Source organism: Stenotrophomonas sp. LMG 10879 (genome assembly GCF_002750935.1).
In the GTDB taxonomy this organism is placed as follows: Bacteria; Pseudomonadota; Gammaproteobacteria; order Xanthomonadales; family Xanthomonadaceae; genus Stenotrophomonas; species Stenotrophomonas lactitubi_B.
This window is the reverse complement of record NZ_PEJT01000006.1, coordinates 1-115,343: the sequence shown is the minus strand read 5'-3', so window position 1 is coordinate 115,343 and position 115,343 is coordinate 1. Positions and strand designations below refer to the sequence as shown.

Sequence of the window (115,343 nt, the reverse complement as noted above, 5' to 3'; positions counted from 1 at the left end):
AACGCCTGTCGCGAGGTGTCGTCCTTGTCAGTGTAGAACGAGAAACTACCCGTACCGAAGTACAGCATCACACCACCCGACGGACCCGTCGCAGCAGTCATGCCGCCCGTGATCGGCTGGCGGAAGTTCCGCGCGCTGGTGTCCTGGCTCACCTGGGTGGTGAACACGGGAACGGTGAGCCCAGCGTCGGCGCTGCTGGTGAGATCGAACTTCCAGATGGCACCGCGCTGATCGGCAGCGTAGACGGTATCGGCAAGACCATCGCGTCCGCGCAGGTCCTGGCTGTCGCCACGCCAGCGATCCACTACCACCACGTTACCCAGCCCATTGTCTCCGGAGATGTTGGCTCCCGAGGCATTGCTTTCCACCGCCTCGATCATCCGCGTGGAGCCGGACGCCATATCCACGACGAACAGAACAGCCTTGCGGTTGGCACTGTTGTAGCCGTTACCGAAGATCGCCTTCCATGCAACCGTCTTTCCTTCCTTCACCGGCACGATCACCGGCTTGCCCAGCACGAAGCCGATGTTGTTGCGTACGCCCTCGTCCAACGACATGTTGAGGTCGCTGATCTCCCAGAGCGCCTGTTTAGTGCCAAAGGTTGCCGGGTCACTGACGTTCAACGCGAACACCGAGCGGCCACCAGCACCGGCCGTACCGACCAGCCCCGTCTGCCAGGTACTGCCGATGAGCATGTCCGAGATGGTGATTGGACCGTCGACGAAATAGCGATGCCGGAAGGTCTGATCAGCGGTATCAGGCTTGTACGGGAACAGCAGGTTGGCCATGTGGCCCAGCGAGGTTGCCGGAATATACGCAAAGCGCTCGGTCCCGCCCGTGCTGTCCATCTCACCCGACGCCCCCATGCCACCGTCGAAGGCATGCAGCATGCCGTCATTGGCGCCGACATAGACCGTATAGCGGCCGTTCTTTGCCTTGGTGTCCAGGTATTTGGCATAGCTGACGGCATAATCGGTGCCGAGCTGACGATAGCCATAGTCATCGACGGGCGAACTCACCACCGGGGCCGAATTGACGATATCGCCCAGCGGCGTGGTGCGATCACGGTACTTGCCGCCGTTGCGCTTCTCCATCGTCGCATCCGCTTTCAGATAACGGATGGCGGTGCTGATGTCGGCGTCGATGCTCTTCAGCTTGTCAGTCGAGCACACCAGCATCGCTGCGTACTTTCCATCCGGCTTGCTGCACAGGTCGGCCAGGCTGATATCAGCCGAACCGAAGTCAACGAGCGTACCCGCCTTGTTTGCGACGATGCGGCGCCCCGTCGAAGACAGCTTCGCCGATGCCTCCCAGGCTTCGCTGAACACAGCGACCTGATCACTGTTGATCTTCACGGTCGAGGCCTTGAGCTTGCTCGACCAATCGGTGGCACCATTGCGGATGTCGTAGCTTGGCGTCACCGACAGCGACCCTGCGCCAATGCGGGCACCGGTCATGCCGATGGTGCCCGACGGCGACTTCCCGCCGGAAATCGAGGCCAGTACCCGGCGCATCGCCTCGGTCACGTCGGCAGGCGTCTGAGCATTGATGAACTCACCACGACTGTTCAGTGCAGCGTGCCAGATCTCGTCGACGACCGTTCCATCATCGACCGTCGATGGATCGGGGTTTCCGTTCCAGTTCGGCGGGTTCTTGTACGGGTCAGCTGTGGCGGCAGCATTCACGCCGTAGATTCGCCCCTGTGCGCCAAGTGTGACGCCGTAGAAGTTCATATGCAGATCGGCCTGGCAGTCCAGCCGCTTCCACTCCGCACTGCCCTGGGACAGCGTCCCGCAGCGCTCATCGACCGGCACCTGCCCCCTGGGGAAGCCGGTATCGGAGCGCAACGGCGTCTTGGTGCCCGAGTAATAGGCCGCAGTGACGTCAGCCATCGTGTTGCTGTAGTTGTCAGCGAAGGGCAGTGTCGGCAGGTTCACGGTATTGACCGCGTCCGCGTTGCCGAACGAGCCATTCGGATAGTTCTTGGAGTTCGTATATCCGTCCGTGAACAACATGCCGCCATTGCGCTGGCAGGCGCGGATGACGGGCGCGCCGTCATCGGTGCGGCGGAACTGTTCGGCCAGATATTCCACGGCACGCCGGTTGGGTGTGCCACTGATCGGCTTCAACCCATAGATCTGCTGATAGAGATCGGCGCGGTTGGTTACCAGATCATGCATCTTCACGTTCTTCAGGTCATTGATCGTGAAATAGCCCACACGCATGTTGTCGATGCCATACAACGCCTCGGTAGACGCACCGACAATGGCCAGCGTGCGACTGCGGTGATACTGGAACCAGTTCGCGAAGTTCTGCACCGCAGTCTCGTAGGTACCATCGATGCTGTAGTTGTCCTTCTTGATCTGATACCGGCGCAGATTGCACTTGGACCCGCAGGCATCCTTGATAACCGGTCGATTCGCGTCGTCCAGTTTGTATCCGTAGGGCGCAGGTGAATTCTCCGGCAGATAGAAGGTCGCCGGGAAGTACTGCACGCCATACTGCACCGCAGAGTTGATGTCGCGCGCTGTGGTGCGCCAGCCGTTGCTGCGGTAATACGCATTGTCGGTTCCCGTCAGGTCGGGAATGCGCATGCCATCGACGAACTGGAACCCTTCATTGTTCCTCGAACGGACACTGGTCATGTCGTACGTGATGTCGTATCCCGCAAATCCGGAGCGCGGGTCGACACGCGCCGCCGTGGTACTGGCAGCATCCCAACGGCTTCCATCGGCCCTCATCCACGGCTTGTAGCTGACTGCCGGGTTGTAATAGCTGGCGTTGTAGACGTGTGAGCGGGCAAAGCCGAACATATCCAGCGGCGGAATCGCGCGCCCATACGAGTAGCGTTCGTTGTAGTTGCTGTGCGCGTAGAGATAGAGGTAGCAATCGACTGAACCGGAGTTGCAGTCCTGGCCGACGCTGTAGAAGCTGCCGTTGTTGTTGAAGAAGCTGCCCGTCGACGTGTTGAGGATCAACCGCCCGTCACCACCCGGGAACATGCGCTCGAACGTCATCGAATTCGAGTCATCCACGGCCATGATGAACGCGGGAGGCGCCTGCACCTGCACGTTCATCGGCTCCTGCGCCAACACACCCTGCGCCTGCGCAGCCATCAGGGTATGCACCAGATAGCCGCCAGCGGCGACAACGGCAAGGCCTACGCCCGCCAGGATCCTGCGATTTCGCGTGTTCATGGGTTCCCCACCCTCACAGCTTGAATACGGTGTCGACCGCCGAGCGCGATGTCGCGTCGGTGGCCGTGTCGCCGGCGTACGTGGTGATCTGGTAGACCGGTGTTGCAGCCTCCAGCGGCTTGCCCATGTCCAACGCCCCCTCCCCCTGGATGCAGCCCTGGATCTGCCGGACCTTCACAGCCGGCTTGCTGCCCAGCTTGGTCTTGGCGACCCAGTCCGAAGGATCGAAGCCATCGTCGCAGCGTTGATCGATATCGGCCGAGGTGACCGCCGGGCTGTCACCCGGCGACTGCCGGTTGGCAATCTTCTCTACCGCGTTCTCGGCACTGCGGGCAGCACCCTCGGCATTCTGGAAGGCCACGTTGCCGGCACGGTAACCGGATGCCATACGCTCCTGCATGCCGGCGACCTGCATGCCTATCACGCCCAGCAGCGCCAACAGAATCAACAGGATCAGCGCAACGTAGAGCACGGCACCTCGCTGCCGGGCGGGGGCAGAGAAAGTGCGGCGCGAAGACAGCTTGATGGAGCGCATGGTCGTCAATTCCCGAACAGGCGGTTGCGCAACGCAACGGAAACTTCATAGGCGCCACGGTGGCGCTGGTCATAGGGATCGCCCGGCGCGATGGTCACACCAAGCACACCCAGGTAGGTGGCTGCCGAACCCGGAGCCTGCGCCGACGCCCGCTGCGGGCTGCGCGCAAGCAGCCCCACCTGCACCATGCCGACGCGGCGCCATGCGCCAACAGCGGTCGCATCCGTCGCGGTGCTGACGGCACTGGCAACACGCTGGTCGACGATGCGGCCACTGGGCGGAGTGGAAAGCGAAATATCCGGCGTTGCGTCAAGGCCGTACAGGAGCTGCATGCTCTCGATGCCCTCCACCAGCTCCTCACCGTCACCGTAGCCACCGGCTCCGTTGGCGCGGGCGCGGTACAGGGCAGGCTCATTGTTGCCGTTGCTCGCGATGTAATACACCAGACCATCGGCGCGATACAGCATCGTCATCGCGTTGTTGACCGAGTAGCCGGTCAGATCCAGCTTCTCGATCTTGACCGTGGATCCACTGATGCTGGCCGGGAACACATCGGCGCGGGTGCAATCGGCCAGAGCGAACACCGTCGGAGTACCGGCAGCACCCGCCTTCAGGCGCGCCATGCCGTCAGCGGACACCGTCACCGTGGTTGTGGTTCCACTGACACCGACACCTGTCACAACCGCTCCTTCCGGACTCAACAGGCGAAGCACAAGGACATCACTGCCCGGCAGTGGCGCCGGCTTCAGGTTGCTGATGCTCTTGGGCATGGATATCGCCGCGCTCCACGTGCGCCCCAGGGTGAGTGTATTGGTCGGGGCAGTGCCTGCGGCCTCATACCCCTGCACCGGCACCGAGAAATCCAGCGGATCTCCACTGCCAGCAGCGATACCGAGGTTGTAGCGGACATCGCCGGTGTTCTTGATCACGTGCGCCTGATCGTTCACGCAGCCAAAGTGACCTGCCATGCGCAGGTCGCGCTGCAGGAAGTCCAATGCAAAGCGCGCGTTCTCCTGGGTTCGGGCAGCACCCTCGGACAGTCGTGAAGCCGCACGGGACGCGATGAAGATCTGCGTGATGCCCAGCAGAAGCACCAGACCGATGACCATGGCGATCATCAGTTCGATCAGCGACAGACCGCGGGCTCGTGAAAACGGACTCATGGACGCGCTCACAGGAAAGTGGTCAAGCCGAAGGTGGTAAGGCTGTCAGGCTCCTTTGGATCCCAACGTTGATCACCCCAGGTGATGGCCACACTGACCCGGCCAGTGCTTTGGGTGAACTGGACTTCTGCGCTGGCCTTTTCACCGAGCGTCTTCACAACCTCACATTGCCAGCGTGCCACGTTGGTCTTCGGCGTCACCGCCGCGCCGGTCGGCCAGGCGCATGCGCCATTCGCCGTCACCGCACCGGCAGCGAACGAGGCCGACGAGTAAGCCCCACCGGCAAGCGTATCGGTGCGCTGGGCGCGCATCAGTTCGATCAGGTCGTTTGCCAGATTGGTAGCCTGGGTCCGGTAATTGGCACTCTGCACGAAGCGCACGCTCGTCGTCTGCAGCAAGGCAAAGCCGAGCAACCCAAACGCCAGGATCAACAGGGCCACCATTACTTCGATCAGGCTGAAGCCGCCCTGGGACGAACGTGGAGAGGCAAGGTTGCGGCGATTCATGAGCAGGTTCCCTTGGTCACCCGGACCTGGCCGGACTTGTTGAACGTCAACGTGCTGCGCTGCTCACCGGCCTTGCAGGACGCCGGCGACAGCACGAGCGTCTGATCTTCCGCGGCCTTGCGGCGACCGCGACCATCAAAGGCAATGGTTGCACCCGAGGGGCCGACCACGCTCAACTGTGGGTTGCCCAGCGAGAAGCGCAGCACGCTGTCATTGCTGCCCAGCACGCCATCACCATCAAGATCGGACCAGGCCAGCAACCCTTTCGACCATTCACCATCACAGGCCTGGCCGTCGGTGCTGCCACAGATGCCACCACCCCGGTTGTTGCGGATGCTCTCACTGCGCGCCAGGTTGGCCAACGCGATCACTTCGTTGTTCGCCGTCGCCATCCGGTTCGAACGCATCATGCTGCGGAAGCTCGGATAGGCGATCGACGCCAGGATCACGAAGACGGTCAGGGTGACCATCAACTCAATCAGCGTGAAGCCGTTTTGGCGGCGCAAAGACATTGGACGCTCCCCAGCGTGTTGGTGGCCACGATGGCGCACCGGCCTGCCGCCGGCAAGCGGCGGCAGGATGAACGGTCAGATCCGGGCGACGGGCGTCAAAGCCTTGACGTCCCGCCCTCCCCCGGCCGGTCCGGCACGGCCCCCGCCGCGCCGCCCAGCCACCCTCGCCGGGCTTACGCCAGCACCTGGTAGCAGGGCTGGTACTCGCCGGAGATCTTCATCCGGCGCTGCTCGACGAAGGCACGCAGCAACGCGTCCAGGGCCTGCATCATGTCGGGGTCGCCATGGATCTGGAACGGCCCGAACTCCTCGATGCGGCGCATGCCGTCTTCCTTCACGTTGCCGGCGACGATGCCCGAGAACGCCCGGCGCAGGTCGGCTGCCAGCGCGTGCGGTGCACGCCCGTGATGCAGGTCCAGCGCCGCCATCGCTTCGTGGGTCGGCACGAACGGCTGCTGGTACTCCCACGGAATCTCGATGGACCAGTTGAAGAAGAACGAGTCCTTCTGCGCCAGGCGGTGCTCGCGCACGCGCTTGATGCCGGAGGACATCTTCTTGGCCACCGCCACCGGGTCGCCGATGACGATTTCGTAGCGCTCGGCCGCAGCGTCGCCCAGGGTCAGGCGGATGAAACGGTCGATCTGCTCGAAGTACGGCGCGGCCACGGTCGGGCCGGTCAGGATCAGCGGGAACGGCAGGTCCTTGTTTTCTTCGCGCAGCAGGATGCCCAGCAGGTACAGGATCTCTTCGGCGGTACCGACGCCACCGGCGAACACGATGATGCCGTGGCCGATGCGGACGAAGGCCTCAAGGCGCTTCTCGATGTCCGGCATGATCACCAGGTGGTTGACGATCGGGTTCGGCGACTCGGCGGCGATGATGCCCGGCTCGGTCAGGCCGATGTAGCGCGTCACCGTCCGCCGCTGCTTGGCATGGGCGATGGTGGCGCCCTTCATCGGGCCCTTCATCGCGCCCGGGCCGCAGCCGGTGCAGATGTCCAGGCCGCGCAGGCCCAGCTCGTAACCGACCTGCTTGGTGTACAGGTACTCGTCGCGCGAGATCGAGTGGCCGCCCCAGCAGACCACCAGGTTCGGGTCACCCGGGTTGAGGATGCGCGCGTTGCGCAGCAGCCCGAACACCGCGTTGGTGATGCCCTCGGACGATTCGAGTTCGGCCGCGTAGGCCGGGCCCATCTCGATGGCCATGTAGGCCAGGTCGCGGACCACGGCGAACAGCAGCTCGGCCACGCCACGGATGATTTCGCCGTCGACGAACGCCATCGCCGGCGCATTGGCCAGGTCGATACGTACGCCGCGATCCTGCTGCGCCACCTGGATGTCGAAGTCGGGATAAAGATCGCGCGCGGCGCGCGGATCATCGGAGGCACTGCCACTGGTCAGCACGGCCAGCGCGCAGCGGCGCAGCAGCTCGTGCATGCCACCACTGGAGGCATCGCGCAGGCGCGCAACCTCTGCCCGGGACAGCACATCCAGGCCGCCACGCGGGTAGATCCGCGCGTCCTGCACCGGCAGCGTCCGCGCTGCCTTTTCATTCGTTGTCATATCCACTTTTTCTGCTTCCTTTAAGGTGTCCGACTGTACTGCCGCCCCCTTAAAAAGCAAAACGGCCGGGAAGCCCGACCGTTGGATAGGTGCGTCCCGCGTTCGCCGCTTCGGGACCGCTTCGGCGGCATCTGCGCCGCGCACGTGTCTGGATGCTACGCCGATGCCCCGCCCCCCGCAAGGACTTTCGCCTGAACGGAAAACGGCCGGGTTTCCCCGGCCGTTTCCCTTTACATCTTCAGGTTCTGAAGGATCAGAACTTCTACTTCAGGGTCAGCTGCATCGACCAGCGCGACACACCGGTGTTGCCCCTGTCTTTCTTCTCTTGGTACGCAAAGCCTTACGGGCGGTTGTCCAGCAGCCAGCACTGATCTCCTGTGGATGTCGGTGTTGGCGCGATGGGAACCGCAGCATAGGGATCGACAATCTCCCAAAGCTCGTACCCCTGATTGTAGCCATAGGGATAGTGATACGTAACCGACAACCGAGAAGGTGAGCCAACGGGCATATCTTCCGTTCCGATCTGGTACCACCACAGTCGCTCGTTAATCGAAAGCGAGGTAAACCACTCAAGCACCTTTCCGTAGCGCTCCTGAACCGGCAACCTGCAATCCACAAGAACAAATGCGAACTTATCCTGCTCCGGATTTGATCCGGTCGTGGAACCGCTGCCTCCCCCGTGCCCCGGGCAATATGACGGATTACACCAAGGGTCCGTATCGATTTGGGTCACACCATTGGATGCCGAAGCTGCCTGCATACCGAGTGACATTCCGAAAACGATGGTACTGATGATTACTCCTAACTTCACCTTCAATCTCCTCCAGTGAGTACCGCGGGTCAATCAAAATCCATATGCCGCTCAACAAGCTTCTCATCCTGGAGGGCTCTCACCCACTCGTGCACGGAACCGCTTCCATTGCATATCAAGTGCAAATAGAACTCGCGCGATTTTTCCAGGAATTCAAGCATTGGGCCCAGCTGAGTATCAGCCAGAAGATTTACTGCCACAACCATGTCTTGCTGCGCAGCCTTAAGATAAAGCGCAAAGAAGGACAGGAAGGGGCTTCCGGCACCTGCGGCCATAGCCAGCATCAATGCTCGCATTGCCCTTCCATTTCCATCCTCGAATGGATGAAGCATTGTCATCATAAAAACAAGAAGTATGACCCTCCCCTGCAAATGAAGTCGATCATGTAGTTTCTTGATTTCTTTGACGTGAGCTTCGACGTCAATTCGCGAGGCAATGATGGCGTGTGGATCCCCTGGCCTTCCCAGCCAAACTCGATCGACTCGAAAGTTGCCGGACCTGCGAGCATCCGGTGCAGCCACAGAATGCAGAAGCCTCAGCTGTGGCGAACCAAATCCTCTGATCGCCGCCTTCTGGCACGCCTTTGCAAACGCAGCACCTCGCCTGCACTTGAGAAAACCAGCAGGATCAGAGCGACATTCCGGGCAATAACGAAATCTGCAATTCGCCACTCGGGAGCACAACTGATTGAATGAAACGTGATCACCAGCATCCGGAACATCGATTGAAAAACTCGCGCGGGAAAGCAACGCAAGCGATTCCGACGGCAATCCGTACATAGCCTTCATTGGCCGCTCCACTCAGCATCCTTTCCCTTTTATAGCAGCCAGCTCCGCCAACTTCCATGACAGCACTCACAGAGCAGCACAGCAAAAGAAAACGGCCGGGTTTCCCCGGCCGTTTCCCTTTACATCTTCAGGTTCTGAAGGATCAGAACTTGTACTTCAGGGTCAGCTGCATCGACCAGCGCGACACACCGGTGTTGCCCTTGTCGTTGTTGTTTTCCTGGATGGTCGGGGTATCGGTGGCGCCGGTGAAGTTGTAGATGTACTTTCCGGTTGCCGGATCGATACCAGCGTAGCTGGCCACGCGGGAGGTGGAGTTGAAACCGTAATCTTCAATACGGCCCCACTTCTTGTTGAGCAGGTTGCCGACATTCATGATGTCCAGCGCCAGCTCACCCTTGTGCTCCTTCACGAAGCCCGGGAATTCCTGGGCAATGTGCAGGTCGAAGCTGTTCACCCACTTGGTACGGAAGGCGTTTGCCGGAGCAATCTCGCCGCGGTACTTCTCCAGCTGCGGGTTGGCGGCAAGCCAGTCGAAGAACGCCTTCTCCATCGCCGCACCGCCGGTGAACTTGACGTCGCCCGGGCCCTTCGGCACGTAGAACAGGTCGTTGAAGTAACCGGCGCCAGTGGTGGCGGCGGCATCACCGTTCATGTCGTTGTAGTAGATGTAGCTGAACGGACGACCCGAACGACCTTCGTAGAACAGGCCCACGGTGGTGTTGTAGTTGCCGAAGAACGCCTTCTTCCAGTTGATCGAACCGGTCACGCGGTCCTTGATCGCGTAGCGCGAATCATAGGCCACGTTCTCGTTGGCGGTACCGATCAGGGTGCTGCCCCAGTTGGAGGTGTTCTGCGAGCTGGTCAGCGGGCTGACTTCCTTCGCCGCGGTGTAGGTGTAGGCCAGCGACCAGCCCCAGTTCTCGGTCAGCGGCTTGTTCAGGCCAGCGGTGAACTGGCGGCTGCTGCCCTTGTCGGTGTTCTTCATGAGCAGCACGTCGCCCATGTCGGTCGGACGATTGAACTTGCCGCCCGCACCATTGCTGCCTTCGCGGATGGAGCAGTTGGTGCCGGCGCACGGCACGTAGCCTGCGTCATTCCAGTACAGCTCGCGACCGTCCTGGCCAATACGGGTGTACGACGGGCCACCAGCGTTCTTGTACAGGTCCAGACGCTCGAAGTAGATCGCGCTCTTGACCTTGGTGTACAGGAACTCAGCCGACGCAACGATGCCATACCACGGCAGTTCGTGATCGAAGGCGATGTTGGACTTCCACACCGACGGCAGTTTCAGGTCAGGCGCGGCGATGTCCACGTTCTGACGAGCACCCGCACCTGCTGCCGGAATGTAAGGCGGATTGGTGTTCGGGGTGAAGATACCGTTCTGGTTGCGGACGGTGTACTCGGTGTAGTTCAGGCCGGTGTTCTGGTAGGCACCTGCCAGCCACACGTTCGGGGCCGCGCCACCGAACAGGCCCACGCCGCCGCGCAGCTGGGTCGGGCGATCGCTGTCGAAGGTGTAGTTGAAGCCGAAGCGCGGCTGCACCAGCTTGCTGTCAGGCAGCTGGGTGTTGTCGTAGCCGTACAGCTCCATGATGCGCGGGTTGTACAGCTTCTGCGTGCCGAAGTCCGGCATGTCGACGCGGACGCCGGCCTGCAGGGTCAAGTTGCTGTTGACCGCCCAGCTGTCCTGGATGAACAGACCGGTGTTCTTCAGCGTGTACTTGGCCGGGATGTCGTCGTAGCTGCCACCGGCGCGCGGCGCACGGACGACGTACTGGTTAACGCGACCTGCAGCGAAATCGCTGAGGTTGTTGAACACATACGCGCCGTTGACGTTGCGGCCGTAGTAGTTCATCAGGTCGTTGTCGGAGTAGTCGAAACCGAACTTGACGGTGTGGTCGCCGACGTACCAGGTGGCGGCACCGAACGCGCTCAGTTCCTTGCTCTCGACGGCGTTCACGTGCGAATTCTGCTCGGTACCGAAGTACAGCGAGTCATTGCCGCTGGCGCCAAAACCACGGATCTGGATCTGCGGCAGGCTCGACGGCGTGGTGCGGATCGAGGTGTATTCCTTGTGCGAGATCTTGAACTCGGTCGAGAAGTTCTCGGACCAGTCACTGAACAGTTCGCCCATCCAGGATTCATAGGTCTTCGGCTGCTGGTACCAGAAGCTGCTCAGCGAAACCGCGCTGTTGCTGATCTGCGGGAAGCGGACAACATTCTGCTCGAGCTTGTTGTAACGCACCGCAGCACGGTGGTTCTCGTTGATGTTCCAGTCGATCTTCAGCGCGTACTCTTCGACTTCGGTCTTGTTGGCCGGCGCATTGAGCGAACCTGCGTCGAAGCCGTAACCGGTGGCGATCTGCTGCGCACGGGCGATGTCGGCATCGGTGATGGTGCCCTTGCCGTACGGCGAATCGGTCAGGCTGACGCCCGGAGCCGAACGCTCCATCTTTTCGTAGTTGGCGAAGAAGAACAGCTTGTCCTTGACGATCGGGCCGCCGAAGGTCATGCCGTAGGTCTTTTCGTCATCGAAGCCGTTGAAGCGGACGCCTTCCAGGTCCTTGCGAACCATGTCCTTGTCGCGGTACGCGTAATACACGGTACCGCCGAAGTTGTTGGTACCCGACTTGGTCACCGCATTGATCACCGCGCCCGTACCACCGGCAATGGTGGTGTCGTAGTTGGCGATGTCGATGTTGATTTCCTGGATCGCATCCATCGACACCGGCTGACGCTCGGTCGGCAGGTTGTTGGATTCCAGGCCGAACGGATCGCCGGCACCGATACCATCGATGCGGATCGCGTTGTAACGGGTGTTCTGACCACCGACCGAGATCGCACCGTCGGCCTTGCTGACCTGCGAGATGCGCGGATCAAGGCGGATGTAATCCTGGATGTTGCGGTTCACCGACGGCAGCGAATCCAGGGTTTCGCGGTTGACGTTGGTGCCGGTGCCCATCTTGTAGGCGCTGAACAGGTCGCTACCCACTGCGGCAGCCACGACCTGGACGGCATCCAGATTGGTGGCGGCAACATCGCCGGCGAGGTTGGCGTTGACCGTGTTGACCTGGTTCAGGTTGAGGTACACGCCCTCTTCGGTCTTGGTGCCCTCACCCGGCTTGGTGATGGTGATGGTGTACGGACCACCCACGCGCAGGCCGCGCGCGTTGTAACGACCCGACGCATCGGTGGTCGCACGCGAAACGGTGCCCGATTCGGTGTGGGTGATGGTGACTTCAGCACCAGCAACAGGCGCGCCCGCATTGGACACGACCTGACCGCCGACACCGGCAGAGGTGCTCTGGGCGAAGGCGGGAGCGGCGGCGAGCGCAGCCACGAGACCAAGGGTGAGCTTGGACATCCGGAATGGGTGAGTCATTGTTCGGTAGCCTCGATGCGAGTTGGCGATGGCGGAAAAAAAGCGCATCCAAGCAGCCTTGCGGGCGGCTGTTCGGACATTTATCTGGGGTTCCCTACCGTGAACGGCAGCTGCCGCAACGGTTAACACTAGATTAACACGCTACGCTTTCAATGTGACGGTTGTGCGACAAACGGCACCAGATCGCAACGCTATCGTGACGGGATCTTCATTCCGCCTTACGAACGTCTTCACTCGTCGATGGCGGATTGCCCGCATCGAGTACCTGCCCCCGCCACGCCTGTCCAGCGGCGGACAACAGTGTCACGGCCGCCGCAGCAGCGGCCTCCGGGCCACGCGCGGCCGGATCCTGGTCGATCGAATAGGCCCGCGCCCGCAGGGCGGTACGCAAGGGGCCGGGGTAAAGACCACTTACCCGCACCGGACTGCGGGCCAGCTCGTCATGCAGGCTGCCGATCAGCCCGCGCAGGCCATGCTGGGCGACACCATAGCCGCCCCAATACGCCCGCCCTACCCGCTCGGGGGCATCGACGGTGAACACAAGCGCCGCATCTTCACGCTGGCGCAGCAACGGCAGGCAGGCCTGGGCCAGCCAGGCCGGTGCGGTCAGGGTGACGTGCACGGCACGGGCGAAACTGGCCGGGTCGGCCAGCTCGAACGGAGTCAGGCCGGGAAAGTGCGCTGCACAGACCAGCAGGCCATCAAGACGTCCCAGCTCCTGCGCCACGGCCTGGGCCAGTTCGGCATAGTCGTCGGGACCTGCACCTTCCAGGTCCAAGGGGTACAACAAGGGTTCCGGCCCGACCGCCTGCACCTGGGCGTAGACCCGGTCCAGCCGGCGTGGCTTGCGCCCCAGCAGGACCACGGTCGCTCCCGCCTCGGCGGCTGCCACCGCGGCGGCACTCCCCAGCCCGCCGCCGGCGCCGGCAACGAGCACCACGCGATCCTGCAACGGGCGGCCATCGAGCGCCCCGTCTGCCGGTGACGTCGATGGCCAGGCGCTCATCCCTGCGCAGCCTCTTCGACGATGCGCTTGAGTTCGCCGGCTTCGAACAGTTCCATGACGATGTCACAGCCGCCGATCAACTCACCGTTGATGAACAGTTGCGGGAAGGTGGGCAGATTGGAGAAACGCGGCAGGTTGGCGCGGATCTCAGGTTCTTCCAGCACATTGACCGTGCGCAGCGCGACGGCGCCTGCGGCCATCAAGGCCTGCACGGCGCGGCTGGAATAGCCGCACATGGGGTACTGCGGGGTGCCCTTCATGAACAGCACGAGCGGGTAACGATCCACCTCGGCCTGGATTTGCTGCATTACCGCCACACCTCACTCCTTGCTTCGCCGGACGAACCAACCGCGATGGTCGGCTAGACTGCCCACGGTAGCCCCCATTGTATGCCGATGGTACCGGCTGCCGCCGCCCCCTGGCCACGAACCTGTCCATGCCCGTCGAATTGCCTGCCCTGCCCTACCTGCCCTCGTCCCTGCAGCCGCACCTGTCGGCACAGACCGTGGAACTGCATCACGGCCGCCACCATCGCGCCTACGTCGACGCGGTCAATGCCGCCATTGTCGGCACCGAATGGGAAGAAGCCCCCCTGGAGGACATCGTCCGCCATGCCCAGGGCGCGCTGTTCGATGCCGCTGCCCAGGCCTGGAACCACGGCTTCTACTGGCAATGCCTGCGCCCGCGTGGCGGTGGCGAACCGCAGGGCCGACTGGGCGAGCTGATCAAGCGCCAGTTCGGCGACGTGCAGCGCCTGCGCGAGGAGTTCAACCGCACTGCGCTGGGCCTGTTCGGCTCCGGCTGGGTGTGGCTGGTACAGCACCCGGGTGGTCAACTCGGCCTGCAGGCCACCCGCAATGCAGGCACGCCGCTGACCGGCGACAGCACCCCGCTGCTGTGCTGCGATGTCTGGGAACACGCGTACTACACCGACTACCAGAATGATCGCGCGCGTTATCTGGAAGCATTCTGGCAACTGGTGAACTGGGAGTTCGCCGAGAGCCAGCTGCGCTGATACGGACAGGCATCCGCCGGGCATGGCCCGGCGCTACCGGTATCACGCCGCGCCATGGCGGCGGCCCACCTTTGTGGGCACCGCCCTGGTAGCTGCCCACAAAGGTGGGCATTGCCGGCCAGCGGCCGGCACGCCTTCGCTCAGCCGTTGCGCAGCGCGTGCACGGCCGGGGCCACCTGGGCCTGGCGGTCCAGTTCCAGGCCGACCTGCACCAACGCATCGGCCAGTGCACCGGCATCATCGTCGCGCAGCGTTGCGTGACCGACCTTACGGCCGTCACGCGACTCCTTGCCGTAGTCGTGCCAATGGCCGCTGGCCTGCTGCAGCACCGGCGTCGGGTCAGGCATCACCCCCAGCCAGTTCAGCATGCAGGCATGGCCAAGCATGCGGGTACTGCCCAGCGGCAGGCCGAGCACCGCGCGCAGGTGGTTCTCGAACTGCGAAGTTTCGCTGCCTTCGATGGTCCAGTGACCGGAGTTGTGCACGCGCGGTGCCATTTCATTGGCCAGCAGTTCACCGTCGCGGCAGAACAGCTCCAGCGCGAACACACCCACGTACTGCAGGTGTTCGGCCACGCGGCGGGCATAGCCGATCGCCGCGTCGTGCTCGGCAGCGGACAGTACCGCCGGGGCCACGCTGGCCGACAGCACGCCGTCAACATGCCAGTTGCCGGTGACCGGCCAGGCCTGGAAGCTGCCATCGCGGCCGCGCACGGCCACCACGCTGACTTCGCGCTGGAAGGCGACGAAACCCTCGAGGATCAGGCCGGTGCGCTCGACCTGCGCACCCAGCGCCTGCCATGCGGCATCGATGTCCGCTTCGCTGCGCAGGCGGAACTGGCCCTTGCCGTCGTAGCCCAGGCGGCGGGTCTTCAGGATGCACGGCAGGCCGAATTCGGCCGCCTTGGCCGCCAGTTCGTCACGGCTGCGTATATCGGCGAACGCCGGCAGCGGAATACCCAACTGCTGGAACAGGGTCTTCTCGCTCAACCGGTCCTGGGCCACCGCCAGCGCGGACGGCGGCGGGTAGACCGACACGCGGTCGGCCAGCCATTGCGCGCTGTCGGCCGGCACGTTCTCGAAATCAAAGGTGATCACGTCGACTTTGGCAGCGAAGTCCGCCAGTGCCTGGCGATCGTCGAAGGCGCCGACGGTGAGCGGCGCCAGTGGGCCACTGCAGGCGTCAGCCGCCGGATCATACAGTTCGAAGCGCAGTCCCAGCGGCGCACCGGCCAGGACCATCATGCGGGCGAGCTGACCGCCGCCGAGGATGCCGACGGTCAGGCTCATTGGCGCGGATCGTCGTGGGCCATCACGTCTTCGGTCTGGCGCGCGCGGAAAGCATCGAGCGCCTGGCCGATCGCCGGCTGGTCACTGGCCAGCATCGCAGCGGCGAACAGCGCGGCATTGGAGGCGCCGGCATTGCCGATGGCGAAGGTGGCGACCGGGATACCGGCCGGCATCTGCACGATCGACAGCAGCGAATCCATGCCGTTGAGCGCCTTGGACTGCACCGGCACGCCCAGCACCGGCACCGCGGTCTTGGCCGCGATCATGCCCGGCAGATGCGCGGCACCGCCGGCGCCGGCAATGATCGCGCGCAGCCCGCGCGAACCGGCCTGCTCGGCGTAACTGAACAACACATCCGGCGTCCGGTGCGCGGACACCACCTTCACTTCGAACGGAACACCCAGAGCTTCAAGCTTCTGGGCGGCGTGCTGCATGGTTTCCCAGTCGGAGCGGGAACCCATGACGATGCCGACAAGCGGCGCGATCGGGTTGGGGGTCATTGGCCGTCACCTGCCTTAAAGACGTATTCTAGCCATCTTCCACGCAAGACGAAGAACCATGGATCGCAAGCTGCTCGACCTGCTGGTGTCGCCCGACACCCGCCAGCCCCTGTCCCTGCTGGATGGCAAGGGCCTGGAAGCCCTCAACCGGGCGATCGCCGCCGGTTCCGTCAACCGCGCCGATGGCAACCCGCTGGCGCAGCCGCTGCGCGAAGCCCTGGTCACCCGCGACCGCAAGCAGGTGTTCCGCGTCGACGACGGTATTCCGGTGCTGCTGGCCGAAGAGGCCATCCCGACCGCACAGATCGCCGACTTCCCGACCGCATGAACGCGCTGCCGACGCCGGATCCAGCCGTCGTCGCGGCCGATGTCGCGCGCGCGTTGGCCGAGGACCTGGGCAGCGGTGACGTTACCGCCGCCCTGCTGCCCGACCAGCCCGACAGCGCCTACCTGCTGTGCAAGCAGGATGCGGTGATCGCGGGCCGCCCATGGTTCGATGCCACCCATCGCGCGCTCGATGCCGACGTGCAGATCGAGTGGCGGGTAGCCGAAGGCGACAATGTCAGCGCGGGCACCGTGCTGGCCTTGTTGCATGGACGCAGCCGCAGCCTGGTCAGCGCCGAACGCACCTCGCTGAATTTCCTGCAGACCCTGTCCGGCACCGCCACCACCACGGCCCGCTATGTGGCTGCGGTGGAGGGCACAGGTACACGCATCCTCGATACCCGCAAGACCCTGCCCGGCCTGCGCCTGGCGCAGAAGTACGCGGTGCGGTGCGGCGGCGGCGACAACCACCGCTTCGGCCTGTACGACACGGTGATGCTGAAAGAGAACCACATCCGTGCCGCCGGCTCCCTGGCTGCCGCGGTGTCGGCGGCCCGCCAGCAATGGCCACAGCTGCCGCTGGTGGTCGAGGTCGAGGACCTCGAACAGTTGCGGCAGGCGCTGCAGGCCGGCTGTGAACGCATCCTGCTGGACGACTTCAGCCCGGAACTGCGGCGCGAAGCGGTGCGCATCACCGAAGGCCGCATTCCACTGGAAGTGTCCGGCAGCGTCGGCCTCGGCGGCCTGCGCTCGATCGCCGAAGATGGCGTGGACTGCATTTCCATCGGCGGCCTGACCAAGCACGTGCAGGCCATCGATCTGTCGTTGAAGCTGGGTCCACCGCCAGGTTGAGGGTGGATTCGCGGATCGTGATGTTGCCGGCCAGCGGCCGGCACTACCGCTCTCACACCCGGCGTTCACAACAGCGCTGCGACGCTGCGACCATCCCCCACAGGAGCCGCGCATGCGCCGGATGCTCTTGCCTGCCTGCCTGCTGCTGGCCGCAGCACCCTTCTCGGCCGCCGCCGTCGAAGCCTGCGATGTACCCCCGCGTTTCGGCCTGAGCCCTTTGGCCATCGCCATCCGCAACACGGCCTGCAACGAGCATCGCCTCTGGTTCCGCCCCTTCATCGACCGTGACGGCCGCGCCGCCAGTCTCAGTGTCACCGAGGCCGAGAGCGATCATCTGGCCGACAATGGCCTGATCGCCTGGCAACGGGTCAGCAGCTACTGGCGCGAAAGCGGCACGCTCAATGCACTGGGCAGCCAACCGGGCGCCAGCAGCTGCCTGGCCCCGCTGGGAACCCGCTACACCGACAGCGATTGCCGCGCCTTCCTGATCGACAATCCGTGGTCGGCGGCCTTCATTTCCTGGGTGATGGTGCGTGCCGGGGTACCCGGCTTCAATACGTCCCCACGCCATATCGACTACATCCGCGCCGCCTACCAGGCAGGCCCTTCCGGGGTGCCCTACCGCCTGGTGGACCCGCCCACCGCCAAGCCAGCACCGGGCGACCTGTTGTGCTTCCTGCGCGACCGCAGCAGCACACTCAGCTACAGCGGATTGGTGCAGGCCCTGGGCAACGGCTCGGTCGGCCATTGGAAGTCGCATTGCGAAGTGGTGGTGGCGGCCAACCTCGGTGGCGACCAGACACTTTACCTGGTGGGCGGCAATGTCATGAACACCGTGGCGATGCGCCTGCTGCAACTGGATCGCACCGGCACGATCAAGCTGCCGCCGCCGCGCGAGCGCGACACCACCGGCATCGACCCGACCTGCACACCGGGGCGCGAGGACGAATGCAGCTTCAACCGGCAGGATTGGGCCGCACTGCTGCAGTTGAATGCCACTGCGCCGCGGGTTGCACCGCTTCCGCCGGCGGTACCTGCTGCACCGACACCGGTACCGCTGCAGCCGGCAACGGAGCCTGGCAGCGATCGCTGAGCAGATGCCGCTTGATCCGCTCGCCATTCGTCGCCATCTTTGGCGGATCGACACCTGACGGCTGACGCCATGCCCACCCTGCTGTTCCTGCTGATTGCCGGCGGTATCGTCTACTTTTTCTGGAACGCAGCGCGTTCGGCCGCCGAGCGCGCGATCGAACTGGGTCGCAATGCCTGCCGTGCCGCCGATGTGCAGTGGCTGGACCAGGCGGTGCACGCCACGGGTCTACGGCTGTCGCGCGGGGAAGATGGCCGGCTCGGTTTCGAGCGCACCTTCAAGTTCGAGTATTCCTACGACGGCATCGATCGCCATGTCGGCCGCATGGTGCTGCGCGGCGACCAGCTGGTGTCCTTCACCGGCCCGGGCGCGGCGCGGATCAGCCAGATCCGTGCGGACAACGAAGATGCCGAGGATGTGTGAGCAGAAGCATCCACGCATGGCGTGGATCTACTGGATATCGCTCCGGTAGATGCACGCCATGCGTGGACCGCCATGTCGGCCGCATGGTGCTGCGCGGCGACCAGCTGGTGTCCTTCACCGGCCCGGGCGCGGCGCGGATCAGCCAGATCCGTGCGGACAACGAAGATGCCGAGGATGTGTGAGCAGAAGCATCCACGCATGGCGTGGATCTACTGGACACAGCGCCGGTAGATCCACGCCATGCGTGGATGAAAAGCCGCGGAAGTTACTTGACCACGCGCAGGGTCGGACGGCCTTTCGGCGGCGGACCGGCGGGCGGCGTGTCGTCCGGCGGCGTCTGCGCATCATCGTGCAGCAGCTCATCGCTGGCCTGCGCCGGTTCGCCACCCGGGATGTCGTCCGGCAGCGCCATGCCCTGCCCGGTTTCGCGGGCATACACGGCCAGCACCGCACTGATCGGCACCTGCACCGGATAGCTGGTGCCGGAGAAGCGCGCCGAGAAGCTCACCGACTCGTTGTCGATCACCAGCCGCACGACGGCGCGCTCGGCGATGTTGAGCACCACCCGGCCATCCTTGACGGCCGAAGGCGGAACCTGCACGCCGGGAACGCCGGCGTCGACCAGGATATGCGGAGTCAGCTGGTTATCGTTGATCCATTCCACCAGTGCCCGCAACAGGTACGGGCGGTGGCTGGTCATGTGGAAGAAGTCTTCGGTCATGCGTGAAGTGTAGCGCCCGACGCCCCTGCCGGGGCGGATCGCCTGCACGCCGGTCGGCGTGCAGACGGGAAAGCGGATGCCGGATCAGCCCGGCAGATCGCGCAGTTTCTTTTCCTGATCGGTCAGGCTGCGGACGAAACCGGGGTGGCGGAAGATCCGGTTGCCGTAGTCCTCGATGGCCTTGCTGTCCTTCGGCAACGGCACATCCAGCGATTGCAGGCGCCAGATGATCGGCGCCATCGCGCAGTCGGCCAGGCTCATTTCCGGATTGAGGAAGAACTTGCTGGCCTTGAACAACGGCAGCGAGGCCGTCAGCAGTTCCTTCAGCCGCTTGCGCCCCGCCTCGGCCTGGGTCTTGTTGCCCAGCTGGATCGCCTGCACCTGCGGCACCCAGTCGTGCTCGATACGCAGCATGGCCAGGCGGATGCGCGCGCGCGACAGCGGGTCGACCGGCATCAGCGGCGGGTGCGGATAGCGCTCGTCCAGATACTCGCTGACCACCGACGCGGCGTACAGCACCAGCTCGCGCTCGACCAGGGTCGGCACCGAGTGGTACGGATTGAGATCGATCAGATCTTCCGGCGGGTTCTGTGGATCGACCGGAACGAAGTCGAAACTCACGCCCTTGGCCGCCAGCACCAGGCGCACACGGTGGCACAGTACATCGTCGTTCGAGGAAAACAGCGTCAGTGTATTGCGCATGCGTACGCTCGCCGCCATCAAAGGCTCTCCTACGACAGGAGACCGCCTGCCGCATCGGCGCCGCCAGCACCGTGCTGACGGTCGACTCCTCCCCGAGTGTGCAACCGACCATCACAAAAGCCAATAGGCCCGATGCAATGGCCGGCTCTGGATCAGTGCACGTCCTTCCAGTATTCCTTCTTCAACAGGTACACCAGGAAGGTCAGCAGGGCCAGGAACAGGATCACCCAGACACCGAGCTGCTGCCGCTTCAGCGCAGCCGGTTCGCCGGCGTATTCGAGGAAGTTGGTGATGTCGCGCACGGCCTGGTCGTACTGGCCCGCATCGACCGAGCCCGGGCTTTCGATGCGCAGGCCCGTTACCGGCGGGTCCATGCCCGGCGCTTCGGCCTTGCCATGCACCGCGTGCTGCAGGCCCTGCATCTCCCACAACGGATTGGGCATGGAGGCGTTGGCGAACAGCGCGTTGTTCCAGCCCAGCGGGCGGCTGCTGTCCAGGTAGAACGACTTCAGGTAGGTGTAGATCCAGTCGCTGCCACGCACCCGGGAGATCAGGCTCAGGTCCGGCGGCATCTTGCCGAACCACTTCTCGGCCTGCTCCTTGGGCATTGCCACCGGCACCGGATCGCCGATCGCCGAGCCGGTGAAGTTGAGGTTGTTCATCACCTCTTCCTCGCTCAGCCCCAGGTCCTCGCCCATCCGCGAATAGCGCAGGTACTTCAATGCGTGGCAGCCGCTGCAGTAGTTCATGTACAGCTGGGCGCCGCGCTGCAGCGACGCCCGGTCACCCAGGTCGTTGCCGGCCTGCAGCAGCTTGGTGCCGCCCTCGGCGGCCATGGCCAGGGTACTGCCCAGCATCAGGGCGGCCGCCAGGGCCAGCCGGACCATCCAGCGCTCAGTCATGCGTGGTCACCCTTTCCGGTACCGGCTTGGTCTTGTCCAGCCTTGTCCATATCGGCATGGTGATGAAGAAGGCGAAGTACAGGAAGGTCAGCACCCGCCCGACATAGGTCTCGTGTGCATCGGTACCAGGACCGGAACCGATCACCATCAGCCACGCGAAGCACACCACGAACATGCCCAGCAGGCCGCGCGACAGCCAGCCGCGGTAGCGGTAGGACCTGACCTTGGCGCGGTCGAGCCAGGGCACCAGGAACAGGATGGCGATGGCCGAGAACATCACGATCACGCCACCCAGCTTGTTCGGCACCACCCGCAACATCGCGTAGTACGGCGTGTAGTACCAGACCGGTTTGATGTGTTCGGGGGTGACCAGGCGATTGGCTTCGGTGAAGTTGTCGTGTTCCAGGAACAGGCCACCGAAGGCCGGTGCGAAGAAGATGATGAAGGCCGCGATGATCAGCAGGAAGCCCGCGCCGACGCCATCTTTCAGCGTGTAGTACGGATGGAACGGAATGCCGTCGGTCGGCGCATTCGGTGACCAGCGGTTGCCCTTCGGCCCCTTCTTGATCTCCACGCCATCGGGGTTGTTCGATCCCACTTCATGCAGCGCACCCAGGTGCAGCACCACCAGCAGCAGCAGTACCAGCGGCAGCGCGATCACGTGCAGTGCGAAGAACCGGTTGAGCGTGGCGTCGCTGGGCAGGTAATCGCCCATGATCCATTCGGTGAGGCCGTTACCAATGACCGGAATGGCGCCGAACAGCGAGATGATCACCTTGGCGCCCCAGAACGACATCTGGCCCCACGGCAGCACGTAGCCCATGAAGGCCTCGGCCATCAACACCAGATAGATCAGCATGCCCAGGATCCACACCAGTTCGCGCGGCTTCTGGTAGCTGCCATACAGCAGCCCGCGGAACATGTGCAGGTAGACCACGATGAAGAACAGCGAGGCACCGGTGGAGTGCATGTAGCGGATCAGCCAGCCCCACTCCACGTCACGCATGATGTATTCGATGGAGGCGAATGCTTCAGCGGCATTCGTCTTGTAGTGCATGGTCAGGAAGATGCCGGTGACGATCTGGTTGACCAGCACCAGCAGCGCCAGCGAGCCGAAGTAGTACCAGATGTTGAAGTTCTTCGGCGCGTAGTACTCGCTGACATGCTTGCGGTAGATCGGCATCAACCCCGGCGCGCGGGCATTGACCCAGTCGGCCACGCCGGTGGCGGTACGGCTGAGGATGTTGGACATCAGGCAGCCCCCTGCGGATCGACACCGATGATGATGGTGTTGTCGTCCTGGTAGTGGTGCGCGGGCACCTTCAGGTTGATGGGTGCGGGCACGTCCTTGAAGACGCGACCGGACATGTCGAAGCGCGACTTGTGGCAGGGGCAGAAATAGCCGCCCTTCCATTGTGGGTCGTAGGGCTCGGGGCGTATTTCACCCACCATTTCCGGCGAGCAGCCCAGGTGCGTGCAGAGACCGACCAGCACCGAGATCTCGGGCTTGATCGAGCGCAGCTCGGGGTTCTGCTTGAGCACGTACTCCGGCTGCTGGTCCTTCTCGCCGGACTCGGGGTCCTTCAGACGGCCATCCAGCCCATGCAGCGCATCAAGGATCGCCTTGGACCGTTTGACGATCCAGATCGGCTGGCCACGCCATTCCACGATCAGGCGTTGGCCTTCCTGCAGGGCGCTGATGTCGGCCACCACCGGTGCGCCGGCAAGCTTGGCGCGGGCACTGGGGTTCCAGGATTTGATGAAAGGAACTGCGGTGAATCCGACGCCGACGGCGCCCACCACGGCTGTGGTGGCAGTAAGAAAACGCCGACGTCCGGTGTTGACTGGATCGTGTACCCCATCGTTGGCCATCCGGCACTCCGATATTGATTAGGTAGCTTTAAGGCTGCCAGCGGTTCCGGTGGGGGCCAGAGCCGCATTGAATCTCGGTCGAGTGTAGCGGAACCGTCGCGCGCCACACAACGCATTGCAACAACATTGCTTTGGGGGGTTGCCGGGCATGGCCCGGCACTACTGTTTGCTCAGCACCGTACGATAACGCTCGGCCAGCTGGCCGACCCGGCGCACGTAATACTGTGTCTCGCTGTAGGGAGGCACGCCGCGATGGCGATCCACCGCGCCCTCGCCCGCGTTGTAGCCGGCGGCGGCCAGGGTCAGATCACCGTTGAACCGCTTCAACAACCACGCCAGATACTGCACACCGCCACGGATGTTCTGCCCGGCGTCGTAGGAATCACTGACGCCGAAACGTGCGGCGGTGGGCGGCATCAACTGCATCAGGCCCTGCGCACCGGCACGGCTGAGCGCGGTCGGGTTGTAGGCCGACTCGGCATGGATGATCGCGCGCACCACCGCCTCTTCCACCCCGAACTCGCGTGCGGCCGAGGTGATCTCGCTCTGGAAGGCCGTGGTGTTCAGGCGCACGCTGCCGAAATCAACGCGCGGATTGACCCCGCAGGCGTAGCAGCGCTCCATGAAGCTGTAGCGGATGGTCCGCACCGGGCCGAGATTGGCGACCTGGGTCGGGCGTGCGCTGGTGTAGTGGCGCACCCCGTCCTGCATGTACGAATAGACCTGTCCGCTGACCATCTTGCCGCCGCGTGGGCTGGCCGGCGTGGACGCTGCCGCGGGCGCAGGAGCCGGCGCGACAGCGGGACTGGCAGCGCTGGCGGCCACGGCAACCGGGTTGCGCTCGGCGCTGGCCACCACCGCAGCAGGCACGGGCACTGGCGTCGGCGCCGAGTTGACGATCGGGGCGCGCACCGCCCTGCCCGCGCTGCGGGTGTAGCTGATGGTGCTGCATTGGGCACCGGCCACCCGCTTGCTGACGTAGCTGGTGACCCCATCGGCGCCAAGGCACTTGTACAGGGTGCCGGCGCTGGCCGGCGCAGCGGTCAGCGCAGCGATGATGATCGCCGTTATCCCCAGTCTCCCCTTCATGGCCGCGAGTGTCCCAGCTTCGCTGCGGCTTGCCAAGAGCGCCGGCTCAGACCGTGACCGCGGGCACGGCCAGGACCTGGCTGAGCCCGGCCAGACGCTCGGCCAGCTCCTCGCGCAGTTCGGTCGGCGTGGTCCACAGCGCCACGGGCAGGCGGTCCAGGCTGAGGATCTGTGCCAGCATCATGCCGCGGCTTTCCGCGCCCATCCGCAGCAGGCAATGGTCTGGCCCATCGGCCTCCAGCACGCCACACCAGGGCGGAATGCGCCCGGCCAGCTCCACCTCGCTGCCGGCCAGGCGCAGGATGGCCTGCAGCGCGAACGGCGCCTGGCTGACCGCCTGCCGCACCATCACATCCGGCGGCGCCGGGGTTCGCCGGTGCAGGCCAGGCTCGGGCAGATGCCGTACAGCGCCCATCCGGTCCACGCGCAGCGTGCGCCAGTCCTGCCGGCCCAGGTCCCAGGCCAGCAGATACCAGCGCCGCCCGTAGTTGACCAGGTGCTGGGCCTCGACTTGCCGTTGCGTCACCGCGTCCTGCGCGCTGCGGTATTCGAAGGCCAGCCGCGCGGCCTGCCGGCAGTGCTGGGCCAGCCGCCCGAGCAGGCGCGCATCGGTGGATGGCAGATCGGACAGGGTCGCAGTGGCCGCATGCACTTCGCCGGCCTGCTGGCGGCGACGCGCCGGCACCAGCGGGTCGAGCTTGGACAGCAGGCCGCGTGCGGTGTCGTCGATGCCGGAGACCGTGGCCGAGGCCGCACGCAGGGCAATCGCCAGCGTGGTGGCCTCTTCCTCGTCCAGCAGCATCGGCAGCACCGGTGCCCCCGCGCCCAGCCGGTAGCCCCCGCCTACGCCGGCCGACGCCTGCACCGGATATCCCAGCTCGCGCAGGCGTTCGACATCGCGGCGGATGCTGCGCCGATCCACCCCCATGCGCTCGGCGAGCTCGGCACCGGACCAGTGGCGGCGGGCCTGCAGCAGCGAGATCAGGCGAAGCAGGCGATGAGCGGTATGGCGCATGACGGATCGCGGACAGAAGTCGTCCGCAATTGTGCCCCAGCATGGGCCCCACTTCACCACCACCTGCAGGGAGCAATGCCATGACGTCACGCCAGATCACCCTCTACCACGCCGCCCGTTCACGCTCGAGCGGCGCGGTGGCCCTGCTTGAAGCACTGGGCGCCGACTACCGCATGCAGGTGCTGGACCTGAAGGCTGGCGCCAACCTGGCCCCGGCCTATCTGGCGATCAATCCGATGGGCAAGGTGCCGGCCATCGTCCACAACGGCGCCCTGGTGACCGAGCAGGTGGCGATCTACCTGTACCTGGCCGACCTGTACCCGGAAGCCGGGCTGGCACCGCCGATCGGCGACGCCCTGCGCGGCCCCTATCTGCGCTGGATGGCCTTCTATGGCGCCTGCTTCGAGCCGGCGATGATCGACCGGGCCATGCACCGTGACCCGCCGCCGCATGCGATGTCGCCCTACAACGACGCCGATACGGTGCTGCAGGTGATCGAAGCACAGCTGGCGCATGGGCCGTATCTGCTGGGCGAGGTGATGAGTGCGGCCGACGTGCTGTGGGGCAATGCACTGGCATGGACCAGTGCGTTCGGCCTGGTGCAGCCAGCACCGGCGACCGCCGCCTACATCGCACGGATGAGTGCGCTGACCGCGTTTGATCGTTCGCGGCAGATCGATGCGGAGCTGGTGGCGGCGTAAGGCATTTGCCGGGTTTCCTTTGTAGAGCCGAGCCCACGCTCGGCTGGTTTCAGTAGAGCCAGGCCGTGCCTGGCTGCGCCATGGCAAGCGGGAAGAGCAGCCGAGCGTGGGCTCGGCTCTACAAGGGCGCGGCGGATGGCGCAGGATGCGGGTAGAATCGCCCCCTTTCCCGCCACCCGAATGGATTAAGCGCCATGACCGGGACGCCAGACGTCTTTCCGCCCGCCACGCCGGGCGGTACTCCGCTCGTTGCCCTGCCAGCCGGTCCGCGCAAGCCCGACCAGGTGAAAGGCAAGCTGTACATCAAGACCCACGGTTGCCAGATGAACGAGTACGACTCGGCCAAGATGGCCGACGTGCTCGCCGCCAGTGATGGTCTGGAACTGACCGATCGCCCGGAAGACGCCGACGTCATCCTGGTCAACACCTGCTCGATCCGCGAAAAAGCGCAGGAGAAGGTGTTCAGCCAGCTGGGCATCTGGAAGAGCCTGAAGAACCAGGGCCGTGAGGTCATCATCGGCGTCGGCGGTTGCGTGGCGTCGCAGGAAGGCGAGGCGATCATCAAGCGTGCGCCGTTCGTCGACCTGGTGTTCGGCCCGCAGACGCTGCATCGCCTGCCAGAACTGATCCGCGCCCGCCGCGAACAGCAGCGCCCGCAGGTGGACATCAGCTTCCCGGAAATCGAGAAGTTCGATCGCATGCCCGAACCACGTGCCGATGGCGCGTCGGCGTTCGTGTCGATCATGGAAGGCTGCTCCAAGTACTGCTCGTTCTGCGTAGTGCCCTACACGCGCGGCACCGAAGTCAGCCGCCCGTTCGAGGACGTGGTGGTGGAAGTGGCGCAGCTCGCCGCGCAGGGCGTGCGCGAGATCAACCTGCTCGGCCAGAACGTCAACGCCTACCGCGGGCCGTATGGCGACGGCGAATTCGCCGATCTCGGCCTGCTGATCCGCACCATCGCCGAGATCGATGGCGTTGGCCGCATCCGCTTCACCACCTCGCACCCGCTGGAGTTCAGCGATTCGCTGATCGACGCGTTCCGCGATGTACCGCAGCTGGCCAACTTCCTGCACCTGCCGGTACAGGCGGGCAGCGACCGCGTGCTGTCGGCGATGAAGCGCGGTTACACCGCACTGGAATTCAAGTCGAAGATCCGCAAGCTGCGTGCGGTACGTCCGGACATCTCGATCAGTTCGGACTTCATCGTCGGTTTCCCCGGCGAGACCGATGCGGATTTCGAGAAGACCATGAAACTGATCGAGGACATCGGCTTCGATCACAGCTTCTCCTTCATCTATTCGCGTCGCCCGGGCACGCCGGCAGCGGACCTGGAAGACACGATCAGCGATGCGGAGAAGCATGCACGCCTGTCGCGCCTGCAGGAACGCATCAATGCACACGCTGCGAGCATCTCCGAGAAGATGGTTGGCAGCGTGCAGACCGTGCTGATTGAAGGTCCCTCACGCAAGAACCCGAACGAACTGACCGGCAAGACCGAGAACATGCGTTCGGTGAACTTCCCGGCGCACCCGCGCCTGATCGGCCAGTTCGTGGACGTGGTGATCACTGAAGCGTTGACCAATTCGCTGCGTGGCCGCGTGGTGGCGGAATAAGGTGTGCCGACCAACGGTCGGCACCCACCGAGGTATTGAGGTGTGCCGACCAACGGTCGGCACCTACCGTGTGGATGCCGACCGTTGGTCGGCATGCCTCAGTCCAGTCGCTTGCGGAAGCGCAGGATGGCCAGGGTCATCATCGCCACGATGAACACCAGCAGTGCCAGTGCGTCCGGCCACAGCTCCCACAGCGAGGCCCCGCGCAGCATGATGCCGCGCACCAAGCGCAGGAAATGGGTGAGCGGCAGTACTTCCGCCAGCCACTGCACCGGCCTGGGCATGCCGGCGAACGGAAACATGAAACCTGACAACAGGATCGAAGGCAGGAACAGGAACAGGGTCATCTGCATGGCCTGGAACTGCGAGCGTGCGCGCGTGGAAATCAGCAGGCCCAGCGCTAGGTTGGCCAGCACCAGCAGCACGGCGGCCAGGTAGACATCAACGAGGCTGCCGCGAATCGGAACCTCGAACAACCAGGTTCCCAGCAGCAGTACCAACGTGGTCTGCAGCAGACCGATCGCCGCGTACGGCAACACCTTGCCGACCATCAGTTCGCTGCGCGATACCGGCGTGGCGATCAGCAGTTCCATGTTGCCGCGCTCGCGTTCGCGCACCACCGCCACTGCGGTGAACATGACCAGGGTCATGGTCAGGATCACCCCGATCAGGCCGGGCACGATGTTCACTGCCGAGCGCCGTTGCGGGTTGTAGAAGCTGATGACGCTCACCTGCCCGCTGGTGATGCTGCCTTCGCGCAGGGGCCGAGTGTTGCTGGTCGGGCGCGTGTCCAGCGGTACCTGCGCCAGCTGGATCGCCGCACTCTGCACCACCGTGTCGCTGCCGTCGACCAGCACCTGCAGCGCTTCGCGGCCTTCGTAGCGGCGTCGTTCGAAATCGGCGGGAATGACGATGCCCACGCTGATCCGGCCCCGTCGCAACGCCTCCATCAGTTGATCGGGCGTATAGGCCTGCGCGCGCGGTGTGATCACGCCGGTGGCGACCATGTCCTGTACCAGCGCGCGCGACGCCGCACTGTTGGCCTGATCGGCGATACCGGCATCCAGATGCCGTAGGTTGAGGTTGATCGCATAGCCGAACAGCAGCAGCTGCATCACCGGGATGCCAACGATCATCGCCAGGGTGATGCGGTCACGGCGCAGTTGCCGCAGCTCCTTGAGCATGATCGCCCATAGCCGTCGCACGCTCATGCGGCCGGCTCCCGACCACGGCCACGGGTGGCGGCAACGAATACGTCTTCCAGGTTGGGCGCCACCGGTTCGATGCTGGCCTGCGGATCGGCGCTGGCAAGCGCCTGCGCCAGCACGCTGGTATCGGCCGCACCCTCGCTGCACAGCACGCGCAGTTCGGTGCCGATCTGGGCCACGCTGAGCACACCCGGCAACGCCGCCAGCGCGCGGCTGGCCTGCCGGGGCTGCGAGGCGGTGACTTTCAGGGTGCGGCCCTGCAGCTGCGCGCACAGCTCGGCGGGGGTGCCATCGGCTACCAGGGCACCGCGATCGAGGATCGCCAGCCGGTGGCAGCGTTCGGCCTCGTCCATGTAGTGGGTGGACACCAGCACCGTGGTGCCTGCATCGGCGAGTTCGAACAGCGCTTCCCAGAAATCGCGCCGCGACTCAGGATCGACCGCACTGGTCGGCTCATCCAGGAACAGCAGTTCCGGCGCATGGATCACCGCACCGGCCAGCGCCAGCCGCTGCTTCTGCCCGCCGCTGAGGGTGCCTGCCAACTGCACCTGGCGGTCCTGCAGACGGTACTGCTGCAGCAGCGCATCGACCCGTTGCCGTGCCTGCACCCGTGGCAGATCCTGGATGGCGGCCAGGAACTCCAGGTTTTCCCGCACCGACAGGTCTTCGTACAACGAAAAACGCTGGGTCATGTAGCCGATGCGGCGACGCAACGCTTCGGCCTGCGCCGGGATCGCCAGGCCCAGCACGTCGATCTCGCCCGCGCTCGGCTCCAGCAGTCCGCACAGCATGCGGATGGTGGTCGACTTGCCCGAGCCGTTCGGGCCGAGGAAGCCGTATACCTGCCCGCGCGGGACCTGCAGATCGACGTTGTCCACCGCCAGCAGCTCGCCGAAACGGCGGCTCAGGCCCTGCGCACGCACGGCAATGTCATCGACAGGATTCAGAAGCGCACCTGTACCGGCAGCCCGGCGGGCAGCGCCTGCATGTCGGCACTCTCGTCGATCTCGATCTCGGCGAGGTAGCTCAGCCGCGAGACGTCATCACCGGTCAGCGCGTAATACGGCGTAAAGGAGGGTTCGCTGCGGATCGACCGCACATGCCCCTTCAACACAGTGTTCGCGCCATCCAGCTGCACCTGCGCTCCCTGCCCCACCTTCACCCGCAGGCGCAATGGCTGCGGCAGGTACACGCGCGCATACGGGCGTTCGCCCACCAGCATCACCACCAACGGCGCACCGATCGGTGCCTGGTCGCCCTGCCGATAGGGCAACGCATCGACCACGCCGTCGCGCGGCGCGCGCAGCTGCAGCTTCTGCAGGTTGACGGCCTGCACCACCTCCTGCGCCTGCGTCGCCCGGGAGGTAGCCTGGCCCTGGGCAATGTCCTCACGACGGTTGCCGCGCTGCAGCTCCAGCCACGCCTGTTCGGCAGCGCGTACGCTGGCCACGGCGTTGTCGGCGGCCGCGCGGGCCCTGTCCAGGTCGGCGGCAGCAACCAGCCGCTGACGGGCCAGCGGTTGCACCCGGCGATGGTACGCGGTGGCTTCAGCCGCCTGCGCGCGCAGCGCCGTGAGCTGTGCCTGCGCCTGGGCGATCTGCTCCTGACGCGGGCCCACCTGCAGTTCCTCGAGCTGTGCCTGCGCGCGGGCGGTTTCGGCCTGTGCCGCGTCGAACTGGGCGGCGCCACGGGCAGGGTCCAGGCGCATCAGCAGCGCGCCGGCCTTGACCGCCTGCCCTTCGCGCACGTCAACGGCACTGATCACTTCTGCCGCCGGTGCGGGCACGCTGATCCGGTCCCATTCAAGCGTACCCAGTGCCGCCGGCGGTGCCTCGCCGCAGCCCGCCAGCAGGCAGCTGCCCAGCAGCCCGATCCTGCGCATCCACGTGCCCACGGCCATGCGCCACCTCCTCCGATGGCGCCACGGTGCCACGCTCCCTGTGCACCCGCAATGATCCAGAACAGGGCTGATCAATAATTGATCACCCGCCAGCAACGCCACTGCCGCAAGGCTCGCTGCCACCTATCCACAGGTTCACGGCAACACCGTCCACACCGCATGTGGAGAACCCTGCTGGCACTGGCACAATTTTCACCACCGCATCATCTTCCTTGTGGCACAAGCGCTGCGAAGGACTATCCACAGGTTTCTTCGACGCCGGTCCACACCCGGTGTGGAGAACTGTCGTCCTGCCGCCTTGCGCGTTACCCTTGTCGTCCCTGACGCCATCGCGGTGGACGGCGACCCCGCCCCACCCCAAGCAATGAAAAGCATCGAGCATCGAGACTTCACCCTGTCGCCGGAAGACAACGCGCAGCTGGCCAACCTGTGCGGTCCGTTCGACGGCCACCTTCGCCAGATCGAACTGAAGCTTGGCGTGGAAATCGCCAACCGCGGCTTCGTGTTCCGCATCAGCGGCCCGGCCGAGGCCAGCGCCGAGGCGCAGAAGCTGATCGAGGCGCTGTATGAAGAAGCCGCCGAGACCACCTTCGACAGCCACGGCATCCACCTGCGCCTGAACGCGGCCAACATCGAACAGATTGCCGATCGCTCCTACGAAGCGCAGGACGTGGCGATCAAGGTCAAGCGCGGTACCGTGCGCGGGCGTGGTTCCAATCAGAGCCGCTACCTGCACCAGATCGTCAGCCACGACATCAACTTCGGCATCGGCCCGGCCGGCACCGGCAAGACCTTCCTGGCCGTGGCCAGCGCGGTGGAAGCACTGAACGAATCGCGCGTGCAGCGCCTGATCCTGGTGCGTCCGGCCGTTGAAGCCGGCGAGAAGCTGGGCTTCCTGCCCGGCGACCTGAGCCAGAAGGTCGACCCGTACCTGCGACCGCTGTACGACGCCCTGTACGAAATGCTGGGTGTGGAAAAGGTGCTCAAGCTGCTGGAAAAGAACGTCATCGAGATCGCACCGCTGGCCTACATGCGCGGCCGCACGCTGAACGATGCGTTCGTGATCCTGGACGAAGCGCAGAACACCACCATCGAACAGATGAAGATGTTCCTGACCCGCCTGGGCTTCGGTTCCACCGCCGTGGTCACCGGTGATCTGACCCAGACCGACCTGCCCAAGCATGTGAAGTCGGGCCTGCGTGATGCCATCGACGTACTGCGCGATGTGGAGGGCGTCAGCTTCACCTTCTTCGAAGCCCGCGACGTGGTCCGCCACCCGCTGGTGGCGCGCATCGTCAGCGCCTACGACCGCCGCGACCTGCATCAGATCCAACCGGGCGCGGAATAGCACTACACTCCGGGCTCCTGTGCACATAAGGACGTGTCATGGTACGCCCGGGTCTGCTGCTGTCGTTGTGCCTGCTGGCCTTCGGGCCGGCCCCCGCACTCGCCTCTCCCCCGCCCGTCGCCGAAACGCGGGCGTATGTTGAATCCAGCTATGTGATTGCTCCCTACGAGGTGGAGGATTTCACGCTGGTGCGCAGCAGTTACAACCCGGACGACCGGTTGGCGGGGGCCGGATTCAGTTACCGCAGTGACCTGCATCCGGAGGCGGCGATCAGCGTTTTCGTGTATCCGGCGGGCCGGCTGGACCCGCAGGTTGCCGTGGACCGCGGCATCCAGGCCCTGCAGGCGGACCTCAGGCAGGCGGTTGCGTCCGGCATCTATGCACAGCTGCAGGAGCTGGGACGGGAGCCCTTCCAGCTTTCGCCCAGGGCGGTGCCAGCGAAAGGTGCCAACGACATCGATTCGGCGGTGATCCAGGCCATTGCCAAGGCCGAGCAGGTCCGCGGCGAGAAACTGCGTCTGAGCCTGCTGCAGGTGTCCCGCAAACAGCCGCTGCATTCCAATGGCTACCTGTTCTACAAGCAGCTGCATTTCTTCAAGCTGCGCATCTCGGCCAACCAGTCCGACCTTCCGCGCGAAGCGTTCGACGTCCTCGCTGACCGCGCCACGCGCAGCCTGATCCCGGCGCTGGAAGTGGCCAACGTCGGCAGCTGCGCAAGCGCCACTCTGTATGTGGACCCCGACGCGGCGCCGGAGCAGGGCGCTATCCAGTTGGCCAGCCAGCTGACCCAGCAGAACGGCTACAACTGCCACGCATCGACCGAGAAGGCCGATATCCAGGCTCGTGCGGGCAAGGCCTCAGTGATAGAAATTGCCTACGAAGCCGGCGACTGGAAGTCGCAGTGAACGGCGACACGCGCGATACTGTCACCTCCTGTTCGATCTGAAATTCCGGTGTTGCCATGACCAAGGGTCCCGTCCGCCTCGATGTAGCCGTCAGCTACGCCCTGCCCCGTGCCGGGCTGCCCTCTGCCGTCAGCTTCCGCAAGTGGGTGGCGGCGGCGCTGAAGGGGCGTATCCGCGAGGCCGACCTGGCCATCCGCGTGGTCGACAGCAAGGAAGGCCAGTCGTTGAACCGGCATTACCGGGGCAAGGACTACGCCACCAACGTGCTCAGCTTCCCGGCGGACGTGCCGGAGGGCCTGCCCAAGGGTGTCAAGTTCCCGCTGCTGGGCGACCTGGTGATCTGCGCGCCGGTGGTGGCGCGTGAAGCCGACGAGCAGAGCAAGGCGCTCAATGCCCACTACGCGCATCTGACCGTCCACGGCGTGCTGCACCTGCTCGGCTGGGACCACGAGGACGACAAGGAAGCGGAGGCAATGGAACAGCTGGAGCGCGAGATCCTGGCCGAACTCGGCATCGACGATCCGTACGCGGGCGAGCGCTGACACCGGGCCAGGCCTTGCGTGACCGAGCCCATGCTCGGTCATGGTGCGCCACGCGCTCCGCAGACCCAACCCAAATGCAGCCGAGCGTGGGCTCGGCTCTACCACGGAACCTCGCTTGTGCTGCTGCGTACCTTCCTGCTCCTGCCGTTACTGTCTGCCGCCACCGCTTCCGCCGCGCCGCTGGACCTGCCAGCGCTGATCGAGTGCCGCCAGGGCGTGGCCGAGCATGCCGCACTGGCCCCCCTGCTGGCCGATCCGCTGAAGGCGGTGGCCCACGGCCTGCAGCCGCTGCCGCAGGGCAACCAGTTCATGAGCGAGTACCGGCTGGCCAGCCCGATCACCGTGTTCGGCCAGCAGACCGAGCGCGTGGCCGTGGCCGGCGCCAGCATCATGGCCGTGCTCGACCAGTCCGACCCGCGGCCGCTGGCCACGCAGTTGGCGCTGGAGACCGGCTACGACCAGGACGGCAAGTTCATGGCCGGGCGCGAGCTGGTCAGCCGCGATGTGACCGACCCGAAGACCGGCGAGGCGCAGATCGAGTCGATCATCCTCAGCGTATCCACCGTCGCCAGCCACCCCGGCAAGACCCTGGCCGGCTGCACCTACAGCCTGGACCTGCCGGCCGAGGGCGAGGGCCCGGCCGCCGCCGCCCCGGCTGGCGAGGGTCACTGACAGGCCCCCACATCCTGCTAGACTTGGGCCATCGCCCGGCCTGCCGGGTGCCTTTTTTCCAGAGATGTCAGAAGACGACAGTAGTAGCTCCTCCGTGGAGCACAGTGAAAAGAAGCGCGGCTGGCTTGAACGCCTGACGTCCGCTTTTTCCGGCGAACCCCACACCCGCGACGAGCTGGTCGCTGTCCTGCACACCGCGCAGGAAGAAGGGTTGATCGCCGCCGATACCCTGAAGATGATGGAAGGTGCCATTTCGGTGGCCGAGCTGACCGTGGGCGACGTGATGATCTCGCGTTCGCAGATGGTCTCGCTGCCGGTGGAGGCGCCCTTCCTGGAGCTGATGAGGCAGGTGGTCGAGTCCGGCCATTCACGCTTCCCGGTGCATGGCGAGAACAAGGACGACATCCTCGGCGTGCTGCTGGCCAAGGACCTGCTGCGCGGCGTGGTTGCCGACAATGGTCCGGGCAACATCCGTGAACTGCTGCGCCCGGCGGTGCTGATTCCGGAAGCGAAGAAGCTCAACGTGCTGTTGAAGGAGTTCCGCCTGTCGCGCAACCACATGGCGATCGTGGTGGACGAGTACGGCGGCGTCGCCGGCCTGGTCACCATCGAAGACGTGCTGGAGCAGATCGTCGGCGACATCGACGACGAGCACGACGAGGCCGAGGATTTCTCGGCGCAGATCGCCATCCAGGCCGACGGCCAGTACGTGGTGGATGCACTCACGCCGATCGGTGATTTCAACGAGCGCTTCGGTGCCACCTTCTCCGATGAGGACTACGACACCATCGGCGGCCTGGTGACCGAAGCCGTCGGCCATCTGCCGGAAGTCGGTGATGAGCTGGCGCTGGACCGTTTCATGTTCCGTGTGGCCCGCGCCGATGCGCGCCGGGTCCAGGCCTTCCATGTAACGGTGCTGGCACCGGACGCGCAGGACGACGCTTGAAGCACCGTGGCCTGATCCTGACCCTGTGGCTGGCGTTGTGCCTGCTGGCCACCGCCCTGCCCCTGGATGCGTTCGCGCAGGCGGCGGCGCCGACCGTCTCAACGGCCAGCGATGCCCCTGCCCCGCGTGTCGGCGTGGTCACCATGCAGCCGGGCACCGTGTTCTTCGAGCGCTTCGGCCACGATGCCATCGTCGTGCTGGACCCGGTGAGCGGCCAGGCGATCTCGTACAACTTCGGCTACTTCGATCCGTCCGAACAGGATTTCATCGGCCGCTTCGTACGTGGCGACATGATGTATTACCTGGTGGCGCTGCCACTGCAGCAGGACCTGTCGTACTACGACGAGACCGGCCGCGGCGCCAGCGTACAGTGGCTGGATATCACCCCTGCGCAGGCACGCTCGCTGGCCGCCGACCTGGCCGAACGGGCCAAGCCGGAAAACGCGCGCTACCACTACGATTACTACACCGCCAACTGCGCGACGATGGTGCGCGACACCCTCGACAAGGCGTTGGGGGGCGGGCTGCACTCGCAGCTGTCCGGCCGTTCGCGCGGCAACACCTATCGCAGCGAGTCGGTACGGCTGGCGTCCCCTGCCCCGTGGATGTGGCTGGGCTTCGATATCGGCCTGGGCCCGTTTGCCGACCAGCCGCTGTCGCGCTGGCAGGAAGCCTTCGTGCCGATGCGCCTGGCCGATGCCCTGCGCCAGGCCCGCAACAGTGACGGCCGCCCGCTGGTGCAGTCCGAGCAGGAACTGCTGCCGCACCGCATCGACCCCGAGCCGAAGGAGTTCGCGCGCCGCTGGTGGCCGTGGCTGCTGTGTGGCCTGGTGATTGCGGCGGGCGTGCTGGCGCTGCGCAACCGTCCGCGCCTGCTGGCCGGCCTGGCCTTGCCGCTGTGGCTGCTGTGCACGATCGCCGGTGGCCTGCTGGTGTTCCTGTGGGGCTTCAGCACGCACTACGCCGCCTGGGCCAACCGCAACCTGCTGCTGCTCTCGCCGCTGTGCCTGCTGTTGCTGCCGGGGGCGATCAGCCTGCTGCGGCGGCGCGTGCCCGGTCGCATGTTCAGGATCGTGCTGTGGCTGGTGGCGGTGCAGGCCGTGGCCGCCCTGGTGCTGCACTGGCTGAGCCTGCAGGCGCAGTACAACGTGCAGTGGATCGTGCTGCTGCTGCCGGTCCACGCTGCCTTGGCCTGGGTGCTGGGGCGCCGTCCTCACTTGTCGGAAACGCAGCACTGACGCACGATGGCGGGCATGTCATTGCCCGCCTCATTGCCCGCCCCTGCTGCCGCCTCCGCCGCAGCCAATCCCACCTGCGTCATCAACTGCGTCCACTACGATGACGACGGCAAACGCCACGACATCAGCCTGGATGCCATCAGCGATGTCATCGCCAGCAACAACGGTTTCGTCTGGGTCGGCCTGTACGATCCGAACGAAGACGTACTGCTGAAGCTGCAGGAAGAATTCTGCCTGCACGACCTGGCTGTCGAGGATGCGCGCAACGCGCACCAGCGCCCCAAGGTGGAGGCCTACGGCAACTCGCTGTTCGTGGTGGTGACCACCGCGCAGATGGTCGACGAGCGCATCCAGTACGGCGAAACCCATGCCTTCCTCGGCCCACGGTTCCTGGTGACCGTGCGCCATGGCGCCTCGCTGTCGTACGCGCCGGTGCGCGCACGCGTCGAGCGCGAACCACAACTGCTGAAGATGGGGCCGTCGTACTGCCTGTACGCCGTGGCCGACTTCGTGGTCGACAACTACCTGCCCATCACCAACCGCTTCCGCGACACCCTGGAGCTGCTGGAGAAGGACATCTTCGCCGACAGCTACAAACGCAGCACGGTGGTGCGCCTGTACGAGCTCAAGCGCGAGTTGAACAAGATGCGGATGGCGGTGGCGCCACTGCAGGATGTACTGGCGCAGCTGCGCCGCTACCAGGGCGAACTGTTCCCGGACGAAGTGAAGCTGTATATCCGCGACGTGCACGACCATGCGGTACGCATCAGCGATGTGATCGACACCCTGCGCGAGATGCTGGGCACGGCCCTGAGCGTGAACCTGTCACTGGTGACGCTGGCCCAGGGCGAGACGGTGAAGCGGCTGGGTGCATGGGCCGCGCTGCTGGCCGCGCCGACCTTGATCACCAGCTGGTATGGCATGAATTTCAGCCACATGCCGGAATTGAACCAGCCGTGGGCCTACCCGCTGATGATCGTCGGCGTCGGCGGCATCTGCGTCGGCCTGTACCGGCTGTTCAAGCGGGTGAAGTGGTTGTAATAAAGGCGTATCGACCAACGGTCGATACCCACCAAACCGGTAGGCCACGACCGTTGGTCGTGGCGCATTGGACAATCCATCAAGCCACGTAGATGGTCTTGATGTTCATGAACTCATGGATGCCGTGGTCGGCCAGTTCGCGGCCGAAACCTGATTCCTTGCTGCCGCCGAACGGCAACCGCGCATCGCTCTTGACGATGGCGTTGACGAACGCTGCGCCGCATTCCATGCGCTGGGCGAAGGACTCACCGCGTACCGGGTCGCGCGTCCACACGCTGCCGCCGAGGCCGAAGCGGGTGTCGTTGGCCACGCGCAGCGCCTCGGCTTCATCCTTGACCCGGATCACGGCGGCGACCGGCCCGAACAGTTCTTCGTCATAGGCCGGCATGCCCGGCCCCACCTGGTCGAGCACGCTGGCCGGGTAGCCCGCATGCGAACCGGCGATCGGTTCGCCGCCGATCAGCACGCGCGCACCTTTGGCGACGCTGGCCTGTACCTGCTTGTGCAGTTCGTCGCGCAGGTCGGCACGGGCCATCGGCGCCAGCGTGGTGCCGCGCTCGTTAGGGTCGCCGTACTGGCGCTCGCCTGCGGCTTCGACGAAGCGCCGGGTGAATTCATCGGCCACCGCTTCAACCACGATGAAGCGCTTGGCCGCGATGCAGGTCTGGCCACTGTTGTCGAAGCGCGACTTCACCGCCGCGGCCACGGCCTTGTCCAGGTCGGCATCATCGAGCACTACGAAGGCGTCGCTGCCGCCCAGCTCCATCACCGACTTTTTCAACTGGCTGCCAGCGTTGGATGCAATCGAGCGCCCTGCCCGCTCGCTGCCGGTCAGGGTCACGGCTTTCACCCGTGCATCGCGCAGCACCTCGGCGGCCTGGTCATTGTCGATGTGCAGCACATCGAATACACCATCGGGCAGGCCGCCATCGCGGCATACCGCCAGGATCAGGTCGGCGCACTGCGGCACGTTGCTGGCGTGCTTGAGCAGCGCCACGTTGCCGGCCATGAACGCCGGAGCCAGGAAGCGGAACACCTGCCAGATCGGGAAATTCCACGGCATCACCGCAAACACGCAGCCGATCGGCTCATAGCGCACGTAGCTGCGCTGCGCCTCGGTATCGATCAGCTGCGGCTTCAAGTAGTCGGCGGCGTGGTCGGCATAGAACTCACAGGTGCTCGCGCACTTTTCCACCTCAGCCAGGGCTTCGGCCTTCAGCTTGCCCATTTCGCTGGTCATGGCCTGCTGCAGGTCGTCGCGGCGCGCACGCAGCTGGCCAGCGATCTGCTTGAGGATCGCGCCACGTTCCTGCAGCGAGCGCTCGGCCCAGCGCGGGAACGCATCAGCTGCCGCCTGCAGACGCTGCTCGATGGCAGCGGCGTCCATCAGCTCATGGCGGTAGGTCACCTGGCCGGTGGCCGGGTTGATGATCTCGACGGTCATTGGGGGTCTCCATCAGGGTGACCCCCATTGTGCGCCGGCCGCCGTGAGCCGGATGTTGCCGGTTCAGCCGTTGTCCTGGCGTGCCAGCTGCAGGTCGCGCTGGCGCCGCTTCTCGGCACACGCATTGATGTACCAGCCGATCACCGCGGCAATCGACACCGCCGATACCAGCAGCGTAGCCAGCGCGTTGATCTTCGGGCTGATACCCATGCGCACCGAGGCGAACACCTTCATCGGCAGCGTGGTCGAGCCCGGTGTGGCGACGAAGCTGGCCACCACCACGTCGTCCAGCGACAGGGTGAAGGCGAGCAGCCAGCCGGCCACCAGCGCCGGCGCGATGATCGGCAGGGTGATGCGGCCGAACACGGTCAGCCGGCTCGCGCCCAGATCCATCGCCGCTTCTTCCAGCGACAGGTCCATTTCCTGCAGGCGCGAGGACACCACCACGGTGACGAAGCACAGGGTGAAGGTGACGTGGGCGATCCAGATGGTGGCCAGGCCGCGCGCCGGGAAGCCCGGAATCGCGCCCATCGAGGCCAGCAGCGCCATCAGCGAGAAGCCGAGGATCACGTCCGGCATCACCAGCGGCGCGGTCACCAGCGCACCGAAGAACGGCTTGCCGCGGAAGCGCTTGAAGCGGGTCATCACCATTGCCGCCAGCGTGCCGAGCACGGTGGCGGTACAGGCGGTCCAGAACGCGACCACCAGGCTGGTCCACATCGCATCCATCAGCGCGCGGTCGGCGAACAGGTCACTGTAGGCGCGGGTGGAGAACCCGGCCCAGACCATGGCCAACCGCGAGCTGTTGAAGGAATAGAACATCAACAGCAGGATCGGCAGGTACAGGAAGGCGAAGCCGAGCAGCAGCACGCCCAGCCCCAGGCCCTTGGCAGAACGTGGGCTCATGCCTGCTTTCCTTCCAGCAGGCGCTGCTGGGATCGGTTGAACAACAGGATCGGCACCAGCAGCAACAGGATCATCGCCACTGCCATCGCCGAGGCGCCCGGCCAGTTGCGGTTGTTGAAGAACTCGTTCCACAGCTGGCGACCGACCATCAGCGTTTCCGCGCCACCGAGCATTTCCGGGATCACGAATTCGCCGATCGCCGGAATCATCACCAGCATGCAGCCGGCGATGATGCCCGCCTTGGACAGCGGCAGGGTGATGCGCAGGAACGCCTGCCACGGCTTGGCACCGAGGTCGTAGGCCGCTTCCAGCAGGCGATGGTCATGCTTGACCAGGTTGGCGTACAGCGGCAGCACCATGAACGGCAGGTAGCAGTACACGATGCCGATGTAGGCCGCGGTCGGGGTGTCGATCAGCTGCAGCTTGGGCAGGCCCATATTGGTCATCAGCGTCTGCAGGCCGGTGTACTGCAGGAACTGGTCGAGCAGGCCGTTGCGGTCCAGGATCGCTTTCCAGGCGTAGACGCGGATCAGGAATGAGGTCCACGAAGGCAGCACCACCAGCATCATCGCCACGTTGCGCGCGGCCGGCGACAGGCGGGCGATGGCATAGGCCATCGGGTAGCCGATCAGCAGGGTGAGGAAGGTCGAGATCGCGGCGATCTTGATCGAGCTCAGGAACGCCTGGGCGTAGATCGAATCGCGGAACAGCGCCAGGTAGTTCTCGAGGTTGAGCTTGAGCGAGAACCCGCCGTCGGCGTACTGCAGCAGCCAGGTGTACGGCGGCGAGCCAACCCGGCTGTGCGAGAAACTGATCATCAGCACGATCAGGAACGGCACGGCGAAGAACAGCAGCAGCCACAGGTACGGAATGCCGATGACCGTGGCACGCATGCCCGGCAGCCAGCGCTTCAGGCCCGCCGTGCTCATGAGGTCAGCACCACGCCGTCGTTGTCCCGCCAGTGCACCCACACCTCGTCGCCCCAGGTCAGGCCATCGCTGGCCCAGCGCTGCGAGTTGGCGAAGTTGGCCAGCACCTTGGCACCGCTGGGCAGGCGCACGTGGTAGACCGAATGGCTGCCGAAGTAGGCAATGTCCTCGATCACGCCCTGCGCCTTGTTGGTGTGCCCTTCGGGCTCGTCCTTGCCGATCATCACCTTCTCCGGGCGCAGCGCGAACGCGACCGGCTGCCCTTCATAACAGGTGATGCCGTGGGCGATGTAGACCGGCGCCGGGAACAGCGGCGAGCGCACGGTCACGTATTCGGGCAGGTCCTCGTCGATCACGCCGTCGAACAGGTTCACCGAACCGATGAACTCGGCGACGAAGCGGTTGGCCGGCTGCTCGTAGACCTCGTCGGGCTTGCCGACCTGCTGGATCCAGCCGGCGTCCATCACCGCGATGCGGGTGGCCATGGTCATCGCCTCTTCCTGGTCGTGGGTGACCATCACGCAGGTCACGCCCGAGGATTCGATGATGCTGACCAGTTCCAGCTGCATCTGCGAGCGCAGCTTCTTGTCCAGCGCGCCCATCGGTTCGTCCAGCAGCAGCAGCTTGGGCCCCTTGGCCAGCGACCGAGCCAGCGCGACACGCTGCTGCTGGCCGCCGGACAGCTGGTGCGGCTTGCGCTTGCCCAGATGGCCCATCTGCACCAGGTCCAGCATCTCGCCGACACGCTTGCTGATCGCGTCCTTGCCCAGCCCATCCTGCTTCAAGCCGAAGGCGATGTTCTGCTCGACCGTCATGTGCGGGAACAGCGCGTAGGACTGGAACATCATGTTGACCGGCCGCTGGTACGGCGGCAGCGCATCCATCCGCTGGCCATCGACGGTGATGCTGCCCTTGGTGGGCGTCTCGAACCCACCCAGGCAGCGCAGCAGGGTCGATTTACCGCTGCCCGAGCCGCCCAGCAGGGCGAATATCTCGCCCTTGCGGACGTCCAGGTTGACGTCATCGACGGCGACGAAGCCATCGAATTCCTTGCGCAGATCACGAATGGAGAGATAGCCGGGCACACCGGTCGCTTCGACGACGGCGGCTTCCGGCTGGGCTTCAACGGGCATGGGGGCTCCGGGAGCGGGCGGTGGACAGCGGCCGTCATTCTAACGGCCGGGGGCCGATGGGGATATGACGGCGGCAGGTGGCAGCGGCTACAGCCGGGCCGGCCCCACGTCCGCTGTCGGATTCCGACCGGAATTGGCGCGCTTCCGTCCATAACCCGTCTCCCTGCCCCGCTGCTGCCGGCCGTCCCCGCCAAGCGCCACCGGTGCTCCCCGGAATCTGCAACGTTTTTCAGAACCGGAAGCATTGATCGCCCGCGGCATCCCCGGCGAAATCTGCTGGACCGAAGCCCACCATGGACGAACACGCGTGACATCCCCAGCTGACTGCTTCCCTCCCGCCCCTCCCGAGCGCCTGGCGCCGCCAGCCCACGGGCTGGAGCTGGTCATCGTCGGCGCCGGCCAGGCCGGGCTTTCACTCAGCGCCGTCCTGCAGGAGGCCAACGTCGACCATCGCGTGCTGGAAGCCGAAACCGTGGGCGCCAGCTGGCGGCGGCGCTGGGACTCCTTCCAGACCAACACCGCCAACGCGACGATGGCCCTGCATGGCCACGCCTATGCGGGCGACGATCCGGAAGGCTTCATGGCCGCAGCGGAAGTGATCCAGCGGCTCCGCGACTACGCCAGCGAGCGGTCATTGCCCATCGATGAGGGCCGTGCGGCACATCGGGTCACGCCGCAGGCCGGCGGCTATGCCATCGAAACCAACCAGGGGTTGATCCACGCACGCGCGGTGGTGGTTGCCACCGGTGAATACCGGCGCGCCCGGATGCCACGGGTTCCGTTTGCGCCGCGGCCGGACCTGGCGGTGCTGCACTCCGCCGACTACCGCAATGCCCGGCAGCTTCCCGATGGCGCAGTACTGGTCATCGGCGGCGGCCAGTCCGGCGCGCAGATCGCCCAGGACCTGCGCACCAGCGGGCGCAGCGTGTACTGGTCGCTGGCCGAGCGCCACTCGCATACGCGCCGGCTGCGTGGCAAGGACTCGATGACCTGGTGGGACATGGCCGGACGCATCCACCAGCATGTGCGCGAATCGGCCGGTGTGCTGGCGGGAGAGCCCGATGCCCTGCGCAAGGCCCGCACTGCGGAGTTCCCGTTGATTTCCGGCAAGGGCAGCACCGGCAGGGGCAGCTCGATCAGCCTGCTGGCGATGCACCGCGAAGGCATCACCCTGCTGGGCCGCCTGCAGAGCGTCGCCGGGGGCATCGCCCGTTTCGCCGATGCGCGCCCGCAACTGCACAGCGCGATGGAAGCGACGCGGGCCGAGTACGCCTACCTCGACTCACTGGCCGGCGCGTACTACGCAACGCAGCCCGAACCGCGCACGGACGATGCGCGCTACATTCCCGAGGAGGTCTACCTGCACTGGGAGCCGGCGCCTTCGCCGCGCGAGCTGGATCTGCAGGCGGCAGGCATCCATTCGGTGGTGCTGGCCACCGGATTCGTCAGCGAATGGCCATGGCTGGACGTGGACGGCGTGCTGGACGAACGAGGCTACCCGCTCGGCGAGTTCGGTGTCTCCCCGCAGCCCGGGCTGTTCTTCATCGGCATGCACAACCTGCAGCGGATGAGCTCGTCGTTCCTGTGCAACGGCGGTCGCGATGCACGGGACCTGCTGCCCGCCATCCTGCAGCACCTTGGCCGGGGCGGCAGTACCGGCTCCGGCGCAGGGTAAGGCAGCCGCCGGGCATGGCCCGGCGCCACCAGGACCGCTCAGCGGCCGGTCTTCACCTCGGTCCACAGCCGGGTGTAGAGCTTGTCGGTCTCCGGCGTGTTGATCGAATAGGTGAACATCTTCGCGGCCACGTCGGCCGGCGGATAGATGGTCGGGTCGGTGCGGATCGCTTCGTCCACCAGCGGGGTGGCGGTCGGTACCGGGTTGCCGTAGTGGATGAAGTTGGTGTTGGCCGCGGCCACCTTCGGTTCCAGCAGGTAGTTGATGAACGCGTAGGCCGCTTCCGGATGCTTGGCATCCTTCGGGATGGCCAGCATGTCGAACCACTGCGGCGCGCCTTCCTTCGGGATCGAGTAGGCCACGTGCACGCCATTGCTGGCCTCGGCCGCGCGGTCGCGGGCCTGGATGATGTCACCCGACCAACCCACCACCAGGCAGGTACCGCCGTTGGCCAGCGAGCCCACGTACTGCGAGGAGTGGAAATTCTGCACGTACGGGCGGATCGACTTCAGCAGGTCGGCCGCCTTCTGCAGGTCGGCCGGATCGCCGCTGTGCGGATCCAGGCCCAGGTAGTGCAGCGCGATCGGAATCATGTCCGCCGGCGTGTCCAGGATGGTCACGCCGCAGTCCTTCATCTTGCTGATGTTTTCCGGCTTGAACACCAGGTCCCAGCTGTTGGCGATGTCGGCGCTGCCACCGAAACGCTCCTTCAGCATGTCCACGTTGTAGCCGATGCCGGTGGTGCCGATCATGTACGGCACGCCGTACTGGTTGCCCGGATCCTGGGTGGCGATGCGCTTCATCACCGCCGGGTCGAGGTTGGCCAGGTTCGGGATCTTCGACTTGTCCAGCGGCAGGAACACACCGGCCTGGATCTGCCGGCCGAAGAAGTTCAGCGTCGGCACCACCACGTCGTAGCCGCTGTTGCCGGCCAGCAGCTTGGTCTCGACCATCTCGTCACTGTCGAACACATCGTAGGTGACCTTGATCCCGCTCTGCTTCTCGAAGTTCGGGATGGTGTCTTCGGCGATGTAGTCGCTGTAGTTGTAGACGTTCAGGACCTGGCTGTCCTGTCCGCCGCCGTTGCCGCCGCCACAGGCGGAAAGCATGGCGGAGGCCAGGCCGAGCGTGAGGATACGCAGCTTCATCGGGTGCTCCAGAATGCGGAAAGGGGGGCCGGCCGGGCCGGCGACGGGTGCCAGCCTACCCCCCGGCGGCGGATTTTTCTATTCGCGGCCTTCACACGTTCAGCAGCAGGAACTCGCGTTCCCACGAACTGATCACGCGGAAGAAGGTCTCGTATTCCTTGCGCTTGACCGAGATGTAGGCGCGGCAGAAGCGCTCGCCGAGCAGTGCCTGCAGCTCGCTGCACTGCTCCAGCCCGTCCAGCGCTTCACCCAGCGAGCGCGGCAGGTCGTAGCCCAGCTCCTTGGCGCTGCCGGTCACCGGTGCATCCGGCGCCAGGCGCTCGCGGATGCCGAGCAGGCCACAGGCCAGGGTTGCGGCCATCGCCAGATAAGGGTTGGCATCGGAACCGGCGAAGCGGCTTTCCACCCGCATGTTTTCCGGGGTATCCAGCGGTACCCGCAGGCCGCAGGTGCGGTTGTCGAAGCCCCAGTGCACGTTGCTCGGCGAGACTTCGCCAAACACCAGGCGCCGGTAGGAATTCACGTTCGGCGCGAAGAACGCCATGGCCATCGGCACGTACTTCTGCAGGCCGGCCAGGTAGTGGGCGAACAACGGGCTGAAATCCTCACCGCCGTGCTCGCCGGTGAATACGTTCTGGCCATCGCTGATGCGCAGCAGGCTCTGGTGGATGTGCATCGCGCTGCCCGGCTCGTTCTCCATCGGCTTGGCCAGGAACGTGGCATACACCCCGTGGCGCATCGCCGACTCGCGCATGGTGCGCTTGAACAGGAACACCTGGTCGGCCAGGTCCATCGCGTTGGCGTGGGTGAAGTTGACCTCCAGCTGCGCCGCGCCGGATTCGTGGATCAGCGTGTCCACGTCCAGCTTCATCGCGTCGCAGTAGTCGTACATCAGGTCGAGGATCGGGTCGAACTCGTTGACCGCGTCGATCGAGTACGACTGCCGCGCCGTTTCCGGGCGACCCGAGCGGCCCGCCGGGGGCAGCAGCGGGAAATCCGGATCGGTGTTCTTCTGCACCAGGAAGAATTCCAGCTCGGGCGCAACCACCGGTCGCAGGCCGAGCTCGGTGTAGGCATCCAGCACCCGGCGCAGCACGTTGCGCGGGGCCAGTTCGTGCGGCTCGCCGTTCTTGGTATAGCAGTCGTGGATGACCTGCGCGGTCGGATCGGTCGCCCACGGCACCATGCGCACGGTGTCCGGGTCGGGGCGCAGGATCATGTCCGAGTCCGACGGCGAGGTCAGGTCGTAGTAATCGTCCGGGAATTCGCCGGTGACCGTGGTCGCGAAGATGCCCTCCGGCAGGCGCGTGCCGTAATCGTGCGAGAACTTGTCGGCCGGGATGATCTTGCCGCGCGCATTGCCGGTGATGTCCGGAACCAGGCATTCGACCTCGGTGATGCGCCGCTCTTTCAGCCAGCGCAGCAGGCTGCTTTCCTGCGGTGGCGTGGGCGTAGCCGTCTTGCGCGGGCGCGTTCGCGAACTCATGGGGATTCCAGTCGATTCTGTTGGTGCTGCCGGCAAGCTTGGCCGAACGCACGGAAAATAGCGTGATAGAACGGCGTCTGCATGACCCGCCACTCCGGGTGCCACTGTACGCCGAGCACGAATCGATGGCGCTGGCTGCGTGCCGCTTCAACCAGGCCATCATCGGCCCAGGCCTCGATCTGCAGGCCGTCGGCCAACCTCGCGATGCCCTGGCCGTGTACCGAATTGACCTGCACCCGATCGCCGGCAGACCACTGTGCCAGCCAACCACCATCGGCCACGGTGATCGCATGGGCGGGCCCATACTGGACCTCCACCGGCGCCTGCGGGTCTTCGCGATGGTCGCTCAGGCCAGGCACTGCATGCACCTGCGGATGAAGCGTGCCGCCGAGCGCCACATTCAATTCCTGGAAGCCGCGGCAGATCGCCAGCACCGGCAGATCCATCGCCAGCGCATCGTGCAGCAGGGCGAACGCCGTGGCATCGCGGGCCGGGTCGTGCAGGTTGCCTTCCCAGCTGCGGCCCCCTTCGTAATGCTGTGGCTCGATGTTGCTGACCGCGCCGGTCAACAGCAGGCCATCCAGGCCCTGCAACCAGTCGCGTGCCGGCAGCGGCGGCTGCAGGCTCGGCAGCACCAGTGGCGTTGCCTGCGCAGCGTCAACCAAGGCACGCACATACTTTTCCCCGGCCACCGCGAAACGATGATGGCCGAGCACGGTGCTGTCGGTGGGCAGGCCCACCCAGGGCAGGCGGCGCATGGGGAAAACTCCTTGGCGTGCAATCACGTTACCCGCCCGGCACCGGCAACGGCAAGCCGCTGCCGTCACACCACGGGCGCTCCGCTTGGGCCAAACTATCGGCGTGAAGCCCGACCGTCCTCCCCCGCTCCGACGCCCTTTCCCGCTTCTGCGAGGCCGCCGGTGAGCGCCGCCTTCCCGCCCAGCTGGTACGCCAGCAGCCTGCCCGAACCGGCCGCGCTGCCGCCGCTGCGCGGTGAACTGCAGGCCGATGTCGCGATACTGGGCGCCGGTTACACCGGCCTCACCGCCGCACTGGAACTGGCCCTGCGCGGCCAGCGGGTGGTGGTGCTGGAGGCGCAGCGGATCGGCTGGGGAGCCTCGGGCCGCAATGGTGGCCAGGCGCTGGTCGGCTACGGCTGCGAAGTGGACGAGCTGGAACGCCAGCTCGGCCGCGATGATGCACGCCACCTGTTCGACTGGTCGCGCGAAGCGGTACAGACGATGCGCGCGCGCATCGACCGGCATCGCATCGATTGCCATTGGGTGCAGGGCCACGCCAGCGTCGCCATCCGCGCACGCCACGAGCGGGACCTGCGCGCCAACTGCGAGCATCTGCAGCAGCACTACGACTATCCGACGCAGTGGTGGCCGCGCGATACCCTGCGCGTGCAGCTGGACAGCCCGCGCTACCGCGCGGCGATGTTCGACCCGCTCAGCGCGCACCTGCATCCGCTGGCCTACGCCCGCGGGCTGGCCGATGCCGCGCGCGCGGCCGGAGTGGTCATCCACGAACAGTCGCCGGTAACGCGCATCCAACGTGGCGTACACGCGGTGCTGCATACCGACCATGGCAGCGTGCGCGCGCCGCATCTGGTGGTGGCCGGCAACGCCCTGCTGCAGGGGCTGGTGCCTGAGCTGGAACGGCGCATCATGCCGGTCGGCACCTATATCGGCGCCAGCGCGCCGCTGGGTGCCGAGCGCGCCCGCGCCCTGATCGGCAACAACATGGCGGTCTCCGATACCGCCTGGGCGCTGGATTACTTCCGGCTCAGCCATGACCACCGCCTGTTGTTCGGCGGCCGTGCCAGCTATTCCGCGCTGCCGCCGCCGGGCCTGCACCGGGTGATGCAGCAGCGCATGCACCAGGTGTTCCCGCAGTTGGCCGACATTCCGCTGCAGCAGGTCTGGGGCGGTTATGTGGATATCACCCGCAACCGTGCCCCGCACTGGGGGCGGCTGGATGGGAACCTGTACTTCGCGCAGGGGTTCTCCGGCCACGGTGTGGCAGCGGCCGGGCTGGCCGGCGAGGTCATTGCCGCCGCGATTGCGGGCCAGAGCGAGCGTCTGGACGTGTTCCAGCGCCTGCAGCACGCGCCCTTCCCCGGCGGACGGCTGCTGCGCATGCCGCTGCTGGTGGCGGCGATGTCGTGGTACAAGCTGCGCGATGCGTTGTGGTAGCCAACCCGTTGTCAACCCTGTGACTTGATCCGCCGCTGCACTTTGTTTGCATAATTGGTCCAGGAACAAAGGGGCGCGTGGATGCAGTGGTGGAAAGATGGACTGCTGGTGAGAATCCGGGTCAGCCCCGAGGGAGTGGCGCTGGCGCTGCTCTATGCACTCGCCTGCTGGGCGGCGCGCAAGATGTCCCTGGACCAGTTCTATCTGCCCGCCGGCGTCCGTGTGGCCGCTCTGCTGCTGTGCCCGCCACGCTTGTGGCCCTACCTGCTGCTGGGTGAGTACGCTTACTTCGCGCAGTTGCGCATCCCCCTTCTCGAAAAATATGGCCTCAGCTGGGTGATCTTCGCCTCGGCATTCCTGATGCCAGCCGTGATGCTGATCGTGCGCCTGCACCGGAAGCTGCTGGAGCGCACCACGATCGTCGGCATCATCTCCATCGCGATGTGCGCTGCCGTGGTCGTAAGCCTGCTCAATCTGGGCATTTCCCACCTGCTGTGGCCACCGCTGCGCGAAACCGCCTTCCTGACCAGCGCCCTGCGCTACGCGCTGGGTGATTTCATCGGCATCCTGGTTCTTGCACCATTGGCGCTGCTGTGGATCCGGCGCAGCGAAGAATCGTGGTCCAAGCGGTCCGTCGCAGCCGTGGCTGCGTCGCTGGTTGCCACGCTTGTCATCGGCTTGCACGCAACGCCGGTAGCACCCGCCACGGTTGCTGCCACCGGCTCCCTGCAGTTGCTGCTGCTGCTGCCCATTCCTGCCATCGCCCTGACGTGTCTACTGGGCTGGCGCGGCGCTGCGATCGGCGTAGCGACCGTGAACCTCATCATCGGATTGACCACACCAAAGATCGAACCCGAAGCCTTCGATGCTGCGACGTTCGCCACCCAGCAGGCCATGGCCATCGCCAGTGTCGCCCTGTTGCTGTTGGGTGCCCGCATCACCCACTTTCAGAACCAGCACCGGCTGCGTGAAGAAGATGGAAGGAACACCCTCCTTCTCGCCCGGCGAACGCATACGTCCAGCGAGATGGACCTGCGCGAACGCGCCGCCCACCTGCGCCGCCTGGGCGACGGGCTGGACCTGTCTCTCAATGAGATGGTGAACTGGCTCCACGCCCAAGGCCACCACGCAGTGGCAGACAGCCTCAAACACACGTCTGAAGTGCATTCGCGGCTGTTCCGTGCACAGGCGAGCATGATTTACCCGGCGGCGCTGGAAAGGCTGGGGCTGTACGTGGCCCTGCAGGCAGGCGGAGTGCGCGAAAACTGGAACAGCACTCACCGTGTCTGCCAGCCTCGACTGAGTGGCGATCCCTGCAGACTCAGTTCCAACCTCCAACTGGCGGCCTACCGCTCCATCGTCGAGGCGGTTTCAATCCTGCTTGGAGGCGAAACCGGCCAGCTCATCGTGCGCGGCCGTTGCGGCGTCCACGGCGACCGCCGTGGCATTGTCCTGTTTGCTTCGATGATCGACCGCAGGCATGCTCTGGCACGATCGACCATGGACCAAGCGGCCGAGCAGCTGGCCGGACGCATACTGGCCTACGGCGGCTCACTGCACTGCGGTCGTAATCGGATAAGAATCCTGCTGGAGGAATCGATCGATACCCCGCCCGGGGGTGTGATCTCCGTTCGTGAAGAATGGCGCGAGAGCGGAATCGATCCATTCCAGCAACCGCCTCCAGCCGCGCAGCGCGAGTAGAGAATTGCGATGCGCGTCACAAACCAGTCGTGACTCTGATTGTCCCGCATTTCGTCTGTGCGTCCCTTGCGGTGCATCACCAGCTGAAGCGGAGATTGCGCCTTTCCATATCTCCCGATACTGTCCGGTCAGGGAGTGGTTCATGTATCGACAGGATCGCGATAGCGTGCGACGAGCAAGGGAGGCTTGCGCTTGAACTGGTTGAAGAGTGGGTTTGAACTGAGCTTCCGCATCCGACCGGTCGGTATTGCGCTCGCCGCCCTGTACGCGATCACCTGCTGGACCACATGGCGGCTGTCGGTTGATCAGTTCTTCCTGCCAGCCGGCGTTCGCGTCGCAGCGCTGCTGCTGTGCCCACCCCGCCTCTGGCCTTACCTCATCCTGGGCGAGTACGCCTACTTCGCGCAGATGCGTTATCCGATGATCGAAGCCTATGGCGTGGGCTGGGTGATTCTCGCTTCCGCCTGCCTGATGCCGGCCGTTGCACTGATCATCCACCTCCATCGCAAGGCGATGGAAGCCACAACTGAAGGATGGTTGCTGTCGGTGGCAGCATCGGCCGCATTGGTGGCCAGCGCCTTGAAGCTGGGCCTGTCCCACCTGCTGTGGCCCGCCCCGCCCACCATGCCGTTCTATTCCAATGCGGCGCTGTTCGTGCTCGGCGACTACATCGCTATTCTCACGGTCGCGCCGCTGGCACTGCTGTGGATGCGCCGCCACAGCGGCTATGGCTGGAGCGCCTGGAGGCTTCCGCCAACGCTGGCCGCGCTGTGTTCCCTCTGTGTACTGGGTGCCCTCATCGCACTGGTCGGTGCCCACGATCCCATGGCGCGCGCCCTTCTGCAGTTGCTGCTGGTGCTACCTGTGATCGCCCTCACCTGCATGCACGGCTGGCGCGGCGCGGCAGTGGGTGTCCCGCTCATGAACTTGATGCTGAGCGCGACCATGCCAACCACCGGCCTCCCAAGCTCGTTCGACCAGACCACGTTCTTCACCCAGCAGATCATTGCCATCACCAGTACCGCACTGCTCGCACTGGGCTCGCGCATCACCCATCACTACCACCAGCAGACCCGTCCTGCGATGGAGATCTCCCAGGCGATTGCGTTTTCACGTTCGGCGCATCTTGCCAACGAACGGGATCTTCGTGAGCGGGCACTGGGGCTGCGCCGGATCGCCGACGATATCGAAGCGGTGCTCGGAGAAACGGCGCACCTGCTCAGGGCCAACGGCCACGAAGGCCCCGCTACCGATCTGTTGCGAACGTTCTCATCACGTTCCCGACAGTTCCGCGAATTGACCAGCAGGGTGTATCCCACCGAACTCGAGCACGCGGGACTCTATGTCGCATTGCAGGCCGGCGGCCTGCGCGAGGCATGGGACTCCAGCCATCGGCTGGTCCGCCCGATGCTTGCGGGCGATCCCTGCAAGCTGAGCATGGGGCTGCAGTTGGCCGCCTATCGTCTGCTTGCCGAAGCGGTGTTGTTGCTGCTGGAGGAAGAAAAAGGCCAGATTCTGATCCGCGCCCGTTGCGGGCGATCCGGGGGCCAGCAGGGAATCGTGTTCACCGTGGCTCTGCTTGATCGGCACAGTACTTTGGCGCCTGCCACGCAGGGGTTGGCCATCGAGCGGCTCTCGGCCAGGGCAAATGCCTACTCCGGCGCTGTGCAATGCCGGGCCAACCGGATCAGGATCATGATGCGGGACACGCCTCTCGACAGCCCCCAGCTTGTTCCGTCTCGAAATGTGAGCTATCCCAGCGAAACAGCCACCAGGCACTGAGCTTGGCATGTGCCCCGGCCAGCCCCGCAGCGGACAACCGCTGCGGGGCTGGCCCAATCCAGTTCCAGCACCGATTACTTGCTGCTGTTGGCGGACTCGACGGCCCAGATTGCATCGCGGCCTTCGCCGTGGACGACAAGCGAGAAGTCAGGTCCATGGAAAACAGTGCGTCGGCGGGCATTCTGCGGCAAGGGCAGTTGTCTTGAGGGCAGCGAGGTGCGAACTGGTGCCTTTCCGGCCGGGAGTGTCCAGAATGTCGAATCGATGTTGGCGATGATCAGCACCACCTGGCCGGCAAGATCATTGACCTGGTAATACGCGACTCCATCACGCTCGAATGCGTACACGGACCAAGCCGGATCAGCACTGAGGTTGACGGCAGCAGGCTGAGCCTCGCCCAATCCGGCCTGCGCCATCTGGACACCATTGCCTCCACTCGGACAGCAGGCCAGAGCAAGTCCGGGCGCAGCAAGCAAGGCAGCGGCAGAAGCCACGATCGAAAATCGGGAAAATTTCACAGGCATCTCCATGGTTGAAATAATGGGCAGCGTCCAGGCAACTGAAGCCTGACCACGATCAGATAATGCGATGCCCCGCATGACCGGATGAAATAGTCCACCCCGCAATGGACGGAAGGGGCACTGCCAGCATACCCATGCGCCGCAAGGGGCGCCATGCAAGGCCATTTACGACGACAAACTCAGCAGCGCGACATCGGATACCCCTTTTCGATGGGGCGACATTCCCCGTCGCAAAGGCGCCGAGGTCTCATGAAACATTGGCCGACAGAAGGTTCGCCTCCTTGCGCTAAAGTTACACCCGAAACCGCCGCTATCCGTGCCAAGACTTTCCCACATGAGCCACCGCATCATGCCCGTCCTGTCGCAGGCCGCTCTGGAAGGCGACCTGACCGATCCCCTGCCTCAGCGGATCCTGCTGGTGGAAAACTCGCGCGCGTTCACCGGCATGCTGCGCGAGGCAATCGAGCAACGCTTGGAGCTGCCGGTGGTGGTGGCCAGCTCGCTGGCCGAGGCCGACCGCCTGCTCACTGCCGAGGACGGCTGGTTCCTGGTCCTGACCGGGCTGGTGCTGGCCGATGGTGACCGCGACGCGGTGGTCGAGTTCTTCCTCAAGCGCAACCTGCCCACCGTGGTGGTCAGCGGTGTGTATGACGAGGACCTGCGCAAGCGTGTGCTGCAGCAGCAGATCATCGACTACGTGCTGAAGAATACCCCGGGCAGCATCGACTACCTGGTGTGGCTGGTGCAGCGCCTGGAGCGCAACCGGCGCATCGCCGCGCTGGTGGTGGACGACTCGCCGTCCGCGCGCGGCTATGCCGCCGCCCTGCTGCGCATGTACGGCCACGAGGTGTACGAAGCGGCCGATGGCAGCGAAGGCCTGGCGGCGATCGAGGCGCATCCGGCGATCCGCCTGGCCGTGGTCGACCAGGAAATGCCGGGCATGCAGGGCGTGGAGTTCACCCGCCGCCTGCGCACCCTGCGTTCGCGCGACAAGGTGGCGGTGATCGGCATTTCCGGCAATACCGATGCGTCGTTGATCCCGCGCTTCCTGAAGAACGGCGCCAATGACTTCCTGCGCAAGCCCTTCTCGCGCGAAGAGTTCTTCTGCCGTGTCTCGCAGAATGTGGACCAGCTGGAGCTGATCGGCACGCTGCAGGACCTGGCCACCCGCGATTTCCTCACCGGCCTGCCCAACCGCCGCTGCTTCCTGGAACAGAGCCAGCGCCAGCTGCCGCAGCTGCAGCTGCACGGCCAGTGCGTGGCGGTGGCGATGATCGACATCGACCATTTCAAGCACATCAACGACACCCACGGCCACGAAGCCGGTGACGATGCGCTGCGTGCGGTCGCCCGTGCCGTCGGCGACCACGCGCGCAGCCAGGACCTGATCGCGCGCTTCGGCGGCGAGGAATTCTGCCTGCTGGTGCCGGACATGGAACAGGACGAAGCGCTGCTCTATTTCGAGGAGCTGCGTCAGCGCATCGCCGCACTGGAAGTGGACATCGGCAGCGCCACCCTGCGCATGACGGTCAGCATCGGCCTGTGCTGCCTGCGGCCGCAACGCGATGCGCTGCACCGGCTGATTTCCGAGGCCGATCGCCAGCTGTACCTGGCCAAGGCCGGCGGCCGCAACCGGGTCAGCTGCACCACGGTGGCCAGCCCGTTGCGTCCACGCGAAGCTGCGCTGTCCTGACCGGCATGCTTTGATCCAGATCAACGCCGCCCCGGCGCGGCGGCTCTACAGTCGGCCCCGACATACGCATGAAGGGGAGCCGGGGATGGCACTACTGGTCTGGCAGGACGATCTGAACATCGGCATCGATGTGATCGATCAGCAACACCGCCGCATCATCGAGATGCTCAACCACCTGCACGTGGCGCAGACCAGCCTGCAGCGCGCGGCGGTAGGCGAAGTGATCGACGAGGTGGTCGACTACACCATGTCGCACTTCGCATTCGAAGAAGAGCTGATGGAGGAAGCGGGCTATCCGTTCTGTGCCGCGCACAAGCGTGTGCATGAGGTCTTCATCAAGCGGGTATCGGAATACCGCATGCGCTTCCAGGCCGGCGAGGACATCAGCGACGAGCTGCGCACCATGCTCTCGCGCTGGTTGTTCAACCACATCCGCGGCGACGACCAGGCCTATGCCGAACAGGTCAAGCAGCATCTGAACCAGTTCGCCCGCGAGCACCAGAGCGGCGGCTGGCTGGGCCGCACGCTCAAGCGCTTCTTCGGCTGATCAGCGCTGGCGGCGCTGCAGCGCCAGCAGCGCACACAACGTGACCACCGCGGTCAGGCACAGGTAGTAGCCGACCGCGACCAGCCCGTAGCGCTCGGCCAGCCAGGTGGCCAGGTACGGCGCCGGGGCGGCACCAAGAATGCCCGCCAGGTTGAACGACAGCGAGGCACCGGTGTAACGCACCTCCACCGGGTAGATCTCGGCCAGGAAGGTGCCGCAGGGGCCGTAGGTCAGCCCCATCAGGAACAGGCCCAGGCACAGGAACGTCAGCACCAGCCACGGACTGCCGGGCTGGAACAGCGGTGCGAACAGCACACCGAAGCCGATGATCAGCAGACTGGCGATGGCCATCGTGCGGCGCGTTCCCCAGCGGTCGCCGTAACGTGCCGACAGCGGGATGCCGGCGGCGAAGAACAGCATCGCCACCATCTGCATCAGCAGGAACTGCTCGCGGCTGTAGCCGAGCACGGCGGTGCCGTGGCCGAGGCTGAACACCGTCATCAGGTAGAACAGCACGAAGGTGGCGAACGCACCCAGCGTACCCAGCAGCATCGGCAGCGGATGGTCGCGCAGCACCGTCCACATCGGCAGACGCACCGGCGCCTTGCGCTCCAGCGCGCGCTTGAAATCCGGCGTCTCGTGGATGTTCAGGCGCACCCACAGGCCCAGGCCGACCAGCAGCGCGCTGGCCACGAATGGAATGCGCCAGCCCCATTGCAGGAAATCGCCCTGGCCGAGGCAGCGACCGAGCAGCAGGAAGATGCCTGCTGACAGCAGGAAACCGATCGGTGCACCCAACTGCGGAAACATGCCGTACCAGGCGCGCTTGCCCGGCGGTGCGTTTTCGGTGGCCAGCAGCACCGCCCCACCCCACTCGCCTCCCAGGCCCAGACCTTGGCCGAAGCGGCACAAGGCCAGCAGCGCCGGGGCCCACAGGCCGATCTGCGCATGGGTCGGCAGCAGGCCGATGGCGACCGTGGACAGGCCCATGGTCAGCAGCGCGGCCACCAGGGTCGCCTTGCGGCCGATGCGATCACCGAAGTGGCCGAACACCGCCGAGCCCACCGGGCGCGCGATGAAGGCCACCGCGAAGGTCGCCAGCGACTGCAGCAATGCGGCCTGGTCGCTGCTTTCCGGGAAGAACAGGTGCGGGAACACCAGTACCGCGGCAGTGGCGTAGATGTAGAAGTCGAAGAACTCGATGGTGGTGCCGATCAGGCTGGCCAGCAGGACACGGCGGGGCGAATTCACGGGTGGCGCGGCAGCGGTGATCGTCGACATCGGCAAGGCGGGTAACGGCGGATCGACCGATTCTGCCACGGGGCAGTGGCTGTACGGGGCGATGGTTTCAGCCGACACCGATGCCAACGAATTCTTTCTGCGTGGATGAATCCCACCATGCCGCCTCTACAGTAGATCCACGCCATGCGTGGATGAATCTGCCCGGCGCCAACCAAGGTTGGCGTCTACCAAAGGCAACCGGGCGCGGCTCGGCGCTACAGCTGGATCCAGGTGGCCTTCATCTCGCTGTACTTGTCGAACGCATGCAGCGATTTGTCGCGGCCGTTGCCGGACTGCTTGTAGCCCCCAAACGGCGCCGTCATGTCACCGCCGTCCCAGCCGTTCACCCACACGCTGCCCGCACGCAGTTGGCGGGCCACGCGATGGGCGCGACCGAGATCCCGCGTCCACAGGCCGGCGGCCAGCCCGTAGCGGCTGTCGTTGGCCACGCGCACGGCCTCGGCTTCGTCGTCGAAGCCGAGCACGGCCAGCACCGGGCCGAACACTTCCTCGCGGGCCAGCGCCTGCTCCGGCCGCACCTGGTCGAACACCGTCGGCTGCACATAGCAACCGCCCGCCTCCACCTCGGCACGCTGGCCGCCCAGCAGCAGCCGCGCGCCATCGGCTTCGGCGCGGGCGATGTCGGCCAGCACCTTGTCCACATGCGCGGCATCGACCACCGCCCCCATCGGTGCATCCGCCTCCAGCGGATGGCGGGGCTGCATGCGCTGGCCGTAGGCGATCACCTGGTGCACGAAGTCATCGCGGATCGAACGCTGCACCAGCAACCGCGAACCGGCGGTGCAGACTTCGCCCTGGTTGAAGAAGATGCCCTGCGCCACGCCCTTGGCCGCCGCATCCAGGTCCGGCGCATCGGCGAACACCACGTGCGGGCTCTTGCCACCGCATTCCAGCCACACCCGCTTGAGGTTGGAACGACCGGCGTACTCCAGCAGCTTCGCGCCGGTCGCGGTGGAGCCGGTGAAGGCCAGCACGTCCACGTCCATGTGCAGGGCCAGCGGCTCACCCACGCGTGAACCGTGGCCCGGCAGCACGTTCAGTACGCCCTCGGGCAATCCCGCTTCGGCCGCCAGTGCGGCCAGCCGCAACGCACTCAGCGGCGAGCGCTCGGAGGGCTTGAGTACCACCGAATTTCCCATCGCCAAGGCCGGCGCAATCTTCCAGCAGGCCATCAACAGCGGAAAATTCCACGGCACGATGGCCGCCACCACGCCTGCGGCCTCGCGTGTCACCAGGCCCAGCTCGTGCGGGCCGGTGGGCGCGATTTCACCGTACAGCTTGTCCACCGCCTCGGCGGTCCAGGTCAGGCAGCGCACCACGCCGGGCAGGTCGATGCGGCGCGCATCGCGGATCGGCTTGCCCATGTCCAGCGTTTCCAGCAGGGCCAGTTCATCGGCATGCGTCTCCACCAGCGCGGCCAGTGCCAGCAGCACGCGCTTGCGATGGGCGGGGCTGGCCTGCGACCAGTGGCCTGCCTCGAACGCGCGGCGCGCCGAGGCCACCGCACGGTCCACGTCCTGCGCGTCACAGTCGGCCACTGCCCCCAGTACGCGCCCGTCGATCGGGCTGATGCAGTCAAAGCGCGCGCCGCTGGCGGCATCCACGTAGCGGCCATCGATGAACGCTTGCCCGGGAATCGCCACGCGGCTGGACAGGGCCTGCCAGTGACTGCGGTCGGGGAAGTGGGTCATGGGTCGCTCCAGCAATCAACGATCCTTGTTTATACCGGCGCGGCCGCGACCCCACCGTGATCGACCGCGCTGCGCGCTCGCCGGGCATGGCCCGGCGCTACCACAAGGTCGAGGCCCGAACGGTGGCGCCACGCCGTGCCTGCCGACAGATCCGTGACGCGGCTGCGCTAGAGTCGCAGCCATCGGACCCGACGGAGCCGGCATGAAAACCCCTGCAAGCGACCTGCACGACCTGGCCACCCAGCGCCCCGATTCACTGGACGCGTACTGGATGCCGTTCACTGCCAACCGCCAGTACAAGGGCGCGCCGCGCATGCTGGTGCGCGCCGAGGGCATGCACTACGAGGACGTGGATGGACGCGCCATCCTTGATGGCACGGCGGGCCTGTGGTGCTGCAATGCAGGGCACGCGCGCCGGCGCATCGTCGACGCGATCGCCGAGCAGGCCGCCACGCTCGATTACTCGCCCGCCTTTCAGATGGGGTCGCCGCCGGCCTTCGCCCTGGCGCAGCGACTGGCGGCGCTGGCCCCGGCCGGGCTCAACCATGTGTTCTTCACCAGCTCGGGCTCGGAGGCGGTGGATTCGGCGATGAAGATCGCGCTGGCCCACCATCGCCTGCGTGGCGAGGGCCAGCGCACGCGTTTCATCAGCCGCGAGAAGGCCTACCACGGGGTCGGCTTCGGCGGCATGGCATTGGGCGGACTGCCCAACAACCGCCGTCAGTTCGGTCTGCAGCTCGGCGGCGTGGACTACCTGCGGCACACGCTGGACCTGTCACGCAATGCCTTCAGCAAGGGCCTGCCGCGCCAGGGCGCCGAGCTGGCCGACGATCTGGAACGGCTGATCGCCCTGCACGATCCCTCCACCATTGCCGCCGTGTTCGTCGAGCCCATCGCCGGTTCGGCCGGCGTGATCCTGCCGGCACCGGGGTATCTGCAGCGCCTGCGCGAGATCTGCGACCAGCACGGCATCCTGCTGGTGTTCGATGAAGTCATCACCGGTTTCGGCCGGGTCGGGATGGCGTTCGCCGCACAGCGTTTCGGCGTCACCCCGGACCTGCTGACCTTCGCCAAGGGCGCCAGCAACGGCGCGGTGCCGCTGGGTGGCGTACTGGTCGGCGACAGCGTGCATGCCAGCTTCATGCAGGGTCCGCCACAGGCCATCGAGCTGTTCCATGGCTATACCTATTCGGGCCATCCCTTGGCCTGCGCGGCGGCGCTGGCCACGCTTGACGTCTACGCCGAGGAACGCCTGTTCGAGCGTGCGATCGAACTGGGCGAGTACTGGCAGGAGCGGTTGCATGCCCTGCAGGGGCTGCCGAACGTGATCGACATCCGCAACTTCGGCCTGGTCGGTGCGGTGGAGCTGGCGCCGCGCAAGGACGCCCCCGGCAGCCGTGGCTACGAGGTGTTCCGCCGCTGCTTCCACGACGGGCGCCTGCTGGTGCGCTGTACCGGCGACATCATTGCGTTGTCACCTCCATTGATCGTGGACAAGGCACAGATCGACCAGATCACCGGCACCCTGGGCGAGATGATCCGGGCCACTGCCTGAGCCCGGGACGGTGGTGGCGAGCGGGTACAATGGGCGGTTCCGCTCCTGCCCGTTGCCGTGCCCATGAACATCGTCGTCAAAGAAGAACTCAAGGCCTACATCGACCCGCTCACCGCGGACGAACACGAGGCGCTGGAGCGCAGCATCCTCGCCGAAGGCTGCCGCGATGCGCTGGTGCTGTGGGGCGAGGTGCTGGTGGATGGACACAACCGTTACGGCATCTGCCAGAAGCATGGCCTGCCGTTCAATACCGTGCAGAACACCCGCTTCCAGAGCATGGAAGACGTGCACCTGTGGATGATCGAGCAGCACCTGGGCCGGCGCAGCGTCTCCGATTTCCAGCGCGGCGTGCTGGCCCTGCGCAAGCGCGACATCCTGTCCGCGCGCAAGCAGGTCGAGCAGGCACAGCTGCAGCGCGAAAGCGATGGCACCGCCGAGCCTGCCGATGAGGCCGGCGAAGACAGCCCGCCGTGGGAGCCGGCGCCGAAGATCAGCCGCGCCGAACTGGCCCGCGAAGCCAAGCTGAGCACCAGCCAGGTCGGCATGATCGAGCGCATCCACGCCCAGGCCGCGGCCGAGGTGGTGGAAGCGGTGAAGGCCGGCATGATCTCGATCAGTGCCGCCGCTGCCGTGGCCGACCTGCCGGAAGAAGAGCAGCGCGCCGCTGCCGCCGGTGGCAAGGACGAACTGAAGCAGGCCGCAAAGCGTGTGCGTGAATCCAAGCGCAAGCCGCGCGCGCCGAAGCCGGAAACGGAGTCGCCGGAAATGGACTTCGAAGAAGCCAACGAGGATGAGATCGCCAGCCGCGATGCCGAGGTGCTGGCTGCGCTGGAGCAGCTGGGCGAGGATGCCCCGGCCCTGCGCCGTCGCGTGGTGAACCTGACCCGCGAGAACGACACCCTGCGCGCGCAGCTGGCCCACCTGCGCAAGCAGCTGGAAGCGCTGTAACCGATCGCGTCACGCCGCTGTAGAGCCGAGCCCATGCTCGGCTGCCTTGCGCGCGGCAAAGGGCAGCCGAGCATGGGCTCGGCTCTACAGGTAGGCATCACCGGCCTGCGGGTAGACTTCAGGCATGACGTCTGCCATCGATCCGCGCCGCGCCCAGCTGCGGCGCCTGAAAGCCCTCGCTCTTGGCCTGTTGCTGTTTATGCTGGCCGGCTTCGCGGTCAGCCACTGGCAGGGTGAGCGCGGTATCTGGGCCTGGGTGTCGGCCTTCTGCGAAGCTGCCGCGGTCGGCGCGCTCGCGGACTGGTTCGCGGTGGTCGCTCTGTTCCGGCGGCCGATGGGCCTGCCGATTCCGCATACGGCGATCATCCCCCGCAGCAAGGAACGCATCGGCGACAGTCTGGCCCTGTTCGTGCGCGACCAGTTCCTGGAACCGACGGTGCTGCTGGCCAAGCTGCAGGTGTTCGACCCGGCCAGCCGCCTCGGCAGCTGGCTGGCCGATCCCGCGCGTTCCCGGATGCTGGCCGACATGGCCCGCGGCTGGGCACTGCAGGCGCTGGACTTCTTCGACGAGACCGCAGTCCGGCGGCAACTGCATGCCTTCGTGGTGCAGCAGCTGCGGCAGTGGAATGCATCGGCCACCGCCGGCGAACTGCTGGGCCTGCTGACCGCCGATGGGCGCCACCAGCGGGTGCTGGACGAAGGCCTGCAACGGCTGGGGCGTTGGCTGGAACAACCGGAAGTGAAGGAGCGCGCTTCGCAGCTGATCGTGCGCTACATCCAGCGTGAATGGCCGACACTGTCGAGCACGGTGAACTGGATCAAGCCGATTGATGAGATCGGCGACAACCTTGCCGAACGCCTGGCCCGGGCGGTGCTGGAAGAACTGCAGCAGGTGCTGGCCGAGCCGCAGCATTCGCTGCGCCAGGATTACGAACAATGGCTGGGCAACTACGTGCAGCGTCTGCGCGAAGACCCGGCGCTGGCCGAGCGCATCGAGCAGCTCAAGCAGGAAATGATCGACCACCCTGCCCTGCAGGAGTACGTACAGGGCCTGTGGTCGCGCATCCATGCCAGCCTGCGCGGCGATCTGCAGCGTGAGGATTCGGCCCTGGTCGGTCATCTGCAGCGCAGCCTGGCCTCGCTGGGCGACAGCCTGCAATCGGACCCGGCGTTGCGCGAGGCATTGAACCAGCACCTGCTGGAAGGCGCACAGCGCCTCACCGGGCGCCTGCGCGAGGGCGTCACCACCCATATCGCGCAGACCGTGAAGAGCTGGGACGAGCGCCACCTGGTCGAGCAGCTGGAACTGAGCGTGGGCCGCGACCTGCAGTTCATCCGCTTCAACGGCACCCTGGTGGGCGGCCTGATCGGCCTGCTGCTGCATGCAGCGACTGTTCTGTTCCGTTTCTAGACTGAGATTCCGGAGCCCTGGCCAGTAGATGCACGCCACGCGTGGATGACCGAGGCTGTCACGCTTGCTTAACGAAATGCGAATGCCTATCATTTACTGATCGGTTGTACGCTTAGCCAAGCGGGGCACGGAAGCACGCGCCCACCCGCACTTCGCCCGTGTACATCCCCCGACCACTGGGTCGCCTGCCTGCCGCAGGTGGCGCACCGTCGATGGGAATCACGCTGGGTGACGTGCGCGGAGCGCATGGCTGCCATGGGTGCGTTTGCCATCGCCTGTTTTTTGTCCTGCATGGAATCGCACCGATGGCTTCGCTCCTGACTACTCCCCGCCCAACCCTGCTGGCCCTGGCCGTGACCGCACTGTTGACCGCACCGTTGGCACACGCTGAGGAAGGTTCTGCCGACCCGTCCGCGCGCACCCTGGACACCGTCCAGGTAACCGCCGATGGCGACATTGCCGACAGCTACACCGTCAAGCGGGCCAGCACGGCGACCAAGCTCGGCCTGTCGCTGCGCCACACCCCGCAGTCGATGACCGTGGTGACCCGGCAGCGGCTGGACGACATGGGCCTGTTCTCCCTGTCCGACGTGATGGGCCAGGTGACCGGCGTGGCGGTATCGGTCACCGACAGCGAACGCATCAACTACGTTTCGCGCGGGTACAACATCACCAATTTCCAGGTCGATGGCATGCTCAACACCTTCGGTGGCTACATCAAGACCAACACCGACAGCGTGATCTACGACCGCATCGAAGTGGTGCGTGGTGCCACCGGCCTGACCACCGGTGCCGGTGATCCGTCGGGCACCATCAACTTCGTCCGCAAGCGCCCCACCGATACGTTCCAGATGAGCGCCAACCTCACGCTCGGGCGCTGGGGCAACCAGCGCCTGGAAGCCGACCTCGGCGGCCCCATCGCCCTGGATGGCCGCATCCGCGCCCGCGTGGTCGCCGCCAAGCAGCAGAGCGATTCGTTCCGCGATGTGTACAAGCTGGACAAGGACGTCTTCTACGGCATCGTCCAGGCCGACATCACCGACACCACCCTGCTGGAAGCTGGCTACGAGTACCAGTCGCCGCGCACCACCGGCGTGACCTGGGGCGTGGTGCCGTACTGGGGCGCCGATGGCAAGCCGGCCAACCTGCCGCGCTCGACCAACCTGTCGGCGCGCTGGAGCAGCTGGCCGATCATCGAAAAGAGCGCGTTCGCCCGCCTCGAACAGCAGCTGGGCCATGGCTGGGCCGCGAAATTCGCCTATACCCGCTCCAAGCGCGAGACCGACGGCGCGGTCTGGTATGGCGCGTCCGGTTACCCGCGTGCCGATGGCAGCGGCATCTCTGCCTTCGTCGGCAGCTTCGGTGAAAACGGCGACATGCAGGTGTTCGACTTCAACGTCGGCGGTCCGTTCCAGTTGTTCGGCCGCGAACACGAACTGGTATTCGGCTTCGGCCAGTCGGTGCGCAAGGGCGAAGTGCCTGCGAGTGAAACCGCAGACTACCCGGACAGCTACACCCGCGTGCCGGACTGGCGCAGCTGGAACGGCGACATCGCACCGCTGCAGGTCACCCGCCTGGGCTATCTCGCCTCGGAAGACGAACTGCGCCAGCATGCCGCCTACCTGGCCGCGCGCCTGCAGCTGGCAGAGCCGCTGACCGCCGTGCTCGGCGCCCGCTACGGCAGCTGGGAAACACGCAGCTGGAACTACATCCACGACGACGCCGGGCGCCTGACCGGTACCGCGCGCGGTGGCTACAAGCCCGACGACTCGCTTACCCCGTACGCCGGCTTCATCTACGACTTCAACCGTTACTTCAGCGGCTACGTCAGCTACACCGACATCTTCCAGCCGCAGAACTACCGCGACAAGGCCAACAACTACCTCGAACCGGTCGTCGGTGACATGTGGGAAGCCGGGCTCAAGGCCGAGTTCTTCGATGGCCTGCTCAACACCTCGGTCGCGGTGTTCAAGGGCGAGAAGGACAACGTCGCCGAGCTCGATGATTCGGTGCCGGAAAACTCGTTGCCCGGTGGCATCAGCGCTTACCGCTCAACGGGCAAGGGCAACAAGGTGAAGGGCTGGGAAATCGAGGCGCAGGGCAGCCTGGGCGAGCACTGGAACCTGTCGACCGGGTTCACCCACACCGTCAGCCGCAATGCGCTGGGCGTTCGCCAGAACACCACCGTTCCAGTCGATCTGTTCCGCCTCAACGCCAGTTGGCGCCCGGGTGGTGCCGAAGGCCGCTTCTGGATCGGTGGTGGCGCGACCTGGCAGAGCGGCATCTGGAGCCTGAGCAACAAGCCGCGCGAGGACTTCCTGGTCAGCGGCAAGCGCGACCGCGTGGCGATCGAACAGGGTGACATCTACCTGCTCAACCTGTCGGCCGGCTATCGCTTCAACGAGAACTTCAGCGCCCAGGTGAACGTGAACAACCTGCTGGACAAGAAGTACTACAACCGCGTCGGTTTCTACGACGGCGTGTACTGGGGCGAACCGCGCAACGTGATGATGACGCTGCGCTGGAAGCTCTGACGATCTGATGGATGGCGCCGGTTCTGCGACCGGCACCGGCCACGGATGGCCAACCCCGGCGCGCTTCGGTGCGCCGGTCCTCTTTCATTCAACCTGCAGGACCGCCGTGGACCGCTCGCCCGCAACCGCCAGCCCCCGCCCCAGCACCTTCTTCGCCAACCCGCGATGGGGCGTGCTGTCCCGATCGCTGGCCGCCATCTTCGGCGGCTACGCGCTTGCCTCGATGACCACCGTGTTCTGCGCGCTGGCCCTGCCGGGCGCGCGCGGCCAGGCTGTGCTGACCGGCATGCTGCTGGCGATCCTGGTCGCCGCCTGCGCGGCGCTGTGGGCGTTCGCCACCCGCAGTGCGCTGCGCGCCTGGGTCGGCATTCTCGCCCCCACCCTGCTGATGGCCTGCATTTCGCGCCTGCTGGGAGCGTGGGCATGAAGAATGGATTCCGCCAATCCATGGCCTGGCTGCACACCTGGACCGGCCTGCTGGTCGGCTGGCTGCTGCTGCTGATCTTCATGGCCGGCACTGCCAGCTACTACCGCGAGGAAATCAGCCGCTGGATGCGCCCGGAACTGCCGCGCAGCGCGGTCAGCACCGACGAAGCGGCGCAGCGCGCGGCCGACTACCTGCTGGCCAATGCACCACAAGCCGAGAGCTGGTTCGTCACCCTGCCGCAGCCACGCAATCCGGCCATGCAGATGTTCTGGCGGTTGCCAGAGGCACTGGCCGATCCGAGCAAGGGACGCCGCGGCGCCTTTGGCGATGCCACCCTGGATCCCAACACCGGCACCGAGCTGAAGGCCCGCGAGACCCGTGGCGGCGACTTCTTCTACCGCCTGCATTTCGACCTGCACTACATTCCCGTGCTGTGGGCGCGCTACCTGGTGGGCTTCTGCGCGATGTTCATGCTGGTGGCGATCATCACCGGCGTGATCACCCACAAGAAGATTTTCAAGGACTTCTTCACCTTCCGGAAGGACAAGGGCCTGCGCTCCTGGCTGGACTTCCACAACGTCAGCGCGGTGATGGCCCTGCCCTACCACGCGATGATCACCTACACCGGCATCGTCACGTTGATGATCATGTACCTGCCGTGGGGAGTGAACGCGGCCTACGGCACCGACCAGGATGCCTTCTACGCGGAGGCCTTCGGTGGCCTGCCCGAAGTCACCGCGCCCGCCGAAGGCAAGGCCGCACCGCTGCCGATGCGACAGCTGCTGGACAGTGCCCGCACGCACTGGCACGGGACCGAGGTAGCCGGTTTCAGCGTCGCCAACCCCGGTGCCGCCAACGCGGTGATCGACATCCGCCAGCGCGATGGCAAGCGCTTGTCCATCGATACCCCCGCGCTGCGCTATGACATGGTCACTGGCGCGCTGCTGCAGGAAACCCCGCCTTCCGGTGGCGCCACCGCCACCCGTGGCGTGCTGTATGGCCTGCACCTGGCCCGCTTCGCCGACTGGGGCCTGCGCGCCCTGTTCTTCCTGTCCGGCCTGACCGGCTGCCTGATGGTGGCCAGCGGCGTGGTGCTGTGGGCAGTGAAGGAGCGCCCGAAGCATGCCAAGAGTGGTCGCACCGGCTTCGGCCTGCGCCTGGTCGATGCACTGAACATCGGCGCCGTGGCCGGCCTGCCGATCGCCTTTGCCGCCTATTTCTGGGGCAACCGGCTGCTGCCGCTGGGCCTGGCCGAGCGCTCCAATGCCGAGGCGAACGTGTTCTTCTACGCGTGGGGCGCCTCGTTGCTGGCGGCCTTCATCTGGCCCAAGCGGATGATGTGGGCGTGGCAGCTCTACATCGGCGCGGCCGCGTTCGTGCTGATTCCGCTGGTGAACGCGCTGACCACGCACGCACACCTGGGCGTGACCCTGTTCAACGGTGACTGGGCATTGGCCGGTTTCGACCTGTCGATGATCGCCTTCGGCGCGATGCTGGCCCTGTGCGGCTGGCGCATGCAGCGCTGGACGCCACCGCTGACTGCGGCCGAGAAGAAGAAGCGCGCGGCGGCCGCTGCAGCGACGAAGGCACCGGCCGATGCAGTGGAAGCGGAGGCCAGCGCATGATGCTGCTGGTACTGGGGTTGTCGTTCACAGCGTTCACCGCGCTGTCGCTGGCGATGGAAAAGCACCAGCAGGAACTGCACGGCAAGGCAGCGGCGTCACCGCTACGGCGCACGCAATGGCGGGTGCTGGGCTGGCTGCTGCTGACCGTGGCGTTCGCGCTGTGTGTGCTCGACCACGGCTGGGCAATGGGCCCGGTGCTGTGGCTCGGCGCGCTTACGCTGGGTGGCATCGTGCTGGCGTTCGCGCTGTATCCGTACCGGCCGAAATGGATCGCACCGCTGGCGGTCGCGTTGCCGGTGATCGGGCTGGTGGTGGCGTTGGTGTAACCGAAGCCACCGGGGTCGGATCCCTTGCGCACAGCGCAAGGGCTCTGACCCGAGGCACGTACCGCCATCGATGCATGGCGTGGATCCACCGACCTTGATGGGGTCAGAGCCCCTGCGCTGCGCGCAGGGGATCCGACCCCGGACGTCGGTTCACGCCAGGCGCTTCAACTCCCACGCACGATGGATGCGTGCGTTGCGCTCGAAATCCGGGCCGATGGTGCTGGCGCTGATCTCGCGGCACTGGGCGAATTCGGCGATGGCGTTCTCTTCCAGCTTGAAGCGGCGGAAGTTGTTGGAGAAATACAGCACGCCGCCCGGCGCCAGTCGGGCGACGGCCGCACGCAGCATCTTCACCTGTTCGCGCTGCACGTCGAAGTCCTCGGCACGGGCCGAGTTGGAGAACGTCGGCGGGTCGCAGAAGATCACGTCGTACTGGCCGCGATCGCCTTCCAGCCAGGCCATCGCATCGGCCTGCACCAGCAGGTGCTGGTTGCCGCCCTGCCCGTTCAAGGCCAGGTTGTCGTAGCACCACTGCAGGTAGGTCGCCGACAGGTCGACGCTGGTGGTGCTGGCCGCACCGGCCACCGCCGCCTGCACACTGGCCACGCCGGTGTAACAGAACAGGTTGAGGAAGCGCTTGCCGCGCGCCTGCTCGGCCATCAGGCGGCGCAGCGGGCGATGGTCGAGGAACAGGCCGGTATCGAGGTAATCGAACAGGTTCACCTGCAGCAGCGCGTTGTTCTCGCGTACCACGAGGAACTCATCACGCTGCTCGAAACGGCCGTACTTGCTGCCGCCCTTGCCACGTTCGCGCGACTTCATCGACACCTGTTCCGGTGGCACGGCGAACACCTCGCGCGCAGCAGCCAGCAGTTCATTGCGGCGGCGGCGCACGTCGTTCTCGGGAATCGCGGCCGGTGCGGCGTATTCCTGCACATGCAGGAAGGTGCGGCGCTGGCCGCCGTCTTCCTCGTAGACGTCGATGGCGGCCGCGTACTCCGGCAGATCGGCGTCGTAGGCGCGGAAGCAGGTGATGTTCTCGCGGGCACGCCAGCTCTTGAACTTCTTCAGGTTCTTGCGCAGGCGGTTGGCCACCATCTGCGCGCCTTCGCTCAGCTCGCGCACCTGTGCCGGATCGCGACCCGGCACCGCGATCGGATCGCAGACGATCAGTGCACATTCCAGTGCACCATTGAACATCTGGTATTTCTTGCCGGCACGCAGTCCGGTGGCAAAGGCCAGTTCGTCATTGCCGCACAGCAGGCTGGCGCGCCACTGCGGCACCGCCTTCTGCAGGGCATTGCCGAGCTTGCGGTACAGCGCCGGATCGGCGGCCAGGCGTTCGTCATACGGCGGGTTGCAGACCACCGCGCCGATCTCCTGCTCCGGGGTGGGCAGGTCAGCCACATCGGCGCGGGTGAAGCGGATGGCATGGGCGACGCCGGCCACTTCCGCGTTCTCGCGCGCCGCCTGGATCGCCACCGGGTCGATGTCGCTGCCGTGGACGACCGGCTTCAGCGCGGCCAAGCCGGCCGCTTCGCGATCACGCGCTTCGCTCTGGATGGTTTTCCAGGCCGCCTTGTCGAAGCCCAACCAGCGGCTCGGCGGCAGACTGCCATGGCGCATCAGGCCGGGAGCGACGTCGGCGGCCATCAGCGCGCCTTCGATCAGCAGGGTGCCGCTGCCGCACATCGGATCCAGCAGGCCGCCACCGGCAGCATGCAGGCGCGGCCACTGCGCACGCATCAGCAGCGCGGCAGCCAGGTTTTCCTTCAACGGCGCGTCATGCGCGGCACCACGCCAGCCGCGGCGGTGCAGCGGGCCACCACCGAGGTCGATCGACAGCGAGGCGCGGCCCTTGCGCAGCGACAGGTTGACGCGCACGTCCGGCAGATCGGTGTTGACCGAGGGGCGCTCGAGCCCTTCGTCACGCATGCGATCGACGATGGCGTCCTTGATCCGCTGCGCGGCGAAACGGGCATGGGTGATCTTGTCGCCGGACACGTGCGCGTCCACCGCCAGGGTCATCTCCGGCTTGATGTGCTCGTGCCACGGCAGCGCGCGCACGCCGTCATACAGCGCCTGCTCGTCCGGGCATTCGAACTCGTCGATCGGCCACAGTACGCGGCTGGCCAGCCGCGACCACATGACGATCCGCAGCGCCTGCTCCAGTTCGCCCTCGGCGTTGACGCCGGCGATGGTGGCAGTGGCCTTTTCCAGGCCGAGGGCCGACAACTCATCGGCAAGCAGGTATTCCAGGCCCTTGGCGCAGGAGACAAAAAATTTCACGGGATCGGTTCGCAGGTGGTCAGGCACGGCAGGGAGCCGGGCCATTCGGAAGGGAGGGCCGTAGGCACGGCCGGCAGGCCCGCGCCATGGGCGGCGGGGCTGCCATTGTAGTCAATGCGGGCGGGCGCGCCGTGCGCCCGGGCTTCACAGCTGCCGCAGCAGGCGCTCAAAGGCCTGCGCGGAGGCCTCGACGTGGTTTTCCAGGCGATGGCCGTCGTCCACCAGCAGCAGCTGCGCCGAGCGCGCCTGCGCCCAGGCGATGACCCCGGCGGCCGGCACCACCTCGTCATGCCACGCCTGTACCACCGTGGTCGGCACCGGCGCGGCATCCAGCGCCGGCATCGGGCCCATGGAGGTGGGCGGCACCATCAGGAACAGGCCGGCCACCGGCACCTGCAGCGAGGCAATGGCGGAGATGTAGGCGCCCAGGCTGGAGCCGGCCAGCACCACCGGACCCTGCGCGGCGGCAGTGGCCGTGCGCTCGATCAGGCGCTGCAGGCGGGTGCGCACGTCGCCAACGCGGCTGACCTCGCTCATCGCGTCCAGGTCGGTGTAATCGGGGCGCTCATGGGTCCAGCCCAGGCGCTCGGCGACTTCGGCCAGGGCGGTGACCTTGGTCGCCTCCGGGCCGCTCTCGAAACCGTGCGACAGGATGCAGTGACCGCGGCTCATGCGTGCGCTCCCACGGAGCGGACCGACAGCAGGAAGGAAGGCAGTTTCATTCGGCAATGCTAGCATCGCCGCATGCCCAACCCGCTCCTGCCCGGCCTGCAGCTGCAGCCGCTGCCCTACCACGACCGCCTGCCCGTGCGCGATCCATCCAGCCTGGCGATGGTGGTGATCCACTGTACCGAACTGCCCGACCTGGCGACTGCCCGTGAGTACGGCGAGCGCGTGCTGTACGACAGCGGCGCCGGCAACAGCGGGCATTTCTACATCGACCGCGACGGCAGCGTGGTGCAGTACGTGGCGCCGGAGCGCATCGCCCACCACGTGCGCGGCATGAATGCCGACTCGGTGGGCATCGAACTGGTCAATTCGGGGCGCTACCCGCACTGGCTCGACAGCCGCCACCAGGCGATGGACGAGCCCTACACCGAAGCGCAGTTGCTGGCGCTGGAACGGTTGCTGCAGGCGCTGGTGCTGCAGTACCCCTCGCTGCGGCAGATCGCCGGCCACGACCAGTTGGACCTGGAGCAGGTACCTGCCAGTGACGACCCGGCCGTGACCGTGGCGCGCAAGCGCGATCCGGGCCCGTTGTTCCCGTGGCAGCGGATCCTGGCCAAGGTGCCGCTGCAGCCGCTGGGGTGATGCTGCCAGGCAATGCACGCGTCCCGTAGAGCCGAGCCCATGCTCGGCTTGGATGGTGCAGTTCCACGGCATTGCAGGCGGAAGCAGCCGAGCGTGGGCTCGGCTCTACAGTGGCGCAGGTCCAGGAAGCGGCTTCAGGCGCCGGTAGCGACCGGGCGGCTGCTGTCGCTGACCCAGCCACTCCAGGAATCGGCATAGATGCGCGCGCCGGACAGGCCCGCGCTTTCCATCGCCAGCAGCAGATGGCAGGCGGTCACGCCCGAGCCGCACATCAGCACCACGCGCTGGGGATCCTGGTTGCCGATCACGCCCTGCAGTTCGGCGCGCAGTTCCTGTGCGTCGCGCAGTCGGCCGTCCAGTACGTTCAATGCGAACGGTCGATTGACCGCTCCCGGCACATGGCCGGCCACCGGATCCAGCGGTTCCACCTCGCCACGGAAACGCTCGCCTGCGCGGGCGTCGACCAGCCAGCCCGGTGCGTGCTTGAGACGCGATTCGATCTCGTCCGCGCTGGCAACCTGGCTGGTATCGAAACGCCCCGGATACGCCGGCAACGCCGCGACTTCGCTGCTGCCGGTCGCCAGCGGTTGGCCGGCGGCCTGCCAGGCGGCGATGCCGCCATCGAGCACGGCCACCTTCGTGTGCCCGATCAGGCGCAGCAGCCACCACAGGCGCGCGGCGGCCATGCTGCCATCGCTGCCGTCATACACGACCACCTGCGTATCGGGGCCGATGCCCCAGTGCCCCAGCCGCGCGGCGAACGTATCGCTGTCCGGCAGTGGGTGGCGGCCATGGCCGACCCGTGCAAGGTCGGACAGGTCGCGGTTGAGATCGGCATGCACCGCACCGGGAATATGTCCCTGTGCGTAGAGGCCATTGCCTGCCTGCGGATCGGCCAGCGATGCACGTGCATCGACCACGCGTACGACCGTGCTTGCAGTTGCGCGGGCATCGACCACGCGTACTCCGTCGCCCAGGGCCGCAGCCAGGGTCGCAACATCAACGAGGGTGGTCCACGGCGGGTCGATCGATTTCATTGCACTTGCTCCAGGCGGCGACGCAGGTTGTACAGGATGGCCGCAGTGGCGCCCCAGATGCGCTGGCCGGGCCAGCCGTATTCGAGGACGTGGCGGACGCGGCCGCGATGGTTGATTTCGACCTGGCGCAGGTTGTCGGCGGCCATCAGGTAGTCCAGCGGCACTTCGAACACCTCGGCTACTTCGCTGGGCTGCGGTACCGCCACGAAGTCAGGATCGATCACCGCCACCACCGGGGTGACCCGGTAGCCGGTGATGGTCACGAACGGATCGAGATAACCCAGTGCCTGCACCTGCGTCGGCGCCAATGCGATTTCTTCCTGGCTTTCGCGCAGTGCGGCGGCCAGCGCATCACGATCATCCGGCTCGGTACGGCCACCGGGAAAACCGACCTGGCCACCATGTTGCCGCAAGGTTTCGGTACGCCGGGTCAGGATCACCTGCGCACCGTTGGCACGCGGCACGATGCCGGCCAGCACCGCCGCCTCGACCGGTGGGCCCGGGGGCAGCAGATCATCCAGTTCACTGCGGTTCCAGCCGTCGCCTGCCGGCGGCTCGGCCAGCGGGTGCAGGGCGCGCAGCAGGCGCTCATGATCGGCCAGCGAGCCTCGCAGCGACTGCTGCAGCTGTTGCCGCAATGGCAGCACGCGCTGCAGGATGTGGGTGCGCTCGCTGTCGCTCATCGACGACCACCCCGCGATTTCGTCGATATGCCGCCCGCAGCCGGCGCACAGCCGGTTGCGATCCAGCTTGCACACGTTGATGCAGGGACTTGCGACAGCACGCGCCGTTTCTTCCATTATTTGCACCGGTCAACAGTAGCGCGAATGGACCGGATTTGGGATGGGGCCCATACGGCTGCTGCATGCTGCAGAAACAAAAACGCGCCGGTGGGATCACCGGCGCGTTGATGTTGATGCAGTTTCTTCTTACTTGACGCTGATCAGCTTGATCTCGAACTGCACAGCCACGTTCGGCGGGAACGGGGTGCGCGGGTCGGCGCCATAGGCCTGATCCGGCGGCAGGGACACTTCCCACTTCGAGCCAGCCGGCATCTGCAGCAGGGTCTCGCGCATGGCCTTCATTTCGACTTCGCTGACCTTGATCGACGGAATCTGCTGGGCCGGACGAGCCTCGGTCGGACGCTGGCCGTACGGGAACGGACCGGCCACTTCCAGCTGCACGGTGCTGGCCTGGGTCGGCTTGGCACCCTTGCCGGCTTCGATCACACGGTACTGAACGCCGCTCGGCAGGGTCTGCACGCCCGCCTTTGCCTTGTTCTGCGCCATGAACTGATCGCTCTTGGTCTTGTTGTCGGCAGCCGCCTTTTCGTACTCGGCCTTGGCGGCCTGGGCACGGCCCTGCTCGCGCTTCTGGAACGCTTCAACGGCCGGCTTCAGCTGCTCGGCGGTGATCGCCGGCTGCTTCTTGGCGTAGGCGTCCTGCAGACCCTTCACCACCGAGTTGATGTCCAGCTGCTCACCGCGACCGGTCAGCTCCGCCAGGTTGTTGCCGTAGTCGTAACCGAAGTAGTAGCTCAGCTTGCCCTTCTCGGACGCGATGTCCTGGGCGAAGGCATTGCCCGTCAGGGCCAGGGCCGCGACGGCGACCGCGATAGAACGCAACTTCATCAAACAGTTCTCCAGGGGTGGTAACTCAGGGACGTTCTGCGCCGCCCTGAGGCGACGGGTTAGGATAACGGCCACAACGTGTAACCGCTACTCACCACGCAGGCTATGACCTGTCTGCGTTTACAGAGTTCAATCTCACTTTTTTTTAACGTTCCAGGAGTTTCCCGTGGCCGAGGCCCCCACTCCCCACCCGGTCGACGTCAGCGACGACGATGCCATCCGCACCATTACCGTGCAGCGACCGGACAAGCTCAACGCCCTCAATGCCGCGACCCTGCAGGCTCTGGACGAGGCGTTCAGCGACGCGGCCACAGATCCGGCGGTACGGGTGGTGGTGCTGACCGGCGCAGGCCCCAAGGCCTTCGTGGCCGGGGCCGACATCGCGGAAATGAACACATTGAGCGCGGTTCAGGGACGTGACTTCTCCCTGCTCGGCCAGGCCCTGATGCGCCGCATCGAACGCATGCCCAAGCCGGTGATCGCCCGCGTGAACGGTTTTGCGCTGGGCGGCGGGCTGGAACTGGCCATGGCCTGCCACCTGCGTATCGCGGCCGATTCGGCCAAGGTCGGCCAACCGGAGATCAATCTCGGCCTGATTCCCGGCTTCGGCGGCAGCCAGCGACTGCTGCGCCTGTGTGGCCGCGCGGCCACGCTGGAGCTGTGCCTGCTGGGCACCCCGATCGACGCCGCGCGCGCGCTGGCCCTGGGCATCGTCAACGAGGTGGTGCCCGCCGCCGAGCTGGACGCCCGCGTACAGGCCCTGGCCCGGCAGCTGGCACAGTCGGCGCCGCTGGCGCTGCGCGGCCTGCTCGACGCAGTGCACGTGGGCGGCGAATGCAGCCTGGACGCCGGCCTGGAATACGAAAGTGCGCAGTTCGGCCTGCTGTTCGCCACCGAGGACATGCGCGAGGGCACCAGCGCCTTCCTGCAGCGCCGTCCACCCGCCTTCCAGAACCGCTGATTGCCATGGCATCCCGACCCAACCCCGTGCTGCTGTTCGCCCGGGTCCAGGCAGACGATCCCGATGGCGCGCTGCAGGCTGGACTGATGGACTACGTCGTGCGCGCTGGCGATGACCGGCTGCTGCCCGATCATCCGGACCTGCCCGACCGCCTCTGCCAGATGCAGCTGCAACTGCAGCGTGCCTGGGCCGCGCGCGAACGTTTCCGCGCACGCGCGGTGCGCCTGGCCCGCCGCGAGGCCGAGCGTGATGCACGTCGCACGCCCGCGCCGGCACCGGACGCCAAACCCGCCCTGCCCGCGGCAGCGGCCGCCATCCTCGCCCGGGCCAAGGCCCGCGCCGCCGGCAAGGAGCAGTAATGGCGACCGCGAAGAAGACCGCGCGCGCACCTGCGCGCCGCGGCGGTACGATGCCGCGCGCCGACGTGGTGGAAATGTTCACCCGCCTGCGCGAACTCAACCCGCATCCGAAGACCGAGCTGGAATACAGTTCGCCGTTCGAACTGCTGGTGGCGGTCGCACTGTCGGCGCAGGCCACCGACGTCGGCGTCAACAAGGCCACCCGTCGCCTGTTCCCGGTTGCCAACACGCCGGCGAAGATCCTCGCCCTGGGCGAAGAGGGACTGAAGAAGTACATCGCCACCATCGGCCTGTTCAACGCAAAGGCGAAGAACGTGATCGCCACCTGCGCGTTGCTGCTGGAGAAGCACGGCGGCGAAGTGCCACGCGATCGCGATGCACTGGAAGCACTGCCCGGTGTCGGTCGCAAGACCGCCAACGTAGTGCTCAACACCGCCTTCGGCGAACCGGTGATGGCGGTGGACACGCATATCTTCCGCGTCGCCAACCGCACCGGACTTGCGCCAGGAAAGAACGTGCGCGAGGTCGAAGATCGATTGGTCAAAGCGATTCCCGCCGAGTTCCTGCTCGATGCGCATCACTGGCTGATCCTGCACGGGCGGTACGTGTGCAAAGCGCGCAAACCGGATTGTCCGGGGTGCGTGATTGCCGATCTCTGCCGGTTCAAGGACAAGACCCTCGCCGAGTGATGGCGGCATCCGCGCATGACGTGGATGCACGGAAACACCATCCTCGCAGGGCGTGGATCTACTGCAACCGGGACGCAATCCGGGCGTCATACGTAACCGGTTTCAATGGCAGGCCCAGCCGTGACGGGGCCTGCGGCGGATCGCGGCCGTGCGCGAACTGTCACATTTACGCAATCTTCACGTTTTAGCCTGCGCGCATCTTCCCACCTGCCTGCAAGGCTCCTCTCCATGAAACTGCATCACCAACTCCTGACGGTCGCCGTGGCTGCTGCGCTGTATGTGCCGGCCGCCCACGCCGAAGTCGCCATCGATGTGATCGGCGGTTCGGAAATCACCTTCGAAGGCCTGGTCCAGGCCGACGGCAACTGGTACGACAATGACGTCGTGGACCTCAACGGCGGTGACGCCGGCAACGGCAAGAACAGCGAATTCGAACTGCGTCGCGCCGAGCTGGTGCTGAAGGGCAAGGGCCCGGGCAACGTGGAGTGGGTGGTCGGCTATGACGCCAAGGCCGACAAGTTCCTCGACACCAACGTGAAGTACAAGCTGCTGGGCAACGCCAACCACTTCATCCAGGTCGGCCAGTTCAAGCAGCCCAACAGCCTGGAAGAGCTGTCCAGCACCAAGAACAACGACTTCATCTCCAAGGCTGCGGTCACCAACACCTACGCCGTCGCCCGTCGCCTCGGCGGTGCCTACAGCTACGGCCAGGACAACTGGTCGGTCACCGCCAGCGCCTTCGGCCGCGAACTGACCCGCAACCTGGCCCACGGCAGCGGCTACGGCGCACGTGGTACCTGGGCCCCGATCAACGAGAAGGGCCAGGTCCTGCACTTCGGCCTGAGCTACGTGAACTACGACACCGACGCGGACACCCTGCGCGTGCGTGCCCGCCCGAACGCTGACCTGGCCACCGCGCGCCTGGTCGACAGCGGCAACCTGGTCGACACCGACCGCGTCAGCACCATCGGTGCCGAAGCGATGTACTTCCAGGGTCCGTTCAAGGCCCAGGCCGAGTACTACACCAGCAAGGCCAAGCGCATGGCCAACGACAACTACACCAGTGACGGCTACTACGTCAGCGGCGTGTGGAATGTCACCGGCGAAAGCTGGAGCTACAAGGGCGGCACCCCGGGCACCGGCCTGCCGAACAACCCGGCCGGCGGCCAGTGGCAGCTGGGCGTGCGTTACGACCACATGGACCTGAACGACGGCAACCTCGCCGCCAACCCGGTGGCCGGCCGTCCGCCGATCGTCGATGGCGTGCTCGGCGGCAAGATGGACATCTGGACCGTCGGCGCCAACTGGTACTGGCGCTCGAACTTCAAGCTGATGCTGAACTACGTGATGGTCGACAGCAAGAAGTACAGCTCGAGCGCCCGTGGCTTCGTCAACGACGATCCGAACATCCTGGAAGCCCGCGCGCAGTTCTTCTGGTAAGACCGGAAGCACGCGTTCGAACGAAGGCACGGCTCCGGCCGTGCCTTCGTCGTTGTGGGCAGGCGGTGGCCGCGCGATGATGCCCTGCCCTGTCGACATGGACCTTTGGGATGCCCACTTCCCTTCGCCTGCGCCGCCTGCTGTGCGCTGCCCTGCTCGCTGCCCTGCTCGCCGCCCTGCCCGCCACCGCGCTCGCCTGTGACGATGCAGAGGCCGTGCGCGAGGCCGCGTATCGGCAGTTGCCGGCTGGCGCCTTGCCAGTGACGGCACGCTTTACCGATGCCGACAGCAGCGCCTGCCGTGCGTGGCCCGCGCAACCCGGCACGACCCTGCTGGCCGTCGCGCAATGGACAGAGCCAGCCTCGGAAGACGTGCGCGGCGGCGACCTGGATCTGTTGCTGATCGACACCGCCAGTGGCCGGCCGCTGGCCTGGACCCGTGTGGCCGATGCGGTCAGCAGCGATGCGCTGCGCTTCACCGGGCTCCACCTGGACACCGCACGCTGGCAGCTGGACCCGGCCACCCGCGCGTTTGGCGTGCGCATGGACTACAGCGGCAGCTCAGGGCCCAACCCGTTCGCGCAGACCGAACTGCAGTTGTTCGTGCGCGATGGCTGGCAACTGCGCCGGGTGCTTGCGCCGCTGGCGGTCAGCGGTAGTCGCGGCGAATGGGATACGCGCTGCGCCGGCGAGTTCAGCCGCTTCGAGCGCACGCTGGAAATGGGCAATAGCACTTCCGCGGGTCTGGCACCGATCCTGGTGCGCGAAAAGCGCATCGATACGATCAGCGTCGCTGCGGGCGACGACTGCCATGCAACCGACACGACGGCACCGGCGCAGCGCTGGACACTGCTGCCCAGCGACGGCCGCTATGCCGTTCCAGAGGCGTTGCGCGGGCTCTGAAAGGGAGGCCGGAGCACCGCCATGACGGCTGTCACGTCCGCGTCATATGACAGACGCGGGCGTGTCATGGAACCGTTATGGAATGTGCACCGAAACGTCGGGCAGCCGCCCCTCGACCACCCCAGGAGTCTCTCCCGTGATCCACGCCTTCAAGTCGCGCGCCGCCGTCGCCATTCTGGCCGCGTCGTCCGTGTTCGCCGCCAACGCCGCCGATGTCACCGGCGCGGGCGCCTCGTTCATCTACCCGGTGATGTCCAAGTGGTCGGCCGACTACAGCACCGCCACCGGCAAGAAGGTCAACTACCAGTCGATCGGTTCCGGCGGTGGTATCGCCCAGATCAAGGCTGCGACCGTGGACTTCGGTTCGTCCGATGCGCCGCTGAAGCCGGAAGAGCTGGCTGCGGCCGGCCTGGCCCAGTTCCCGTCGGTGATCGGCGGCGTGGTGCCGGTGATCAACGTCGCTGGCGTCGCCCCGGGCGCGCTGAAGCTGGACGGCCCGACCCTGGCCAACATCTTCCTGGGCAAGATCACCACCTGGAACGACCCGGCCATCGCCGCCCTGAACAGCGGCCTGACCCTGCCCAGCGGCAAGATCACGATTGTCCATCGTTCGGACGGCTCGGGCACCACCTTCAACTTCGTCAACTACCTGTCCAAGGTCAGCCCGGAGTGGAAGAGCAAGGTCGGTGAAGGCACCTCGGTGCAGTGGCCGGCCGGCATCGGCGGCAAGGGCAACGAAGGCGTTGCTGCCTACGTGAAGCAGATCAAGGGCGGCATCGGCTACGTCGAACTGTCCTACGCACTGCAGAACAAGATGTCCTACGCGGCGATGAAGAACGCAGCCGGCAAGATCGTGCAGCCGTCGGACGCCTCGTTCTCGGCCGCTGCGGCCAGCGCCGACTGGGCCAACGCCCGTGACTTCTACCTGGTGATGACCAACGCCCCGGGCGCTGACGCATGGCCGATCACTGCCACCAACTTCATCCTGGTGCGCAAGCAGCCGAAGAACGTGGCTGGCGCCAAGGCCACCCAGGAGTTCTTCCGCTGGGTCTACAAGAATGGCGATGCGCAGGCCAAGCAGCTGGACTACGTGCCGCTGCCGGACGCACTGGTGCGCCAGATCGAGACCTACTGGACGCAGAACCTGAAGTACTGAGTTTCGTTGCAAGGCGTTCCCCCGCAGGAACGGGGTCGGCGGGTCCTCTCTCCCCCGCCGGCCCCACCGGGCGCTGGATCCTTCGGGGTCCGGCGCTCTTCTTTTTTGTAGGGTTGGTCGTGAAAGGCGCTGCGCTTCCGTTGATGTGTTGTTGCGGCGATGGGGTCATGCAGGAGCATCTGTAGATGCCGAGCCCATGCTCGGCTTCTTCTGGCCTGCCCTCGCGGGCAGCCGAGCATGGGCTCGGCTCTACCCTGCCTCCATCGTCATATCGGTGCGCAGTTCCGTGGTCTCCGGGCCCCCGCCGGGGGCCGGCCAACCCTGTGAAACCCTTGCCAGAACGTGATCCAGGACACCTCTGTCATGGACGTCATACGGTTGTAACAAAAACATCATTTCATAGCCGCATCCGCCGACACCGTCGGCTCTACCCCGCTATGGAGTGACCATGAAACTGCACTCGGCCAGCCTTGCCGCCCTTTCCCTGGCCATCGCCCTGGGCCTGTCTGCCTGCGGTGGCGACAAGCAGGCCGCACAGCAGCCGGCCGCTGACGGCGCCGCTGCTCCGGCCGCTGCCGGCGACAAGGTGACCGCTGAGGTCTCCGGTGCTGGCGCCTCCTTCATCTTCCCGCTGGTGTCCAAGTGGTCGGCCGACTACAACACCGCCACCGGCGCCAAGATCAACTACCAGTCGATCGGTTCCGGCGGTGGCATCGCCCAGATCAAGGCCGGTACCGTTGATTTCGGTTCGTCGGACAAGCCGCTGAGCAGCGACGAGCTGGCCCAGGCCGGCCTGGCCCAGTTCCCGTCGGCCATCGGCGGCGTGGTGCCGGTGGTCAACATCGACGGCCTGGAAGCCGGCAAGCTGCGCCTCAGTGGCGCCCTGCTCGCCGACATCTTCCTGGGCAAGGTCAAGACCTGGAACGACCCGGCCATCGTCGCCGCCAACCCGGGCGTGACCCTGCCGGACGGCAAGATCACCATCGTCCACCGTTCGGACGGTTCGGGCACCACCTTCAACTTCTCCAACTACCTGTCCAAGGTCAACCCGGAGTGGAAGAGCAAGGTCGGCGAAGGCACCTCGGTGCAGTGGCCGGACGGCGTGGGTGGCAAGGGCAATGAAGGCGTTGCGTCGTACGTGAAGCAGATCAAGGGTTCCATCGGCTACGTCGAACTGGCCTACGCCCTGCAGAACGCGATGCCGTACGCCTCGCTGCAGAACGCTGCCGGCACCTGGGTGCAGCCGAATGCTGAAACCTTCGCCGCCGCTGCTGCCAGCGCCGACTGGGCCAGCGCCAAGGACTTCAACCTGGTCATCACCAACGCCCCGGGCGAGCAGGCGTGGCCGATCACCGCCACCAACTTCATGCTGATGCAGAAGAAGCCGAAGGATGCCAAGCGCAACCAGGATGCGCTGGCCTTCTTCAAGTGGGCCTTCGAAAGCGGCCAGACCCAGGCCAACGAACTGCACTACGTGCCGCTGCCGGCCGAGCTGGTCAAGCAGATCGAAGCCTACTGGGCGACCGAACTGAAGTGATGGACCCGACGGTGCCCGCCACGTGCAGGCGCCGTCTCCTGAACATCGTGCTGCCCCGCCCCTTCCTGGCCCTGCCGTCCCCATGAATGCCATCGCCCAGCCTGTAGCCGCCCCGTCCACGCGTGACACGCGTGATGCCCGCAACGACAAACTGTTCCGATGGGTGCTGGTCGGCACCGTCATCTTCGTCCTGATCGCGCTGGCCTGCGCCGCACTGTCGATGCTGTGGGGTGGTCGCCATGCCCTGCAGATGCAGGGCCTGAGCTTCTTCTTCTCTTCCGACTGGAATCCGGTCGAAAACAAGTTCGGCGCCCTCGCCCCGATCTACGGCACCCTGGTCACCGCGCTGATCGCGATGGTCATCGCCGTGCCGGTCAGCTTCGGCATCGCCTTCTTCCTCACCGAAGTGGCACCGCGCTGGCTGCGTGGCCCGGTTGGTACCGCCATCGAACTGCTGGCAGGCATTCCCTCGATCATCTACGGCATGTGGGGCCTGTTCGTGCTGGTGCCGGTGATGACCGAGTACGTCACCCCGTTCCTCAACGAAACCCTGGGCGAATGGCCGATCATCGGCCCGGTGTTCCAGGGCCCGCCGCTGGGCATCGGCATGCTCACCGCCGGCTTCGTGCTGGCGATCATGGTCATCCCCTTCATCTCCTCGGTGATGCGCGAAGTGTTCCTGACCGTGCCGACGCGCCTGAAGGAATCGGCCTACGCGCTGGGTTCGACCAAGTGGGAAGTGAGCTGGGACATCGTCCTGCCCTACACCCGCTCGGCGGTCATCGGTGGCGTGTTCCTCGGCCTCGGCCGCGCACTGGGCGAGACGATGGCGGTGGCCTTCGTGATCGGCAACAGCGTGCGCCTGTCGCCGTCGCTGCTGGAACCGGGCACCACCATCGCCGCGCTGATCGCCAACGACTTCGGCGAAGCCACTGAAACCTACCGCTCGGCGTTGCTGCTGCTCGGCTTCGTCCTCTTCATCGTCACCTTCGTGGTGCTCGCCATCGCCCGCCTGATGCTGATGCGCCTGTCCCGCAAGGAGGGCAACTGATGTCCAGCACCGCTGACTCCCTGTACCTGCGCCGCCGCATCGGCAACGTCATCGCCATCGCGATGTCCTGCGCCACCGCGCTGTTCGGCCTGTTCTTCCTCGGCTGGATCCTGTTCACCCTGGCCTCCAAGGGCCTGGCCGGCATCAACCTGGATCTGTTCACCAAGATGACACCGCCGCCGATGCAGGAAGGCGGTCTGGCCAACGCCTTCTTCGGCAGTGCGGTGATGTGTGCGCTGGCGATCGGCATCGGCACCCCGCTGGGTGTGCTCGCTGGCACCTGGCTGGCCGAGTACGGCAACGCCCGCAAGGCCGGCACCGTGGTCCGCTTCGTCAACGACATCCTGCTGTCGGCGCCGTCCATCGTGTTGGGCCTGTTCGTCTACACCCTGTACGTGATGCAGACCGGCGGCAGCTTCTCCGCCTTCGCAGGTGCGCTGTCGCTGGCCTTCATCGTGCTGCCGGTGGTGGTGCGTACCACCGACGAGATGCTGCGCCTGGTGCCTTCGCAGATGCGCGAAGCCGCCCTGTCGCTGGGCATCCCGCAGTGGAAGGTGATCGTGCAGGTGCTGTACCGCAGTGCCTCGGCCGGCATCATCACCGGCATCCTGCTGGCGCTGGCGCGCATTTCCGGCGAGACCGCACCGCTGCTGTTCACCGCCTTCGGCAACCAGTACTGGAACAGCAACGTGTTCCAGCCGATGGCCTCGGTGCCGGTGGTGATGAACCAGTTCGCCGGCAGCCCGTATGAATCCTGGCAGGTGCTGGCCTGGGCCGGCGCGCTGGTGCTGACCGTGTTCGTGCTGCTGGTCAGCCTCTCTGCGCGCGGCATCCTGCTGCGCAACCGTATCTCCCATGACTGACCTTTCCGTGGATACCGCCATGAACGACCTTTCCAACGCCGTGCCGATGCAGCGCATCGTGGTGCCGGCCTCGCACGAGAACCTGCACGCTCCGGCACCGGTCAAGCTCGCCGCGCGTGGACTGGACTTCTACTACGACAAGTTCCACGCCCTGAAGGGCATCAACCTGGAGATCCCGGAAAAGCGCGTGACCGCACTGATCGGCCCCTCCGGTTGTGGCAAGTCGACCCTGCTGCGCATTTTCAACCGCATCTACGCGCTGTACCCGAAGCTGGAAGCGCGCGGTGAAGTGATCCTCGACGGCGAGAACATCCTGTCGCCGAAGTACCCGATGAACCGCCTGCGCAGCAAGGTCGGCATGGTGTTCCAGAAGCCGGTGCCGTTCCCGATGACCATCTTCGAGAACGTGGCCTACGGCATCCGCCACCACGAGAAGCTGTCCAAGGCGGACATGGCCAACCGTGTCGAGCACGCGCTGCGCCAGGGCGCGCTGTGGGACGAAGTGAAGGACAAGCTCAACCAGAGCGCGCTGGGCCTGTCCGGCGGCCAGCAGCAGCGTCTGTGCATCGCCCGCGCCGTGGCCCTGCGCCCGTCGGTGCTGCTGCTGGACGAGCCGACCTCGGCGCTGGACCCGATCTCCACCAGCCGCATCGAGCAGCTGGTGGAAGAACTGAAGCACGAGTACACCATCGTGATCGTCACCCACAACATGCAGCAGGCCGCGCGCGTGTCCGATTACACCGCCTTCATGTACCTGGGCGACCTGATCGAGCACGACCGCACCGAAGTGATCTTCTCGCAGCCGTCCAAGCAGCAGACCGAGGATTACATCACCGGTCGCTTTGGCTGACCGGCGCTGACGCTTCGCCACATGTCCCAGCCAGGCGCGGCCTGGCTCTACCTGGATTGCAGACCATGAACCTTCCCAACGACCACATCGTCAAAAGCTACGACGAAGAGCAGCAGCGCCTGGTGGCCGAAATCGTGCGCATGGGCGAGATGGCCGTCGCCCAGCTGGAGGCGTCGATGGACGTCATCGAGAAGCGCGACGAGAACGCCGCCCACCGCATCATCGCCAACGATGAAGCGATCGATGCGCTGGAACAGCAGATCAGCCACGACGTGATGCGCCTGGCGCTGCGTGGCCCGATGGCGCGCGACCTGCGCGAGATCCTTGCCGGCCTGCGCATTCCGGCCGACATCGAACGCATCGGCGACTACGCGGCCAACGTCGCCAAGCGCTCCATCGCGCTGGGCAAGGTGCCGCCGCTGCCACAGATCCAGGGCCTGCGCGCGCTCGGCCGTCTGGCTGCGCAGCAGGTCCGCCGTGCCATCGCCGCCTACCGCGACAACGATGCCGATGCCGCGCTGGAACTGCGCGAGGACGATGCCCGCCTGGATGCGCAGTACACCGCGCTGTTCCGCGAGCTGCTGACCTACATGATGGAAGACCCGCGCAACATCACCCCGTGCACCCATCTGCTGTTCATGGCCAAGAACCTGGAACGCGTGGGCGACCACGCCACCAACATCGCCGAAAACGTGTGGTTCCTGGTGCACGGCGAACAGCCGTTGCCGCCGCGCCAGAAGCGCGACGAGACCTCCAGCGCCGGAGATATCTGATACTGCACTGCAACACCGGATTCGACTCCAGGGTGGCCGCTGTCCTCGCGACAGCGGCCTTTTTGTTGGCGTCGCAATACTTCTCACGAAAATTTGAACTCCCGGCGAGGATTCGTTGAGTAGGATCGCTGCACCATCGCTTCACCACGGGCACCCGCCCACCACCCAGGAGCACGACCGATGAGCACCTCCAACAAGACGCTGTCCCTGCTGACCGCCACCGCCCTGGCCGCAGGCCTCGGCATGACCGCCTCCGCCTCGGCCCTGAGCATGAGCGATCTCGCCCAGGGTTATCTGGTTGCCGGCCAGGCGGCAAAGGCCACCGACGCGAAGGCGACCGATGCGAAATCCGCCGACGCGGCCAAGCATGCAGAAGGCAAGTGTGGCGCCGACGGCAAGAGCGCTGAAGGCAAGTGCGGCGGCGACAAGGGCAAGGCAGCGGCCGGTGCCGACGCCAAGGCCAAGACCGGCGGCGACAAGAAGTCGGCCGAAGGCAAGTGCGGCGAAGGCAAGTGCGGTGGCAAGCACTGACGTCCGCGCCGGCGTCGTCCACCCGCGGTCGCCGCTTCCCGCGGCGGCCGTGGGCCTGGGCCTGCGCCGCGCCCTGCTGCAGGACCTGCGCGACGCACCCGCCGGCGATTTCGATTTCCTCGAGTGCGCGCCGGAGAACTGGATCGGTGTAGGCGGCCCCGCCGGTGACGCGCTGGCCGAACTGGCCACGCGCCATCCGTTGAGCTGCCACGGCCTGTCGTTGTCACTGGGTGGAAGCGCAGCGCTGGATACCCAGCTGCTGGCACAGGTGGGTGCCTTTCTTGAGCAACACCGGGTGCCGCTGTACAGCGAACACCTCAGCTACTGCAGCGACGAGGGCCATCTGTACGACCTGCTGCCGATTCCATTCACCGATGAAGCAGTACGCCACACCGCTGCACGCATCGCCCGCGTGCAGGACATCCTCGGCCGCCGCATCGCCGTGGAAAACGTGTCGTACTACCTGGCCCCGGAACCAATGATGGACGAACTGGCCTTCACCAATGCGGTGCTGGCCGAGGCCGACTGCGATCTGCTGCTGGACGTCAACAATGTCTACGTCAATGCCTGCAACCACGGCTACGACGCCGATACGTTCATTGCCGGCCTGCCCGCGCAGCGCATCGTCTGCCTGCACGTGGCCGGGCACCTGGACGACGCTCCGGACCTGAAGATCGACACCCACGGCAGCCCGGTGATCGATCCGGTGTGGGATCTGCTGGCGCGTACCTACGCGCGCATCGGCCCGCGCCCTACCCTGCTCGAACGCGACTTCAATTTCCCGCCTTACGCCGAGCTGCGCGGCGAACTGCAGACCATCCACCGCCTGCAGGCCGTGCATGCTGGAGCCGCCCATGGCTGATGCTCCCGAACGACTGCGCGCGCAGCAGCACGCGTTCACCGCACACCTGCGCGATCCGGCGCAGGTGCCGGCGCCGCCCGGCATGGACCCGCGCCGGGTGGCGGTGTACGAACGCCTGCTGTTCAACAATCTGCTGGGATTGTTGAGCAACGGCTTCCCGGTCTGCGTGCGCCTGCTGGGCGAACCGGCCTGGGGTGCGCTGGTGCGCCACTATTTCGCCAGCCACCGTTGCCACACCCCGTTGTTCACCGAGCTGGCGGCCGAGTTCGTGCAGTGGCTGCAAGCGCAGCCGGCGCTGCCGCACCCGGCGTTGGCCGAACTGGCCCACTACGAGTGGGTGGAGACCGCGCTGTACCAGCTGCAGGCTGATCCGCTGCCGGAACCTGGCGACATCGATCCGTTGCAGGTGCCGTTGCGGCGCTCGCCACTGGCCTGGCCGCTGCTGTACCACTGGCCGGTGTATCAACTGGGTAGCGACGATGCACCGTCGCAACCACCGGCAGAGCCCACCGGCCTGCTGGTACGGCGCGATGCCGATGGCGCAGTGCGCTTTGCCACCCTGACCCGTCTGGCGGTGCATCTGCTGACGCTGATCGGCGAGGCGCCCGGGGCCACCGGCCAACAACAGCTGCAGCAACTGGCCGCCCTGCACCACCTCGATCCCGAGACCTTGTCGGCCCCGGGTGCGCAACTGCTGCAGCAGTTCCTGCGTGCCGGCGTGATCGGTCCGCTCCGCGCTTCACCCTGACGCCCTCTTCCAGGAGATTCACCGATGAAGACCCCGATCCTGGCCGCAACCCGCGGCCAGCTGGACCGTTTCGCCCCGTGGTTGGCCCCGCTTGGCCTGCGCCTGCTGCTTGCCTGGGAATTCTTCGAATCCGGGCGCGAGAAGCTGCACGGCGAGAACTGGTTCGCCGACCTGCAGGGCGCATTCCCGTTCCCCTTCGACCAGTTGCCCGCCGCGCTGAACTGGCAATTGGCCACCTGGTTCGAACTGGTGGGCGCAGCGTGCCTGCTGTTCGGCTTTGGCACCCGCTTTGCCGCCGCCAGCCTGCTGATGCTGACGGTCGTGGCAACGTACGCGGTGCACTGGCCGGCCGAATGGAGCTCGCTGGGCGATCTGGCGATGGGCTACGCGATCAGCGACCAGGGCTTTGGCAACTTCAAACTGCCACTGCTGTTCATGGCGATGCTGCTGCCGCTGCTGTTCACCGGCGCCGGGCGCCTGAGCGTGGATGCAGTGCTGGCGCGGTGGTATCCGTCGGGGCCCACGGCGCAGCCCGCGATCCGGTAGATGCCGAGCTTGGTCGGCGCACGTCGCGCGGTCCGGTAGACGCCGACCTTGGTCGGCGCGCGGTGTGCCAACCAAGGTTGGCACCTGCCAGGATCCCGGGCGCTCAGGGTCGCTCTGCTAGAATCCGTACATGACTGACCCCACTTCCGCACCTGCCGCCGCCCCTGTTCCCGACGTACCCCAGGCGCAGCGCGCGATGTCACAACGCTTCCGCGGCTTCCTGCCAGTGGTGGTGGATGTTGAAACCGGCGGCTTCGACAGCCAGCGCAACGCGCTGCTGGAAATCGCCGCCGTACCGATCGAGATGGACGAGAGCGGCCTGCTCTACCCCGGCCAGACCGCCAGCGCCCATGTGGTGCCGGCCGAGGGCCTGGAGATCGACCCGAAGTCGCTGGAAGTGACCGGCATCATCCTCGACCATCCGTTCCGGCTGGCCAAGGAAGAGAAGGCGGCGCTCGATCACGTGTTCACCCCAGTGCGTGCGGCGATGAAGAAGTACGGCTGCCAGCGCGCGATCCTGGTCGGCCACAACGCCCATTTCGACCTGGGCTTCGTCAACGCGGCCGTCGCCCGTACCGGGCACAAGCGCAATCCGTTCCACCCGTTCAGCGTGTTCGATACGGTCACCCTGGCGGGCATCGCCTACGGTCAGACCGTGCTGGCGCGCGCGGCCACGGCGGCCGGGCTGGGCTGGGATGCCAACGAGGCGCACAGCGCGGTGTATGACACCGAGCAGACGGCGCGGTTGTTCTGCACGATCGCCAACGCCTGGCCGCGGTAAGGCGGCCAACGGCGGAGCCCCTCGTGGCGGGCTGACAGCGATTCCGGTCAAGGCCGGGCGGGTGGACTGCGCAGGGGACGCTGCAAGTACGTCCCTGTAAGCTCGGTCGCCGCATCCATGCGGCTCACGCCCCTGCGCAGCCCACCCGCCCGGCCACGGACACGTTGCTGGGCGCCACGGAAAGATCAGAAACGCGGGAGCAACAGCGGGTCGCTGCGCTTGATGGGTGCCAACCGTTGATGCGGCACTCCAGTAGATCCACGCCATGCGTGGATGCTTCGCACTGGATCAACCGATGCTCGTGCGATCGCGGCCGTCGCTCTTCGCGCGGTACAACGCACGGTCGGCACGCTGGTACAGCAGCGCCGGGGTGCGGTCGTCGCCATCCAGTTCCACCAGGCCGGCACTGAAGGTCACCCGCAGGCCCGGTATGCCGGCCCAGTCCGGGTGGTCATGGAACAGGCCACGCAGGCGCGCGCACAGTTGTGCTGCCTCCTCCAGCCGGGTGTCGTTGAGCAGCAGCGCGAATTCCTCGCCGCCGGTGCGTGCCGGCAGGTCCGAATCGCGACTGGCTGCGGCGATCACCTGCGCCACTTCCACCAGTACTGCATCACCGATGCTGTGGCTGTGCTGGTCGTTGACGTCCTTGAAGTGGTCGATGTCCAGCACCACCAGGCACAGCGGATGGCCGCTGCGCTGGGCGCGGGCGAAGTCACGGGCCAGCGCCTCGTCGAAACCACGACGGTTGGCCAGCCGGGTCAGCGCGTCCTCGCGGGCCTGTCGTTCGAATGCCTCGGCCTGCCGCGCCAGGCGCTCGGCCAGCTCGGTCTTTTCCTGGTTCAACGCCTGCAGGTGCACGGTCTGCGCCTGCAGGTCGAAGGTTGCCTCATCCACGCGGCGCGCCAGCCGCAGGTTGCTGGCCTTGTACTGTTGCAGCAGGAAGCGGTACAGCGCCACCAGCGCGGCCAGCAGCACCAGCGCGATCAATGCCTGCACACTGTGCCGCTGCCACCAGAACGGCTCGACGGTGAAGCTCCACAGCGCTTCCTGATGGCCCCAGCTGCCACCCGGGTGCGAGGCGGCCACGTGCAGCGTGTAATCGCCAGGCGGCAGGCCGACGAACTCCACGCTGCGCTGCGGGCCTCGCTCCACCCAGCCGTTGTCCAGACCCTCCAGCCGCGTGCGGTAGCGGATGCGATCAGACATCAGGTAGCTCAGGCCCACGTAGCTCACCGCAAGCCGTCGCCCACCGGGAATCAGGTTGCGCTCGGAGCCTTCCCAGTGCACCGGCGCACCGTCGACCTGTACGTTCTCGATTGCCGCAGGCGGTGCCGGGCGTTCACGGAAACGCTGCAGCCGCTGCGGGTCGACCATGCTCAGGCCACCGGCGGTCACCACCCAGAACGTGCCGTCCTGGCGCAGGATCGCCGAGGGACCGGAACTGCCGTTGGCCTGCGCATTGGCCATGCCGTCGATTTCGTTGTAACGCTCCACGGTTACCCGCGGCGCGCGTCCGTCGGCCACGGCGTTGAGCGTGGCCATATCGGTGCGCAGCACGCCGCGGTTGCTGCTGATCCACACATTGCCCAGTCGATCGGGTACCAGCTGGAACACCGCATCCACCGGCATGCCCTGCTCCAACCCCACGCGCGCCAGCGTGCCGCGCTGCCAGCGGTACAGCCCACGATCACTGCTGATCCACATCGCATCGCCGATCTGGTGGAAGCCGAACACGCTGCGCCCCCCGCCCAGCGGCGCGAGGTCGATCGACTGCACACGATCACCGCGCAGCACGCGGATGCCTTCGATGGTGCCGATCCACAGATTTCCCTGGTGATCGTGTTCCAGCGCGGTGGTCAGGCCTGCCGGCATGCCCGCAATCGTGGGCACGGTGACCTTGTCACCCTCGATACGGACCACGCCCTTCTGCGTCCCCGCCCAGACCACGCCGTCAGGCGCGATGCTGATCGCACGGATGTTGCCGCCGGGCAGGCCATCGGCCGCCGCGTAGTTGTGGCGAAGGCGTCCATCGGCGTGCAAGCGGTAGATGCCGTCGCCGAAGGTACCCACCCACAGATCGCCGCCGGCATCCTGGGCCAGGCTCAGTACCGAGGGCGCCTTGCCACCGCGGTTGTGCAGCGGCATCGCGCGGAATCGACCGTCGGCGGTCTGCAGGTCCAGGCCGCTGGCACTGCCCACCCACAGGCGGCGATCACGGTCTTCGAGCACCGTGCGGACGTAGTCGCCGCTGAGGCCGTCGCGTTCGGTGTAGCTGCTGAACAGGGTTTCGCGCAGGCGATACAGGCCGCCGTTGGCACCCACCCAGATGCTGCCCTCGGCATCCTCGCGCAGGCTGACCACACGCCCGCCGGGCAGGTTCAGACCGGCTGGCAGGCGCTCCAGGCCATGCGCCGAAATGCGCAGCAGGCCCTGGTTCTCGGTACCCAGCCACAGGTCGCCATGGCGGTCCTGCAGCATCGCGGTCAAGTGCAGCTGGCCGGGCAGCCGGTGCACCAGCACCAGGCGATCATCCTCCACCCGGTACAGGCGCTCACCCGCGACGATCCAGAGCGCACCATCGGGTGCGCGGTAGGGCCACGACAGCCCCTTGTCCACGCCCCAGGCCGCCGGCGCGCGCTGCAGCACGCCGTCGTTGTCACGCAGCACCAGGCCGTCGAGGGTGCCGATCCAGACCCGGTCCTGCGCGTCGACCGCCATCTTGGTGAAGCTCATCGCCAGCGGCAGGTCCGGCGGTGGACGCTGGTAGACGATGCCCTTGTCCGGGGTCAGATAGGCGATGCCCTTGCCTTCATACAGCAGCCACAGGCGTCCCTGGCTGTCCATCTGCATGGACTGGATCAGTACCTGCGGCGTATCCGGTTGATGCTCCCAGACCCGCCACTGGCCATCGCTGCCGCGGTGGCTGACATTACCCCGCGAGTCGCTGATCCACAGACCACCCTGCGTGTCGACCAGCAGCGCGCCGATGCCGTTGTCGCGCAGCCCCGGCCGGGTGCTGCGGTCGAACACGGTGAAATCCAGGCCGTTGTAGCGCACCAGGCCTTCCCACGTGGCGAACCACAGGTGGCCTTCCGGGGTCTGCGCGATGTCGCGCAGCGAGTTGTGCGGAAGACCATTGCGCGAGGTCCACACGTCGATGGCGTAGTCGCGCAGCGGCGGTGCGCCACTCTGCGCAGCCAGCGGCGCGGCCATCGCCAGCAGCAGCCACAGCATGCCCAGTCGCAGCAGGCGACCGATCCTCTCCGCGTGGCGCCCCGCCCGGCGCCTGCCCGCCCCCTGCCCGCCCATCAGCGCAGCGGCGGCGGCCAGCTGCGGATGCCGGTGGCGGCAGCAGACGCGAACGGGGACAGCCGCACCGCGCAGGGCGGCATGCCGGCAGGAACAGGCAGGCTCATCGGACGAAGAATGGGGAAGTACGCAGATGATAGGGCAAACCCCACCATTGGCGTCACCGCGGCCGGGGCAGCCCGGCGCAACCGGGTCGGGGATCGTCGCTGCTACCGGGCCTCGGCGCTGGTCGACCACTGCACCACTGCTTCCAGCCCGCCTTCGGGGCGGTTGCGCAGCCACAACCGGCCACCGTCCTTTTCGGCCAGCGCGCGGGCGATGGTCAGGCCCAGGCCGGCACCGCCGGTCTCGCGCGAACGTGAGGTCTCCACCCGCACGAACGGGTCGAACACGGCTTCCAGCTGGTCATCCGCCAGCCCGGGACCATCATCGGCGATGACCACCGTGATCGTGCCCTCGCCGCGCTCGACACGCACCCGGGCGCGCTGTGCGTACATCACCGCGTTGTCCACCAGGTTGGAGAACAGGCGATGCATCGCCAACGGGCGCAGCATCAGCACTGCGCCGCTGCGGCCTTCGAAGACGACGTCGGCGCCGTCCTCGGCAGTGTCCTCGACGATGCTCTCCAGCAACGAATCCAGGTCCAGCGCGGCGCGCTGTTCGGCACTCTCCGCACTTCGGGCCAGTTCCAGACCCTCGCGTACCAGCGCCTGCATCGCGGCCAGGTCGCCGATCAGGCGCTCGCGCAGGGTCTCGTCGGTCACGTTTTCCAAACGCAGGCGCAGCCGGGTCAGCGGCGTCTGCAGGTCGTGGGTGATCGCGGCCAGCATCTGCGTGCGTTCGGCCAAGTGGCGCTGCAGCCGATGCTGCATGGCATTGAAGGCCTCGGCGGCGCGCTGCACTTCGCGTGGCCCACGCAGCGGCAATGGCGCTCGCTGCAGGTCATCGCCCAGGTCCTCGGCAGCGGCCGCCAGCTCCTGCAGCGGCGCACTGGCCATGCGTGCGACCACATACGCCAGCACGGCAATGGCCAGCACCAGCAGGGTCAGGAACAGCGGGTCCACGGCGAGGATGCCGTTGTGCGCGATCGCTGGCGAATCCAGGGCGAGCTTCAGCAACGTGCCGTCGTTGAGCACCACGTCCACCGCCCGGCACTTGGGCGGGATGAAGGTGGGATCGCGTTCGCGCGGCGGCTTGTGGTGGCCCGGCGGCGGCGGCGGCAGCAGGTCCTGCAGCTTGGGAATGCACGAACGGAACGAGGCGAAGTGCACATGTGCGCGCGACACCGGGCCGGGGCGGTCCTCCAGCACTTCCATCAGCGCCTTGTCGGCGCGCCCGATGCGCGCGCCGGGCTGCAGTGCGCGCACGCTGGGGCCACCGATCTCCAGCAGCCGCTCGCGCAGCTCCGGGTTGCCGTCGAGCAGGTTGATGTAGCCCTGCAGGCGATCGGCGATGCGGTTCAGGTTCTGCCGCTCGAACTCCTGCTGCCGCTTGGAACTGGCCAGCATGGTCGCGCCGATCGCGGCCACGCTCATGCCCAGCAGCAGGATCACGAACAGCCGTCCGACCATCGAGGACAGGAAGTGGCGCAGGCGCTTCATCGCGGCTTATTCCAGGTTGACGGCCGAGGCCAGCACGTAGCCTTCGTTGCGAACGGTCTTGATCAGGCCATCGGGGCCACCGTCATCGGCCAGCTTGTTGCGCAGCCGGCTGACCTGCAGGTCGATGGCGCGGTCCTGCGCTTCATAGTTGCGGCCACTGCTGAGGGCCACCAGCTGCTCGCGCGAGAGCACCTTGTTGGCATGGGCGATGAACACCCGCAGCAGGCGGAACTCGGCGCCGGACAGCACCACCACGCGCCCGTCCGGATCGACCAGGTGGCGATGCTCCAGGTCGAAGATCCAGCGCGAGAAACGCGCACGGCGCACCGCCAGCGGTTCCAGGTTGGCCGGCAGCGCTTCGGTACGGCGCAGCACGTTGCGGATGCGCGCCAGCAGTTCGCGCGGTTCGAACGGCTTGGCCAGGTAGTCATCGGCGCCCATTTCCAGGCCGAGCACGCGGTCGATCGGCTCGGCGCGCGCGGTGAGCATGATCACCGGCGTGTTCGAGCGCGCGCGAAGGTCGCGGCACAGGGTCAGGCCATCTTCGCGTGGCAGGTTGAGGTCGAGCACGATCAGGTCCACGTGCTCGCGTTCCAGCAGCTGGCGCATGCTGGTGCCATCGGCGGCGGTGCTGACCTGGTAGCCAGCGCGGCCGAGCTGCTCGGCCAGCAGCGTGCGGATATCGTTGTCGTCATCGACGATCAGCAAACGGTGCATCGGGTTTTCAGTCTCCATGTCGCGAATCATCCCGTGTCGGCAGCTGAACCGCATCCAGGCCAATGCGTACCACTGTATCCCCCGCAGTGCGGGATACCTGCTGATACGCCGTCTCGCAGACAGTGTTACATAGAGACACACCCCGAGGATTGAGCACAGCGTCGCTCGATCTTCACAATGCCCACCAACGCCGCCACTGCGGCCCCCAGAGTGAAGCCGCCACGTGATCTCCCGCCTGTTGCCCGCGACCCGCAAGGGTCGCCTGATGTTGATCGCCCTGCTTGTCCTGATCGCCGCCGTGTCCGCCTGGTGGCTGCTGCGCAAGCCGGCCGCACCGGCCCTGGCAACCACCCCGGTCAGCCGCGGCGACATCGAGCAGACGGTGGAAGCGACCGGCGTGATCGACGCCTACAAGCTGGTCAGCGTCGGTGCGCAGGCCTCCGGCCAGATCAAGTCGCTGAAGGTGCAGCTGGGCGATACGGTGAAGGAAGGCGACCTGATCGCCGAAATCGACGCCACCACCCAGCAGAACCAGGTACTCAATGCCCAGGCCTCGCTGGACCAGGTGACCGCGCAGCGCGCGGTGCAGCAGGCCACCCTGCGGCAGGCCGAACTGGAGTTCGCACGCCAGCAGCAGATGCTGGCGGCCGAAGCCACCTCGCGCCAGGAATACGATGCGGCCGAGGCCCAGCTGAAGACCGCGCGTGCGCAGCTGCAGTCCTACGAAGCGCAGATCAAGGGCCGCGAAACCGAACTGGGCACCGCCCGTGCCAACCTGGCCTACACCCGCATCGTCGCGCCGATGGACGGCACCGTGGTGGCGGTGGTGGCCGAGGAAGGCCGTACGGTGAACGCCAACCAGACCGCACCGACCATCGTGATGCTGGCGCGGCTGGACGTGGTGACCGTCAACGCCGAGGTCTCCGAGGCCGACGTGGTCAAGATCAAGGCCGGCATGCCGGTGTACTTCACCACGCTGGGCGACCCGGACCGCAAGTACCACGCCACGCTGCGGCAGATCAATCCGGCGCCGGCGTCGATCGCCAACGAGAGCTCGTCCAGTTCCAGCAGCTCGTCCAGTTCCAGCTCCAGCAGCGCGGTCTACTACAACGCGTTGTTCGACGTGGAAAACCCCGATGGCACCCTGCGCATCGACATGACCGCACAGGTCTCGGTGCTGCTGAAGCAGGCCAAGGGCGTGCTGATGGTGCCGGCTGTTGCACTCGGCCCGAAGTCGCGCGACGGCGAGCGCATCGTGCGGGTGGTCGATGACAAGGGCCAGCCGCAGCCGCGCAAGGTCAAGGTCGGCATCAACAACGGCGCCAACGTCGAGATCCTGTCCGGCCTGCAGGAAGGCGAGCGGGTGGTGGTCGGCGAAGGCGGCGCTGCGGCAGCCGCGGGTGGCGGCAACCGCGGCGGCATGCAGATGCGGGTCGGCGGCCCGGGCATGGGGCGCCGATGAGCACGACGGCGCCGCTGCTGCGCCTGCGCGACCTGCGACGCGAATTCCCGGCCGGCGAGGACGTCATCGCCGTGCTGCGCGACGTCAACCTGGACATCCATGCTGGTGAGATGGTGGCCATCGTCGGCCAGTCCGGCTCGGGCAAGTCCACGCTGATGAACATCCTCGGCTGCCTGGACCGCCCGACCCGTGGCAGCTACCAGGTAGCGGGCCGCGAGACCGGGAAAATGGCGCCCGACGAGCTGGCCGAGCTGCGCCGCGAGCACTTCGGTTTCATCTTCCAGCGCTACCACCTGCTGGGCGATCTCGACGCGCGTGGCAATGTGGCCGTGCCAGCGGTGTATGCCGGCAGCCCCGGCCCGGTGCGCACCGCGCGTGCCGAGCAGCTGCTGCAGCGCCTCGGCCTGGCCGACCGCATGCACCACAAGCCCGGGCAGCTGTCCGGTGGCCAGCAGCAGCGCGTGTCGATCGCGCGTGCGTTGATGAACGGTGGCGAGGTGATCCTGGCCGACGAACCGACCGGCGCCCTGGATACGAAATCCGGCGAAGAGGTGATGGCCATCCTTGGTGAGCTGCATGCCGAAGGCCATACCATCATCATCGTCACCCACGACATGAGCGTCGCCGAGCACGCACAACGCATCATCGAGATCCGCGACGGCGAGATCATTGCCGACCGCGCCAATCCGGCCGCGCCCAGCTACCGAGCGCAACGCGAACCGAGCGCGGGCGTCGCCCATGGCAGCAGCTGGCTGGCTGCCCGCGACCGCTTCACCGAAGCGTTCCGGATGGCCCTGCTGGCGATGAACGCCCACCGCCTGCGTACCTTCCTGACCATGCTCGGCATCATCATCGGCATCGCTTCGGTGGTATCGGTGGTGGCGCTGGGCAATGGCTCGCAGCAGCAGATCCTGCAGAACATCAGCGCACTGGGTACCAACACCATCGACGTCTACCCCGGTCGCGGATTCGGCGACATGCGGTCGGCGCGGGTGCAGACCCTCAAGGCCAGCGATGCCGATGCCCTGTCGCGGCAAAGCTACGTCGACAGCGCCACCCCCAGCGTGTCCAGCTCGGTCACCGCGCGCTACCGCAACCAGTCGGCCACCGCGCAGATCAGCGGCGTCGGCGAGCAGTACTTCCGGGTGAAGGGCGTGAGCCTGCTCAGCGGCAGCTTCTTCGACACCGATGCGGTGAAGGGACTCGGCCAGGTAGCGGTGATCGATGAGAACACCAGGACCCAGTTCTTCCCCGACAGCGACCCGATCGGCCAGGTGATCCTGCTGGGCAACGTGCCGGTGCGCGTGGTCGGGGTGGCCAAGAAGCAGAGCTTCGGTTTCGGCGGCAGCACCAGCCTGAGCGTGTTCGTGCCCTACACCACGGTGATGTCGCGCATGCTCGGTCAGAGCCATGTTTCCAGCATCACCGTGCGGGTGAACGATGAAACACCGATGGATGCGGCGCAGGAAGCGATCACCCGGCTGCTGACCATGCGCCACGGCACCGAGGACTTCTTCCTCAGCAACAGCGCCGAGATCCGCGACACCATCGAACAGACCACGCGCACGATGACCCTGCTGATCGGCGCCATTGCCGCCATCGCGTTGCTGGTCGGTGGCATCGGCGTGATGAACATCATGCTGGTCTCGGTGACCGAGCGTACCCGCGAGATCGGCGTGCGCATGGCGGTGGGTGCGCGGCAGAGCGACATCCGCCAGCAGTTCCTGATCGAAGCGGTGCTGGTGTGCCTGCTCGGCGGCGTGCTCGGCATCGGCCTGGCCCTGCTGATGGGCGTGTTGATCGGCCGTTTCGCAAGCGATTTCCAGGTGCTGTTCTCCACCGCTTCCATCATTGCCGCCTTCGCCTGTTCAACCCTGATCGGCGTGGCGTTCGGCTTCCTGCCGGCACGCAGTGCCGCCCAGCTCGACCCGGTGGAGGCCCTGGCCCGCGAATGAAGATGATGACCCGACTGCCGTTCCCTGCTCCCTCGCGCCTGCTGCTTGCCGGCGCCGTGCTGCTTGCACTCTCGGCCTGCGCTTCGGTAGGCCGCTATCCGGTTGAGGACCCCAGCGTTGCCGCCACCTATGGTCGTGGCGATGCGACCCTCAACGCGCCGGCCGACGACCCGCGCAGCGGCCTGGACACCCCGGCGCGCGACATCCGCCAGGACCGCTGGTGGACCGGCTTCGGCGATGCGCGCCTGGACCGCCTGGTGGCGCAGGCGCTGACTGCCAACAGCGACCTCGGTGCCGCCGGCCTGGCCGTGCAGCGTGCACGCCTGCAGGCCGGGCTGGCCAGCAACGCGCTGTGGCCGCAGCCTTCGTCGTCCGGCGTCAGCGGCAGTGGCAGCCGCGCCACCGACCAGGCCGACGACTGGCGCCGCAGCTATTCCACCGGTGTGTCGCTGGGGTGGGAGGTGGACCTGTGGGGCCGCCTGCGCACCCAGCGCGACATCGCCCGCTGGGAAGCCGACGCCAGCGAAGAAGACCGGCAGAACACCGCCCTGCTGGTGATCGGCGATGTCATCAACCAGTACTGGGCACTGGCCTATCTCAACCAGTCCATCGCCACCGGCCAGGCCAACCTCGAGCGGCTGCAACGCACGCATGAACTGGTGCAGGCACGCTTCGATGCCGGTGCGGTTTCGCGGCTGGAAGTACGCCAGGCACTGCAGAACCTGCAGTCGCAGCGTTCGGCGCAGAGCGCGCTGGAACAACAGCGGGTGGAAGTGCGCAATGCACTGACCGTGCTGCTGGATGGCACGCCGTGGCCGCAGCAGGACGAACCGCAGAACCTGCTGGAGGCGCAGAGCCCGACCATTGCCGAAGGCCTGCCGGCCGACCTGCTCGGCCGCCGGCCCGACCTGCGCGCGGCCGAGCTGCGGCTGCGCAACAGCCTGAAGACGATCCGGGTGACCGCCACCCAGTACTACCCGGCATTTAGCCTGACCGGCAGCCTCGGTTCCAGCGCGACCTCGCTGGGCGATGTACTGCGCAATCCGGTGGCGACGCTGGGAGCTGGCCTGTCGCTGCCCTTCCTCAACCTGCAGCGCGCGCAGCTGGATACGGACGTGGCCGGTACCAACTACCAGATCGCCGCCAGCACCTTCCGCAAGACGCTGTACACCGCGCTGTCGGAGGTGGACAACGCCTTGTCCGCACGTGAGCAGCTGCTGCGCCAGGTGACCGCCTCACAGGCGTCCTACGACGAAGCGGTGGAAGTGGAGCGCGCGCAGGAAGTGCGTTATCGCGTGGGCGCCACCGATCTGCGCACCTGGCTGGAAGCGCAGCAGACCCGGCGCGATGCAGAACTGTCACTGGCGCGGGTGCGGCAGAGCCAGTTGAACAACGACGTGACGCTGTTCAAGGCGCTGGGCGGTAGCGCGGGGTGACGTCTTCTGTAGAGCCGAGCCCACGCTCGGCTGCTTTTCGTCCCGATGCCGATGCCGCGCGGTGCGCGGCAGCCGAGCGTGGGCTCGGCTCCACAGGGACGGTTGTCTGATCAACCGCGCTGGCGCACGACCTCGAACAGGCTGACGCCGGCGGCGACCGAAACGTTCAGGCTCTCGATCTCGCCCGGCATCGGAATCTTGACCAGACCGTCGCAGTTCTCGCGGGTCAGGCGGCGCAGGCCATCGGCTTCGCCGCCCAGCACCAGGGCGATGTTGCCCTTCAGGTCCAGCTGATACAGCGACGCGGTGGCCTCACCGGCCAGGCCGTAGATCCACACGCCCTGCTTCTGCAGGTCCTTCAGGCAGCGCGACAGGTTGGTCACCGCCACCACCGGGATGCGGTCGGCAGCACCGGCCGAGGTCTTGCGCACGGTGGCATTGACCGTGGCCGACTTGTCCTTGGGGATGATCACGGCGGTGGCACCGGCCGCAGCGGCCGAGCGCAGGCAGGCACCGAGGTTGTGCGGGTCCTGCACCTCGTCCAGCACCAGCAGCAGGGCCTTGCCTTCCGCAGCAGTGACCAGGCCTTCCAGCTCGTTCTCGTTGTAGGTGCGGGCGGCGGCATAACGCGCGGCCACGCCCTGGTGGCGCACCGAACCGCCCACGCCGTCCAGCGCCTGGCTGTTGACCTTGCGCACGTCGATGCCCTTGCGGCGGGCGTTTTCCTCGATCTCGGTCAGGCGCGGGTTTTTCGCACCGGCCTCGACCAGCACTTCGCGGACGTTCTCGGCGTCGTTCTCGATGGAGGAGGCGACGGCGTTGACGCCGACGATCCACTGGCTGTTCTTGCTCATGCGGGCAGGACCGGAAAGGGGGTGGCTATGGTAGAGCATCAGGGGCGGCCGCGCTTCGCGCTCGCCGGGCATGGCCCGGCGCTACCCGCCGTTCACCCTTCGGCCGAACGGCTGCGCGGTGGCCAGTGCGGGGTGTCGTGGTCGGGGTGCTGGTGGGACACGATCGTGGCCAGGAACTCCAGCGCGGCGACATCCTCTTCGGTGCGGCGTGCCGGCAGCCTGCCCAGCCCGTCGACGAAGGGCAGCTTGCGCTCGACGCCATACTGGAGGGTCGGCGGCAGGCGCTCAGGCTGGTCGAAGGCACCGGCGGCCACCGCCACGCCATCAGGGGCTTCATAGGTCAACGGCGTGCCGCAGTCGGCGCAGAACCCGCGCCGCACGACGTTGGAGGACTGGAAATAGCGCGGTTGGCCGCGGGTCCAGCTGAACTGCACGCCGCGCACCGAGACCAGCGGCGCGTAGTAGGCGCCGAAGGCCTTCTGGCACATCCGGCAGTGGCAGATCGATCTGTCGGTCAGCTCGCCACGCACCTGGAAGCGGATCGCACCGCACTGGCAGCCGCCGCTGTATTCGGGTTGGCCCTGCATTGCTGCGTTCCTCCGAAACGTCGTGCCAACCAACGGTTGGCACCTACCGGGTGAGGTGGGTGCCGACCGTTGGTCGGCACACCGTGTGCGCAGCCGAGCATGGCTCGGCTCTACAGATCAGTACTTCTTTTTCGTGCGCTTGGCCGGCTTGCCGCGCTCGGGCAGCGGAGCCGGGCTTGCCGCCTCTTCCTCGCCCTTGTGCTCGACCAGACGGAAGTCGATCTTGCGCTCTTCCATGCTGGCCTTCAGCACCAGGATGCGCACCTGGTCGCCCAGGCGGTAACTGCTGCCACGGCGCTCACCGGTCAACGTCTTGCGGGTCGCGTCGAACTTGTAATAGTCCTGCGGCAGCTGGGTCACGTGCACCAGGCCCTGTACCTTCGAGTCGGCCAGTTCCACGAACAGGCCGAAGCTGGTCACACCGCTGATCACGCCATCGAACTGGCCACCGACGTGCTTCTCCATCCACGCCGCGCGGTAACGCTCATCGACTTCACGCTCGGCCTCATCGGCACGACGCTCACGCTCGGAGCACTGCAGAGCCAGTGCGGCCATCTCGCGGGCGTTGTAGGTGAACTTGTCCAGCGGCTTGCCCGACAGCGCATGCTTGATCGCACGGTGCACCAGCAGATCCGGGTAACGACGGATCGGCGAGGTGAAGTGCGCGTACGCCTCCAGCGCCAGGCCGAAGTGGCCGTTGTTGTCGGGGCTGTACACGGCCAGGCTCTGGCTGCGCAGCAGCACCGATTCCAGCAGCGTGGCATCGGGACGGTCGCGGATCTTCTTCAGCAGCTTGGTGTAATCACCCGGGCGCACCTTCGACCACGGCGGCAGACTCAGCTTGAACTCCTTGAGGAATTCCAGCAGATCGGCGTACTTGGTCTCCGGCGGCTTCTCATGCACGCGGTAAGGCGCCGGCACATGGCGCGACAGCAGGTACTTGGCCGCCTCCACGTTGGCCGCGATCATGCATTCCTCGATCAGCTTGTGCGCATCGTTGCGCACCAGCATGCCGGCCTGGGTGACTTCGCCGCGGTTGTCGAGCACGAAGCGGACTTCGCTACTTTCAAACTCGATCGCGCCACGCTTGCTGCGCGCCTTCGACAGCACCTTGTACAGCTGGTGCAGGCGCTGCACCTGCGGCAGCAGGTCACCGATGAACGCCTTGGCGCCGGCATCATCCTCGCCCACCGCCTGCCACACCTGGGTGTAGGTCAGGCGCGCGTGCGAATTCATCACCGCTTCGTAGAAGCGCGAGTGGGTGACGACGCCTTCGCGGTCGATCTGCATGTCGCAGACAAAGCACATGCGGTCGACCTTCGGCATCAACGAACAGATGCCGTTGGACAGCGTTTCCGGCAGCATCGGCACCACGAAGCCCGGGAAGTACACCGAGGTGGCGCGCTTCTGCGCTTCATCGTCCAGCGGCGTACCGGGACGAACGTAGTTGGAGACATCGGCAATGGCCACCACCAGGCGGAAACCGTCGGCGTTCGGCTCGCAGTACACCGCGTCGTCGAAGTCCTTGGCATCCTCGCCATCAATGGTGACCAGCGGCGTGCTGCGCAGGTCGACGCGGTCGCCGATCATCGCTGGTTCGACCACCAGCGGCACCGAGGCGGCTTCGTCCAGCACCTCCTGCGGGAACTCGAACGGCAGTTCGTGGCCGTGAATCGCGGTCTCCACCACCAGCGAGGCGGTCAGCTTGTCACCAAGCACGGCGATGATGCGGCCGATCGGTGGGCGGCGGCTGTCCGGTGCCTGGGTCAGTTCGCAGACGACCAGCTGGCCATCGCGCGCGCCGCCGGTCTGGTCCGGCGGCACCTGCACGTTGCGCTGGATGCGCTTGTCATCGGGCACCACGTAGTTGATGCCCATCTCGACGCTGAAGCGGCCGATCAGGCGCGTCATGCCGCGCTCAAGCACGCGGGCGATGCTGCCTTCGCGACGGCCGCGATGATCGATGCCGGTGACCCGCGCCAACACCTTGTCGCCGTGCATCACCTTGCGCATTTCATACGGCGGCAGGAACAGATCGTCACCGCCCTCGACCGGGCGCAGGAAGCCGAACCCTTCCGGATTGGCAATCACCACGCCGGTGACCAGGTTCAACGTCTGGATGGGTGCGAAGCCACCGCGGCGGTTCTGCACCAGCTGGCCATCGCGGACCATGGCGCCGAGCCGGCGCGACAGCGCTTCGGCACGGTCCGGTGCGGTCAGACCAAGGCGCGCGCCGAGTTCTTCAGCCGTCTGCGGCCCTTCGCAACGTTCCAGCAGGGCCAGGATGGCCTCGCGGCTGGCGATGGGTTGTTCGTACTTTTCCGCTTCGCGGGACGCATAGGGATCGTCGATCACCTTGCCCGTCGGCGGCAGCTTGCGGCCCGGCGCGGGGCCAGGTGCCTCTGCGTTGCGGCGGCCACGCCCTGGAGGCGGTGCACCGCCTTCGGCCAGTGCGGGGAGCCAGCCCGGCAACGGCTTGCCCGGCTTGTTGTTGCGGGCAGTGCCCTGCTTGGTGCCCTTGTTGGGGGCTTCACTGCGGGACTTGCTCCCGCCCTTGCTTGGTTTTTTGGTAGTCATCGCCCTCCATGGTAGCCGTTGCGGGCGTGCAGAACGGGTCAGCAGACCGGTTGAAGGCTCCCCATTAAGAATTTTCAGGAAATCGTTGACAGCCCCCCGGTTCATCTTCACAATTGCGCCTCTGGAACGCCCAGATGGCGGAATTGGTAGACGCACTAGTTTCAGGTACTAGCGGGTAAAACCGTGGAGGTTCGAGTCCTCTTCTGGGCACCAACGAAAAAACTCCTCGCTTCGGCGGGGATTTTTTTTGCCTGTAATCCGTGGACGGCCGGCAGTAGGGTCGGATCCCCTTCCACAGGAAAGGGCTCTGACCCCAGCGCGAGACCCATGGGGTCGGAGCCCGTTTCGCATGCGAAACAGGATCCGACCCCGGATCCGCAGGGGTGTTGACACTTCCGTCACGGCACCGCATAATTCTCCCCCTCGACGCCCAGGTGGCGGAATTGGTAGACGCACTAGCTTCAGGTGCTAGCGGGGGCAACTTCGTGGAGGTTCGAGTCCTCTCCTGGGCACCATGTCGAGAATGAAAAACACCCGCGAAAGCGGGTTTTTTCTTGTCTGGCGTCCAGCCAGCATCACCACCACGAACGCAGCACCAGCTCCAGGCCCAGCAACAACAGGAAGCCGAGGAAGCAGGCACGGAATACCCGCGCACTGATGCGCTGGCGGATCACCTGCCCCAGCCACATGCCGGCCAGCGACGGCACCACCGCCAACGCACTGAGACCGAGCTGCTGCACACCGAACGCACCATGCAGCACAAGCCCCGTGGTCAGCGAGATCGTGGACACCGTGAATGCCAGGCCCAGCGCCTGCACCAGCTCGTCGCGCTGCAACCCCAGCGACTGCAGGTAAGGCACCGCCGGCATCACGAACACGCCGGTTGCACCGGTCACCACGCCGGACATCGCGCCCACCAGCGGTCCGAGCCAGCGCTCGCGCCGGGCCGGCACCCGCAACACCGGCGCCAGCAACGCGTACCCGGCGTAGACCACCAGCGCCACGCCCAACGCGGCCCGTGACACATCACGATCCACCCGCACCAGCAGCGCGGCGGCACCGAGCGTGGCGATCACCACCGCCAGCATCATCGGCCACAGCCGCCGCACGATCTGCCCCACTGATGGCCCGGACAGCAGCTGCCAGGCATTGGTGACGAAGGTCGGAATGAACAGCATCGAGGCCGCCGCAACCGGCGACAACGCGCCACCCAGCAGCCCCATCGCCACGGTCGGCAGGCCCATGCCGGTCACCCCCTTGACCACCCCGGCCAACAGGAACACCACCACCAGCAACACATAGAAGTAGATCGTTTCGTTCATGCCTTCATTGGAGCCGCCGGCACTTCAGCGCACAATGCGGCATTCCCGCCCCACCCTTCGGCTGCTCCGAAGGCAGCGGCCACGTTGCGAGGTCACGACATGCGCTTGGACATTGCCGATCTGCGCCTGTTCCTGGCAGTAGCCGACGCCGGCAGCATCACCGCCGGCGCCGTGGAGGCGAATCTGGCACTGGGATCGGCCAGCGAACGCCTGCGCGCCATTGAAACCGACGCCGGCACCGCGCTGCTGACCCGCCACCCGCGCGGCGTCAGCCTCACCGAAGCCGGCGCTGCACTGGCCCATCACGCGCGCCTGATCCTGCAGCAGCAGGCACAGCTGCGCGGCGAACTGCAGGCCTTCGCCCACGGCGCGCGCGGCACCCTGCACCTGTATGCCAACACTGCGGCATTGACCAACTATCTGCCCGCGCGACTGGCGCCATGGCTCGCCGAACGCCCTCGCCTGCGCGTCGAACTGCACGAACGCACCAGCACTGAAGTCGTGCGTGCGATCCGTGCCGGACAGGCAGAGGCCGGCATCATCAGCGACGCCGTCCCCGCCGATGGGCTGCGCCGTCATGTGGTTGCGGAAGACCCGCTGATGATGCTGCTGCCGGCCGGGCATCGCTTCGCCGCGCGGCGCTCGCTCGATTTCAGCGATGTGCTGGGCGAGACCTTCGTCGCGCTGGCCGACGGCAATGCACTGCAGACCTATATCGAAGAACTGGCGGCAGAGGCCGGACGCACGCTCGACGTACGCATCCGCATGAAGACCTTCGAAGGCCTGTGCACGATGGTGGGCCATGGCATCGGCGTGGGCATCGCGCCTCGCACGATCGCACGTCAGCACCGACGGGCCACCGGCATCGTCGCCGTTGCACTCGGCAACGCATGGGCACAGCGCCGGCTGTGCGCCGCGTTTGCCGACTGGAAAACACTCTCGCCGCCGATGCGCAGCCTGCTGCTGCATCTGGATGTGGACGCGGAAGCCGGTGCAGAAAAAAATGTGTGAAATGGTGTTGACACATATCCAAGCTTCCTGCAAAATTCTCCTCCTGAGTCGCCCAGGTGGCGGAATTGGTAGACGCACTAGCTTCAGGTGCTAGCGGGGGCAACTTCGTGGAGGTTCGAGTCCTCTCCTGGGCACCATGACTCAGACAATGATCAAACCCGCGCAAGCGGGTTTTTTCATGTCCGGAATTTGAAACGCGATCGTTATCGCGGCGGTTCATCCACGCATGGCGTGGATCTACTGCAAAAAAAACCCCGCCTTCCGGCGGGGTTTCTGCGTTTCAACAACAACGATCGATCAGTGCCCGCCACCGGCGGCGGCACCCGCGCCTGCACCGAACGGCGGCTTGGCCAGCCACAGGAAGGTGATGATCGCCAGGAAGATCCAGCCCAGCAGGAAGAAGATGTCGTTGAAGCCCATCTGCGATGCCTGATGGTTGATCATGTTGTTCAACACCGCCGCACCATGTTGCAGATCGCCCTGCCCCATCGCCGCGACCTGGTCCTGCATGCCCGGCTGATACACCGAGATGTGTTCGGTCAGGTCTGCGTGATGCACCTGCGTGCGACGCGCCCACAGCCAGGTGGTGAGCGACGCGGCGAAGCTGCCACCCAGCGTACGCAGGAACGTGGCCAGGCCCGAGCCGGCCGCGATCTCGCGACCATCCAGGTCCGACAGCAGGATCTGCAGCACCGGCATGAAGAACAGCGCGACACCAATGCCCATGATCAGCTGCACGCCGGCCACGTGCTGGAAGTCCACCTGCAGGTTGAACCCCGACCGCAGGAAGCTGGTCATCGACAGCACCACGAACGCGATCGTGGCCAGCATGCGCATGTCGAAGCGCGATGCGTACTTGCCCACGAACGGGGTCATGATCACCGGCAGGATGCCGATCGGCGCCGTCGCCAGGCCTGCCCAGATCGCGGTGTAGCCCATGTCGCGCTGCAGCCACTGCGGAATCAGCAGGGCCACGCTGAAGAACGCGGCGTAGGCCACCACCATCGCCAGCGTACCGGCGCGGAAGTTGCGGTGCCGGAACAGCTTCAGGTCGACGATCGGGTCCTTGTCGGTCAGTTCCCAGATCAGGAACACGGTCAGCGCCACCACCGCCACGCAGGCCAGCACCACGATCTTCATCGACGAGAACCAGTCCTCGTCGTTGCCGAGGTCGAGCACCAGCTGCAATGCACCTACGCCGATCACCAGGGTGACCAGGCCAACGTAGTCCATCTTCGGCTTTTCGACGTGTTCCGGGCGCCCCTTCAACTGGTTACCCACCACCAGCGCAGCGAAGATACCCAGCGGCACGTTGATCAGGAAGATCCATTCCCAACTGTAGTTGTCGGTGATCCAGCCACCGAGGATCGGCCCGCAGATCGGCGCCACCACGGTGATCATCGCCAGCAGCGCGAGCGCCTGTCCGCGCTTTTCTCTGGGATAGATCGAGACCAGCAGCGACTGGGTGATCGGGTACATCGGGCCGGCGACGAAGCCCTGCAGCGCGCGCGACAGCACCAGCATGCCCATGCTCTGGGCCAGGCCACACAGCAGCGAGGTGATCACGAAGGCCAGCGTGGCCCACACGAACAGCTTGCGCTCACCGAAGCGACGACTGAGCCAGCCGGTCAACGGCAGTGCGATCGCGGTGCTCACCGCGAACGAGGTGATCACCCACGTTGCCTGCTGCGAACTGGCGCCAAGATTACCGGCGATGGTCGGCAACGAGACGTTGGCGATGGTGGTGTCGAGCACCTGCATGAACGAGGCCATCGCCAGGCCCACGGTGCACAGGGCCACACTGGGGGGCAGGAAGCCGGCGGCCGCACCCGGCGCCGCCGGTGCGCCCGGAGAGCCGGGCGCAGCTGGAGCTTGTGCGGACATGGCCGGCCTCAGCTCGCCTTGCCCTGCTGCGGCAGGTTGCCCTGGATGATCGTGTGGATCACCTCATCGGCATCGTGCAGCTGCTTGGCGTACACGTCGGTGTCGAACACCGTGCCCTTGGCGGCCGCGCTCGGCAGCACTTCGCCCTTCTGGTCGCGCAGGCTCACTTCGGCCTTCATCGACAGACCGATGCGCAGCGGGTGTTCGGCCAGCTGCTTGGCATCGATGGCGATGCGTACCGGCACGCGCTGCACGATCTTGATCCAGTTGCCGCTGGCGTTCTGCGCCGGCAGCAGCGAGAACGCCGAACCGGTGCCCAGGCCGAGGCTGTCGATGCGGCCCTTGTACTTCACGTCACCGGCGTACAGGTCAGACTTCAGCTCCACTTCCTGGCCCAGGCGCATGTGGCGCAGCTGGGTTTCCTTGAAGTTGGCCTCGACCCACATCTGCTCGGTCGGTACCACCGCCATCAGGGCATTGCCCGGCTGCACGCGCTGGCCAACCTGCACCGAACGACGGGCGACATAGCCGGTGACCGGCGCGACGATGCCCGAGCGCGCATTGTTGAGGAAGGCCTGGCGCAGCTGCGCGGCGGCCGCCTGCACATCCGGCTGGGTGGCGATCACGGTGTCATCGACCAGTGCACGGTTGCGCTCGACGGTCTCGCGCGAACCGGCCACGGCCGCTTCGGCAGCCGCCAGCTCATCACGGGCGTGGGCCAGTTCTTCGTTGGAAATGGCGCCGGTGGCGGCCAGGCCCTTGCGGCGTGCGAAGTCGTCGCGCACGCGCTTCAGGGTCACCTGGCGTGCGTTCAGATCTGCCTGCGCACCTTCGACGCTGCGGTACAGGCCGCGGGTCTGGCGCACGGTCTTGGCCAGGTTGGCTTCGGCCTGCTGCAGGGCCACCGACGTGTCGGCCGGGTCCAGCTGCACCAGCAGCTGGCCGCGCTCCACGCGCATGCCGTCATCGGCGTTGATGGCGACCACGGTACCGGCCACCAGCGGGGTGATCTGCACCTGGTTGCCCTGCACGTAGGCGTCGTCGGTCTCTTCGAACCAACGGCCGAACATGAAGTACCACAGCGCCAGTGCCGCCAGCAGCAGCACGACGATCACGAACAGGCCGCGCAGCAGCTTGCCGCGACGGTTGGGGGCGGCGGGGGCCGCAGTGTCTTGGGTCTGGCTCATGGCAGGCGTCTTCAGGAATGCGAGGAATCGGAATGGGAAGCAAGCGGTGCGGCGTCGGCGTCACTGGGCTGGAAACCACCGCCGAGCGCCTTGCTCAGGCGCACCGAGGTCTGCAGCTGCTGCGACTGCAGGCCGGCCAGCTGCTGCTGCGACTGCAGCAGGGTGGACTGCGCGGTCAGCACGTCCAGGTAGCTGCCGATGCCGGCGCGATAGCGCTGCTGGGCCAGGTCGAACGCGGCGCGTGCGGTATCCACCGCCTGCTGCTGCGACTGCGCCTGCTGCGCCAGCGAGCGCACCGCGTTGACCTGGTCGGCGACGTCGCGCAGTGCATCGAGCACCGCCTGGTTGTAGTTCGCTACGGCCAGGTCGTACTGCGCATCGGTGTTGGCCAGGTTGGCGCGCAGCTTGCCGCCTTCGAAGATCGGCATGCTCAGCGCCGGGCCGATATAGGCGAAGCTGGAGCTGCTCTGCAGCAGGTCGCCGACATTCGGTGCGACCACGCCGGCCAGCGCGGTCAGGTTGAGGCTCGGGTAGAACCTGGTCTTGGCCACTTTGATCTGCTTGTCGGCCGCTTCCACCCGCCAGCGCGCGGCGACGATGTCGGGGCGACGGCCGAGCAGCTCACTGGGCACTACGCCCGGCAGCTGCAGGGCCAGGGGGTTCATCGCCCGCGGGCGTTCGATCGACAGGCCCCGGTCCGGGCCCTTGCCGACCAGCGCGGCCAACGCGGTGCGGCCCGCGTCGATGCGCTGCTGTGCCGCCAGCAACTGCTGCTGTGCGGCTGGCACGCGGGCTTCGGCCTGGCGCACCTGCAGGTCGCTGTCGATGCCGGCGCTGCGACGCTGGCGGGTCAACTCCAGCGACTTCTGCGAGCGCGCCAGTTCTTCTTCGGCAACATCGTTGAGCTGCCAGGCGTAGGCCAGGTCGGTATAGGCCTGGGCGATGCCGGTGGACAGGTTCAGGCGTGCGGCCTGGGCCTCGACGGTAGCGGCGTGGGCGCCGTCCACGGCGGCCTCCCAGGCGGCGCGCTTGCCACCCCAGAGGTCGATGCCGTAGCTGAAATCGAAGGCGACCTGGCTGCTGCCGGCGTAATGACCACCGATCTCATCGCCGGCCATCGATTCGGGCAGGCGCAGGCCGGTGTAGCCACCGGACACGGACAGGCTGGGCAGGCGATCGGCGCGCGCGGTGCCGACCTGCGACTGTGCCTGGCGCAGGCGGGCGTCGGCGGCGTCCAGGCTCGGATGGCCGGCCAGGCCTTCGGCGATCAGCGCATCCAGCTGCGCATCGCCCAGTGCCTTCCACCAGTCCTGGGCGGGAAAACCGGCGGCGCTCAGGTCGCTGTCGGCCAGGGTGCGTTCGCTGTGCAGGCTGTCCACGTCAAGCACGTGGCCCTGCGGGGTGAGGCCACGGCTGCTGGCGCAGGCGGCCAGGGCCAGGGCCAGCGCTGAAACCAACAGCGCGCGCCCGGACCGGCGGAGAGTGGGATGCGGGATCGGGTTCATGGGGTCGTCAGGGAATCGCGGATTCGGGTCAGGAGGGACAGCAGCTGCGTGCGTTCGTCGGCGGACAGATCGCGCAGGGCGTAATCCATCACCGCGTCGCCGCGCAGCTTCAACCGCGCCCACAGCGCGCGGCCTTCATCGGTCAATACGATCTGCAGCGCACGCCGGTCCTGGGCATGCGGCTCGCGGCGCACGCAACCGAGCGCTTCCAGCTTGTCCAGCAGGCGGGTGACCGCGCTGGGCACCTGGTCGATGGCCTGGGCCAGTTCGTTGGCCGTGCACGGCGCCATGTTCGAGAGCACCTTCAGCCCGATGTAGTGGGTGAAGCCGATGCCGAGGTCTTCTTCGGCCATGGACGCGTCGAGCTGGCGGACCAGGCCGTCGCGCACCTGGCGCAGCAGCAGGCCGAAGCTGGGGGGAGTGGTTGCAGGACAGATCATGGGGGAGCATTCTCTTCCAAAAAAAATATTTCTCAATGGAAATATTCGATCTGGCATCGAATGCTGTGTTGCAGCAATGGGCTGGATCAGGTGAAGGCGTCACCTTAATGGCGCTCCCAACTGGCCCGGTAGTACAATCCAGCCAATGAATGTCACATTCAAGCCACCGCCAGCCCACGTGAAGGCGGGCGAACCTGGACCGGCCACCCTGCTGCGTGAAGAAGCGCTGGACTGGTTCGAGCGCAATGACGGCCCGCCGGTCATCGCCTTCCGCTTCGACAGCCCGCAGGGCCTGGCCCGCGAAGTGGACTGGCATCACCACGTCCGCGCGCAGCTGATCTGCGTTGAACGTGGCCTGCTGACCACCCGCACCTCGCATGGCACCTGGTCGCTGGCGCCCGGCTCGGCGGGCTGGATGCCACCGGCCGAACCACATACGGTCCACATCGATGGCCCCCTGCGCGGCTGGGGCATGGTGCTGGCCGCACCGCTGTGCGCCGAACTGCCGGCCGATCCGTGCGTGCTGGGCATCTCCCGCCTGGCGCAGGCGGTGGCCGAACGCATCTGCGACTGGCCGCAGGACTACGAGAGCACCACCGAACGGCAGCACATCATCAACGTGCTGCTGGACGAGATCCGCGCCGCGCCGCGCCAGCGCATGCATCTGCCGATGCCACGCGACCGGCGCCTGCTGAAGATCGCCTCGCAGCTGCTGGCCGACCCGGCCGACGAGCGCGGCCTGGCGCAGTGGGCGCATTGGGCCGGCCTGTCGCCGCGCAGCCTGACCCGCCATTTCCGCGACGAGACCACCCTCAGCTTCGCCCAGTGGCGCCAGCAGGCGCGGCTGGCCGAGGCGCTTCGCCAGCTCAGCGAGGGCCGCAGCGTGGCCGACATCGCCCACGCACTGGGCTTCAGCAGCGCCAGCGCCTTCGTCACCGTGTTCCGGCGACACTTCGGGCTACCGCCCGGACGCTACCTGGCACGGGCCGGCCACGGCCTGGAACCGGGCCTGGATCCTGCACGCGGCTTGGCATCCCCCGCCGCATCCGGATAATCACTGGATTGAGAGCGGCGACCGCCGTCACCGCCTCCCGACATAGGTAACAACGCCGCATGACCGATCTTGCCCGCCCCGTGTTCCACGGTTTCGAACAACTGCCGCTGCGCGAGTACGCCGAACGCGCCTACCTCGACTACTCGATGTACGTGGTCCTGGATCGCGCCCTGCCGTTCCTTGGCGACGGCCTGAAGCCCGTGCAGCGCCGCATCATCTACGCGATGAGCGAGCTGGGCCTGAATGCCGCGTCCAAGCCGAAGAAGTCCGCGCGTACCGTCGGTGACGTCATTGGTAAGTACCACCCGCATGGCGACAGCGCGTGCTACGAAGCGCTGGTGCTGATGGCGCAGCCGTTCTCGTACCGTTACCCGCTGATCGAAGGCCAGGGCAACTTCGGTTCCAGCGATGACCCGAAGTCGTTCGCGGCGATGCGTTACACCGAATCCAAGCTGACCCCGATCGCCGAAGTACTGCTGGGCGAACTGGGCCAGGGCACCACCGACTGGGCGCCGAACTTCGACGGCACCCTGCAGGAGCCGACCTGGATGCCGGCACGCCTGCCGCATCTGCTGCTGAACGGCACCACCGGCATCGCCGTGGGCATGGCCACCGATGTGCCGCCGCACAACCTCAATGAGATCGTCAGCGCGCTGCTGCACCTGCTGGACGATCCGGACGCCAGCGTGCGCGACCTGTGCGAGCACGTGAAGGGCCCGGACTACCCGTCCAACGCCGAGATCATCACCCCGGCCAACGACCTGCGGAACATGTACGAGACCGGCAACGGCAGCGTGCGTGCGCGTGCGACCTACATCAAGGAAGCGCACAACGTGGTGGTCACCGCGCTGCCGTTCCAGGTGTCGCCGTCGAAGGTGATCGAGCAGATCGCCGCGCAGATGCGCGCCAAGAAGCTGCCGTGGCTGGAAGACATCCGCGATGAGTCCGACCACGCCAACCCGGTGCGCGTGGTGCTGGTGCCGCGCTCGAACCGCGTCGACGCCGAGCAGCTGATGGGCCACCTGTTCGCGACCACGGACATGGAGCGCAGCTACCGCGTCAACCTCAACGTGATCGGGCTGGACGGCCGTCCGCAGGTGAAGAACCTGAAGACGCTGCTCAGCGAATGGCTGGCGTTCCGCAGCAGCACCGTCACCCGCCGCCTGCAGCACCGCCTGCAGAAGGTCGAGCGTCGCCTGCACCTGTTGGAAGGCCTGCTGGTGGCGTTCCTCAACCTGGACGAGGTGATCCACATCATCCGTACCGAGGACGAACCGAAGGCGGCGTTGATCGCGCGCTTCGGCCTGTCCGAAGACCAGGCCGAGTACATTCTGGAAACCAAGCTGAAGCAGCTGGCCCGCCTGGAGGAGATGAAGATCCGTGGCGAGCAGGACGAGCTGGCCAAGGAGCGCGACAAGATCATCGCCATCCTCGACAGCAAGACCAAGCTGAAGAAGCTGATCCGCGACGAGCTGCAGGCCGATGCCAAGAAGTTCGGTGACGCGCGCCGTTCGCCGCTGGTGCAGCGCCAGGCCGCGCAGGCCATCGACGAGACCGAGCTGGTGCCGAGCGAGCCGATGACGGTGGTGATGTCCGAGAAGGGCTGGATCCGCGCGGCCAAGGGCCACGACATCGACGCCTCGACCCTGTCCTATCGCGATGGTGATGCCCTGCAGGGCGCAGTGCGTGCACGCAGCACCCAGCAGGTCGCGTTCCTGGACAGCGAAGGCCGCGCCTACTCCACGCCGGTGCATACCCTGCCCTCGGCACGCGGCAACGGTGAACCGCTGACCGGCCGCTTCTCACCGGCCGCGGGCACCAGCTTCGTGACCCTGGCCAGCGCCGAGCCGGATACCCGCTTCGTGCTGGCCTCGACCCACGGCTATGGTTTCGTCACCCGCTTCGAGAACCTGATCGGCCGCAACAAGGCCGGCAAGGCGATGCTGAATCTGTCGGCGGGCTCGTCGGTGCTTACGCCGTCGGTGGTGGCCAACGTGGCCACCGACCGCATCGTCGCGGTGACCAGTTCGGGCAACCTGCTGGCGATCGCCGCCAACGACCTGCCGGAACTGGACAAGGGCAAGGGCAACAAGATCATCGAGATCCCCAAGGCCAAGCTCGCCACCGAGCGCGTGGTGGCAATCGTGGCGATCAGCCCCGGGCAGACCCTGCAGGTCCGCAGCGGCCAGCGCACCATGGGCCTGAAGTTCAGCGAGCTCGAGGCCTATCTGGGCGCCCGCGCCACCCGTGGCCACCTGCTGCCGCGCGGCTGGCAGAAGGTGGAAGGGCTGTCGGTCGAATGAGGCGCGGGGTCGGATCCCTTTCCAGCGGAAAGGGCTCCGACCCATGCAACGCCTCTGGTAGATGCCAACCTTGGTTGGCACGCCTCACCCGATGGGGTCAGAGCCGTTTTCTTCGAAAACGGATCCGACCCCGGACGTCAGACACAAAAAAGCCGGGGCATTCCCCGGCTTCTTTGTTTGTCGGCTGGCGGGCGGTGGAGCAGCTGGCTGGCGAAGGCTGGCTGGCGGTGCTCCGGTGCTGGCAGGCGACGGGACGTTGTGATTCTGCGGAAAGCAGCCAAGCATGGCTTGGCTCTACCGAAAGCGGCGTCGGTCAGTGCGCCGGGGCGCCGCTGCCGTCGATCTTGCTCAGCTGGTACAGCTCCAGGCCGATGCGCTTGATCAGACCCAACTGCTGCTCCAGCCACCAGGCGTGGTCTTCCTCGGTGTCCTTCAACTGCGCCAGCAGCATGTCGCGGCTCACGTAGTCACCCTTCTCCTCGCACAGCTTCATGCCGGCGGCGAGGTTGTTGCGAACGGCGTATTCGGTGTCCAGGTCCTTGCGCAGCATCTCCTCCACGGTCTTGCCCGGCTCGGTGGCGTGCGGGCGCATGTCCGGGTCGCCGCCCAGGAACAGGATCCGGCGCAGCAGCGCATCGGCATGCTGGGTCTCCTCTTCCATCTCGTGGTTCAGGCGTTCGTACAGCGCGAACAGGCCCTGGTCCTCGTAGCGGCGGGAGTGGATGAAGTACTGGTCGCGGGCGGCGAGTTCGCCGCGCAGCAGTTCCTTCAGGCAGGCGATGACGTCCGGGTTGCCTTTCATGGGGGGAGCTCCTGTGAATCGATGGCGCCCATGGTGCCCCATCTGGAAATACGGTGATCTAATCGGAATCAGTCGCAGTTGCGCCTGCGGCTACAATCGGTCGACATGCTCGGGAAGGACCTGCAATGCGTCGTACGTGGCGGTGGATTTTGGGTGCGCTGGTCGCGATCGTGCTGCTCGCGGTACCGGTCCTGTGGTTGCTGCTGCGCGGCAGCCTGGCCGAGCTGGACGGCGAGCGCCCTTCGCCCGGGCTGGCCGGCAAGGTCACCGTGGAGCGCGATGCGCTGGGGGTGGTCACCATCAACGCCGGCAACAAGGCCGATGCGCTGCGGGCGCTCGGCCGTATTCACGCGCAGGAACGTTATTTCGAAATGGACCTGATGCGGCGCAGTGCCGCCGGTGAACTGTCCGCGCTGTTCGGGGCGAAGGCGATCGAGGCCGACAAGCGCATGCGGGTGCACCGCCTGCGCGCGCGCACCGAGGCCCATCTGCAGGATGCGCTGGGCAGCGACCCCGCAGCCGTGCGCGCCTATGTGGACGGGGTCAACCAGGGCCTGGACAGCCTGGCGGTACGGCCGTGGGCCTACCTGCTGCTGCGGCAGGCGCCGCAACCGTGGCAGGCCAGCGACAGCGTGCTGGCGGGCCTGGCCATGTACGCCGACCTGCAGGACCCCAGCAACCCGTCCGAACTGGCCCTGCAGCGCATCCGCGCGGTGGCGCCGCCGGCGCTGTACGCCCTGCTGGCGCACGACGGCAGCGAGTGGGACGCGCCGCTGGCCGGCGCTCCGCGCGGCAATGCCACCCTGCCCGACGCCAGCCAGCTGGACCTGCACACACTGAAGGCTTCGAGCGGCGCAGCTGCCGAAGATGCCGACGCGGTCGGCAGCAACAATTTCGCCGTTGCCGGTGCGCTGACCGCCGATGGCCGTGCGATCGTCGCCGACGACATGCATCTGGGCCTGCGCGCGCCCAGCCTGTGGTTCCGTGTGCGCCTGCGCTACCCCGATCCGCAGGCCGCAGGCGGCCAGGTCGACGTCAGCGGCTTCTCGCTGCCGGGCGTGCCGGCGGTGATTGTCGGCAGCAATGGCCATGTCGCGTGGGGCTTCACCAACAGCTACATCGACACCGCCGACTTCCGCAGCGAACCCGCCGACGCCGCGGTGACCGTGCATGAGGAACGGATCGTGGTGGCTGGCGGCGCCGACGTGCGTTTTCCGGTACGCGAAACCGCGTGGGGGCCAATCCTGCACACCCACGCCGATGGCAGCGGCGACGCCCTGCGCTGGGTCGCGCAGTTGCCGGGCGCGGTGCGCATGGACTTCGCCGACATGGCACGCGCCGCCGATCTCGACCAGGCCCTGCAGATTGCCGACCATGCCGGCATTCCCGCGCAGAACCTGGTGATCGGCGACCGCAGCGGACGCATCGCGTGGCGCCTCATCGGCGCACGGCCCGACCGTGGCCCGCACTGCGCGCCACTGGGTTTCAATGACAATCAGGCCAACCAGCGCTGCGCGCCCTGGCCGATCCGCAGCGACGCGGCGCCGAGCCTGATCGATCCGCCCAGCCATCGGCTGTGGACCGCCAACAGCCGCGTGGTGGACGAGGCAACCCTGGCCACCGTTGGCAATGGCGGCTACGACCTCGGCGCACGCGGACGGCAGATCCGTGATCTGCTGGCCACCCAGGAACGCTTCGACGAACACGACCTGCTGGCGATCCAGCTGGACGAGCGCGCGGTGTTCCTGCAGCGCTGGTGGGTGCTGCTGCAGGAGGTGATCGAGCACAGCGACGATCCGGCACTGAAGCGATTGGGTGCTGCGAGCGCGCATTGGGAAGGACGCGCCGCGATCAATTCGACCAGCTACCGGGCGGTGCGCGAGTTCCGTACACAGGTGCTCGACACGCTGACCGATGCGCTGCTGGCGCCGGCCCGGGCGCAGCTGGGCGAGGATTTCCTGGCACCACGCCTGGCGCAGCTGGAAGGCGTGGCCTGGCCGATGCTGGAACAGCGACCCGCCAACCTGCTGCCGCCGGCGTACACCAGCTGGGATGCGCTGCTGGCCGATGCTGCACGTCGCACCGAAGCGGAGCTGTCCACGCAGGGACCGCTGGCGCACCGCAGCTGGGGCGAGCGCAATACCGCAGCGATCTGCCATCCGGTCGCGCGCGCCCTGCCCGCCTTCGCCAGTCGCTGGTTGTGCATGCCGGCCGATCCGCTGCCCGGCGACCGTGACATGCCGCGTGTACAGACGCCGTCCTTCGGTGCCTCGCAGCGGATGGTGGTCTCGCCCGGCCACGAAGCCGACGGCATCGTGCACATGCCGGGTGGGCAGAGCGGCCATCCGTTGTCGCCGTACTGGGGCGCGGGGCATGAGGATTGGGTGCATGGTCGCCCCACCCCGTTCCTGCCCGGCAAGGCACAGCACACGATGACGCTGGTACCGGTGCACTGACGGCGGCACCCACATGCCCGAGGGTGCGCTGCACGCTGTAGAGCCGAGCCCATGCTCGGCTGCTTCTGGTGCGGAGCCGAGCATGGGCTTGTATGTTCCTCCCGTCTCCTACGAGGTATGTAGGAGCCAGGGTGGAGGGACCGTCAACATGATATCTGCGGGTAGCAGCCGACAGACGAGCCGAGCGATCCCCATCCCGCACCTTAACGTCG

General features: G+C 66.2%; 101 protein-coding genes, 3 tRNA genes and 1 pseudogene (1 of these 105 running past the window's edge). 56 read left to right on the top strand and 49 right to left on the bottom strand.

Annotated features, from left to right (window positions below; genetic code table 11):
• The 10 genes from CR919_RS10850 to grxD all read right to left on the bottom strand — a co-directional run.
• Positions 1-3,197: the 5' portion of a PilC/PilY family type IV pilus protein gene (locus tag CR919_RS10850; RefSeq protein WP_099820038.1), read on the bottom strand. 565 nt of this gene lie to the left of the window's left edge; only the first 3,197 of its 3,762 coding nucleotides appear in the window; it begins with the start codon at positions 3,195-3,197; the stop codon falls past the left edge of the window.
• Positions 3,198-3,210: 13 nt separating this feature from the next.
• Positions 3,211-3,732: a PilX N-terminal domain-containing pilus assembly protein gene (locus CR919_RS10845; RefSeq protein ID WP_099820037.1), complete on the bottom strand. Its 522-nt coding sequence runs from the start codon at positions 3,730-3,732 to the stop codon at positions 3,211-3,213.
• Between the two features lie 5 nt (positions 3,733-3,737).
• Positions 3,738-4,895, bottom strand: coding sequence for a PilW family protein (locus CR919_RS10840; protein WP_099820036.1), 1,158 nt, complete (start codon positions 4,893-4,895; stop codon positions 3,738-3,740).
• Between the two features lie 8 nt (positions 4,896-4,903).
• Positions 4,904-5,401 carry a type IV pilus modification protein PilV gene (gene pilV, locus CR919_RS10835; protein ID WP_025875254.1) on the bottom strand — a complete coding sequence of 166 codons (498 nt, stop codon included), beginning with the start codon at positions 5,399-5,401 and terminating at the stop codon, positions 4,904-4,906.
• A complete protein-coding gene (locus tag CR919_RS10830; protein WP_099820035.1) occupies positions 5,398-5,913 on the bottom strand; it encodes a GspH/FimT family pseudopilin in 516 nt (171 codons plus the stop codon). The genes pilV and CR919_RS10830 overlap by 4 nt, the downstream gene beginning before the upstream one ends.
• Before the next feature lie 173 nt (positions 5,914-6,086).
• Entirely contained in the window at positions 6,087-7,475 is a 1,389-nt protein-coding gene (gene ppnN / locus CR919_RS10825; protein WP_099820034.1) for a nucleotide 5'-monophosphate nucleosidase PpnN, read from the bottom strand.
• An 840-nt stretch (positions 7,476-8,315) separates the two neighbouring features.
• The gene (locus CR919_RS10820; protein WP_099820033.1) at positions 8,316-9,074 is read right to left on the bottom strand and encodes a Fic family protein; all 759 of its coding nucleotides are present in this window, start codon (positions 9,072-9,074) and stop codon (positions 8,316-8,318) included.
• 142 nt (positions 9,075-9,216) lie between these two features.
• Complete coding sequence (locus CR919_RS10815) at positions 9,217-12,456, bottom strand: carboxypeptidase regulatory-like domain-containing protein (RefSeq protein ID WP_099820032.1); 3,240 nt, start codon at positions 12,454-12,456, stop codon at positions 9,217-9,219.
• Between the two features lie 208 nt (positions 12,457-12,664).
• Positions 12,665-13,462, bottom strand: coding sequence for an SDR family NAD(P)-dependent oxidoreductase (locus tag CR919_RS10810; protein ID WP_099820031.1), 798 nt, complete (start codon positions 13,460-13,462; stop codon positions 12,665-12,667).
• Entirely contained in the window at positions 13,459-13,779 is a 321-nt protein-coding gene (gene grxD, locus CR919_RS10805; protein WP_025875264.1) for a Grx4 family monothiol glutaredoxin, read from the bottom strand. The genes CR919_RS10810 and grxD overlap by 4 nt, the downstream gene beginning before the upstream one ends.
• Positions 13,780-13,898: 119 nt before the next feature.
• On the opposite strand from grxD, the gene CR919_RS10800 reads away from it, so the two are divergent.
• Positions 13,899-14,477, top strand: a complete 579-nt coding sequence (locus tag CR919_RS10800; RefSeq protein WP_099820206.1) for a superoxide dismutase — start codon at positions 13,899-13,901, stop codon at positions 14,475-14,477.
• Positions 14,478-14,617: 140 nt separating this feature from the next.
• Here CR919_RS10800 and CR919_RS10795 read toward each other — a convergent pair whose 3' ends face one another.
• Positions 14,618-15,766 (bottom strand): 5-(carboxyamino)imidazole ribonucleotide synthase, encoded by a 1,149-nt coding sequence (locus CR919_RS10795; protein ID WP_099820030.1) that lies wholly within the window; start codon positions 15,764-15,766, stop codon positions 14,618-14,620.
• Positions 15,763-16,266 carry a 5-(carboxyamino)imidazole ribonucleotide mutase gene (purE, locus tag CR919_RS10790; RefSeq protein ID WP_099820029.1) on the bottom strand — a complete coding sequence of 168 codons (504 nt, stop codon included), beginning with the start codon at positions 16,264-16,266 and terminating at the stop codon, positions 15,763-15,765. The genes CR919_RS10795 and purE overlap by 4 nt, the downstream gene beginning before the upstream one ends.
• A gap of 58 nt (positions 16,267-16,324) precedes the next feature.
• On the opposite strand from purE, the gene CR919_RS10785 reads away from it, so the two are divergent.
• The 5 genes and pseudogenes from CR919_RS10785 to CR919_RS21465 form a co-directional block, all read left to right on the top strand.
• Entirely contained in the window at positions 16,325-16,594 is a 270-nt protein-coding gene (locus CR919_RS10785; RefSeq protein WP_099820028.1) for a Trm112 family protein, read from the top strand.
• Positions 16,591-17,442: a carboxylating nicotinate-nucleotide diphosphorylase gene (nadC, locus tag CR919_RS10780; protein ID WP_099820027.1), complete on the top strand. Its 852-nt coding sequence runs from the start codon at positions 16,591-16,593 to the stop codon at positions 17,440-17,442. The genes CR919_RS10785 and nadC overlap by 4 nt, the downstream gene beginning before the upstream one ends.
• Positions 17,443-17,554: 112 nt before the next feature.
• Complete coding sequence (locus CR919_RS10775) at positions 17,555-18,535, top strand: DUF2272 domain-containing protein (protein ID WP_099820026.1); 981 nt, start codon at positions 17,555-17,557, stop codon at positions 18,533-18,535.
• Positions 18,536-18,604: 69 nt separating this feature from the next.
• Positions 18,605-18,955 (top strand): DUF3301 domain-containing protein, encoded by a 351-nt coding sequence (locus CR919_RS10770; RefSeq protein WP_099820025.1) that lies wholly within the window; start codon positions 18,605-18,607, stop codon positions 18,953-18,955.
• Positions 18,956-19,017: 62 nt separating this feature from the next.
• Positions 19,018-19,137, top strand: a pseudogene (locus CR919_RS21465) (DUF3301 domain-containing protein); the annotation flags it as partial.
• An 83-nt stretch (positions 19,138-19,220) separates the two neighbouring features.
• Here CR919_RS21465 and CR919_RS10760 read toward each other — a convergent pair.
• From CR919_RS10760 to CR919_RS10730, 7 genes are all read right to left on the bottom strand, one after another.
• Entirely contained in the window at positions 19,221-19,676 is a 456-nt protein-coding gene (locus CR919_RS10760) for a ClpXP protease specificity-enhancing factor (protein ID WP_099820024.1), read from the bottom strand.
• Between the two features lie 84 nt (positions 19,677-19,760).
• Positions 19,761-20,396, bottom strand: a complete 636-nt coding sequence (locus CR919_RS10755) for a glutathione S-transferase N-terminal domain-containing protein (RefSeq protein ID WP_089240017.1) — start codon at positions 20,394-20,396, stop codon at positions 19,761-19,763.
• Between the two features lie 134 nt (positions 20,397-20,530).
• The gene (locus CR919_RS10750; RefSeq protein ID WP_099820023.1) at positions 20,531-21,280 is read right to left on the bottom strand and encodes a cytochrome c1; all 750 of its coding nucleotides are present in this window, start codon (positions 21,278-21,280) and stop codon (positions 20,531-20,533) included.
• Positions 21,273-22,532, bottom strand: a complete 1,260-nt coding sequence (locus CR919_RS10745; RefSeq protein ID WP_099820022.1) for a cytochrome bc complex cytochrome b subunit — start codon at positions 22,530-22,532, stop codon at positions 21,273-21,275. Before CR919_RS10745 ends, CR919_RS10750 begins: the two co-directional genes overlap by 8 nt.
• The gene (petA, locus tag CR919_RS10740) at positions 22,532-23,152 is read right to left on the bottom strand and encodes a ubiquinol-cytochrome c reductase iron-sulfur subunit (protein ID WP_025875286.1); all 621 of its coding nucleotides are present in this window, start codon (positions 23,150-23,152) and stop codon (positions 22,532-22,534) included. Before petA ends, CR919_RS10745 begins: the two co-directional genes overlap by 1 nt.
• A 159-nt stretch (positions 23,153-23,311) precedes the next feature.
• Entirely contained in the window at positions 23,312-24,241 is a 930-nt protein-coding gene (locus CR919_RS10735) for a lytic transglycosylase domain-containing protein (RefSeq protein WP_099820021.1), read from the bottom strand.
• Between the two features lie 46 nt (positions 24,242-24,287).
• Complete coding sequence (locus CR919_RS10730; protein ID WP_099820020.1) at positions 24,288-25,256, bottom strand: WYL domain-containing protein; 969 nt, start codon at positions 25,254-25,256, stop codon at positions 24,288-24,290.
• 80 nt (positions 25,257-25,336) lie between these two features.
• Between CR919_RS10730 and CR919_RS10725 the strand changes: the two genes are divergently transcribed.
• Positions 25,337-25,957: a glutathione S-transferase family protein gene (locus CR919_RS10725; RefSeq protein WP_099820019.1), complete on the top strand. Its 621-nt coding sequence runs from the start codon at positions 25,337-25,339 to the stop codon at positions 25,955-25,957.
• A gap of 194 nt (positions 25,958-26,151) precedes the next feature.
• Complete coding sequence (gene miaB / locus CR919_RS10720; RefSeq protein WP_099820018.1) at positions 26,152-27,570, top strand: tRNA (N6-isopentenyl adenosine(37)-C2)-methylthiotransferase MiaB; 1,419 nt, start codon at positions 26,152-26,154, stop codon at positions 27,568-27,570.
• A 98-nt stretch (positions 27,571-27,668) separates the two neighbouring features.
• On the opposite strand, the gene CR919_RS10715 is transcribed toward miaB, so the two are convergent.
• The 3 genes from CR919_RS10715 to CR919_RS10705 are packed head-to-tail and all read right to left on the bottom strand — an operon-like array spanning position 27,669 to position 30,678.
• The gene (locus tag CR919_RS10715; RefSeq protein WP_099820017.1) at positions 27,669-28,781 is read right to left on the bottom strand and encodes an ABC transporter permease; all 1,113 of its coding nucleotides are present in this window, start codon (positions 28,779-28,781) and stop codon (positions 27,669-27,671) included.
• Positions 28,778-29,701, bottom strand: coding sequence for an ABC transporter ATP-binding protein (locus tag CR919_RS10710; protein ID WP_099820016.1), 924 nt, complete (start codon positions 29,699-29,701; stop codon positions 28,778-28,780). Before CR919_RS10710 ends, CR919_RS10715 begins: the two co-directional genes overlap by 4 nt.
• Before the next feature lie 20 nt (positions 29,702-29,721).
• Positions 29,722-30,678, bottom strand: a complete 957-nt coding sequence (locus CR919_RS10705) for an HlyD family efflux transporter periplasmic adaptor subunit (protein WP_099820015.1) — start codon at positions 30,676-30,678, stop codon at positions 29,722-29,724.
• Between the two features lie 364 nt (positions 30,679-31,042).
• Here CR919_RS10705 and CR919_RS10700 point away from each other — a divergent pair, with 364 nt between their 5' ends.
• The 7 genes from CR919_RS10700 to CR919_RS10670 all read left to right on the top strand — a co-directional run bounded on the left by CR919_RS10700 (position 31,043) and on the right by CR919_RS10670 (position 37,370).
• Positions 31,043-32,026, top strand: a complete 984-nt coding sequence (locus CR919_RS10700; RefSeq protein ID WP_099820014.1) for a PhoH family protein — start codon at positions 31,043-31,045, stop codon at positions 32,024-32,026.
• Between the two features lie 38 nt (positions 32,027-32,064).
• Complete coding sequence (locus tag CR919_RS10695; RefSeq protein ID WP_243380081.1) at positions 32,065-32,931, top strand: hypothetical protein; 867 nt, start codon at positions 32,065-32,067, stop codon at positions 32,929-32,931.
• A gap of 56 nt (positions 32,932-32,987) precedes the next feature.
• Positions 32,988-33,473 carry an rRNA maturation RNase YbeY gene (gene ybeY, locus CR919_RS10690; protein WP_099820013.1) on the top strand — a complete coding sequence of 162 codons (486 nt, stop codon included), beginning with the start codon at positions 32,988-32,990 and terminating at the stop codon, positions 33,471-33,473.
• A gap of 117 nt (positions 33,474-33,590) precedes the next feature.
• Positions 33,591-34,145, top strand: coding sequence for a hypothetical protein (locus CR919_RS10685; RefSeq protein WP_099820012.1), 555 nt, complete (start codon positions 33,591-33,593; stop codon positions 34,143-34,145).
• Positions 34,146-34,209: 64 nt separating this feature from the next.
• The gene (locus CR919_RS10680; protein WP_099820011.1) at positions 34,210-35,091 is read left to right on the top strand and encodes a transporter associated domain-containing protein; all 882 of its coding nucleotides are present in this window, start codon (positions 34,210-34,212) and stop codon (positions 35,089-35,091) included.
• Positions 35,088-36,329 (top strand): DUF4105 domain-containing protein, encoded by a 1,242-nt coding sequence (locus CR919_RS10675; RefSeq protein WP_099820010.1) that lies wholly within the window; start codon positions 35,088-35,090, stop codon positions 36,327-36,329. The genes CR919_RS10680 and CR919_RS10675 overlap by 4 nt, the downstream gene beginning before the upstream one ends.
• Before the next feature lie 6 nt (positions 36,330-36,335).
• Positions 36,336-37,370: a magnesium and cobalt transport protein CorA gene (locus tag CR919_RS10670; RefSeq protein ID WP_089239983.1), complete on the top strand. Its 1,035-nt coding sequence runs from the start codon at positions 36,336-36,338 to the stop codon at positions 37,368-37,370.
• A gap of 79 nt (positions 37,371-37,449) precedes the next feature.
• Here CR919_RS10670 and CR919_RS10665 read toward each other — a convergent pair whose 3' ends face one another.
• The 4 genes from CR919_RS10665 to potA all read right to left on the bottom strand — a co-directional run bounded on the left by CR919_RS10665 (position 37,450) and on the right by potA (position 41,782).
• Positions 37,450-38,814: an NAD-dependent succinate-semialdehyde dehydrogenase gene (locus CR919_RS10665; protein ID WP_099820009.1), complete on the bottom strand. Its 1,365-nt coding sequence runs from the start codon at positions 38,812-38,814 to the stop codon at positions 37,450-37,452.
• 63 nt (positions 38,815-38,877) lie between these two features.
• Positions 38,878-39,720, bottom strand: a complete 843-nt coding sequence (locus CR919_RS10660; RefSeq protein WP_099820008.1) for an ABC transporter permease subunit — start codon at positions 39,718-39,720, stop codon at positions 38,878-38,880.
• Complete coding sequence (locus CR919_RS10655; RefSeq protein ID WP_099820007.1) at positions 39,717-40,649, bottom strand: ABC transporter permease subunit; 933 nt, start codon at positions 40,647-40,649, stop codon at positions 39,717-39,719. Before CR919_RS10655 ends, CR919_RS10660 begins: the two co-directional genes overlap by 4 nt.
• On the bottom strand, positions 40,646-41,782 hold the full coding sequence (gene potA / locus CR919_RS10650; RefSeq protein ID WP_099820006.1) for a polyamine ABC transporter ATP-binding protein: 1,137 nt from the start codon (positions 41,780-41,782) through the stop codon (positions 40,646-40,648). Before potA ends, CR919_RS10655 begins: the two co-directional genes overlap by 4 nt.
• A gap of 352 nt (positions 41,783-42,134) precedes the next feature.
• Between potA and CR919_RS10645 the strand changes: the two genes are divergently transcribed.
• Positions 42,135-43,457 (top strand): NAD(P)-binding domain-containing protein, encoded by a 1,323-nt coding sequence (locus tag CR919_RS10645; protein ID WP_243380099.1) that lies wholly within the window; start codon positions 42,135-42,137, stop codon positions 43,455-43,457.
• Positions 43,458-43,495: 38 nt separating this feature from the next.
• On the opposite strand, the gene CR919_RS10640 is transcribed toward CR919_RS10645, so the two are convergent.
• From CR919_RS10640 to CR919_RS10630, 3 genes are all read right to left on the bottom strand, one after another.
• Entirely contained in the window at positions 43,496-44,605 is a 1,110-nt protein-coding gene (locus tag CR919_RS10640; protein WP_033830748.1) for a polyamine ABC transporter substrate-binding protein, read from the bottom strand.
• Positions 44,606-44,696: 91 nt separating this feature from the next.
• Positions 44,697-46,091, bottom strand: a complete 1,395-nt coding sequence (locus CR919_RS10635; RefSeq protein ID WP_089239973.1) for a glutamine synthetase family protein — start codon at positions 46,089-46,091, stop codon at positions 44,697-44,699.
• Positions 46,088-46,849, bottom strand: a complete 762-nt coding sequence (locus CR919_RS10630; RefSeq protein WP_099820005.1) for a gamma-glutamyl-gamma-aminobutyrate hydrolase family protein — start codon at positions 46,847-46,849, stop codon at positions 46,088-46,090. Before CR919_RS10630 ends, CR919_RS10635 begins: the two co-directional genes overlap by 4 nt.
• 201 nt (positions 46,850-47,050) lie before the next feature.
• Here CR919_RS10630 and CR919_RS10625 point away from each other — a divergent pair, with 201 nt between their 5' ends.
• From CR919_RS10625 to CR919_RS10615, 3 genes are all read left to right on the top strand, one after another.
• Complete coding sequence (locus tag CR919_RS10625) at positions 47,051-48,289, top strand: FAD-binding oxidoreductase (RefSeq protein WP_243380096.1); 1,239 nt, start codon at positions 47,051-47,053, stop codon at positions 48,287-48,289.
• Positions 48,290-48,370: 81 nt separating this feature from the next.
• Complete coding sequence (locus tag CR919_RS10620) at positions 48,371-49,990, top strand: MASE1 domain-containing protein (RefSeq protein ID WP_099820003.1); 1,620 nt, start codon at positions 48,371-48,373, stop codon at positions 49,988-49,990.
• A 192-nt stretch (positions 49,991-50,182) separates the two neighbouring features.
• Positions 50,183-51,772 carry an MASE1 domain-containing protein gene (locus CR919_RS10615; RefSeq protein WP_099820203.1) on the top strand — a complete coding sequence of 530 codons (1,590 nt, stop codon included), beginning with the start codon at positions 50,183-50,185 and terminating at the stop codon, positions 51,770-51,772.
• Positions 51,773-51,846: 74 nt separating this feature from the next.
• On the opposite strand, the gene CR919_RS10610 is transcribed toward CR919_RS10615, so the two are convergent.
• A complete protein-coding gene (locus tag CR919_RS10610) occupies positions 51,847-52,371 on the bottom strand; it encodes a hypothetical protein (RefSeq protein WP_243380079.1) in 525 nt (174 codons plus the stop codon).
• A gap of 271 nt (positions 52,372-52,642) precedes the next feature.
• On the opposite strand from CR919_RS10610, the gene CR919_RS10605 reads away from it, so the two are divergent.
• Both CR919_RS10605 and CR919_RS10600 read left to right on the top strand, forming a co-directional pair.
• Positions 52,643-53,986, top strand: a complete 1,344-nt coding sequence (locus CR919_RS10605) for a diguanylate cyclase (RefSeq protein WP_099820001.1) — start codon at positions 52,643-52,645, stop codon at positions 53,984-53,986.
• Between the two features lie 85 nt (positions 53,987-54,071).
• Positions 54,072-54,533 (top strand): bacteriohemerythrin, encoded by a 462-nt coding sequence (locus CR919_RS10600; RefSeq protein ID WP_025875341.1) that lies wholly within the window; start codon positions 54,072-54,074, stop codon positions 54,531-54,533.
• Here CR919_RS10600 and CR919_RS10595 read toward each other — a convergent pair whose 3' ends face one another.
• Complete coding sequence (locus CR919_RS10595; protein ID WP_099820000.1) at positions 54,534-55,814, bottom strand: MFS transporter; 1,281 nt, start codon at positions 55,812-55,814, stop codon at positions 54,534-54,536.
• Here CR919_RS10595 and CR919_RS21415 point away from each other — a divergent pair.
• Positions 55,801-55,923, top strand: a complete 123-nt coding sequence (locus CR919_RS21415; RefSeq protein ID WP_279324053.1) for a hypothetical protein — start codon at positions 55,801-55,803, stop codon at positions 55,921-55,923. The genes CR919_RS10595 and CR919_RS21415 overlap by 14 nt on opposite strands.
• A gap of 106 nt (positions 55,924-56,029) precedes the next feature.
• Here the strand turns inward: CR919_RS21415 and CR919_RS10590 are convergent, their stop codons facing one another.
• Positions 56,030-57,526: an aldehyde dehydrogenase gene (locus CR919_RS10590; protein WP_099819999.1), complete on the bottom strand. Its 1,497-nt coding sequence runs from the start codon at positions 57,524-57,526 to the stop codon at positions 56,030-56,032.
• A gap of 202 nt (positions 57,527-57,728) precedes the next feature.
• On the opposite strand from CR919_RS10590, the gene CR919_RS10585 reads away from it, so the two are divergent.
• The 7 genes from CR919_RS10585 (at position 57,729) to CR919_RS10555 (ending at position 66,352) form a co-directional block, all read left to right on the top strand.
• Positions 57,729-59,081, top strand: coding sequence for an aspartate aminotransferase family protein (locus CR919_RS10585; protein WP_099819998.1), 1,353 nt, complete (start codon positions 57,729-57,731; stop codon positions 59,079-59,081).
• 63 nt (positions 59,082-59,144) lie between these two features.
• Complete coding sequence (locus CR919_RS10580) at positions 59,145-60,029, top strand: plasmid replication/partition related protein (protein ID WP_099819997.1); 885 nt, start codon at positions 59,145-59,147, stop codon at positions 60,027-60,029.
• A gap of 124 nt (positions 60,030-60,153) precedes the next feature.
• Positions 60,154-61,440, top strand: coding sequence for a DUF445 family protein (locus tag CR919_RS10575; protein WP_099819996.1), 1,287 nt, complete (start codon positions 60,154-60,156; stop codon positions 61,438-61,440).
• Positions 61,441-61,745: 305 nt separating this feature from the next.
• Positions 61,746-63,974, top strand: coding sequence for a TonB-dependent siderophore receptor (locus CR919_RS10570; RefSeq protein WP_099819995.1), 2,229 nt, complete (start codon positions 61,746-61,748; stop codon positions 63,972-63,974).
• A gap of 106 nt (positions 63,975-64,080) precedes the next feature.
• The gene (locus tag CR919_RS10565) at positions 64,081-64,401 is read left to right on the top strand and encodes a DUF3649 domain-containing protein (RefSeq protein WP_099820202.1); all 321 of its coding nucleotides are present in this window, start codon (positions 64,081-64,083) and stop codon (positions 64,399-64,401) included.
• Entirely contained in the window at positions 64,398-66,026 is a 1,629-nt protein-coding gene (locus CR919_RS10560) for a PepSY-associated TM helix domain-containing protein (protein WP_099819994.1), read from the top strand. The genes CR919_RS10565 and CR919_RS10560 overlap by 4 nt, the downstream gene beginning before the upstream one ends.
• Complete coding sequence (locus tag CR919_RS10555) at positions 66,023-66,352, top strand: DUF3325 domain-containing protein (RefSeq protein WP_099819993.1); 330 nt, start codon at positions 66,023-66,025, stop codon at positions 66,350-66,352. Before CR919_RS10560 ends, CR919_RS10555 begins: the two co-directional genes overlap by 4 nt.
• A gap of 150 nt (positions 66,353-66,502) precedes the next feature.
• On the opposite strand, the gene rlmKL is transcribed toward CR919_RS10555, so the two are convergent.
• Both rlmKL and CR919_RS10545 read right to left on the bottom strand, forming a co-directional pair.
• Complete coding sequence (rlmKL, locus tag CR919_RS10550) at positions 66,503-68,641, bottom strand: bifunctional 23S rRNA (guanine(2069)-N(7))-methyltransferase RlmK/23S rRNA (guanine(2445)-N(2))-methyltransferase RlmL (RefSeq protein WP_099820201.1); 2,139 nt, start codon at positions 68,639-68,641, stop codon at positions 66,503-66,505.
• A 144-nt stretch (positions 68,642-68,785) separates the two neighbouring features.
• A complete protein-coding gene (locus CR919_RS10545) occupies positions 68,786-69,313 on the bottom strand; it encodes a hypothetical protein (protein ID WP_099819992.1) in 528 nt (175 codons plus the stop codon).
• 72 nt (positions 69,314-69,385) lie between these two features.
• Between CR919_RS10545 and CR919_RS10540 the strand changes: the two genes are divergently transcribed.
• Entirely contained in the window at positions 69,386-69,952 is a 567-nt protein-coding gene (locus CR919_RS10540; RefSeq protein ID WP_089239939.1) for an N-acetylmuramoyl-L-alanine amidase, read from the top strand.
• A gap of 134 nt (positions 69,953-70,086) precedes the next feature.
• Here the strand turns inward: CR919_RS10540 and CR919_RS10535 are convergent, their stop codons facing one another.
• The 3 genes from CR919_RS10535 to CR919_RS10525 all read right to left on the bottom strand — a co-directional run bounded on the left by CR919_RS10535 (position 70,087) and on the right by CR919_RS10525 (position 72,620).
• Positions 70,087-70,989, bottom strand: coding sequence for a sulfurtransferase (locus CR919_RS10535; protein WP_099819991.1), 903 nt, complete (start codon positions 70,987-70,989; stop codon positions 70,087-70,089).
• Positions 70,986-71,789, bottom strand: coding sequence for a CoA pyrophosphatase (locus CR919_RS10530; RefSeq protein ID WP_099819990.1), 804 nt, complete (start codon positions 71,787-71,789; stop codon positions 70,986-70,988). Before CR919_RS10530 ends, CR919_RS10535 begins: the two co-directional genes overlap by 4 nt.
• A gap of 129 nt (positions 71,790-71,918) precedes the next feature.
• Complete coding sequence (locus CR919_RS10525; RefSeq protein WP_089239934.1) at positions 71,919-72,620, bottom strand: FKBP-type peptidyl-prolyl cis-trans isomerase N-terminal domain-containing protein; 702 nt, start codon at positions 72,618-72,620, stop codon at positions 71,919-71,921.
• Between the two features lie 166 nt (positions 72,621-72,786).
• On the opposite strand from CR919_RS10525, the gene CR919_RS10520 reads away from it, so the two are divergent.
• The 16 genes from CR919_RS10520 (at position 72,787) to rnt (ending at position 86,669) form a co-directional block, all read left to right on the top strand.
• Positions 72,787-73,581 carry an enoyl-CoA hydratase-related protein gene (locus CR919_RS10520; protein WP_099819989.1) on the top strand — a complete coding sequence of 265 codons (795 nt, stop codon included), beginning with the start codon at positions 72,787-72,789 and terminating at the stop codon, positions 73,579-73,581.
• A gap of 5 nt (positions 73,582-73,586) precedes the next feature.
• Positions 73,587-73,940 carry a hypothetical protein gene (locus tag CR919_RS10515; protein ID WP_099819988.1) on the top strand — a complete coding sequence of 118 codons (354 nt, stop codon included), beginning with the start codon at positions 73,587-73,589 and terminating at the stop codon, positions 73,938-73,940.
• On the top strand, positions 73,940-74,629 hold the full coding sequence (gene nth / locus CR919_RS10510) for an endonuclease III (protein WP_099819987.1): 690 nt from the start codon (positions 73,940-73,942) through the stop codon (positions 74,627-74,629). Before CR919_RS10515 ends, nth begins: the two co-directional genes overlap by 1 nt.
• A 228-nt stretch (positions 74,630-74,857) precedes the next feature.
• Entirely contained in the window at positions 74,858-76,069 is a 1,212-nt protein-coding gene (locus tag CR919_RS10505) for an OprO/OprP family phosphate-selective porin (protein ID WP_099819986.1), read from the top strand.
• A gap of 110 nt (positions 76,070-76,179) precedes the next feature.
• Positions 76,180-76,971, top strand: a complete 792-nt coding sequence (locus tag CR919_RS10500) for a hypothetical protein (protein WP_099819985.1) — start codon at positions 76,180-76,182, stop codon at positions 76,969-76,971.
• Positions 76,972-77,107: 136 nt separating this feature from the next.
• Positions 77,108-78,127, top strand: a complete 1,020-nt coding sequence (gene pstS, locus CR919_RS10495; RefSeq protein WP_025875374.1) for a phosphate ABC transporter substrate-binding protein PstS — start codon at positions 77,108-77,110, stop codon at positions 78,125-78,127.
• Positions 78,128-78,575: 448 nt separating this feature from the next.
• On the top strand, positions 78,576-79,664 hold the full coding sequence (gene pstS, locus CR919_RS10490; RefSeq protein ID WP_099819984.1) for a phosphate ABC transporter substrate-binding protein PstS: 1,089 nt from the start codon (positions 78,576-78,578) through the stop codon (positions 79,662-79,664).
• An 82-nt stretch (positions 79,665-79,746) separates the two neighbouring features.
• Positions 79,747-80,715 (top strand): phosphate ABC transporter permease subunit PstC, encoded by a 969-nt coding sequence (pstC, locus tag CR919_RS10485; protein WP_025875378.1) that lies wholly within the window; start codon positions 79,747-79,749, stop codon positions 80,713-80,715.
• Entirely contained in the window at positions 80,715-81,578 is an 864-nt protein-coding gene (gene pstA, locus CR919_RS10480; RefSeq protein ID WP_032951813.1) for a phosphate ABC transporter permease PstA, read from the top strand. Before pstC ends, pstA begins: the two co-directional genes overlap by 1 nt.
• A 19-nt stretch (positions 81,579-81,597) precedes the next feature.
• Entirely contained in the window at positions 81,598-82,428 is an 831-nt protein-coding gene (gene pstB, locus CR919_RS10475) for a phosphate ABC transporter ATP-binding protein PstB (RefSeq protein WP_099819983.1), read from the top strand.
• 65 nt (positions 82,429-82,493) lie between these two features.
• On the top strand, positions 82,494-83,201 hold the full coding sequence (phoU, locus tag CR919_RS10470; RefSeq protein WP_049465163.1) for a phosphate signaling complex protein PhoU: 708 nt from the start codon (positions 82,494-82,496) through the stop codon (positions 83,199-83,201).
• A 180-nt stretch (positions 83,202-83,381) separates the two neighbouring features.
• On the top strand, positions 83,382-83,732 hold the full coding sequence (locus CR919_RS10465; RefSeq protein ID WP_099819982.1) for a hypothetical protein: 351 nt from the start codon (positions 83,382-83,384) through the stop codon (positions 83,730-83,732).
• Positions 83,719-84,594, top strand: coding sequence for a DUF692 domain-containing protein (locus CR919_RS10460; protein ID WP_099819981.1), 876 nt, complete (start codon positions 83,719-83,721; stop codon positions 84,592-84,594). Before CR919_RS10465 ends, CR919_RS10460 begins: the two co-directional genes overlap by 14 nt.
• Complete coding sequence (locus CR919_RS10455) at positions 84,587-85,342, top strand: putative DNA-binding domain-containing protein (protein WP_099820200.1); 756 nt, start codon at positions 84,587-84,589, stop codon at positions 85,340-85,342. The genes CR919_RS10460 and CR919_RS10455 overlap by 8 nt, the downstream gene beginning before the upstream one ends.
• 24 nt (positions 85,343-85,366) lie before the next feature.
• Positions 85,367-85,888, top strand: coding sequence for a DoxX family protein (locus CR919_RS10450; RefSeq protein ID WP_099819980.1), 522 nt, complete (start codon positions 85,367-85,369; stop codon positions 85,886-85,888).
• Between the two features lie 196 nt (positions 85,889-86,084).
• A complete protein-coding gene (gene rnt, locus CR919_RS10445) occupies positions 86,085-86,669 on the top strand; it encodes a ribonuclease T (RefSeq protein WP_099819979.1) in 585 nt (194 codons plus the stop codon).
• A gap of 288 nt (positions 86,670-86,957) precedes the next feature.
• Here the strand turns inward: rnt and CR919_RS10440 are convergent, their stop codons facing one another.
• The 3 genes from CR919_RS10440 to CR919_RS10430 all read right to left on the bottom strand — a co-directional run bounded on the left by CR919_RS10440 (position 86,958) and on the right by CR919_RS10430 (position 92,314).
• The gene (locus CR919_RS10440; RefSeq protein WP_243380076.1) at positions 86,958-89,903 is read right to left on the bottom strand and encodes a ligand-binding sensor domain-containing diguanylate cyclase; all 2,946 of its coding nucleotides are present in this window, start codon (positions 89,901-89,903) and stop codon (positions 86,958-86,960) included.
• 284 nt (positions 89,904-90,187) lie between these two features.
• Entirely contained in the window at positions 90,188-91,579 is a 1,392-nt protein-coding gene (locus tag CR919_RS10435) for an ATP-binding protein (RefSeq protein WP_099819977.1), read from the bottom strand.
• Positions 91,580-91,585: 6 nt separating this feature from the next.
• Positions 91,586-92,314 carry a response regulator gene (locus CR919_RS10430; RefSeq protein WP_025875399.1) on the bottom strand — a complete coding sequence of 243 codons (729 nt, stop codon included), beginning with the start codon at positions 92,312-92,314 and terminating at the stop codon, positions 91,586-91,588.
• Between the two features lie 205 nt (positions 92,315-92,519).
• On the opposite strand from CR919_RS10430, the gene CR919_RS10425 reads away from it, so the two are divergent.
• From CR919_RS10425 to CR919_RS10415, 3 genes are read left to right on the top strand one after another with little or no spacing between them, the layout of a single operon-like run.
• Entirely contained in the window at positions 92,520-93,758 is a 1,239-nt protein-coding gene (locus CR919_RS10425) for an efflux RND transporter periplasmic adaptor subunit (protein WP_099819976.1), read from the top strand.
• Positions 93,755-95,713 carry a MacB family efflux pump subunit gene (locus CR919_RS10420; RefSeq protein ID WP_099819975.1) on the top strand — a complete coding sequence of 653 codons (1,959 nt, stop codon included), beginning with the start codon at positions 93,755-93,757 and terminating at the stop codon, positions 95,711-95,713. Before CR919_RS10425 ends, CR919_RS10420 begins: the two co-directional genes overlap by 4 nt.
• A complete protein-coding gene (locus CR919_RS10415) occupies positions 95,710-97,149 on the top strand; it encodes a TolC family protein (protein ID WP_099819974.1) in 1,440 nt (479 codons plus the stop codon). Before CR919_RS10420 ends, CR919_RS10415 begins: the two co-directional genes overlap by 4 nt.
• A 110-nt stretch (positions 97,150-97,259) precedes the next feature.
• Here CR919_RS10415 and rlmB read toward each other — a convergent pair whose 3' ends face one another.
• The 3 genes from rlmB to rnr form a co-directional block, all read right to left on the bottom strand.
• Positions 97,260-98,003: a 23S rRNA (guanosine(2251)-2'-O)-methyltransferase RlmB gene (rlmB, locus tag CR919_RS10410; protein WP_089239900.1), complete on the bottom strand. Its 744-nt coding sequence runs from the start codon at positions 98,001-98,003 to the stop codon at positions 97,260-97,262.
• A 92-nt stretch (positions 98,004-98,095) separates the two neighbouring features.
• Positions 98,096-98,590: a GFA family protein gene (locus CR919_RS10405; protein ID WP_099819973.1), complete on the bottom strand. Its 495-nt coding sequence runs from the start codon at positions 98,588-98,590 to the stop codon at positions 98,096-98,098.
• A 117-nt stretch (positions 98,591-98,707) separates the two neighbouring features.
• On the bottom strand, positions 98,708-101,167 hold the full coding sequence (gene rnr / locus CR919_RS10400; RefSeq protein ID WP_099819972.1) for a ribonuclease R: 2,460 nt from the start codon (positions 101,165-101,167) through the stop codon (positions 98,708-98,710).
• A gap of 128 nt (positions 101,168-101,295) precedes the next feature.
• Here rnr and CR919_RS10395 point away from each other — a divergent pair.
• Positions 101,296-101,380, top strand: a tRNA-Leu gene (locus tag CR919_RS10395).
• A gap of 215 nt (positions 101,381-101,595) precedes the next feature.
• Positions 101,596-101,682, top strand: a tRNA-Leu gene (locus CR919_RS10390).
• 60 nt (positions 101,683-101,742) lie between these two features.
• On the opposite strand, the gene CR919_RS10385 is transcribed toward CR919_RS10390, so the two are convergent.
• Positions 101,743-102,489: a sulfite exporter TauE/SafE family protein gene (locus CR919_RS10385; RefSeq protein WP_099819971.1), complete on the bottom strand. Its 747-nt coding sequence runs from the start codon at positions 102,487-102,489 to the stop codon at positions 101,743-101,745.
• 99 nt (positions 102,490-102,588) lie between these two features.
• Between CR919_RS10385 and CR919_RS10380 the strand changes: the two genes are divergently transcribed.
• Both CR919_RS10380 and CR919_RS10375 read left to right on the top strand, forming a co-directional pair.
• Complete coding sequence (locus CR919_RS10380) at positions 102,589-103,500, top strand: LysR substrate-binding domain-containing protein (RefSeq protein WP_099819970.1); 912 nt, start codon at positions 102,589-102,591, stop codon at positions 103,498-103,500.
• Positions 103,501-103,550: 50 nt separating this feature from the next.
• Positions 103,551-103,637, top strand: a tRNA-Leu gene (locus CR919_RS10375).
• Positions 103,638-103,797: 160 nt separating this feature from the next.
• Here the strand turns inward: CR919_RS10375 and emrB are convergent.
• The 4 genes from emrB to emrR are packed head-to-tail and all read right to left on the bottom strand — an operon-like array spanning position 103,798 to position 108,516.
• A complete protein-coding gene (gene emrB, locus CR919_RS10370) occupies positions 103,798-105,384 on the bottom strand; it encodes a multidrug efflux MFS transporter permease subunit EmrB (protein WP_099819969.1) in 1,587 nt (528 codons plus the stop codon).
• Positions 105,385-105,392: 8 nt separating this feature from the next.
• Positions 105,393-106,571 carry a multidrug efflux MFS transporter periplasmic adaptor subunit EmrA gene (emrA, locus tag CR919_RS10365; protein ID WP_099819968.1) on the bottom strand — a complete coding sequence of 393 codons (1,179 nt, stop codon included), beginning with the start codon at positions 106,569-106,571 and terminating at the stop codon, positions 105,393-105,395.
• A gap of 11 nt (positions 106,572-106,582) precedes the next feature.
• Positions 106,583-108,076: a multidrug efflux transporter outer membrane subunit EmrC gene (emrC, locus tag CR919_RS10360; protein ID WP_099819967.1), complete on the bottom strand. Its 1,494-nt coding sequence runs from the start codon at positions 108,074-108,076 to the stop codon at positions 106,583-106,585.
• Positions 108,073-108,516 carry a multidrug efflux system transcriptional regulator EmrR gene (gene emrR, locus CR919_RS10355; RefSeq protein WP_025877626.1) on the bottom strand — a complete coding sequence of 148 codons (444 nt, stop codon included), beginning with the start codon at positions 108,514-108,516 and terminating at the stop codon, positions 108,073-108,075. Before emrR ends, emrC begins: the two co-directional genes overlap by 4 nt.
• 145 nt (positions 108,517-108,661) lie before the next feature.
• Here emrR and CR919_RS10350 point away from each other — a divergent pair, with 145 nt between their 5' ends.
• Positions 108,662-109,570, top strand: a complete 909-nt coding sequence (locus tag CR919_RS10350) for a helix-turn-helix transcriptional regulator (protein ID WP_099819966.1) — start codon at positions 108,662-108,664, stop codon at positions 109,568-109,570.
• A gap of 59 nt (positions 109,571-109,629) precedes the next feature.
• Positions 109,630-111,873 (top strand): DNA topoisomerase IV subunit A, encoded by a 2,244-nt coding sequence (parC, locus tag CR919_RS10345; RefSeq protein ID WP_099819965.1) that lies wholly within the window; start codon positions 109,630-109,632, stop codon positions 111,871-111,873.
• A 313-nt stretch (positions 111,874-112,186) separates the two neighbouring features.
• Here the strand turns inward: parC and bfr are convergent, their stop codons facing one another.
• A complete protein-coding gene (gene bfr / locus CR919_RS10340) occupies positions 112,187-112,675 on the bottom strand; it encodes a bacterioferritin (RefSeq protein ID WP_025877631.1) in 489 nt (162 codons plus the stop codon).
• A gap of 125 nt (positions 112,676-112,800) precedes the next feature.
• Between bfr and CR919_RS10335 the strand changes: the two genes are divergently transcribed.
• Entirely contained in the window at positions 112,801-115,131 is a 2,331-nt protein-coding gene (locus CR919_RS10335) for a penicillin acylase family protein (protein WP_099819964.1), read from the top strand.
• The last annotated feature ends 212 nt before the right edge of the window (positions 115,132-115,343 follow it).

Coding starts and splice junctions, on each gene's coding strand:
- emrA (WP_099819968.1), bottom strand. CDS start 106,571: ATGAGCCAGACCCAAGACACTGCGGCCCCCGCCGCCCCCAACCGTCGC.
- pstA (WP_032951813.1), top strand. CDS start 80,715: ATGTCCAGCACCGCTGACTCCCTGTACCTGCGCCGCCGCATCGGCAAC.
- CR919_RS10745 (WP_099820022.1), bottom strand. CDS start 22,532: ATGTCCAACATCCTCAGCCGTACCGCCACCGGCGTGGCCGACTGGGTC.
- CR919_RS10750 (WP_099820023.1), bottom strand. CDS start 21,280: ATGACTGAGCGCTGGATGGTCCGGCTGGCCCTGGCGGCCGCCCTGATG.
- CR919_RS10560 (WP_099819994.1), top strand. CDS start 64,398: ATGAAGAATGGATTCCGCCAATCCATGGCCTGGCTGCACACCTGGACC.
- CR919_RS10635 (WP_089239973.1), bottom strand. CDS start 46,091: ATGAGTTCGCGAACGCGCCCGCGCAAGACGGCTACGCCCACGCCACCG.
- pstB (WP_099819983.1), top strand. CDS start 81,598: ATGAACGACCTTTCCAACGCCGTGCCGATGCAGCGCATCGTGGTGCCG.
- emrC (WP_099819967.1), bottom strand. CDS start 108,076: ATGAACCCGATCCCGCATCCCACTCTCCGCCGGTCCGGGCGCGCGCTG.
- CR919_RS10840 (WP_099820036.1), bottom strand. CDS start 4,895: ATGAGTCCGTTTTCACGAGCCCGCGGTCTGTCGCTGATCGAACTGATG.
- rnt (WP_099819979.1), top strand. CDS start 86,085: ATGTCACAACGCTTCCGCGGCTTCCTGCCAGTGGTGGTGGATGTTGAA.
- CR919_RS10610 (WP_243380079.1), bottom strand. CDS start 52,371: ATGCGGGGCATCGCATTATCTGATCGTGGTCAGGCTTCAGTTGCCTGG.
- purE (WP_099820029.1), bottom strand. CDS start 16,266: ATGACCCCCAACCCGATCGCGCCGCTTGTCGGCATCGTCATGGGTTCC.
- parC (WP_099819965.1), top strand. CDS start 109,630: ATGACCGATCTTGCCCGCCCCGTGTTCCACGGTTTCGAACAACTGCCG.
- CR919_RS10730 (WP_099820020.1), bottom strand. CDS start 25,256: ATGCGCCATACCGCTCATCGCCTGCTTCGCCTGATCTCGCTGCTGCAG.
- CR919_RS10700 (WP_099820014.1), top strand. CDS start 31,043: ATGAAAAGCATCGAGCATCGAGACTTCACCCTGTCGCCGGAAGACAAC.
- CR919_RS10585 (WP_099819998.1), top strand. CDS start 57,729: ATGAAAACCCCTGCAAGCGACCTGCACGACCTGGCCACCCAGCGCCCC.
- ppnN (WP_099820034.1), bottom strand. CDS start 7,475: ATGACAACGAATGAAAAGGCAGCGCGGACGCTGCCGGTGCAGGACGCG.
- CR919_RS10735 (WP_099820021.1), bottom strand. CDS start 24,241: ATGAAGGGGAGACTGGGGATAACGGCGATCATCATCGCTGCGCTGACC.
- pstC (WP_025875378.1), top strand. CDS start 79,747: ATGAATGCCATCGCCCAGCCTGTAGCCGCCCCGTCCACGCGTGACACG.
- CR919_RS10535 (WP_099819991.1), bottom strand. CDS start 70,989: ATGAAATCGATCGACCCGCCGTGGACCACCCTCGTTGATGTTGCGACC.
- CR919_RS10335 (WP_099819964.1), top strand. CDS start 112,801: ATGCGTCGTACGTGGCGGTGGATTTTGGGTGCGCTGGTCGCGATCGTG.
- CR919_RS10810 (WP_099820031.1), bottom strand. CDS start 13,462: ATGAGCGCCTGGCCATCGACGTCACCGGCAGACGGGGCGCTCGATGGC.
- CR919_RS10640 (WP_033830748.1), bottom strand. CDS start 44,605: ATGAAGCTGCGTATCCTCACGCTCGGCCTGGCCTCCGCCATGCTTTCC.
- CR919_RS10815 (WP_099820032.1), bottom strand. CDS start 12,456: ATGACTCACCCATTCCGGATGTCCAAGCTCACCCTTGGTCTCGTGGCT.
- CR919_RS10660 (WP_099820008.1), bottom strand. CDS start 39,720: ATGAGCCCACGTTCTGCCAAGGGCCTGGGGCTGGGCGTGCTGCTGCTC.
- rnr (WP_099819972.1), bottom strand. CDS start 101,167: ATGACTACCAAAAAACCAAGCAAGGGCGGGAGCAAGTCCCGCAGTGAA.
- CR919_RS10820 (WP_099820033.1), bottom strand. CDS start 9,074: ATGAAGGCTATGTACGGATTGCCGTCGGAATCGCTTGCGTTGCTTTCC.
- rlmB (WP_089239900.1), bottom strand. CDS start 98,003: ATGAGCAAGAACAGCCAGTGGATCGTCGGCGTCAACGCCGTCGCCTCC.
- nadC (WP_099820027.1), top strand. CDS start 16,591: ATGAACGCGCTGCCGACGCCGGATCCAGCCGTCGTCGCGGCCGATGTC.
- CR919_RS10450 (WP_099819980.1), top strand. CDS start 85,367: ATGAAGACCCCGATCCTGGCCGCAACCCGCGGCCAGCTGGACCGTTTC.
- emrR (WP_025877626.1), bottom strand. CDS start 108,516: ATGATCTGTCCTGCAACCACTCCCCCCAGCTTCGGCCTGCTGCTGCGC.
- bfr (WP_025877631.1), bottom strand. CDS start 112,675: ATGAAAGGCAACCCGGACGTCATCGCCTGCCTGAAGGAACTGCTGCGC.
- CR919_RS10555 (WP_099819993.1), top strand. CDS start 66,023: ATGATGCTGCTGGTACTGGGGTTGTCGTTCACAGCGTTCACCGCGCTG.
- CR919_RS10600 (WP_025875341.1), top strand. CDS start 54,072: ATGGCACTACTGGTCTGGCAGGACGATCTGAACATCGGCATCGATGTG.
- pilV (WP_025875254.1), bottom strand. CDS start 5,401: ATGAATCGCCGCAACCTTGCCTCTCCACGTTCGTCCCAGGGCGGCTTC.
- CR919_RS10725 (WP_099820019.1), top strand. CDS start 25,337: ATGACGTCACGCCAGATCACCCTCTACCACGCCGCCCGTTCACGCTCG.
- CR919_RS10515 (WP_099819988.1), top strand. CDS start 73,587: ATGGCATCCCGACCCAACCCCGTGCTGCTGTTCGCCCGGGTCCAGGCA.
- CR919_RS10620 (WP_099820003.1), top strand. CDS start 48,371: ATGCAGTGGTGGAAAGATGGACTGCTGGTGAGAATCCGGGTCAGCCCC.
- CR919_RS10380 (WP_099819970.1), top strand. CDS start 102,589: ATGCGCTTGGACATTGCCGATCTGCGCCTGTTCCTGGCAGTAGCCGAC.
- CR919_RS10845 (WP_099820037.1), bottom strand. CDS start 3,732: ATGCGCTCCATCAAGCTGTCTTCGCGCCGCACTTTCTCTGCCCCCGCC.
- CR919_RS10420 (WP_099819975.1), top strand. CDS start 93,755: ATGAGCACGACGGCGCCGCTGCTGCGCCTGCGCGACCTGCGACGCGAA.
- CR919_RS10530 (WP_099819990.1), bottom strand. CDS start 71,789: ATGGAAGAAACGGCGCGTGCTGTCGCAAGTCCCTGCATCAACGTGTGC.
- CR919_RS10715 (WP_099820017.1), bottom strand. CDS start 28,781: ATGAGCGTGCGACGGCTATGGGCGATCATGCTCAAGGAGCTGCGGCAA.
- CR919_RS10695 (WP_243380081.1), top strand. CDS start 32,065: ATGGTACGCCCGGGTCTGCTGCTGTCGTTGTGCCTGCTGGCCTTCGGG.
- CR919_RS10525 (WP_089239934.1), bottom strand. CDS start 72,620: ATGAAGTTGCGTTCTATCGCGGTCGCCGTCGCGGCCCTGGCCCTGACG.
- CR919_RS10680 (WP_099820011.1), top strand. CDS start 34,210: ATGTCAGAAGACGACAGTAGTAGCTCCTCCGTGGAGCACAGTGAAAAG.
- nth (WP_099819987.1), top strand. CDS start 73,940: ATGGCGACCGCGAAGAAGACCGCGCGCGCACCTGCGCGCCGCGGCGGT.
- CR919_RS10455 (WP_099820200.1), top strand. CDS start 84,587: ATGGCTGATGCTCCCGAACGACTGCGCGCGCAGCAGCACGCGTTCACC.
- CR919_RS10575 (WP_099819996.1), top strand. CDS start 60,154: ATGACGTCTGCCATCGATCCGCGCCGCGCCCAGCTGCGGCGCCTGAAA.
- CR919_RS10500 (WP_099819985.1), top strand. CDS start 76,180: ATGCCCACTTCCCTTCGCCTGCGCCGCCTGCTGTGCGCTGCCCTGCTC.
- CR919_RS10800 (WP_099820206.1), top strand. CDS start 13,899: ATGCCCGTCGAATTGCCTGCCCTGCCCTACCTGCCCTCGTCCCTGCAG.
- CR919_RS10795 (WP_099820030.1), bottom strand. CDS start 15,766: ATGAGCCTGACCGTCGGCATCCTCGGCGGCGGTCAGCTCGCCCGCATG.
- CR919_RS10775 (WP_099820026.1), top strand. CDS start 17,555: ATGCGCCGGATGCTCTTGCCTGCCTGCCTGCTGCTGGCCGCAGCACCC.
- CR919_RS10505 (WP_099819986.1), top strand. CDS start 74,858: ATGAAACTGCATCACCAACTCCTGACGGTCGCCGTGGCTGCTGCGCTG.
- CR919_RS10590 (WP_099819999.1), bottom strand. CDS start 57,526: ATGACCCACTTCCCCGACCGCAGTCACTGGCAGGCCCTGTCCAGCCGC.
- CR919_RS10605 (WP_099820001.1), top strand. CDS start 52,643: ATGCCCGTCCTGTCGCAGGCCGCTCTGGAAGGCGACCTGACCGATCCC.
- phoU (WP_049465163.1), top strand. CDS start 82,494: ATGAACCTTCCCAACGACCACATCGTCAAAAGCTACGACGAAGAGCAG.
- emrB (WP_099819969.1), bottom strand. CDS start 105,384: ATGTCCGCACAAGCTCCAGCTGCGCCCGGCTCTCCGGGCGCACCGGCG.
- CR919_RS10350 (WP_099819966.1), top strand. CDS start 108,662: ATGAATGTCACATTCAAGCCACCGCCAGCCCACGTGAAGGCGGGCGAA.
- CR919_RS10465 (WP_099819982.1), top strand. CDS start 83,382: ATGAGCACCTCCAACAAGACGCTGTCCCTGCTGACCGCCACCGCCCTG.
- CR919_RS10770 (WP_099820025.1), top strand. CDS start 18,605: ATGCCCACCCTGCTGTTCCTGCTGATTGCCGGCGGTATCGTCTACTTT.
- potA (WP_099820006.1), bottom strand. CDS start 41,782: ATGCCCGTTGAAGCCCAGCCGGAAGCCGCCGTCGTCGAAGCGACCGGT.
- CR919_RS10665 (WP_099820009.1), bottom strand. CDS start 38,814: ATGACCGTCGAGATCATCAACCCGGCCACCGGCCAGGTGACCTACCGC.
- CR919_RS10540 (WP_089239939.1), top strand. CDS start 69,386: ATGCCCAACCCGCTCCTGCCCGGCCTGCAGCTGCAGCCGCTGCCCTAC.
- CR919_RS10435 (WP_099819977.1), bottom strand. CDS start 91,579: ATGAAGCGCCTGCGCCACTTCCTGTCCTCGATGGTCGGACGGCTGTTC.
- CR919_RS10570 (WP_099819995.1), top strand. CDS start 61,746: ATGGCTTCGCTCCTGACTACTCCCCGCCCAACCCTGCTGGCCCTGGCC.
- CR919_RS10415 (WP_099819974.1), top strand. CDS start 95,710: ATGAAGATGATGACCCGACTGCCGTTCCCTGCTCCCTCGCGCCTGCTG.
- ybeY (WP_099820013.1), top strand. CDS start 32,988: ATGACCAAGGGTCCCGTCCGCCTCGATGTAGCCGTCAGCTACGCCCTG.
- CR919_RS10580 (WP_099819997.1), top strand. CDS start 59,145: ATGAACATCGTCGTCAAAGAAGAACTCAAGGCCTACATCGACCCGCTC.
- CR919_RS10385 (WP_099819971.1), bottom strand. CDS start 102,489: ATGAACGAAACGATCTACTTCTATGTGTTGCTGGTGGTGGTGTTCCTG.
- CR919_RS10630 (WP_099820005.1), bottom strand. CDS start 46,849: ATGCGCCGCCTGCCCTGGGTGGGCCTGCCCACCGACAGCACCGTGCTC.
- CR919_RS10595 (WP_099820000.1), bottom strand. CDS start 55,814: ATGTCGACGATCACCGCTGCCGCGCCACCCGTGAATTCGCCCCGCCGT.
- petA (WP_025875286.1), bottom strand. CDS start 23,152: ATGGCCAACGATGGGGTACACGATCCAGTCAACACCGGACGTCGGCGT.
- CR919_RS10755 (WP_089240017.1), bottom strand. CDS start 20,396: ATGGCGGCGAGCGTACGCATGCGCAATACACTGACGCTGTTTTCCTCG.
- CR919_RS10705 (WP_099820015.1), bottom strand. CDS start 30,678: ATGGCCGTGGGCACGTGGATGCGCAGGATCGGGCTGCTGGGCAGCTGC.
- CR919_RS10760 (WP_099820024.1), bottom strand. CDS start 19,676: ATGACCGAAGACTTCTTCCACATGACCAGCCACCGCCCGTACCTGTTG.
- CR919_RS10440 (WP_243380076.1), bottom strand. CDS start 89,903: ATGCTGTGGCTGCTGCTGGCGATGGCCGCGCCGCTGGCTGCGCAGAGT.
- CR919_RS10830 (WP_099820035.1), bottom strand. CDS start 5,913: ATGTCTTTGCGCCGCCAAAACGGCTTCACGCTGATTGAGTTGATGGTC.
- CR919_RS10405 (WP_099819973.1), bottom strand. CDS start 98,590: ATGCAGGGCCAACCCGAATACAGCGGCGGCTGCCAGTGCGGTGCGATC.
- pstS (WP_099819984.1), top strand. CDS start 78,576: ATGAAACTGCACTCGGCCAGCCTTGCCGCCCTTTCCCTGGCCATCGCC.
- CR919_RS10785 (WP_099820028.1), top strand. CDS start 16,325: ATGGATCGCAAGCTGCTCGACCTGCTGGTGTCGCCCGACACCCGCCAG.
- miaB (WP_099820018.1), top strand. CDS start 26,152: ATGACCGGGACGCCAGACGTCTTTCCGCCCGCCACGCCGGGCGGTACT.
- CR919_RS10545 (WP_099819992.1), bottom strand. CDS start 69,313: ATGAGCCGCGGTCACTGCATCCTGTCGCACGGTTTCGAGAGCGGCCCG.
- CR919_RS10670 (WP_089239983.1), top strand. CDS start 36,336: ATGGCGGGCATGTCATTGCCCGCCTCATTGCCCGCCCCTGCTGCCGCC.
- CR919_RS10655 (WP_099820007.1), bottom strand. CDS start 40,649: ATGAGCACGGCGGGCCTGAAGCGCTGGCTGCCGGGCATGCGTGCCACG.
- CR919_RS10430 (WP_025875399.1), bottom strand. CDS start 92,314: ATGGAGACTGAAAACCCGATGCACCGTTTGCTGATCGTCGATGACGAC.